The sequence below is a fragment of the Hymenobacter properus genome (genome assembly GCF_015694735.1).
GTDB lineage: Bacteria > Bacteroidota > Bacteroidia > Cytophagales > Hymenobacteraceae > Hymenobacter > Hymenobacter properus.
This window is the reverse complement of the sequence record NZ_JADQDP010000002.1, coordinates 1,151,905-1,267,247: the sequence shown is the minus strand read 5'-3', so window position 1 is coordinate 1,267,247 and position 115,343 is coordinate 1,151,905. Positions and strand designations below refer to the sequence as shown.

At 61.5% G+C, this 115,343-nt stretch carries 99 protein-coding genes, 1 tRNA gene and 1 riboswitch (2 of these 101 only partly in view); of the genes, 54 read left to right on the top strand and 46 right to left on the bottom strand.

The window, feature by feature from the left end; translation table 11 throughout:
• Positions 1 to 229, top strand: partial view of an aldo/keto reductase gene (locus I2I01_RS11525; RefSeq protein ID WP_196286585.1) — the end only. Its footprint begins 740 nt before the window's first position; the window shows 229 of its 969 coding nt (coding positions 741–969); its start codon lies beyond the left edge, outside the window; its stop codon occupies positions 227 to 229.
• A gap of 102 nt (positions 230 to 331) precedes the next feature.
• Here the strand turns inward: I2I01_RS11525 and I2I01_RS11520 are convergent, their stop codons facing one another.
• A complete protein-coding gene (locus I2I01_RS11520; RefSeq protein ID WP_211537915.1) occupies positions 332 to 1,360 on the bottom strand; it encodes a transglutaminase-like domain-containing protein in 1,029 nt (342 codons plus the stop codon).
• A 432-nt stretch (positions 1,361 to 1,792) separates the two neighbouring features.
• Here I2I01_RS11520 and I2I01_RS11515 point away from each other — a divergent pair, with 432 nt between their 5' ends.
• The gene (locus I2I01_RS11515) at positions 1,793 to 2,209 is read left to right on the top strand and encodes a DUF983 domain-containing protein (protein WP_211537914.1); all 417 of its coding nucleotides are present in this window, start codon (positions 1,793 to 1,795) and stop codon (positions 2,207 to 2,209) included.
• Positions 2,210 to 2,354: 145 nt separating this feature from the next.
• Here I2I01_RS11515 and I2I01_RS11510 read toward each other — a convergent pair whose 3' ends face one another.
• From I2I01_RS11510 to I2I01_RS11500, 3 genes are all read right to left on the bottom strand, one after another.
• Positions 2,355 to 4,346, bottom strand: a complete 1,992-nt coding sequence (locus I2I01_RS11510; protein ID WP_196286584.1) for a M1 family metallopeptidase — start codon at positions 4,344 to 4,346, stop codon at positions 2,355 to 2,357.
• 78 nt (positions 4,347 to 4,424) lie between these two features.
• The gene (locus I2I01_RS11505) at positions 4,425 to 4,784 is read right to left on the bottom strand and encodes a hypothetical protein (protein WP_196286583.1); all 360 of its coding nucleotides are present in this window, start codon (positions 4,782 to 4,784) and stop codon (positions 4,425 to 4,427) included.
• 17 nt (positions 4,785 to 4,801) lie between these two features.
• Entirely contained in the window at positions 4,802 to 5,443 is a 642-nt protein-coding gene (locus I2I01_RS11500; protein WP_196286582.1) for a hypothetical protein, read from the bottom strand.
• A gap of 55 nt (positions 5,444 to 5,498) precedes the next feature.
• Here I2I01_RS11500 and serA point away from each other — a divergent pair, with 55 nt between their 5' ends.
• Positions 5,499 to 7,400 carry a phosphoglycerate dehydrogenase gene (gene serA / locus I2I01_RS11495; protein WP_196286581.1) on the top strand — a complete coding sequence of 634 codons (1,902 nt, stop codon included), beginning with the start codon at positions 5,499 to 5,501 and terminating at the stop codon, positions 7,398 to 7,400.
• A gap of 19 nt (positions 7,401 to 7,419) precedes the next feature.
• On the opposite strand, the gene I2I01_RS11490 is transcribed toward serA, so the two are convergent.
• Positions 7,420 to 7,728, bottom strand: a complete 309-nt coding sequence (locus I2I01_RS11490) for a hypothetical protein (protein ID WP_196286580.1) — start codon at positions 7,726 to 7,728, stop codon at positions 7,420 to 7,422.
• 45 nt (positions 7,729 to 7,773) lie between these two features.
• On the opposite strand from I2I01_RS11490, the gene I2I01_RS11485 reads away from it, so the two are divergent.
• Positions 7,774 to 9,627 (top strand): hypothetical protein, encoded by a 1,854-nt coding sequence (locus I2I01_RS11485; protein WP_196286579.1) that lies wholly within the window; start codon positions 7,774 to 7,776, stop codon positions 9,625 to 9,627.
• 35 nt (positions 9,628 to 9,662) lie between these two features.
• On the opposite strand, the gene I2I01_RS11480 is transcribed toward I2I01_RS11485, so the two are convergent.
• Both I2I01_RS11480 and I2I01_RS11475 read right to left on the bottom strand, forming a co-directional pair.
• Positions 9,663 to 10,013, bottom strand: a complete 351-nt coding sequence (locus tag I2I01_RS11480; protein WP_196286578.1) for a hypothetical protein — start codon at positions 10,011 to 10,013, stop codon at positions 9,663 to 9,665.
• A gap of 242 nt (positions 10,014 to 10,255) precedes the next feature.
• Positions 10,256 to 12,124 (bottom strand): FG-GAP-like repeat-containing protein, encoded by a 1,869-nt coding sequence (locus tag I2I01_RS11475; RefSeq protein ID WP_196286577.1) that lies wholly within the window; start codon positions 12,122 to 12,124, stop codon positions 10,256 to 10,258.
• A gap of 366 nt (positions 12,125 to 12,490) precedes the next feature.
• On the opposite strand from I2I01_RS11475, the gene I2I01_RS11470 reads away from it, so the two are divergent.
• The gene (locus I2I01_RS11470; protein WP_196286576.1) at positions 12,491 to 13,729 is read left to right on the top strand and encodes a YHYH protein; all 1,239 of its coding nucleotides are present in this window, start codon (positions 12,491 to 12,493) and stop codon (positions 13,727 to 13,729) included.
• Between the two features lie 162 nt (positions 13,730 to 13,891).
• On the opposite strand, the gene I2I01_RS11465 is transcribed toward I2I01_RS11470, so the two are convergent.
• A complete protein-coding gene (locus I2I01_RS11465) occupies positions 13,892 to 14,476 on the bottom strand; it encodes a hypothetical protein (protein ID WP_196286575.1) in 585 nt (194 codons plus the stop codon).
• A 45-nt stretch (positions 14,477 to 14,521) separates the two neighbouring features.
• Positions 14,522 to 15,958, bottom strand: a complete 1,437-nt coding sequence (locus I2I01_RS11460) for a D-alanyl-D-alanine carboxypeptidase (protein ID WP_196286574.1) — start codon at positions 15,956 to 15,958, stop codon at positions 14,522 to 14,524.
• A gap of 336 nt (positions 15,959 to 16,294) precedes the next feature.
• On the opposite strand from I2I01_RS11460, the gene I2I01_RS11455 reads away from it, so the two are divergent.
• The gene (locus tag I2I01_RS11455; RefSeq protein ID WP_196286573.1) at positions 16,295 to 17,401 is read left to right on the top strand and encodes an NADH:flavin oxidoreductase; all 1,107 of its coding nucleotides are present in this window, start codon (positions 16,295 to 16,297) and stop codon (positions 17,399 to 17,401) included.
• A gap of 135 nt (positions 17,402 to 17,536) precedes the next feature.
• On the opposite strand, the gene I2I01_RS11450 is transcribed toward I2I01_RS11455, so the two are convergent.
• From I2I01_RS11450 to I2I01_RS11440, 3 genes are all read right to left on the bottom strand, one after another.
• Positions 17,537 to 18,727, bottom strand: a complete 1,191-nt coding sequence (locus I2I01_RS11450) for a trans-sulfuration enzyme family protein (protein ID WP_196286572.1) — start codon at positions 18,725 to 18,727, stop codon at positions 17,537 to 17,539.
• Positions 18,728 to 18,869: 142 nt separating this feature from the next.
• A riboswitch (SAM riboswitch) is annotated at positions 18,870 to 18,984 on the bottom strand.
• 210 nt (positions 18,985 to 19,194) lie between these two features.
• Positions 19,195 to 20,805 (bottom strand): Na+/H+ antiporter, encoded by a 1,611-nt coding sequence (locus I2I01_RS11445; RefSeq protein WP_196286571.1) that lies wholly within the window; start codon positions 20,803 to 20,805, stop codon positions 19,195 to 19,197.
• A gap of 101 nt (positions 20,806 to 20,906) precedes the next feature.
• Positions 20,907 to 21,080 carry a hypothetical protein gene (locus tag I2I01_RS11440; RefSeq protein ID WP_196286570.1) on the bottom strand — a complete coding sequence of 58 codons (174 nt, stop codon included), beginning with the start codon at positions 21,078 to 21,080 and terminating at the stop codon, positions 20,907 to 20,909.
• 395 nt (positions 21,081 to 21,475) lie between these two features.
• On the opposite strand from I2I01_RS11440, the gene I2I01_RS11435 reads away from it, so the two are divergent.
• The 4 genes from I2I01_RS11435 to I2I01_RS11420 all read left to right on the top strand — a co-directional run bounded on the left by I2I01_RS11435 (position 21,476) and on the right by I2I01_RS11420 (position 26,713).
• Complete coding sequence (locus I2I01_RS11435) at positions 21,476 to 22,153, top strand: FG-GAP-like repeat-containing protein (RefSeq protein WP_196286569.1); 678 nt, start codon at positions 21,476 to 21,478, stop codon at positions 22,151 to 22,153.
• Positions 22,154 to 22,348: 195 nt separating this feature from the next.
• The gene (locus I2I01_RS11430) at positions 22,349 to 23,995 is read left to right on the top strand and encodes a CTP synthase (RefSeq protein ID WP_196286568.1); all 1,647 of its coding nucleotides are present in this window, start codon (positions 22,349 to 22,351) and stop codon (positions 23,993 to 23,995) included.
• A 215-nt stretch (positions 23,996 to 24,210) separates the two neighbouring features.
• Complete coding sequence (gene yidC, locus I2I01_RS11425; protein WP_196286567.1) at positions 24,211 to 25,992, top strand: membrane protein insertase YidC; 1,782 nt, start codon at positions 24,211 to 24,213, stop codon at positions 25,990 to 25,992.
• A gap of 205 nt (positions 25,993 to 26,197) precedes the next feature.
• On the top strand, positions 26,198 to 26,713 hold the full coding sequence (locus I2I01_RS11420) for a DUF6438 domain-containing protein (protein WP_196286566.1): 516 nt from the start codon (positions 26,198 to 26,200) through the stop codon (positions 26,711 to 26,713).
• Positions 26,714 to 26,778: 65 nt separating this feature from the next.
• Here I2I01_RS11420 and I2I01_RS11415 read toward each other — a convergent pair whose 3' ends face one another.
• Together I2I01_RS11415 and I2I01_RS11410 are read right to left on the bottom strand one after the other, a co-directional pair.
• Positions 26,779 to 27,630, bottom strand: a complete 852-nt coding sequence (locus tag I2I01_RS11415; RefSeq protein ID WP_196286565.1) for an alpha/beta hydrolase — start codon at positions 27,628 to 27,630, stop codon at positions 26,779 to 26,781.
• Between the two features lie 31 nt (positions 27,631 to 27,661).
• Positions 27,662 to 29,356, bottom strand: coding sequence for an ABC transporter substrate-binding protein (locus tag I2I01_RS11410; RefSeq protein WP_196286564.1), 1,695 nt, complete (start codon positions 29,354 to 29,356; stop codon positions 27,662 to 27,664).
• A 179-nt stretch (positions 29,357 to 29,535) separates the two neighbouring features.
• Between I2I01_RS11410 and I2I01_RS11405 the strand changes: the two genes are divergently transcribed.
• The 5 genes from I2I01_RS11405 to lepB all read left to right on the top strand — a co-directional run bounded on the left by I2I01_RS11405 (position 29,536) and on the right by lepB (position 34,485).
• The gene (locus I2I01_RS11405) at positions 29,536 to 30,342 is read left to right on the top strand and encodes a ParA family protein (protein WP_196286563.1); all 807 of its coding nucleotides are present in this window, start codon (positions 29,536 to 29,538) and stop codon (positions 30,340 to 30,342) included.
• Positions 30,343 to 30,604: 262 nt separating this feature from the next.
• Positions 30,605 to 31,585: a ParB/RepB/Spo0J family partition protein gene (locus I2I01_RS11400; protein WP_196286562.1), complete on the top strand. Its 981-nt coding sequence runs from the start codon at positions 30,605 to 30,607 to the stop codon at positions 31,583 to 31,585.
• A 68-nt stretch (positions 31,586 to 31,653) separates the two neighbouring features.
• Positions 31,654 to 32,382, top strand: a complete 729-nt coding sequence (locus I2I01_RS11395) for a DUF5683 domain-containing protein (RefSeq protein WP_196286561.1) — start codon at positions 31,654 to 31,656, stop codon at positions 32,380 to 32,382.
• Between the two features lie 90 nt (positions 32,383 to 32,472).
• Entirely contained in the window at positions 32,473 to 33,192 is a 720-nt protein-coding gene (dapB, locus tag I2I01_RS11390; protein WP_196286560.1) for a 4-hydroxy-tetrahydrodipicolinate reductase, read from the top strand.
• A gap of 129 nt (positions 33,193 to 33,321) precedes the next feature.
• Positions 33,322 to 34,485: a signal peptidase I gene (gene lepB / locus I2I01_RS11385; RefSeq protein WP_196286559.1), complete on the top strand. Its 1,164-nt coding sequence runs from the start codon at positions 33,322 to 33,324 to the stop codon at positions 34,483 to 34,485.
• A 218-nt stretch (positions 34,486 to 34,703) separates the two neighbouring features.
• Here the strand turns inward: lepB and I2I01_RS11380 are convergent, their stop codons facing one another.
• The gene (locus I2I01_RS11380; protein ID WP_196286558.1) at positions 34,704 to 35,366 is read right to left on the bottom strand and encodes a uracil-DNA glycosylase; all 663 of its coding nucleotides are present in this window, start codon (positions 35,364 to 35,366) and stop codon (positions 34,704 to 34,706) included.
• A gap of 111 nt (positions 35,367 to 35,477) precedes the next feature.
• On the opposite strand from I2I01_RS11380, the gene apaG reads away from it, so the two are divergent.
• Positions 35,478 to 35,864, top strand: a complete 387-nt coding sequence (gene apaG, locus I2I01_RS11375; protein ID WP_196286557.1) for a Co2+/Mg2+ efflux protein ApaG — start codon at positions 35,478 to 35,480, stop codon at positions 35,862 to 35,864.
• 92 nt (positions 35,865 to 35,956) lie between these two features.
• Positions 35,957 to 36,736: an O-methyltransferase gene (locus I2I01_RS11370; RefSeq protein WP_196286556.1), complete on the top strand. Its 780-nt coding sequence runs from the start codon at positions 35,957 to 35,959 to the stop codon at positions 36,734 to 36,736.
• A 31-nt stretch (positions 36,737 to 36,767) separates the two neighbouring features.
• Here I2I01_RS11370 and I2I01_RS11365 read toward each other — a convergent pair whose 3' ends face one another.
• The 3 genes from I2I01_RS11365 to I2I01_RS11355 are packed head-to-tail and all read right to left on the bottom strand — an operon-like array spanning position 36,768 to position 38,797.
• Positions 36,768 to 37,295 (bottom strand): STM3941 family protein, encoded by a 528-nt coding sequence (locus I2I01_RS11365; protein ID WP_196286555.1) that lies wholly within the window; start codon positions 37,293 to 37,295, stop codon positions 36,768 to 36,770.
• Between the two features lie 32 nt (positions 37,296 to 37,327).
• Positions 37,328 to 38,182, bottom strand: a complete 855-nt coding sequence (gene kdsA / locus I2I01_RS11360; RefSeq protein WP_196286554.1) for a 3-deoxy-8-phosphooctulonate synthase — start codon at positions 38,180 to 38,182, stop codon at positions 37,328 to 37,330.
• Positions 38,183 to 38,188: 6 nt separating this feature from the next.
• Entirely contained in the window at positions 38,189 to 38,797 is a 609-nt protein-coding gene (locus I2I01_RS11355) for a methyltransferase domain-containing protein (RefSeq protein ID WP_196286553.1), read from the bottom strand.
• Between the two features lie 126 nt (positions 38,798 to 38,923).
• Between I2I01_RS11355 and I2I01_RS11350 the strand changes: the two genes are divergently transcribed.
• Positions 38,924 to 39,874, top strand: coding sequence for a hypothetical protein (locus tag I2I01_RS11350; RefSeq protein ID WP_196286552.1), 951 nt, complete (start codon positions 38,924 to 38,926; stop codon positions 39,872 to 39,874).
• Positions 39,875 to 40,016: 142 nt separating this feature from the next.
• On the opposite strand, the gene I2I01_RS23415 is transcribed toward I2I01_RS11350, so the two are convergent.
• The 5 genes from I2I01_RS23415 to rpsA form a co-directional block, all read right to left on the bottom strand.
• The gene (locus I2I01_RS23415; RefSeq protein WP_262895438.1) at positions 40,017 to 40,148 is read right to left on the bottom strand and encodes a hypothetical protein; all 132 of its coding nucleotides are present in this window, start codon (positions 40,146 to 40,148) and stop codon (positions 40,017 to 40,019) included.
• Between the two features lie 634 nt (positions 40,149 to 40,782).
• Positions 40,783 to 41,757 (bottom strand): hypothetical protein, encoded by a 975-nt coding sequence (locus I2I01_RS11345; protein ID WP_196286551.1) that lies wholly within the window; start codon positions 41,755 to 41,757, stop codon positions 40,783 to 40,785.
• A gap of 91 nt (positions 41,758 to 41,848) precedes the next feature.
• Positions 41,849 to 44,491, bottom strand: coding sequence for a cyanophycin synthetase (gene cphA / locus I2I01_RS11340; RefSeq protein ID WP_196286550.1), 2,643 nt, complete (start codon positions 44,489 to 44,491; stop codon positions 41,849 to 41,851).
• A gap of 161 nt (positions 44,492 to 44,652) precedes the next feature.
• Positions 44,653 to 44,723 (bottom strand) — tRNA-Cys (locus I2I01_RS11335).
• A gap of 141 nt (positions 44,724 to 44,864) precedes the next feature.
• Positions 44,865 to 46,790: a 30S ribosomal protein S1 gene (rpsA, locus tag I2I01_RS11330; protein ID WP_196286549.1), complete on the bottom strand. Its 1,926-nt coding sequence runs from the start codon at positions 46,788 to 46,790 to the stop codon at positions 44,865 to 44,867.
• Between the two features lie 188 nt (positions 46,791 to 46,978).
• On the opposite strand from rpsA, the gene I2I01_RS11325 reads away from it, so the two are divergent.
• Both I2I01_RS11325 and I2I01_RS11320 read left to right on the top strand, forming a co-directional pair.
• On the top strand, positions 46,979 to 47,536 hold the full coding sequence (locus tag I2I01_RS11325) for a hypothetical protein (protein WP_196286548.1): 558 nt from the start codon (positions 46,979 to 46,981) through the stop codon (positions 47,534 to 47,536).
• A gap of 156 nt (positions 47,537 to 47,692) precedes the next feature.
• Positions 47,693 to 48,529 carry an alpha/beta fold hydrolase gene (locus tag I2I01_RS11320; RefSeq protein WP_196286547.1) on the top strand — a complete coding sequence of 279 codons (837 nt, stop codon included), beginning with the start codon at positions 47,693 to 47,695 and terminating at the stop codon, positions 48,527 to 48,529.
• Positions 48,530 to 48,598: 69 nt separating this feature from the next.
• On the opposite strand, the gene I2I01_RS11315 is transcribed toward I2I01_RS11320, so the two are convergent.
• The 5 genes from I2I01_RS11315 to tsaD all read right to left on the bottom strand — a co-directional run bounded on the left by I2I01_RS11315 (position 48,599) and on the right by tsaD (position 53,086).
• The gene (locus I2I01_RS11315) at positions 48,599 to 49,666 is read right to left on the bottom strand and encodes a fatty acid desaturase family protein (RefSeq protein WP_196286546.1); all 1,068 of its coding nucleotides are present in this window, start codon (positions 49,664 to 49,666) and stop codon (positions 48,599 to 48,601) included.
• 61 nt (positions 49,667 to 49,727) lie between these two features.
• Positions 49,728 to 50,219: an HNH endonuclease gene (locus I2I01_RS11310; protein ID WP_196286545.1), complete on the bottom strand. Its 492-nt coding sequence runs from the start codon at positions 50,217 to 50,219 to the stop codon at positions 49,728 to 49,730.
• 290 nt (positions 50,220 to 50,509) lie between these two features.
• Positions 50,510 to 51,301: a C40 family peptidase gene (locus I2I01_RS11305; protein WP_196286544.1), complete on the bottom strand. Its 792-nt coding sequence runs from the start codon at positions 51,299 to 51,301 to the stop codon at positions 50,510 to 50,512.
• Between the two features lie 92 nt (positions 51,302 to 51,393).
• Entirely contained in the window at positions 51,394 to 51,855 is a 462-nt protein-coding gene (gene smpB / locus I2I01_RS11300) for an SsrA-binding protein SmpB (RefSeq protein WP_196286543.1), read from the bottom strand.
• A gap of 211 nt (positions 51,856 to 52,066) precedes the next feature.
• The gene (tsaD, locus tag I2I01_RS11295; protein WP_196286542.1) at positions 52,067 to 53,086 is read right to left on the bottom strand and encodes a tRNA (adenosine(37)-N6)-threonylcarbamoyltransferase complex transferase subunit TsaD; all 1,020 of its coding nucleotides are present in this window, start codon (positions 53,084 to 53,086) and stop codon (positions 52,067 to 52,069) included.
• 360 nt (positions 53,087 to 53,446) lie between these two features.
• Here tsaD and I2I01_RS23565 point away from each other — a divergent pair, with 360 nt between their 5' ends.
• Positions 53,447 to 58,063: a translocation/assembly module TamB domain-containing protein gene (locus tag I2I01_RS23565; RefSeq protein ID WP_196286541.1), complete on the top strand. Its 4,617-nt coding sequence runs from the start codon at positions 53,447 to 53,449 to the stop codon at positions 58,061 to 58,063.
• Between the two features lie 77 nt (positions 58,064 to 58,140).
• Here the strand turns inward: I2I01_RS23565 and I2I01_RS11285 are convergent, their stop codons facing one another.
• The gene (locus tag I2I01_RS11285; RefSeq protein WP_196286540.1) at positions 58,141 to 58,728 is read right to left on the bottom strand and encodes a hypothetical protein; all 588 of its coding nucleotides are present in this window, start codon (positions 58,726 to 58,728) and stop codon (positions 58,141 to 58,143) included.
• A 184-nt stretch (positions 58,729 to 58,912) separates the two neighbouring features.
• Here I2I01_RS11285 and I2I01_RS11280 point away from each other — a divergent pair, with 184 nt between their 5' ends.
• The 13 genes from I2I01_RS11280 (at position 58,913) to I2I01_RS11220 (ending at position 70,467) form a co-directional block, all read left to right on the top strand.
• Positions 58,913 to 59,797 (top strand): cell division protein FtsX, encoded by an 885-nt coding sequence (locus I2I01_RS11280; RefSeq protein WP_196286539.1) that lies wholly within the window; start codon positions 58,913 to 58,915, stop codon positions 59,795 to 59,797.
• A 96-nt stretch (positions 59,798 to 59,893) separates the two neighbouring features.
• Positions 59,894 to 60,238 (top strand): DUF3098 domain-containing protein, encoded by a 345-nt coding sequence (locus I2I01_RS11275; protein WP_211537912.1) that lies wholly within the window; start codon positions 59,894 to 59,896, stop codon positions 60,236 to 60,238.
• A gap of 79 nt (positions 60,239 to 60,317) precedes the next feature.
• Positions 60,318 to 61,148: an undecaprenyl-diphosphate phosphatase gene (locus I2I01_RS11270; RefSeq protein WP_196286538.1), complete on the top strand. Its 831-nt coding sequence runs from the start codon at positions 60,318 to 60,320 to the stop codon at positions 61,146 to 61,148.
• Positions 61,145 to 61,993, top strand: coding sequence for a tRNA pseudouridine(55) synthase TruB (gene truB / locus I2I01_RS11265; protein WP_196286537.1), 849 nt, complete (start codon positions 61,145 to 61,147; stop codon positions 61,991 to 61,993). The genes I2I01_RS11270 and truB overlap by 4 nt, the downstream gene beginning before the upstream one ends.
• A gap of 161 nt (positions 61,994 to 62,154) precedes the next feature.
• The gene (locus tag I2I01_RS11260) at positions 62,155 to 63,102 is read left to right on the top strand and encodes a bifunctional riboflavin kinase/FAD synthetase (RefSeq protein WP_196286536.1); all 948 of its coding nucleotides are present in this window, start codon (positions 62,155 to 62,157) and stop codon (positions 63,100 to 63,102) included.
• Between the two features lie 33 nt (positions 63,103 to 63,135).
• Complete coding sequence (locus I2I01_RS11255) at positions 63,136 to 64,386, top strand: carboxypeptidase-like regulatory domain-containing protein (RefSeq protein WP_196286535.1); 1,251 nt, start codon at positions 63,136 to 63,138, stop codon at positions 64,384 to 64,386.
• Positions 64,387 to 64,406: 20 nt separating this feature from the next.
• A complete protein-coding gene (locus I2I01_RS11250) occupies positions 64,407 to 65,621 on the top strand; it encodes a carboxypeptidase-like regulatory domain-containing protein (protein ID WP_196286534.1) in 1,215 nt (404 codons plus the stop codon).
• The gene (locus I2I01_RS11245; RefSeq protein WP_196286533.1) at positions 65,618 to 66,319 is read left to right on the top strand and encodes a CoA transferase subunit A; all 702 of its coding nucleotides are present in this window, start codon (positions 65,618 to 65,620) and stop codon (positions 66,317 to 66,319) included. Before I2I01_RS11250 ends, I2I01_RS11245 begins: the two co-directional genes overlap by 4 nt.
• A 20-nt stretch (positions 66,320 to 66,339) precedes the next feature.
• Positions 66,340 to 66,720, top strand: coding sequence for a hypothetical protein (locus I2I01_RS11240; protein ID WP_196286532.1), 381 nt, complete (start codon positions 66,340 to 66,342; stop codon positions 66,718 to 66,720).
• Positions 66,713 to 66,958 carry a hypothetical protein gene (locus tag I2I01_RS11235; protein ID WP_196286531.1) on the top strand — a complete coding sequence of 82 codons (246 nt, stop codon included), beginning with the start codon at positions 66,713 to 66,715 and terminating at the stop codon, positions 66,956 to 66,958. The genes I2I01_RS11240 and I2I01_RS11235 overlap by 8 nt, the downstream gene beginning before the upstream one ends.
• A gap of 20 nt (positions 66,959 to 66,978) precedes the next feature.
• Positions 66,979 to 68,379 (top strand): serine hydrolase domain-containing protein, encoded by a 1,401-nt coding sequence (locus tag I2I01_RS11230; RefSeq protein ID WP_196286530.1) that lies wholly within the window; start codon positions 66,979 to 66,981, stop codon positions 68,377 to 68,379.
• 203 nt (positions 68,380 to 68,582) lie between these two features.
• Positions 68,583 to 69,239, top strand: coding sequence for a CoA transferase subunit B (locus I2I01_RS11225; protein WP_196286529.1), 657 nt, complete (start codon positions 68,583 to 68,585; stop codon positions 69,237 to 69,239).
• A gap of 73 nt (positions 69,240 to 69,312) precedes the next feature.
• A complete protein-coding gene (locus I2I01_RS11220; protein WP_196286528.1) occupies positions 69,313 to 70,467 on the top strand; it encodes a hypothetical protein in 1,155 nt (384 codons plus the stop codon).
• A 78-nt stretch (positions 70,468 to 70,545) separates the two neighbouring features.
• Here the strand turns inward: I2I01_RS11220 and I2I01_RS11215 are convergent, their stop codons facing one another.
• Positions 70,546 to 70,986, bottom strand: a complete 441-nt coding sequence (locus tag I2I01_RS11215) for a hypothetical protein (RefSeq protein ID WP_196286527.1) — start codon at positions 70,984 to 70,986, stop codon at positions 70,546 to 70,548.
• Between the two features lie 272 nt (positions 70,987 to 71,258).
• Between I2I01_RS11215 and I2I01_RS11210 the strand changes: the two genes are divergently transcribed.
• The 5 genes from I2I01_RS11210 to I2I01_RS11190 all read left to right on the top strand — a co-directional run bounded on the left by I2I01_RS11210 (position 71,259) and on the right by I2I01_RS11190 (position 80,039).
• Positions 71,259 to 72,800 carry a carbon-nitrogen hydrolase family protein gene (locus tag I2I01_RS11210; RefSeq protein ID WP_230679065.1) on the top strand — a complete coding sequence of 514 codons (1,542 nt, stop codon included), beginning with the start codon at positions 71,259 to 71,261 and terminating at the stop codon, positions 72,798 to 72,800.
• A gap of 174 nt (positions 72,801 to 72,974) precedes the next feature.
• Positions 72,975 to 74,129, top strand: a complete 1,155-nt coding sequence (locus I2I01_RS11205; protein WP_196286525.1) for a DUF4394 domain-containing protein — start codon at positions 72,975 to 72,977, stop codon at positions 74,127 to 74,129.
• A gap of 129 nt (positions 74,130 to 74,258) precedes the next feature.
• Positions 74,259 to 74,972, top strand: a complete 714-nt coding sequence (locus tag I2I01_RS11200; RefSeq protein WP_196286524.1) for an SDR family oxidoreductase — start codon at positions 74,259 to 74,261, stop codon at positions 74,970 to 74,972.
• Between the two features lie 311 nt (positions 74,973 to 75,283).
• The gene (locus tag I2I01_RS11195) at positions 75,284 to 78,505 is read left to right on the top strand and encodes a SusC/RagA family TonB-linked outer membrane protein (RefSeq protein ID WP_196286523.1); all 3,222 of its coding nucleotides are present in this window, start codon (positions 75,284 to 75,286) and stop codon (positions 78,503 to 78,505) included.
• Between the two features lie 13 nt (positions 78,506 to 78,518).
• Positions 78,519 to 80,039, top strand: coding sequence for a RagB/SusD family nutrient uptake outer membrane protein (locus I2I01_RS11190; protein ID WP_196286522.1), 1,521 nt, complete (start codon positions 78,519 to 78,521; stop codon positions 80,037 to 80,039).
• Positions 80,040 to 80,210: 171 nt separating this feature from the next.
• Here I2I01_RS11190 and I2I01_RS11185 read toward each other — a convergent pair whose 3' ends face one another.
• Positions 80,211 to 80,930, bottom strand: coding sequence for an RDD family protein (locus tag I2I01_RS11185; protein ID WP_196286521.1), 720 nt, complete (start codon positions 80,928 to 80,930; stop codon positions 80,211 to 80,213).
• A gap of 130 nt (positions 80,931 to 81,060) precedes the next feature.
• On the opposite strand from I2I01_RS11185, the gene I2I01_RS11180 reads away from it, so the two are divergent.
• From I2I01_RS11180 to I2I01_RS11110, 15 genes are all read left to right on the top strand, one after another.
• Positions 81,061 to 82,020 carry a stage II sporulation protein M gene (locus tag I2I01_RS11180; RefSeq protein WP_196286520.1) on the top strand — a complete coding sequence of 320 codons (960 nt, stop codon included), beginning with the start codon at positions 81,061 to 81,063 and terminating at the stop codon, positions 82,018 to 82,020.
• Between the two features lie 17 nt (positions 82,021 to 82,037).
• The gene (locus tag I2I01_RS11175) at positions 82,038 to 82,994 is read left to right on the top strand and encodes a hypothetical protein (protein WP_196286519.1); all 957 of its coding nucleotides are present in this window, start codon (positions 82,038 to 82,040) and stop codon (positions 82,992 to 82,994) included.
• Positions 82,995 to 83,047: 53 nt separating this feature from the next.
• Entirely contained in the window at positions 83,048 to 84,049 is a 1,002-nt protein-coding gene (locus I2I01_RS11170; RefSeq protein WP_196286518.1) for a hypothetical protein, read from the top strand.
• 59 nt (positions 84,050 to 84,108) lie between these two features.
• Positions 84,109 to 84,954, top strand: a complete 846-nt coding sequence (locus tag I2I01_RS23560; RefSeq protein ID WP_196286517.1) for a DUF4129 domain-containing protein — start codon at positions 84,109 to 84,111, stop codon at positions 84,952 to 84,954.
• Positions 84,954 to 86,489, top strand: coding sequence for a DUF4350 domain-containing protein (locus I2I01_RS11160; protein ID WP_196286516.1), 1,536 nt, complete (start codon positions 84,954 to 84,956; stop codon positions 86,487 to 86,489). Before I2I01_RS23560 ends, I2I01_RS11160 begins: the two co-directional genes overlap by 1 nt.
• The gene (locus I2I01_RS11155; RefSeq protein WP_196286515.1) at positions 86,486 to 86,761 is read left to right on the top strand and encodes a hypothetical protein; all 276 of its coding nucleotides are present in this window, start codon (positions 86,486 to 86,488) and stop codon (positions 86,759 to 86,761) included. The genes I2I01_RS11160 and I2I01_RS11155 overlap by 4 nt, the downstream gene beginning before the upstream one ends.
• Positions 86,762 to 87,877 carry an AAA family ATPase gene (locus tag I2I01_RS11150; RefSeq protein WP_211537911.1) on the top strand — a complete coding sequence of 372 codons (1,116 nt, stop codon included), beginning with the start codon at positions 86,762 to 86,764 and terminating at the stop codon, positions 87,875 to 87,877. It abuts the gene before it with no gap.
• 142 nt (positions 87,878 to 88,019) lie between these two features.
• Positions 88,020 to 88,571, top strand: coding sequence for an NADAR family protein (locus tag I2I01_RS11145; RefSeq protein ID WP_196286514.1), 552 nt, complete (start codon positions 88,020 to 88,022; stop codon positions 88,569 to 88,571).
• Positions 88,568 to 89,917: a DUF58 domain-containing protein gene (locus I2I01_RS11140; RefSeq protein WP_196286513.1), complete on the top strand. Its 1,350-nt coding sequence runs from the start codon at positions 88,568 to 88,570 to the stop codon at positions 89,915 to 89,917. Before I2I01_RS11145 ends, I2I01_RS11140 begins: the two co-directional genes overlap by 4 nt.
• Positions 89,918 to 90,042: 125 nt before the next feature.
• Positions 90,043 to 90,891 carry a fibronectin type III domain-containing protein gene (locus I2I01_RS11135; RefSeq protein ID WP_196286512.1) on the top strand — a complete coding sequence of 283 codons (849 nt, stop codon included), beginning with the start codon at positions 90,043 to 90,045 and terminating at the stop codon, positions 90,889 to 90,891.
• A 69-nt stretch (positions 90,892 to 90,960) separates the two neighbouring features.
• Positions 90,961 to 93,018 carry a beta-N-acetylhexosaminidase gene (locus I2I01_RS11130; RefSeq protein WP_196286511.1) on the top strand — a complete coding sequence of 686 codons (2,058 nt, stop codon included), beginning with the start codon at positions 90,961 to 90,963 and terminating at the stop codon, positions 93,016 to 93,018.
• 182 nt (positions 93,019 to 93,200) lie between these two features.
• On the top strand, positions 93,201 to 93,773 hold the full coding sequence (locus I2I01_RS11125) for a hypothetical protein (protein ID WP_196286510.1): 573 nt from the start codon (positions 93,201 to 93,203) through the stop codon (positions 93,771 to 93,773).
• Between the two features lie 69 nt (positions 93,774 to 93,842).
• Positions 93,843 to 95,300: a hypothetical protein gene (locus I2I01_RS11120; protein ID WP_196286509.1), complete on the top strand. Its 1,458-nt coding sequence runs from the start codon at positions 93,843 to 93,845 to the stop codon at positions 95,298 to 95,300.
• A 26-nt stretch (positions 95,301 to 95,326) separates the two neighbouring features.
• Positions 95,327 to 95,947, top strand: a complete 621-nt coding sequence (locus tag I2I01_RS11115; RefSeq protein WP_196286508.1) for a 3'-5' exonuclease — start codon at positions 95,327 to 95,329, stop codon at positions 95,945 to 95,947.
• 250 nt (positions 95,948 to 96,197) lie between these two features.
• Complete coding sequence (locus I2I01_RS11110; protein WP_196286507.1) at positions 96,198 to 96,818, top strand: hypothetical protein; 621 nt, start codon at positions 96,198 to 96,200, stop codon at positions 96,816 to 96,818.
• Here I2I01_RS11110 and I2I01_RS11105 read toward each other — a convergent pair.
• From I2I01_RS11105 to I2I01_RS11035, 15 genes are all read right to left on the bottom strand, one after another.
• Complete coding sequence (locus I2I01_RS11105; protein ID WP_196286506.1) at positions 96,815 to 100,675, bottom strand: hypothetical protein; 3,861 nt, start codon at positions 100,673 to 100,675, stop codon at positions 96,815 to 96,817. The two genes, I2I01_RS11110 and I2I01_RS11105, sit on opposite strands and share 4 nt — an antisense overlap.
• Positions 100,676 to 100,762: 87 nt before the next feature.
• Positions 100,763 to 104,668: a sensor histidine kinase gene (locus I2I01_RS11100; protein WP_211537909.1), complete on the bottom strand. Its 3,906-nt coding sequence runs from the start codon at positions 104,666 to 104,668 to the stop codon at positions 100,763 to 100,765.
• 161 nt (positions 104,669 to 104,829) lie between these two features.
• A complete protein-coding gene (locus tag I2I01_RS11095) occupies positions 104,830 to 105,108 on the bottom strand; it encodes a DUF983 domain-containing protein (protein WP_196286505.1) in 279 nt (92 codons plus the stop codon).
• A gap of 121 nt (positions 105,109 to 105,229) precedes the next feature.
• Complete coding sequence (locus tag I2I01_RS11090) at positions 105,230 to 105,484, bottom strand: hypothetical protein (RefSeq protein ID WP_196286504.1); 255 nt, start codon at positions 105,482 to 105,484, stop codon at positions 105,230 to 105,232.
• 68 nt (positions 105,485 to 105,552) lie between these two features.
• Positions 105,553 to 106,122 carry a DUF420 domain-containing protein gene (locus tag I2I01_RS11085; RefSeq protein WP_196286503.1) on the bottom strand — a complete coding sequence of 190 codons (570 nt, stop codon included), beginning with the start codon at positions 106,120 to 106,122 and terminating at the stop codon, positions 105,553 to 105,555.
• Positions 106,106 to 106,780, bottom strand: coding sequence for a hypothetical protein (locus I2I01_RS11080; RefSeq protein WP_196286502.1), 675 nt, complete (start codon positions 106,778 to 106,780; stop codon positions 106,106 to 106,108). The genes I2I01_RS11085 and I2I01_RS11080 overlap by 17 nt, the downstream gene beginning before the upstream one ends.
• 3 nt (positions 106,781 to 106,783) lie before the next feature.
• Positions 106,784 to 107,128, bottom strand: coding sequence for a cytochrome C oxidase subunit IV family protein (locus tag I2I01_RS11075; protein ID WP_196286501.1), 345 nt, complete (start codon positions 107,126 to 107,128; stop codon positions 106,784 to 106,786).
• Positions 107,129 to 107,216: 88 nt separating this feature from the next.
• Positions 107,217 to 107,990 carry a cytochrome c oxidase subunit 3 gene (locus I2I01_RS11070; protein WP_196286500.1) on the bottom strand — a complete coding sequence of 258 codons (774 nt, stop codon included), beginning with the start codon at positions 107,988 to 107,990 and terminating at the stop codon, positions 107,217 to 107,219.
• A 22-nt stretch (positions 107,991 to 108,012) separates the two neighbouring features.
• On the bottom strand, positions 108,013 to 108,603 hold the full coding sequence (locus tag I2I01_RS11065; RefSeq protein ID WP_196286499.1) for a cytochrome c oxidase subunit 3: 591 nt from the start codon (positions 108,601 to 108,603) through the stop codon (positions 108,013 to 108,015).
• 108 nt (positions 108,604 to 108,711) lie between these two features.
• Positions 108,712 to 109,563 (bottom strand): heme o synthase, encoded by an 852-nt coding sequence (cyoE, locus tag I2I01_RS11060; protein ID WP_196286498.1) that lies wholly within the window; start codon positions 109,561 to 109,563, stop codon positions 108,712 to 108,714.
• Positions 109,564 to 109,632: 69 nt separating this feature from the next.
• Positions 109,633 to 110,784, bottom strand: coding sequence for a COX15/CtaA family protein (locus I2I01_RS11055; RefSeq protein ID WP_196286497.1), 1,152 nt, complete (start codon positions 110,782 to 110,784; stop codon positions 109,633 to 109,635).
• An 83-nt stretch (positions 110,785 to 110,867) separates the two neighbouring features.
• Positions 110,868 to 112,751 (bottom strand): cytochrome c oxidase subunit I, encoded by a 1,884-nt coding sequence (locus I2I01_RS11050; protein ID WP_196286496.1) that lies wholly within the window; start codon positions 112,749 to 112,751, stop codon positions 110,868 to 110,870.
• 31 nt (positions 112,752 to 112,782) lie between these two features.
• Positions 112,783 to 113,859, bottom strand: coding sequence for a cytochrome c oxidase subunit II (locus tag I2I01_RS11045; RefSeq protein WP_196286495.1), 1,077 nt, complete (start codon positions 113,857 to 113,859; stop codon positions 112,783 to 112,785).
• A gap of 98 nt (positions 113,860 to 113,957) precedes the next feature.
• Entirely contained in the window at positions 113,958 to 115,298 is a 1,341-nt protein-coding gene (locus I2I01_RS11040; protein WP_196286494.1) for a quinol:cytochrome C oxidoreductase, read from the bottom strand.
• 3 nt (positions 115,299 to 115,301) lie between these two features.
• Positions 115,302 to 115,343 carry the 3' portion of a c-type cytochrome gene (locus I2I01_RS11035; RefSeq protein ID WP_196286493.1) on the bottom strand. It continues 729 nt past the right edge of the window, so the window shows 42 of its 771 coding nt (coding positions 730–771); its start codon lies beyond the right edge, outside the window; the stop codon is at positions 115,302 to 115,304.

The window sequence follows — 115,343 nt, the reverse complement described above, 5'->3', positions numbered from 1 at the left end:
CCTGCGCCTCCTCACCGCCCTCGACGCCGTGGCCGACCACCAGCAGGCCACGCCCGCCCAGGTAGCCCTGGCCTGGCTAATGCAGGCGCCCACCGTGACGGCGCCTATTGCCAGTGCCACCAGCGTGGGCCAGGTCACGGAGTTGCTCGAAGCCACCGAGCTGCGCCTGACGGCCGACGACTTGCAAACGCTGGAGCAGGCCCAGGTGGCGAAGACGACGGAACAGTAACCCAACCACCTGTCATCCTGAGCGCAGCGAAGGACCTTCTCACGGCAGAAACTCTAGCGTGAGAAGGTCCTTCGCTGCGCTCAGGATGACAGCCGATTGGGTTTACTTCGCTGCAACATCCGCAAACTCGTAGGTGCGGGCCACTTCCAGCGGCTTGCCGTCGGCTTCGGCGTATGGGTACACGAAGTAGTTGAGCGGCGGGCCAGCTTGCTTGGGGGCCAGTTCCACGTCGCGGCCGCGGGTGAATTCAACGCGGTTTTCGTCGTGGGCGCCGAAGAAGTAGTTGCGCTTATCCGGATTTTTGGCTGCTTCGGAGGCATCAACGGGTACCCAGCCGGTTTCCTTGGTGTAGAACTCGGCCCAGCAGTGGTAGCCCTTGATTTCGCCCTTGCCCCGGTCGGCGGGCAGGGGCAGGCCGATGCTGAAGCGCGCCGGAATGCCCACCGCGCGGCAATAGCCGATGACGATGGCGTGAAAATCCGTACAGTTGCCGCGGCGGGCGTCGCAGGCGTAGTAGATGTCGCCGCGGCCCCAGCCCTGGCCGGTTTTGTCGTAGGTCACGGTGCTCACCACGTGCTCGTAAATGGCGCGGGCTTTCTCCAGGTCGGTTTTGGCGCCAGCTTTGGCCACCACCTCTTCAGCTTGCTGCTTGATTTTGGCATCGAGCGGCACGAGGCGGTCGGGGCCGAGCCAGCGAGACAGGTTGGGGTCGGGCTTTTCCTTCACGGCTTTCGCCGTGGGGGCGTTGGCGCGCAGGTTGAGGTGCTCGCGGCGCGTGATTTGAGCCGTGAGCTTGACAGTGAGCGGCGCGGTGGGCAACGTGGCGGGCCGCAGGTGCAGCATCTCGTTGCCGAAAGCGCCTTTCTCAATCTTGTAGGGCACTGGCGATTCTATTTTGAGGTCGCGCACGTCCTGCGAGGCATCCGAATGCGGGACGGGCAGCCAGAGGTCGAGGGCCTGGGTGCCGGCGGGCGCCACGGGCAGCGTGGCCGTACTGGTGAGCACAAACGTGCGGCTGCGCGGGGCAGCGGCCCGGGGCGAAGGCTCGGCCACGCCGAAACCCGACAGCGCCGCGCAGGCGCCCAGCAGCCCGGCCCATCCGGCCGAGCGGTTCAAGAAAGGAATGTTCACAAGAACAGGCAACTAGTCGCTGCTGGCGGGCGTCAACCAAGCTGGATTGTAGCCGCAATGGCTTCAACTCAACGGCCAACGCCACGTGCGATGCCCGTTGACGCGACGCCCCGGAAAGCGTCCGCCAGTCAGGGCCAACCAGACCCCAGCAGTATCTCAAAGGTACAACCGGCGGCCGCGTGGCTGCTTCCGCCAGTTCAGCCCGCGTTCACGACGAAAGCTACCGACCTGCCGGGGCTGTCAGCACGCCCGAGGCGATTCGGCAGTAGCGTTGATTTGTTCTGTAAGACCCCGAAAGCGGGCTGCGAAGGCGCGGCCCCCGGTAAGTTTGGGGTATTAATGCGGCGGGACCGCACCAGCCGCTTGCGCATGGGCGCGGGCCGCCTTCTCCCGTATAGCCTTTATTGCCATGTCTTCCTCCCCTGCCCGGTTATGAACGAACCCACCGATTTTAATAACTACGAGCTGGTCGACTCCACCGCCCTGGCGCTGGCCAAGCTGCGCTGCCCGCGCTGCCACCGCGGCCACTTGTTCAGCACCTCGGCCTGGAACGTCACCAAGTTTGCCCAGATGCCCGCGCAGTGCCCCGTGTGCGGCCAGAGCTTCGAGCCCGAGCCGGGTTTCTACTTCGGCTCCATGTATATCACCTTCGGTTTCAACGTGGCCACCTTCCTGGTGCTGGGCGTACTGATTTACTACCTGTTAGACAACCCCGACACCTGGGTGTACGTGGCCATCATCACGGGCGTCACAGTGGTGCTCACGCCGCTCATCCTGCGCTATTCACGGGCGCTGATGCTGTATTTGTTTGGCGGGGCGCGGTACAATAAGAAGTGGGGCCGGGGTTAGGCTTAAGAGTAAAACACAAAGGCGCCTGTCATCCTGAGCGCAGCGAAGGACCTTATCACGTCAGAACATCTCGTTCCAGCGTGATAAGGTCCTTCGCTGCGCTCAGGATGACAGGCGCCTTTGCGCTTGACTGCTAACTTTTAACTCAACGCAGCACCTGCGCACGCCACACGTTGTTGCCGGGGTTTGCATCGGGCAGCAGCTTGGTAGCGTTGAGGCGCACCTGCGTGAGCGGCGTGGTGGAGTTGTAGCGGAAGGTCCAGGTGCCGCCGCGCTGCCAAATTTCGACCGGCAGCTTCACACGAGTGGTTTTGCCGCCGGTTTCGGTCACGTCGGCCGTCACGGGCATGGCGGCCTGGCCGCGGTTTTCGATGGTGATGAGGGCACCCTGGGCGGGGTCCTGGTTCACATAGGTGACGGTGGTCACGGCCTGGTCCAGAATCCAGTTGTTGTACACCCACTCGCGCCAGAACCAACTCAAATCCTCGCCGCTGGCCTCGTTCATCGTTCGGAAAAAGTCCTTGGGCTGCGGGTGCTTGAATGCCCAGCGCTTGATGTAGGTGCGAAAGGCGTAGTCGAACCGCTCAGGCCCGAGAATCTCGGAGCGCAGCAGCAGTAGGCCGTAGCCCATCTTGCTGTAGGCGGCGTAGCCCAGGTGATTGGGCTGGGTCACATCGGGTACAGTGTAGGGCGGGTCGGTGGCAGGGTCGGCCATGTAGCGGATGTTGCCGGCCACCAGCCGGGCGGTGTCGTTCAGCTGCTTGGCATACTCGCCGTTGTTGAAGGCCCTGCTTGACAGCATGTTGATGAAGGTGTTGAAGCCCTCGTCCATCCACGGGTACTTGCGCTCGTTCGAGCCCACAATCATCGGGAACCAGTTGTGGCCAAACTCGTGGTCCGTCACGCTGTAAAGGCCGGCCTTGCGGGCCCGTGAGCCACAAAACACAATACCCGGGTACTCCATGCCGCCCACGATGCCGGCCACGTTCGTGGCCACCGGGTAAGTGTATTCGTACCACTGCTTCGAGTTGTACTCAATGCTCTTCTTCACGTACTCGGTGCTCCGGTTCCAGGCCGTGTCCTGCGCCACTTCGGCCGGGTAGAGCGACATGGCCAGCGACTTGCGCCCGCTGGGCAGGTTCATCTTGGCCGCGTCCCACACAAAGGCCGCCGAAGCAGCCCAGGCCACGTCGCGCGCCCGCTGGCACTTGAAGTGCCAGGTCAGGCGGCCGTTTTTGCCGGCGGGGCGCGAGTTGGCTTGCGTCACCTCATCCACCGAGCGCACCAGCACGGTCTGGTCCGAGCCGGCGGCTTTAGCCAGGCGGCTCTGCTGGGCGCTGGTGAGCACCTCGGCGGGGTTCACCAGTTCGCCCGAGCCACCCACCAGGTAGTTGGCTGGCACGTTCACGGTGTAGTCGAAGTTGCCGTATTCGAGGTAAAACTCGGCCACCATGTAGGGCAGCGTGTTCCAGCCCTCCACGTCGTCGTACACGGCCATGCGCGGGTACCACTGCGCAATTTCGAAGATTTCGCCATTTTTGGTTTTTAGACGGCCCAGGCGGTCGGAGCCGTATTCGGGCACGTTGAAGCCGTAGGCGATGTCGATTTTGAGCTTGTCGCCCTTGGGCTTCATCGGCTCGGGCAGGATGATTTGCATGCGCGTGTCCTGCACCCGGTAGTTGGCTTTGAGCTTCTTGCCGTGCAGCTCAATATTCACCGTCTGCAGCGAGTCGCCGCCCTGAAAGCCGCGCGCCGAGTTGCCGAAGCGCCCACCGGCCACCGAGGTAGCTGCCGCCCCGCGCGAGTTGGTGCGGTACAGGTTCTGGTCGAGTTGCAGCCACACAAAGGCCAGCGCGTCGGGTGAGTTGTTGGTGTAGGTAATGCTGGCCGTGGCCGTCACGCGGGCCGCTTTCTCGTCGAGGCGGGCGTCGATTTTGTAGTCGGCTGCGTTTTGCCAGTACTGGGCGCCGGGCTGGCCGCCGGCCGTGCGCGTGGGCGTGCTCAACTGCTCAATAAAAGAGGGGTCGAACAGCGCGCGGGCATCAAATGCCGGCCCCGTGGGCACCGGCTGCTGAGACTGCGCCAGCGCCGGGCCCGCCATGAGCAGCGCCGCCCCCAGCCAAAAAGGAAATTTCATGAAAAAAGGAATAGAATGATGGTAAAAAGCGCGAGAACCGCCTATTTTCTTGCCAAAGGTAACGGCGCGGCCCTGCCCCTACGCCAGCTTTTGGCGCACCAATTCCATGAGGCCGTTTAAGTCGGCGGCATTCATCTCTTCCGCTTCGATAAAAGGCTTTAGCGCACCCGTTTCGGCTACGGCAAAAGCGGCCGGCAACGGGTGCGCCGCCCACACCGGATAAGCCCGCGCAAACTCGTCGCGATGCAAAAAATCGACCGGCACGGGCAGCTTCTTGATGAACGCACGCCACTCGGGCCGCATGCTGGTGGCGCCGTAGGTGACGGCGCACAGCGCGCAGGCATACGTGGCCGGCGAAAGGATTTTGTGGAAGGTGTCCTTCAGGACCGCCAGCAGCCCCGCGTCGGCGTTGTACACGAAAAGCAGGCGCTGGGGCATCCCTCGTATTTGGGTTTTCAATGAATCGTGAGCTTCGCATACGTGAAGTAGGGCTTCTTGCTCACATCCTGTTTGGGGTAGCGTTTCTGTTTGATAAATACGGTGCTTTCCGAAGCCCAGAAGGTGCTGGCCTCATCCGGTGCCCAAGTGGTGGGCGCCAGTTCCCACACTTTCTGCAGCCCCACCGGCGCGCACCGAAACAACTGCAAACCGTTGGGCATCATTTCGTATTCCAAGCTGCCCGACACCGTCATCAGATATTGCATTTGTGGCGAACAGGTGGGCGGGCTCCATAGCTCCGTGATGTTGCCGCGAGCATCTATCAGTTCATATTCAGAAGTTTCCCAAAGTTGAATTTGCAGCACATGTAACCGCAGCTTCTCCAAGTAGCCTAGATACTGGTAGGTGGTAGTGGCGGTTTCATCATCGGCCTTCTGCACATCCTGGAAAACTTTCGGGCCCTTGGCTGTCGGAATCACTATCCGCCCCTTATGCTTCTTCAGCGGGAACGTCAGCGTCGGCTTGGTCACAATGGCCGCCTTCTTTGCTTGCTCATAAGCCGTTTTTGTTAGCGGGCTGAGTGTGACGCGCACTTTAAGCGGTGCGCCGGCCGGCAATTTCAGCAGCAAAGCCAACAGCAACAGCAGCACGGGTTTCATAAAAAGTAGCGGTTAGATGCCGCGCCAAGGTAGCACCTCGCCCATCTTTGCGGACATGTCCGCCCCCGCCGCTCCCCTGCCCTACCTCGTTTTCGATTTCGACAGCACCTTCACCCAGGTCGAAGGGCTGGATGAGCTGGCCGACATTGCCCTGGCCGGACGGCCCGACGCGGCCGAGCGCGTGGCCCAAATCCGGGCCCTCACCGACCAGGGCATGGCCGGCGAAATCGGCTTCCAGGAATCATTAAGCCGGCGGCTGGCGCTGCTGGGGGCCAACCGGGCGCACTTGGCGCCGCTGGTAGCCCGCCTCAAAACCAAGGTGAGCGAGAGCATCCGGCGCAACGGTAACTTCTTCCGGCAGTTTGCCGACCGCATTTACGTGGTGAGCAGCGGCTTCCGCGAGTTCATCGAGCCCGTGGTAGCCGACTTCGGCATTGCCCCCGAGCACGTGCTGGCCAACACCTTTACCTTCGACGAGGGCGGCAACATCACCGGCTGCGACCCGCAGAACGTGCTGAGCCGCGACGGCGGCAAGATTCGCCAGCTTGTGCTGCTCGATTTGGACGGGCCGGTGTACGTGCTCGGCGACGGTTATACCGACTACCAGATTCGCGAAGCTGGCCTGGCCCATCGTTTCTACGCTTACACTGAAAACGTTACGCGCCCCACAGTAGTAGCACAAGCCGACGAAGTTCTCCCAACTTTCGACGAGTTTTTGTACCAACTAAAACTTCCCATGACTTTATCATACCCTAAGAACCGCATCAAGGTGCTGCTACTGGAAAACCCCGACGCCCGGGCCAAAGAGCTTTTTCTGGCCGAAGGCTACCAGGTGGATACCGTGCCCGGCGGCCTCGATGAGGACGAATTGATGGCGCGCATTGAGGGCGTAAGCATCTTGGGTATCCGCTCAAAAACGCAGGTGACGCAGCGCGTACTCGACGCCGCCAACCGCCTGATTGCCATTGGAGCGTTCTGCATTGGCACCAACCAGATTGACCTGACCGGCGCCATGAAAAAGGGCGTGGCGGTGTTCAACGCGCCCTTTTCGAACACCCGCTCGGTGGTGGAGCTGGCACTAGGCGAAATCATCGTGCTCGCCCGGCGCATTCCGGAAAAGAATCCGAAGATGCACGCTGGCGAGTGGGACAAGTCGGCCAGCGGCTCGTTTGAGATTCGCGGCAAGACGCTGGGCATTGTGGGCTACGGCAACATCGGTGCGCAGCTGAGCGTGGTGGCCGAGGCCGTGGGCATGAAAGTGGTGTACTTCGACGTGGCCGAAAAGCTGCAGCTCGGCAACGCCGTGAAGTGCCGCACGTTGGAAGAATTGCTGGAACAATCGGACGTAGTGACGCTGCACATCGACGGGCGCGCTGAAAACACCAATTACATCGGCGAAAAGGAGTTTGCCCTGATGAAAAAAGGCGCCCTGTTCCTCAACAACGCCCGCGGCCACGTGGTGGACGTGCCCGCCCTGGCCGCCGCCCTGCGCTCGGGCCACCTGGGCGGCGCGGCTGTCGACGTATTTCCCTACGAGCCGAAAACGAACAGCGAGAGCTTCGAGAACGAGCTACGCGGCCTGCCCAACGTGCTGCTAACGCCTCACATCGGCGGCAGCACTGCCGAGGCCCAGCGCAACATTGCTGAGTTCGTGCCCGAGCGCATCATGCAGTACATCAACACCGGCAACACGCAGCAGTCGGTCAATTTCCCCAACATCCAGCTGCCGGCCCAACAGGCCCACCGCCTCATCCACATCCACGCCAACGTGCCCGGCGTGTTGGCCAACATCAACAACGTGTTGGCCCAGCACCACGTCAACATCCTGGGTCAGTACCTGAAAACCAACGAGCACATCGGCTACGTGATTACGGACATCGACCGGCAGTACGACCAGGAAGTAATTCAGGCCCTGCGCGCGGTGGCGCACACCATCAAATTCCGGGTGCTGTATTAAGATGTGGCGCCCCCGAATATTATCGCGGCTGGGGCGTCTGCTGTTTCATGAAGACCTGTTCTTGTTCTGGCCGGGCTTGTTTTTCGTGAGCCTGGGCTTGCTGCTGCGCTGGCGCGGCGTTGAGCATTTCCCAATGCCTGGCGGCCGGGGCAGCAGTGGCCCCGTCACCGCCGAGCCTGCCATGCTGTTCTGGATTGGCGCGCCGTTTATCGGTCTTGGCTTGTTGCGCATCGTGCTTGTGCGAGCCGAACGGGCCAAGGAACGGCAAAAGGCTTTGCGGCAAGCCGCCAATGGACATCGCGTTGTGAAGCGCAAAAGCAAATATCAACGGTAGCAAAATCAGGTTTTAGAACCCGGCTTTATCCGATTCACAATGAAAGCACTGCTCATCCTGGGCTTGGCGCTGCTGCTGGCAGCCGGCGTGTGGTGGACCGGCCGCCGAACCGCCGGGCCCAACGCCGCTTTTGCCGACAAGCTATACCAGCGCGGGCTGTTGAATGCCACAGGCCGCGCCGAGCTGCTGCGCCGGATGCGTAAGGACAGCCTCCGGGTGTGGGATACCGACTCGCTCTTCAGCGAGCAAGTCACCCAAATCAGCTCCAACGGGCCAGCCGGCATACTGGCGTTCTGCACCGAAGCCTTCGAGCGGGAATTTCAATACCGAACCTACAACGAGGAAATGCTGCAAGACCTCGTGGCCACCGACGACAGCGCCGACGTGCCCGCCGGCCGGCCCCGCGGCCAGCTGGCGCGCCGCTACGCGGCGGCCCTGAAGCGCTTTCATCACGACACCGCGGCCGCGCAGCGCTGGTATCTGCAGCAGCTGCCGGCGCGCCTGCGCCTGGAAGAAGCCGTGCCCGCCGAGGACTCCGTGGGGCAATTGGGCTGTACCATCTACCCGCCCCTGTCGGCCCAGCCGGCGATGAACCACTGGATTGGCGAGCGACGCAGTGTGTTCGGCAAAACGCGCACCCGCACGGCGCGCGACTTGTTCGAGCTGGGCCTCATTGAAAACCCCGTGTATGAGGAGCTGCGGCGCCAATTGCAGCTGGGTCAGCGCCGCAACACCTACACCCGCGACAAAGCCGTCCAGCTGCGTTGGTTGGGCCGCTTGCGGCAAGCCGGCCTGCTATCGGGCGCCCGGCACGCGCAGTTGGTGCGGGCCTATCGGCCGTATGAGCTGTATCAGCCCTTTGACTTGCTGACGTATTGCGAACGGGGCCGCATCTTCGACCTGCGCCGGCTGCCGCGCCAGCCGATGGCGCTGTACCCGGCGCTTTTCGCGCAACTGCCGGCCTTACTGCCGGGTTTTCGCTACACCGATTTGCGGGTGACGACGCGCACCGACGGCCAGGACCCGGCAGTGCTGACCCAGAACGTCACCATTCGTTTCCGGGCCAACGGCCGGCAATACGAGGACACGTTTTTGCAGGATTTCATCCGCAAAGACGGCACCAGCCCGCCATCTTTGGGCGCCGAAGTAGGCGAGCATTTCACGCGCAGCCTCAACCAATGGCTGGCCGACCAGAACTCTGCGTTGCGCCTCTACCGCGCTTACACGCCCGATGCCCAATCGGTGTACGGCAACGAGCGGCTGGGCCTGATTGCCATGACGCAGCCCCAGCGCGAGCTATGGGGGCCAGCATCCTACTTACTGTCCAAAGAATCGCACGACAACCGGTTCAGCTCCGCCCATATCGACCAGCTCATTGCCGGCTACCAGCACCTGGGCCTGCTCTCGCACCTCTCGGCCGCCGAGTTGGCGCGCGGGCGGGCCAAAGCCCTGCTCGGCCACAAAACCAGCTTCGCCGCCGTGCTGCTGAGTTTTCCCGATGTCATTCACCCCATCGACTGGGAATCGGCCTTGTCGCCCGCGCCCTACGCCGAGCGCACCCGGGCACTGGCTGCCATTTCGCGCGGCGGCTTCGCGCCCACCCAAATCAAGGACGGCTTCAACCCCGATTTGCCGGAGAAAGCCACGTTTCCCTACGGCTTCCGCCTGGGCGCCCAAACGTACGCTACCCGGCTAAAAATGAGTTCCGACTGGCTCGATACCGGTTTTGTGGACATCATCAAGCGCGCCTTGCGCGAGCAGCACGCGCCCGGCCAGTTTTACGACTGCCTCGACGGCGAGGGATATATCTTCCTTACGCCCGAGCAGTACCAAACGCTGCACAAAACGCAGCCCGAGCTGTTTGAAACCTCGCCCGACGTGGACGAGGAGTAACTCGCTTGCGCGCGTCGCAGGCTTCGGTCAGGCCCTTAGCGCCCGGCCTGCATGCCCGGCGGCAGCGTGAGCACGGCCTCAATGGGCATGCGGCGCACTTCCGTTTCGGGTATGTTGGCTCTCAACTCGGCCTGGAGCTCGGCCACCAGCTGGATGGCAATGTGGGCCGGGCAGTGGTGCTTGCGCACCACGTAGGCCGTGGCCAGGTTCAGCCATTGGTCGGCCACTTGCTGCAGGTGCAGCAGCTCGGCGTCGGGGGCGTTGCGCAGCTGGGGCTGCTGGGCCAGCCGGTCGCTTTCTTCCAGGTAGATGCGGACGATGTTCATCAGCAGCGCGAACACGGTGCGGTCGCGGCGCAGCTGGCGCAGGCGGGGGGCAGCGGGCATAAAAAGGGGTTGAAGGCGTAGTGTCGCAAAGGTAAAGCAACCGCGTTGGCAGGCGTTAAGCGCCCCGGCAGTTTCCAGAGCTGAACAGCCGCTGGCAGCGTTTTCCCCAATTAAACCCGTTTCCGGACTCGCTTTTCCCTGGTCCGGCCCGCCAAGCCAACCGCCGGCTGAACCGCTCCCAATGCCAATGGCCTCGGCTTCCAAAGTAGGAAACCGAGGCCATTGGATTTTTAGCTAAACAATTACTGGCGAGTCACTTTTTGGGTGATGATGCCAGTAGCCGTGGTGAGGCGCAGCACATACACACCAGCGGCCAGCTCGGGCAGGGAGGCGAGGGCCTGCGGGGCAGCGCCCAGGACGAACCGGGTAGCGTATACGGGGCGGCCGGCCAAGGTGCTCAGCGTCAGGGCCACGGCCTGGGGCTCGGCGGCGCTGGGCAGGGCCACGGTGAGGGTTTCGGCAAAGGGGTTGGGGTAAACATCAAGCGACTTAACGGCAGTGGCCGGGGCGGCCGAAACGCGGGTCAGCGTGACAACGGGTGAGTAGGTGGTGGTGCCATCCAGGTCTACCTGGCGCAGGCGGTAGTAGCGGCGGCTGGCGCTCAGGGCCGTGGCGGAGGCATCGAGGAACTCATAGCTGCGGACGGTGGTGCTGTTGCCGGCAGCGGCCAGTTCGCCAATGGCGGCGAAGGTGCTGCCGTCGGCCGAGGCTTCTACTACGAAGCTGGCGCTTTTTATTTCCTGGGCGGTGCTCCATTTCAGTTGGTTGCCAGTGCTGGCGGCCTGGCCAGCGAAGGACGTGAGCACCACCGGCAGCGGCGTGGTGAGGGTGGGCACGGCAGCCGACTGGGTTTGCTCGTAGCGGTACACCGTGCCAGTGCCATTCCCAATAAAGAGGTCGAGCAAGCCGTCGCCGTCGTAATCTGTCACGGCCGGGGCAGCGTAGCCGCCCATGCTGCTGGGGTTGGTGCCCGAGCTGCCCATGTTGATGACGGTGGCAGAAGTGCCGTCGGCGCTCAGGTTGCGCACGAAGCTGAAAGTATAGGCGTTGGCCGTGGTTTGGGTGTAAAACTGCACGTTGCCGGCGTAGTTGCCCACCAGCATGTCGAGCTTGCCGTCGCCGTCGTAGTCGGTGATGAGGGGCTTGCTCACGTCGCCAGCGTCGAGAACTGTGGTGCCATCGGCCAGCTTAATCGTAGTGGCCGCGCTGAAGCCGGCCGTGGTGTTGCTGGTGCTGGCCAGCTGCTCGTAGCGCACCAGCGCGCCGTTGTTGGAGCCCACCACAATGTCAATCAGACCGTCGCTGTCGAGGTCGCCCACGGTGGGGCGGGCGTAGGAACCGGCGTTGGGCGTGCCCGAGGTGGTGGCGCCGTAGGGGTTGGCAAACAGGGTGCTAACCGGGCTCATCTTGAAAGCATCGGTGCCGGTGCTGGCGGCCTGTTCGTAGACGTACACCTTGCCGGTTTCTTCGCCCACGATGATTTCTTGGAGGCCGTCGCCGTCGAGGTCGCTCACCGTTGGCTTGGCGTACAGGCCCACGTCCACGGTGCCGCCGGTGGCGAAGGTGATGAGCGTACCCGTGGTGCTGAAGGCTTGGTTCGCGCCGGTCTGTTCGTAGTCCATCATGGTGCCGTCGCCCTGGCCCACCAGCAGTTCCAGCAAGCCGTCCTTGTCGAGGTCGGTGGCCACTGGCGTAGAATAGGCCCCGGCGGCCGTGGCGCTGGTGGCGTTGCTGCTCAGCTGGCTGTAGTTGCTGCTCGACGACTGGCGCGTCACGCCCAGCTTAGCCGCGCTCAGGGCGGTGCCCGCAGCCGTCGTCAGGCGCACTTTGCCCGTGCCGGCCGCAGCCGGCACAATGAACGTGACCGTGGTGGAGGGCACTGCGCCGGCGGTAGCCCGCACGGCCAGGCCGTTGAGCAGCACCGAGGTGAAGCTTGTGAGGTTGGTGCCGATGATGGTGATGGTGGTACCGGGCGCGGCCATCGAGGGCGTCATGCTGCTGATGGTGGGCGCTTGCGCCAAGGCGGCAGCGGGCAGCAGCAGGCCCAGGGAAGCCAGCGTTGAGCGGCGGGCGGAAGTCAGGATATTGGAAGCGAAAGCAAACGTGGACATGACGCTGGAAAGAACTATTGTCGGGGAAGTGGCCGGCGGTAACTGTGCCGCTTTGGCGATACAAAATTGTTAGGCGTGCCGAGCATTTATTTCCGGCCATCGCTTAACCCCAACCATTCCTCGCTGAAGTCATGCATATTCCCAGCGAATGAAAAAGGGCCTCTGGCGGCCTTTTTTCGGTCTTTTCTCAGCCCCAACGGGCCAAACAGAGCGTCTGCCGCGCGCGGTGAACTCTTCACCGGGCAAAGGCGGCACCTGGTGGTTTTTAAACCACCGTGCAAGTGATTGGTCTACCTTTATGGCGACCGGCCTCGTGGTTTATATCAAGGCTTTGCTCTTCGTGCTGCTCACCTTATTCCCACGCCTATGCTCCGGAACCGCTACTTGCTTTTCTTTTCGCTCCTGCTCGCGGCTCCGCAACTGACGCGGGCCCAGGTCACGCCTATTGTCAGCGGTTGGATTGTGAACACCACCGGCGCCACCGGCTACAACGGCATTCCCAGCAACGTGCAGCGGGTGCAGTATTCCAACGCCAATGTATACGTCACCTGCACCGGCGTGCCGGCCTACACCATCGGCCCCTGGCCCGGCAACCCCAACACGGCCACCAACCAGAACTTCGTGTTCAAAATCACCCGCACGCCGGCGCCCAACACCGGCCCGGCCACGGTCACGCCCCTGGGCCACACCGGCATCTGGAGCAACGGCGTGAGCATCTTCAACGCCAAAGATGCCATGAGCTACAACAACGCGGGCGTGTGGAACCAGAACGCCATTGTGGTGGAAGGCCCCAGCTTCGACTCCTGCCTGGGCCACCCGGCCGGCAACGGCGAGTACCACCACCACCTCAACCCGCGCTGCCTCTACAACGACCACGACAGCACGCGCCACTCCCCCATCATCGGTTTTGCCTTCGACGGCTACCCCATCTACGGGGCCTACGGCTACGCCAATGCCAACGGCACTGGCGCCATCAAAAGCATGCGCACCTCGTACCGGCTGCGCAACATCAGCAGCCGCACCACCCTGCCCGACGGCAGCACCGCCCCCTCGGCCGGGCCGGCCATCAACACGGCCAAACCGCTGGGCTACTACGTGGAAGATTTTGAGTACGTGGCCGGCCGGGGCGACTTGGACGCGCACAACGGCCGCTTCTGCGTGACGCCCGAATACCCGCAGGGCACCTATGCCTACTTCGTCACCATCAACGGCCAGTACGCCGGAGCCTACCCCTACACGCCCGGTCCCACGTACTACGGCCTCATCCCGGCCGGCGCCACGGGCCCGCAGTCGGGCCACGCCGTAGTGAACGAACCCGTGACTACCTATGTGGTGACTTCCACTTTCGTGGCCGCCGGCCTGCAGGTGAGCGTATTTCCCAACCCCACCAGCGGCCTTCTAACCATTGCCCCCGAAGGCGGCGTGGCCAACGACCTGCAAGCCCGGCTGTTCAATACTTTGGGGCAGCCCGTGAGCACCACCGTGGAGCTGCACCCCTCTGTGCCGGCAGACATCGATTTGTCGAATTTAGCGGCCGGCGTTTACTACCTAAAAGTAGCCGGTACGGGCGTGGCAGCCACGCAGAAAGTGGTGCTGACGCGCTAGCCAGCGTCGGCACAATTACGGCCTTGTCCGACTCGGGGCTGTAGAAGCGCTTGCTCTATCTTCAATCTCCAAGTGTTGGAAAAAGTATGCCCCTAGGCTTCTTCCAAGCGCGTAATGAATTCGCCGCGGGTGCAGGCTTCCGGCTGCATTCGTGCCGAGCGGTTAGCGCAACGTGAAAACGGGGGTGCGGGCCGTGTAGAATTCGCCGTTGGTGAGGCGGAAGCGCACCACGAACTGTTGCTGACCTGGTTGCGCGGGTGCCTGGCGCAGGCGCAGCCCAAGCGGATAAAGGTCTGGCTGGGTGTCGCGGGGCGGCACCGCAGGCAAGAGCTGACTGTTAGCTTCTTGGAGCAGCAAGTCATTGGCCACCGCGCCCGCCGGATGGCTGGCATCGTAGGCATACACACACCGCACCACCAACGAATCGAGTATTTCGCGTGTGCCTTTGTATCCAGGCATTGGGGCGGGCGGGCAGGCCACGGCGGCCGGCAGCCAGGTGCCCGGCCCCTTGTTTTGGCTGTAGTAGCGCACTTGCGGTTCCAGCACCAGTCGTAAATCTGCCGCAACCACTGATTCACCGGCCGCTACCGGTTGTCCCCGCTGCTGCGCGGTAAGGGAGAGGCCCTCCACATCAAAAAGGGCCAGAGATGAATCAACGTTGCATGTATACTTCTCCGCACAGCCTTCAACGGCTGCAGCCAAGGGCGCCAACGCCAATACCAACAAAGTCCACCAGAGCTTTTTCATGCTAGTAGGGGTCAATTCCTGCTCAAAATACGCCGGGAAGCAGCCCTACAGCCGCTCGCGCACCTGCCGCAGCACCCGCTCTACCTCGTTGCGCATGGTGCCGCTTTCGGCCACGTGGTTGTTGTTCATGAAGGTGAAGGCCACCAGCCGGCCGCTTTTGGTGCGCAGGTAGCCGCACACGTTCAAGTTGTTGCTGAGGGTGCCGGTTTTGCCCCACACCCAGGGGCCAGCGGCGTCGTGGTAGCGCTTGCGCAGGGTGCCCTGCCCGCCGCCAGCCGCCAGCAGGCTCAGCAGGCGGCGCTCGGGCAGCTCCTGGTGCAGCCGCAGCAGCAGGCCGGTGAGGGTGCGCGGGGTGACGAGGTTGAGGCGCGAGAGGCCGGAGCCGTCCACCCAATACACCGGGTCGGGCAGCGCGGTGAGCAGGTTTTTGCGGGCGTAGCGAATGACGCGGCCGGTGCTGAGCGAGTCGCGCAAGCCGATTTTGGTGCTGCACATCAGCAGCACCTGCTCGGCCAGGAAGTTGTCGCTCACGCGCAGCATGCGGCGGTAGAGCGAATCGACGCGCAGCCCGTAAAGCGTGCGGATGGAGTCGCCCAGCGCGGGGCGGGGCCGCCAGGGGGCGTTGGCAGTGGCGCGGCGCAGGGTGTCGCCCAGCAGCCGCAGCATCAGGCCGCGGCTGGTCACGAAGGGCGTTTCATCAACCCATTTTTTCACGGTGGGCAGCACGTAGAAGCGGTTTTCGTGCAGCGCCCGGATGACGTGCGTGTCGGGGTCGAGGCCGGGGGTGAGCAGGCTGGCTGGGGCCGGCCCCACCAGCGGCGCGAAGTAGCGCGGCAGCACCCGCACCCGCGACTGCGGCGCCACGGCCGGCCGGGCGGCGCCTTTGGCCGCGCGCACCGGGGCCGGTGGCGTGGCGTAGAAGCGCACGGTGTGGCCGTAAATCGGGAACGGGCCGCGCTCGGGCTGGAAGTAGTAGCCGTAGTCGTCCCAGGTCCAGCCGGGGCCGTAGGGCGTCACGCAGGCGATGTCGCAGTAGGCCAGCATCTTTTCGGGCCGGTTCAGCAGGAAGCTGTAGGCGCGGCGGCTGGGCACGTCGCCGTGCAGCAGGGTGGGGTCGCCGGTGCCCTGGAAAAACAGGGTGTCGTGGCGCGAGAAGTAGCGCAGGCTGGGCAGCGAGTCGCCCAGCAGGTGCAGCCCGGCGTAGAGGCTGAACAGCTTCATGTTGCTGGCCGGGGTGAAGTACTTGCTGTCCTGGTAGCCGTAGAACGGGCGCGCACTGTCGGCGTAGGCCAGGCTCATGCCCACCTGGTGCAGACGCAGAATGGGCGAAGCAGTGAGCAGCGAATCAAGCCAGGGCAGCGGCTGGCCGGCCTGCACTAAGGCGGGCGCACCGGCCGGCTTGTCGGTGGCCGACTGCGCGCAGGCCGATAATTGGGCACTGCCCAGCGTGAGCAGCAGCAGGAAATAGAAGGGGCGTAGCATCGGCCGCAACTTACGCAGCAAACGGGGCCGGGGTGACTTTTGGTGAGTGGGTTTCAGTATAAGAACGTCATGCTGCACGCAGCCGAAGCATCTCTACCCCCCGTCTGTCATGCTGACGAAGGAAGCACCTTATCACCGCTGAACACTTCTTGCTCGGGCTGGATAGGGTCCTTCGTCTCTGCCTGAGCCGCAGCATGCTCAGGAGGACAGACGGAGGGTGAAGATGCTTCGACTGCGCGCAGCACGACGGTCAAAAATCAGCTTGATGTTCTGAAAACTAAACCTCACCCCCACCCGGTTGTTGTCCACTTTCCTTTTGAAAATAACTACCTCAGCATGTCCATCAACGCCCTGTTCGCGCCATTCGCGCTGAAATCCCTTCAACTCAAAAACCGCATTGTCATGGCCCCTATGACCCGCTCCTTCTCGCCGGGCGGCATACCGGGCGCCGACGTGGCCGCCTACTACCGCCGCCGGGCCGAGGGCCAGGTGGGCCTTATTCTTTCCGAAGGCACCGTGGTGGAGCGCCCGGCCTCGTCCAACGACCCCAACATTCCGCATTTCTACGGCGAGGCGGCGCTGGCCGGCTGGCAGCACGTCATCGACGAAGTGCACGCGGCCGGCGGCAAAATGGGCCCGCAGCTCTGGCACATGGGCGTGATGGCCGAGCACCGCTCCGGCTGGAAACCGTCGGAACAGTTTGAAGGCCCCTCCGGCCTCTTCAAGCCCGGCGAACTCACCGGCAAGGCCATGACCGAAAACGACATTACCGACACCATTGCCGCCTTCGCCCAAGCCGCCGCCGATACCAAGCGGCTGGGTTTCGACTGCCTGGAGCTGCACGGCGCCCACGGCTACCTCATCGACCAGTTTTTCTGGGCCGGCCTCAACGAGCGCACCGACGCCTACGGCGGCGACAGCCTCACCCAGCGCAGCCGCCTGGCCGTGGAGCTAGTGAAGGAAGTACGCCGGGCCGTGGGCGAAGATTTCGTCATCAGCCTGCGCCTCTCGCAGTGGAAGCAGCAGGACTACGCCGTGAAACTGGCCCACACGCCTCAGGAGATGGAAGCCTGGCTGCAGCACCTGGCCGAAGCCGGCGTCGACATCTTCCACTGCTCGCAGCGCCGCTTCTGGGAGCCGGAGTTTGAGCAGGAAGGCTCCGACTTGAACTTCGCTGGCTGGGTAAAAAAGCTTACCGGCAAAACCACCATCACCGTGGGCTCGGTGGGCTTATCGGGCGAATTCCTGGCTGGCTTCGCGGGCGAGGCCTCCCAGCCGCAGGGCATCGAGGAACTCCTGCGCCGACTCGACCGCAACGAGTTCGACCTCGTAGCTGTAGGCCGCCAACTCATCGTGGACCCGGATTGGGTGGAGAAAATCCAACAGGGCCGCGTTGAGGACATGAAAGGCTTCAGCCGCGAGGCCCTGCGCACGCTGGTGTAATAACACCAGGCAATAAAGAACGTCATGCCGAGCGCAGCCGAGGCATCTCGCGTGTGGTAGTAATCAAAATCGTTGAATCGATTGAATCGCACTGCGCACGCGAGATGCCTCGGCTGCGCTCGGCATGACGTTTTGCTACGCCAGCACCGCTTCGGCTTCCACCTCTGTTGGCTGCGCCACGCCTAGCCCATCCAGCGCCTGCGCCAAATCGGCAATCAGGTCCTCGGCTGCTTCCAGGCCAATGGACAGCCGCAGCAGGCTATCGGCAAAGCCGGCGGCACGGCGCGTTTCGGCCGGAATGGCCGTGTGCGTCATCGAGGCCGAGTGGCACACAAGGCTCTTGCCGCCGCCCAGGCTCACGGCCAGTTTGAAGTATTTCAGGCTAGTGGCCAGTTGCGTAGCCGCTTCCACAGTATCGTCTTTCAGCACCAAGGCAATGATGCCGCCGAAGCCATCAGGCTGCTGTTGCCGGGCCAGGGCGTGTCCCGGGTGCGACTCCAGCCCGGGGTAGTACACCGCTTGAATTTCGGGCCGGCTTTGCAGAAAACGGGCCACCTCTAGAGCCGCACGGCAATGCTGGGCAATGCGCAGGTGCAGGGTTTCGAGCCCGCGAATGACCAGGAACGAATCGAACGGCCCCAAGACGGCGCCCGAGGCATTCTGGATGAACTGGATTTGCTTGCCCAGTTCCTCGGTGGCCGCCACCACGGCGCCGGCAATGAGGTCGGAATGGCCACCCAGGTACTTGGTGGCACTGTGCACCACCAGGTCGGCCCCCAGCAAAATGGGCTGCTGCAGCACCGGCGAGGCAAACGTGTTGTCGACGCACAGCCAGGCGCCAGCGGCGTGGGCCAGCTCGGCCAGCCCGGCAATGTCGGACACTTTGAGCGTGGGGTTGGAGGGCGTTTCGAGCCACAGCAGCTTGGTACGCTCGGTGATGGCGGCCTGCACCTGGGCCAAATCGGCGGTGTCGCAGTACACGATGTCGATGCCGAAGCGGCGGTACACGTGCTCAAACAGGCGGAATGCTCCGCCGTAGATGTCGTCGATGGCCACAATCTGGTCGCCGGTCGAAAGCAGCTTGAGCACGGCATCGATGGCGGCCATGCCGCTGGCAAAGGCGTAGGCCGAGTGGCCGTGCTCGAGGCCAGCCAGCAGTTGCTCCAGGGCGCTGCGGGTGGGGTTGGCGGTGCGGGAGTAGTCGAAGCCCTTGTTCACGCCCGGCGACTCCTGCACGAACGTACAGGTCTGGTAAATGGGCACGGCGAGGGCACCGGTGAGCTCGTCGACGGGGAAGGACTGAATGAGGCGGGTGGAGGCTTGCATGGGTTGTTGGCGTTTTTGTGGTTGAGACGAAAACGCACCCGGTTACCTAAGCACTTTCAAGATTTCTCACCGGAAGGGCATAAAAAAAGCCCTTCCGACAAGTCAGAAGAGCACCACCGCTGCAGTCAGGGAGCATCTTGTAGACTTATCTTCTTCTGTACCGGCCGTAGCCGATTCAGAACAGGATTTAGCACCTGGCATTGCTGCTGGTTGCTAAGGCATCGCAGGGCCTGTCCCTCCGCCTTTCTTGATAAGTGCTCCGTATGAGGGAGCGCGCTGCAAATATAGAGGCAGTTTGGAACGGCGCAAGCGGCGGGGGCAAAAAAGAACGTCACGCTGAGCTTATCGAAGCATCTCTCCCGCGCAACGTAATCATTTACTCTCGCGGGAGAGATGCTTCGACTACGGCTGCGCCTCCGCTCTGCATGACGTGCCATCGGGCAAGTGGCTTTCCCCGCCGCTTCCCGCTACCGCTCAATGTGCTTCACCTTGGCCTCGTCTAGGTCGAGCTGGGCTTCCTGCTGACGCAGCACTTCGTCATCGAAACTGTCGTGGTGACGCAGGTGCGCCAGGGCTTCGCGTTCCACCTGCAGCACGTCGAGCAACACGAGGTGGTACTGGCGTAGGGCGTCGCGGCCCGCCTCGTTCACTTCAAGTGAGTTGAGGGTGCGGGCGGTGAGGTTGATTTCGGTTTGCATGCGCTGCTGCAGGCGGGCAATAAGCTCGTTGGCTTCAGTTTCGGCGGAGTACTTGCGCTGCAGGTGCCTCACTGCGGCTTCGCGCATGTGCAGGCGCACACCGGCCTCCTGCTCATCCAGGGGCATGCGGTCGTCGTTGTCGGCTATTTTGGTGAAGCGGATGATGGCCGGCAGCGTGAGCCCCTGCAGCACCAGCGTGACGAGAATGACCACAAAGGTGATGAACAGGACGAGGTTGCGCTGCGGGAATTGCAGGCCGTCGTTCGTCATCAGCGGCACCGACAGCGCCGAGGCCAGCGACACCACCCCGCGCATGCCCGCCCAGCCCAGCACCAGCGTGCCCTGCCAGCCCGGGCTGGGCTCGCTGGTGCGGATTTTCTCACTCAGAAAGCGGGGCACGAAGGCCGCCGGGTACATCCACAGCAGCCGGATGACGATGACCAGCCCGCTCATCAGCAGGCCGTAGGCAATGGCTTGTTGCAGCGAGTAATTGCCCAGTCCCTCCACCGCAATGGGCAGCTGCAAACCAATGAGAATGAACACCAGCCCGTTGAGCACGAAGCTCACGCTGGCCCACACGCTGTTGGCCTGCAGGCGGGTATTGGCGTCGAACACGCGGTGCGAAAGGTGTGAGAGCAGCAGCCCGCCACTCACCACCGCCAGCACGCCCGAGAAGTGGAACTCCTCGGCCAGCAGGTACATCACATAGGGCGCCATGAAGGTGAGGGCCGTGTTGATGCTGGGCGTGGTGGGCAGGTATTTATGAATCAGAAAAAAGAAGCTGGCCACCACCAGGCCCACCACCAGCCCCATGCCGCTCACCACCACAAAGCTGGTGGCCGCTTCCTGCCACACAAACACCCCCGACGACACCGCCAGCAACGCAAACCGAAACACAATCAGGCTGCTGGCGTCGTTTATCAGGCTTTCGCCCTCCAGAATGGCCGTGACGCGCCGCGGCACCTTGATGCCGCGCAGCACCGAGGTGGCCGCCACGGCATCGGGCGGCGAGATGATGCCGCCCAGCAGAAACCCCAGCCCCAGGGTGAACCCCGGAATTAGGGCCTGGGCCACCACCGCCACAATGCCCGAGGTGAACCCCACCAGCCCAAACGCAAGCAGCCCAATGGCCCGCCGCCAGCGCCAGAAGTCGTTCCAGGAGGTCATCCAGGCCGCTTCGTAGAGCAGCGGCGGCAGGAAAATCAGAAAAATCAGGTCGGGCGCAATGGCCACGCGCGGCAGGCCGGGCACGAAGCTCAGCGCCAACCCGCCCAGCACCAAGAAAATGGGGTAGGAAATACGAAGCTTCTGCCCCAGCATCACCAGCAAAAAGACGACGAAGAGCAGGCCGAGAACGAGCAGCAGGGTTTCGTGGAGCATGGAAAAGCGGTAACGGTTAACCGCCTCAAAGAAACACCAGCGGCGCGGGCCCGCGAAACAGTGAGCCCTGCGGCCCCACTGCTCGTGTCACTAAGCTTCTCCTACCGGTGCCACAGTTGCCGGCCCGCCGTGGGGCGCCGGGGCCGGTCGAACAACACCACGTAGAGCACGCCCAGCAGGGGCGTCAGCAACAGCGCGCACAGCATGCGCAGGTGCCAGTAATGGGCCGGGCTCAGGTCCCAGGCTTGGGCGAGGTGATTGATGAGATGTGCCATAACTAAATATACGAAATTCCGCAATCGATTGCTACTAGCGGGGGGCTGATTTTGCGTCTTTTTTATTGAGAATCACAATTTTATTTATTTTCGCCCGGCTAGCACTAAACCTGTACGCATCAATGCTTTGACTCACTGCGCTCCCCAAAAAATACATGCACGTTCACCGGGTTCCTGATTGGCAGCGCATTGTTTAGTTCCACCCTCGGGCTTGGCGGCGGGTTTGGGCTCGTGTGGCCCCGTTGCTTGGTGTGTTAGCGAGGGCTCTGGCAAGCGACGAGGCATAGCGCGGGGCTGCCCCTGCGCTTTCTGCATTGGCTAGCGCACTTTTTTTGTTCGCACAACCGCTTTAAAAAAGCTTCTAAATACCTGCACACACCTTTACTTCCGTCAGTATGACATCAACGACTACTCCTTTTGCCTGGCTGCGGCCGGCCCCTCTCTCCTTTCTGGTGCTGGCCCTGCTGCCGGCCGGTGCGGCCCGCGCCCAGACGCCGGCTTCCTTCGGGGCCGCTACGTCTTATGCTACCGGCGCAACTACCATCCCCCGCGGCGTGGCCGTGGGGGATGTGAACGGCGACGGCCGGCCCGACATTGTGACGGGCAACTACAACGGCACGGCCAGCGTGCTACTGGGGCAGGCCGGTGGCACGTTTGCCCCCGTCAGCATTTTCAGCACCGGCGTCGGCAGCAGCAACCAAGGCGTGGCCGACGTGAGTGGTGATAGGCGCCCCGACATCGTGACGACGAGCGGCAACAGCGTGAGCGTATTGCTCAATACTGGCACCTTCGCGCCCCTGGCCGCCGCTGCCAGCGCCGCCGCGGCCGAGGTGGCCCTGTTTCCCAACCCAGCACAAAGCAGCTTCACGGTTCAGCTGCCGGCTGCCTGGGGCGCGGGGTCCGTGCAGGCCACACTGCTAAACGCACTGGGCCAGGTGGTAGGCCAGCAGACCGCCGCACTGCCGGCCGGAGCTCCGCTGGCCTTCGCCACCGACGGCCTGGCCCCGGGCGTGTATCAGGTGCGGATGCAGACGGGCAGCCACGCAATAACCAAGTGTGTGGTAATTAAATAACGCGCAAGCGGGCTTCCAGTCCCAACTCAAGTCCCCGCTGCCGACTGGTGGCGGGGGCTTTTTTAGTGATGGCCGCCAGCGACCAGAGCCGTAGCCACTCAGCAGTTTAAGCCCCACCGTGGCCAGCCGACGGCCAACTACCCATGTTGTTTTGCTGGGTTCCCAACGCCGGGTGCCGTACCTTTGACTCCCGTCATGCCCGAACGCCAAACCCCCTCCCCCTCCGCGTCGGCTGCGAAATTTATTTTCGTTACCGGCGGCGTCACTTCTTCACTCGGCAAAGGAATCATTTCCGCCTCGCTGGCCAAGCTTCTGCAGGCCCGCGGGTTCCGAGTCACCATCCAGAAGTTCGACCCCTACATCAACATCGACCCCGGCACGCTCAACCCGTACGAACACGGCGAGTGCTACGTGACCGACGACGGGGCCGAAACCGACCTCGACCTCGGCCACTACGAGCGGTTCCTGAACACGCCCACCTCGCAGGCCAACAACGTCACCACCGGCCGCATCTACGACCACGTGATTCGGCGCGAGCGCGAGGGCGCCTTCCTCGGCAAAACCGTGCAGGTGGTGCCCCACATCACCGACGAAATCAAGCGGCGCATGCTGCTGCTGGGCCAGAACGGCCAGTTCGACGTGGTCATTACCGAAATCGGCGGCTGCATCGGCGACATCGAGAGCCTGCCCTTCGTGGAGGCCGTGCGCCAGCTCCGCTGGGAGCTGCCCGAGTACGACTCGCTTGTGATTCACCTTACGCTGCTGCCCTACCTGAAGGCCGCCGGCGAGCTAAAAACCAAGCCCACCCAGCACTCGGTGCGCGACCTGCGCGAGGCCGGCCTGCAGCCCGACATTCTGGTGTGCCGCTCCGAGCACCCCATTCCGATGGAGATGCGCCGCAAAATCGCGCTGTTTTGCAACGTTAAAATCAACTCCGTCATCGAAAGCCTCGACGCCGACAGCATCTACTCGGTGCCGCTGCTCATGCGCAAAGAGGGCCTTGATGAGCGGGTAATTAAGCGCCTGAAGCTGACCGGCGGCGCCCAGCAGCCCGACCTCGAAGCCTGGAAAGACTTCCTCGGCAAGCTGAAAAACCCGACCGAGGAAGTGACTATTGCCCTGGTGGGCAAGTACGTGGAGCTGCCCGACGCCTACAAGTCCATCAACGAAGCCTTCGTGCACGCCGGCGCCCAGAACGAGTGCAAGGTGACGGTGCGCAGCATTCAGTCCGACAATATCACCCACGAAAACATTGCCGCCCTGCTGCACGGCTGCGACGGTGTGCTGGTGGCCCCCGGCTTCGGCGAGCGGGGCTTTGAGGGCAAGATTGCGGCTGTGAAGTACGTGCGCGAGAACAACATCCCGTTCTTCGGCATCTGCCTGGGCATGCAAGTAGCCGTGGTGGAGTACGCCCGCCACGTGCTGGGTTTGCCCAACGCCAACTCCACCGAGATGGACGCCCTCACGCCCAACCCCGTCATTGCTATGATGGAGGAGCAGAAAAACATCACCCAAAAAGGTGGCACCATGCGCCTCGGCGCCTACGCCTGCGACCTGCGCCGCGGCTCGAAAGCAGCCAAGGCCTACGGCAAAAACCACATTAGCGAGCGGCACCGCCACCGCTACGAGTTCAACGGCGACTACCTGGCCCGCTTCGAGGATGCCGGCCTGCAAGCCACCGGCACCAACCCGGAAACCGGCCTAGTAGAAGTAATTGAGCTGCCCACGCACCCCTGGTTCGTGGCCGGCCAATTCCACCCCGAGCTGAAAAGCACCGTGGAGCAGCCCCACCCGCTGTTCGTGCGCTTCGTGCGGGCGGCCATCCAGCACCGCAAGGGGTAAGTAAATAAACATTTGGGACGCCTGTCATCCTGAGCGCAGCGAAGGACCTTATCACGTCAAAACAGCTGGAGGTAATTCTTTTTACCCAAGCGCGATAAGGTCCTTCGCTGCGCTCAGGATGACAGGCGTCTTCAATATTTCATTCCTCATTTCGCATTCTTCATTAAGCGCAGCGTCCCGCCGTACCTTTGCCCCTTCGCAACCTTTAACAACTGATGGATAGAAATTCAGCAACCGGCCTTTTTCTGATTTCGGCCTTGCTTCTCGTGTACCTGTTCTTCTTCAGCCCGAAGAAAACGGATGAAAAAGCCGGCGGCAAAGAGCCCGCACCTACGGCCGCGGCCAAAGCCCCCGCCGCCCCGGCCTCGGCCCTGACGCCGGAAGCTGCCCTCGACAGCACGGCTGGCCCTGCCCAGGACCTGCACCTCACCAACGCCAACCTCGACGTGACGCTCTCGACGCGGGGCGGCCGGATTGCAGCCGTGCGCCTGCTCAAATACAAAACCTTCTTCGGCAAGCCGCTGGACATATTCGATGCCAAGAGCGCGCGCATGGATACCAAGTTCCGCACCGTGGACGGCAAAACGGTTCGCTTCTCGGACTTGAACTTCCAGGCGGTGCCCTCGCAAAGCACGGATGGCGGCTCGGTACTCACCTTCACGGCACCGGTGGGTGCCGGCAGCATTGTGCAGACCTACACGCTGCCCGCCAACAGCTTCGAGCTAAAGTACGACCTGCGCCTGAATGGCCTGGACCGCACAGTGGCCCAAGAGCCGCTCACCTTCTCGTTCCTCGATGAGGTGCGCCAGACCGAGCAGGACCTCAAGCAAAACCGCAACCACACCACCATCAACCACTACCTGGCCGCTGGCGACCAGGGTGCCCTGGCCGAGGCCAGCGAGAAGCCCGAGGAAATCAAGGCAGCAGGCCCAGTGAAGTGGGCCGCGCACAAGCACGACTTCTTCGTGGCCGGCCTCATCGCCGACCAGCAGCCCTTCGCGGGTGGCACGTTCAACTCGAACGTGAACCTGGCCGACTCGGCTACCATCAAAACCCTGGGCACCACGCTCAGCATTCCGGTGGCGGAGGTGGAGCAGGGTCGCGGCCAATACCGCTTCTACTTTGGCCCTAACGCCTTCAACACCCTGAAAGAAGTGGCGCCCGAGTTCGACCGCAACGTGTACCTGGGCTGGGGCTTGTTCCGCTGGGTAAACCGCTTTGTGGTGCTGCCGGTATTCCACTTCCTGGAGCAGTTCATCAGCTCCTACGGCATCATCATCCTGCTGCTGGTGGTGCTCATCAAACTGGTAACCTGGCCCTTGACGTACAAAACCTACGAAAGTCAGGCCCGCATGAAGGTGCTGAAGCCGGAGCTTGACCAGCTCAAGGAAAAGTACGGCGACGACAACGTGAAGGTGCAGCAGGAAACCATGAAGCTGTACCAGGAATTCGGGGTGAGCCCGCTCAGCGGCTGCGTGCCCACACTGCTCACGCTGCCCATCCTGTTTGCCATGTTCCAGTTCTTCCCCAACGCCATTGAGCTGCGCCAGCAGAGCTTCCTCTGGGCCAAGGACCTGAGCAGCTACGACGTGTTTATCAAGCTGCCCTTCTACGTGAAATGGTACGGCGACCACGTGTCGCTGTTCACCCTGCTCATGACGGCCTCCACCCTGGTGATGACCTGGCAGAGCAACCAGATGAACACGGCCATGCAGGGCCCCATGAAGACCTACAGCTACCTGATGCCCATCATCTTCCTGTTCGTGCTGAACAGCTTTGCCTCGGGCCTCACCTGGTACTACTTCGTGTCGAACGTCATCACCTTCGCCCAGCAGGCCATCACCCGCGGGCTGGTCGACGACACTAAAATCCGCGCTCAGCTCGACGCCAACAAAATCAAGAACAAAGACAAGAAGCCCAGCGGCTTGCAAGGCCGCATTGCCGAAGCCATGAAGGCCGCGCAGGAGCGCGAAGCTCAGGCCAAACGCAAGTCGTAACACGCCTGTCATCCTGAGCGCTGTGAAGGACCTTCTGACGACAGAACGGTTTTGGGTCGCTCAGCCGACGCGGACGTGGTAAGGTCCTTCGCTGCGCTCAGGATGACAGAAAAAATTAAACCCGGCAGAACGCAACCGTAGGCACGGTTTTCGTTCTGTCGGGTTTTTGTTTGCCTACTTTCACGCATCAAACTTCCCCTTTGTCATGCGCTACATTCCGCTGCTCCTACTGCTCAGCTTCTTTAGTCTCTCCGTACCTGCCTGCGCCCAGAAAACGACGGTTCAGAAAACGAAAACCAAGAAAGCCAGCAAAAAGGCCACGCCCACCGAAGCCGGTCCGGTGCTAACCTTTGAGCGCACGCCCTGCTTCGGCACTTGCCCGGCTTATACGATGCAGGTGTACGCCGACGGCCGCGTGGCCTACGAAGGCCGCCACAACGTGCCACTGATTGGCAAAAAGGAACTCAAGCTGCCCGCTGCTGTGGTGGCCGATATGTTGCGCCAAGCCAAAGAAGCGCATTTTGAGACGTTCGCCACCCAGTATAGGAGCGGCGTGACTGACATGCCCAGCACCATCGTGGCCATCCGCCAGCCCGACGGCAGCTTCAAAAAGGTAACCGCCGAGTCGGCAGTGCCCGAAAACGTGCAGGCCTATTTCACCTACCTCACCACGCAGTTCGACCGGCTGGGGCAGGTGAATGGGTTGGAGAGTGATAAATAAAGGGCTATCCAGCTGTAGAAGCGCGAAGTGTAGCGTCTCTACAATTGGATAGCCCCCTGGCTAAATCAATGCTTCGCCCCGGCAGCCGGCGGCGCAAACACTGCGCGGAATGCCCGCAGCGCCGCTGGGTGGTAAATGGTGGCGTGCGTTTCCTGCGGCATGTTCTCGTAGTGCCAGGTGCCCAGGCGCGTGGCTTGCGGGCGGGCCAGCTCCACCAAGCGGCGGGTGCCGACGGTGTCGCCGTGGATGCTGGTAGCCAGGTACACCGAAACAGCGGGGCGCGTTTTCTGCAAATAAGTGCTGGCCTGTGCGGCCAGTTGGCCGTTGTTCCACCACAGGCTGGGGTCGAAGGCCAGGTAGGAATTGAACAAGGTGGGCTCCATCAGCAGCGTTTCTACCACGAACAGACCGGCCAGCGACTCGCCCACGATGGCCGTTTCGGCGGTGGTGCGGTAGCGCTGCTTCACCTGCGGCATCAATTCCTCCCGAATGAACTGCCGGTAGGCCGCCGAGCCGCCCACTTTGGGCGCAATTTTCTTGTCTTCGGCATTGGTAGTGGGGCCGGTCAGGTCGCGCCGGCGCTGGGTGTTTTCAATGCCTACCAGAATAAACGGCCGCATGGTGCCGTTGCCCACCAGCACCTGCACCAGCCCCGCCACGTGCAGAAAGTCCTCCTTCAGGCCCCCATCCGGCATGTACAGCACCGGCAGCCGCCGCGTGGCCGAGTCGGTGTAAGCGTCCGGCAAGTACACGTTGATGCGCCGGGTTTCACCCAATGCTTTGGATTGGAGGGTAAACGTCTGGCCGATAACCAGCGGCGCGGTGGCTGGCCCAGGCCCGCCCTTTTGGCCCTGCGAAACACCGGTCAGCGGCAGCGCCAGGCACAGCGCAAGAATTGAAGTGCGGAAGGTTAGCATAGGCGGTCAGGTTTTGAGGGTGGAAATACAGCTAATCCTTATGCACCCGCTCCAACAGCAAAGTATTCATGGGGTTGGGCGTGAGGCCGCGCACGTTGTTCTGCGTGAGGCGCACCACTTCGTCGTAGTACAGGCTAATAACCGGCGACTCTTCCACTACGATGCGGTCCATGGCTTGGTATAGCGCCGTGCGCTTGGTCACGTCCTGCGTGCGGCGGGCCTGGTCGTAGAGCTGGTCGTAGGCTGCGTTTTTGAAGTGGGTTTTGTCGGGGCCGGCGGGGCTGAAGTTGGGGCTGTAGAACAGGGCCAGGTAATTTTCGGCGTCGGGGTAGTCGCCCAGCCAGCTTTTGGCGAAGAAGGCCACCCGGCCGTTGTCCACCAGGTCCTGCTGCGCAGCCGACTGGTTGATGTCAATCTGTACCTGCACGCCCACGTCGGCCCACTGTTTCTGCAGGTACTCTCCTATCTCCTTGCGTTCCAGCACCGTGCTCAGACGCAGCTTCAGCGGACGCTGCGGGCCGTAGCCGGCGGCGCGCAGCAGCTGCCGGGCCTTCTGCGGCTGGTAGGTATAACCGGGCACTTCCTTCTCGGAGAACGAAGGCAAGGCCTTTGGCACGAAGCCCGAGGTGCCGGCCGTGCCCACCCGGTTCAGTAGATAGGTGAGCATTTCGGGCTTGTTCAGGGCATAGTTCAGGGCCTGGCGCACGCGCTTGTCGCGCAGGGCGCGGCCCTGCACGGCCTGTTCGCCGGTCAGGTTAGCCGAGTCGAGCTGAATGCCCAAGTACTCGGTGTTTAGGTACGGTACCTTTTGCACCGTGAACTTACCCTTGAAATCTTCCCGAATGGTGCCATCCGGATGCATAATCAGGTCGCGCGAGCCGGCCCGGATGCCAGAGAGAAAATCCAGCTTCCCCTGCATGAAAGTCAGAAACTCGGTTTTGCGGTCGGGCAAAAAGCTGATGGCCACGGCGTCGAGGTAGGGCAGCTTACGACCTTTTTCATCGCTCCGCCAGTAGTCCGGGTTGCGCTCGTAGAGTAGCACATTGCCCTCGTCCCAGAGCTTGAAACGGAACGGACCCGTGCCCACCGGGTGCTCGCGGAAGTCCTTGCCGTACTTCTCCACCGCCTCGTGCGGCACCACGTAGGCATACGGCATCGTCAGAATGCCCAGGAATGGCACGAACGGCTCTTTGAGGTGAATGCGCAACGTGGAGTCGTTGGCGGCCACGAAGGCCGTGTCGCTGGGGCTGCCGTCAGGCTTCTCCAGAATTTTGCCCCGGAAAATCCAGCCGCCGGTGCTGGCCGTGGCCGCATCCAGGATGCGCTTGAAGCTGTACACAAAATCTGCCGCCTTCACCTCGCGGCCTTTGCCACCGGCAAACACGTCGCTGTCGTGGAAGCGCACGCCGCGCCGCAGCACGAACGTGTAGAGCCGGCCATCGGGCGAGATGCTGTAGCGCCGGGCCAGCGCCGGGGCCGGCAGCAGGGTCGAATCAAGTTCTACCAGGCCGCTGTAAAGTTGATTCACGGCCCACCAGTTGGCTTGGTTGCGGGCAAACGCGGGGTCGAGCGAGGACAGGGCTTCGGGCTGATTGTAGCGGAATACGCGGCGCTCGTCGGCGGCCGGGCGGGCGGCATCGTGGCAGCCGGCCAGCGTCAGCAGCCCCGCCGAAAGTCCAAACCATTTAGCCGAAAAGCCAGCCCAACGAGCCAAAAAAGGGGCCATGCGAACAGGGAAAGAATGTATCTTTGTGCAATGCTACGGCAAAAGTTATTAGTTATTCGTTGTTGTTTGTTTAGTAGTCGTTGTTAGTGCTTGAGGCTTAGTAAGCCCCAAAAACCCGCAACGAAGCCCGAACAGCCAGCGCCGAGCAACTGACAACGAACAACGAACAACTAAGTGACATGGGAAAAATCATCGCGGTAGCCAATCAGAAAGGCGGGGTGGGCAAAACCACTACTTCCATTAACCTCGCGGCCTCGCTGGCCGCCCTGGACTACCGGACCCTGCTCGTCGACGCCGACCCCCAGGCCAACGCCACCTCGGGCGTGGGCTACGACCCCAAGGACATCCAGAATAGCATCTACGAGTGCATGGTGGACGGCATCAACGCCCACGACATCATCGTGCCCACCAACATTCTGCCTCACCTCGACCTCATGCCCTCCCACATCGACCTGGTGGGCGCCGAGGTGGAGATGATAAACCTGCCCAACCGCGAGGAAAAAATGAAGGAGGCCCTGCGCCCCCTCGCCGCCGAGTACGATTTCATCATCATCGACTGCTCGCCTTCGCTCGGCCTCATCACCGTCAACGCCCTCACGGCCGCGCACTCGGTCATCATCCCGGTGCAGTGCGAATACTTCGCCCTCGAAGGCCTGGGCAAGCTCCTGAATACCATCAAAATCATTCAGAGCCGCCTCAACACCGAGCTCGAAATCGAAGGCATCCTACTCACGATGTACGACGTGCGCCTACGCCTCTCGAACCAGGTAGTGGAGGAAGTGCGCATGCACTTCCAGCAGCTAGCCTTCGACACCATCATACCGCGCAACGTGAAGCTGAGCGAGTCGCCCAGCTTCGGCATCCCCGTCATCCTGCACGACGCCGAGAGCAAAGGCTCCCTCAGCTACCTCAACCTGGCCCGCGAAATCGTGGAGAAGAACAGCGTGGAAGCCACCGAGGAGACGGCCGAGGACGAGCGGATTTAGCAAGTTTATCCTGAGGGAGCTTAAGTATTGACAGAATAAAAAGAACGTCATGCTGAGCTTGCCGAAGCGTCTCTACTGCGAGAGTAATTCATTTACTACTGCGGTAGAGATGCTTCGGCAAGCTCAGCATGACGTTCTGAGTTAATGGCTCGGCGCTTCATGGTTTTTCTCCGCCCAAACTTTCCGGCTTGCCCTTCGCCCAACTATCCGTAAATTTGACGTTCGGTTGCCAACTGCCTTTTATGGGCCCGGCCGACGCACTATGCCACTAGAGAAGAACGAAGAGAAATTGCAAGCTGCCCTGGCTGCCGCCGCGGCCGTGAAACGCAAGGGTGGCCTGGGCCGCGGCCTCAACGCCCTCATCGAGGGCAGCTACGAGAAGAAAGGCGAGCGGCCCGGCTCCGGCGACCGCCTCGTGTCGCACCCCGTCAACTCGGTGGGCTTCATCGCCGTCGAGCACATCGAGACCAACCCCTACCAGCCCCGCACCCACTTCGACCAGCAAGCCCTGCAGGAACTGGCCGACAGCATTAAGATTCAGGGCATCATCCAGCCCGTGACGCTGCGCCAGCTCGGCACCAATTCCTACCAGCTCATTTCGGGCGAGCGCCGCTTGCAGGCGTCCAAGCTGGCCGGTTTGGAGACGATTCCGGCCTACATCCGCAAGGCCGACGACCAGCAGATGCTGGAAATGGCTTTGATTGAGAACATTCAGCGCGAAAACCTGAATGCCATCGAAATCGCCCTCAGCTACCAGCGCCTGCTGAGCGAGTGCAACCTGCGCCAGGAAGACCTGGGCGACCGGGTGGGCAAAAACCGCTCGACCGTGACCAACTACCTGCGCCTGCTCAAGCTGCCGCCCGATGTGCAGATTGGCCTGCGCGACGCCGAAATCAGCATGGGCCACGCCCGCGCGCTCATCGGGCTCGACGACCCCAAGGCTCAGGTAGAATTGTACCGCAAAATCGTGGCCGAGGAGCTGTCGGTGCGCCGCGTGGAAGAACTGGTGCGCAGTGGTTTCGGCCGCAACACCGACGCGACGAAATCCGATGGCGGGAAAGCAGCCCCGGCCCAGCCCGTGGTACCCGCCGCCGAGCTGCGCCGCACCGAGCGCCACCTGGCCGAGCGGTTTGGCTCGCGCGTGCAGGTGCGCCCCACGGCCAAGGGCAACGGCGAAATCAAAATCGCCTTCGACTCGATTGAGGACATGCAGCGCATCCTGCACATCCTGCATCCATCGTAAGACGTTACGGGAGATGGGCGGGTGCGCAACACGCTAAAACCCCGGCCTTTCTCGTTAGCGGGTTTCCCATGAAACTATCGTATTCCTACATTGCGGCGGTACTATTGGGCGTGGCCATGCTGCTGAGCGGCCCGGCCGGGCGGGCCCAGGTGTTTTCGCCTACCACGCCCACCCGCACCCCGGCCGAAATCCTGGCTGATACCGCCGAGCGCCGCGAGCCCGTGGTGACGCCCGCGGCCAAGCGCCAGAAAGCCGCCGCCGACTCGGCCAAGCGCACCGAGCGCATGTTCCGGGCGTTTGGCTACGAGGGCATTCGCCTCACGCGGCCGGGCAAAGCGGCTTTGCTAGCGGCCATTTTGCCCGGCGCAGGCCAGATTTATAACCGCCGCTGGTGGAAGCTGCCGCTCGTGTATGGGGCACTGGGCACGGTGGTGGGCGCCGAGGTGTTTTACCAGATGCGCTACCGGGAGTTTGTGGATGCCTACGCCATTGTGACGCAGTACCCCGACTTGCTGCGCAGCGACAAGCTGGGCCCGCAGGCTCGTCTCTACGGCAGCGCTGCCGGTATCCAAAGCGGCTTGGTGTACTACCGCGGCAACCGCGACTTGTTCTACCTCTACTGCGGCCTCGCCTACGGGCTGCAGATTGTGGACGCGCTGGTGGATGCCCACCTCAAAGACTTTGACGTGAGCGATGACCTTAGCCTGCACTGGCAGCCGACGCTGTTGCCGGTACCGGGCCAGGCACTGGCGCTGCCCACGGCGCCGGGCGTCTCGCTGGCGCTGCGGGTGAAGTAATTTTTTAGTTGTCGGTTGCTTGTTGTCAGTTGTCAGGTTTTGAGCCGGCAGTTCAGACTAACAACTGACAACGAGCAACTGACAACTAACATGAAAATCCTCCTCATCGGCTACGGCAAAATGGGCCAGACCATTGGCGCTCTGGCTGCCCAGCGCGGCCACGAAATCGCCGGTATTGTGGACCTGCACACCAGCCCGGCCACCATCGCCGACTTCACCCCGGCCACCGTCGACGTGGCCATCGAGTTCACTCACCCCGACTCGGCCTTTGATAATGTGGCGGCCTGCCTGCGCCAGGGCCTGCCGGTGGTGTGCGGCTCCACGGGCTGGCTGCACCATTTTGAGGAAGCCACTGCGCTGACAAAGGAGCTGAACGGCAGTTTGTTCTACGCCTCCAACTACAGCGTGGGCGTGAATCTGTTTTTTCATTTCAACGAGTACATCGCGGCTAAGATGAACCAGTTTGGCGGCTACGACGTGGCCGTGCGCGAAATTCACCACACCCAAAAAATCGACCAGCCCAGCGGCACGGCCCTCACCACCGCCGAAGGCATCATGCGCCACTTCCCGGCCAAAACCACCTGGCGCAACGCCGCAGCCGAGTCGCCGGCCGAGTTGGCCATTATCAGCGAGCGCACCGGCGACGCAGTGGGCACGCATATCGTCACCTACACCTCCGACGTGGATACGCTGGAGCTCACGCACGCGGCGCACAGCCGCGAGGGCTTCGCGCTGGGTGCGCTGCTAGCGGCCGAGTGGCTGCCCGGCCGCCGGGGCGTGTTTGGCATGAAAGAGCTGTTGGGATTGTAGCGTCATGCAGAGCATTCTGGTTGATGCGCAGAATGCTCTGCATGACGTTCTGTATATTTCTTAACCGGTAACTCCCCCGCTGCTGCGTTTCTTTGCCTGATTTTAATTTGCCAAGCCCAAGCTTGCCCCATGTCTTTGCTCAAAACCGACCCCACCGCTCCCCCCAAGCAGCCCAAAACGAAAACCCGCGAGTGGGCCGATTCGCTGATTTTTGCCATTGTGGCGGCCACGCTCATCCGCTGGGCCACGTTTGAGGCGTACACCATTCCGTCGCCCAGCATGGAAAACTCGCTGCTGGTGGGCGACTACCTGTTTGTGAGCAAGCTGCACTACGGCCCCATCACGCCCCAAACGCCGCTGCAGGTGCCCCTTACGCACCAAACCATCTGGGGCACTGGGTTGCAGAGCTATTCCGAGCTGATTCAGCTGCCCACGTATCGCCTGCCGGGCTTCTCCGAAATCAAGCGCAACGACGTGGTAGTATTCCACGTGCCGCACGAAACGCAGTACCCGGCTGACCTGCGCACCAACTACATCAAGCGTTGCGTGGCCGTGGCCGGCGACACCCTGGAAATCCGCAACGGCCAGGTGTTTCTCAATGGCAAGCCCGGCGAGAACGTGCCCGGCCTGCAAACCGACTATCTGATGCAGATTGACAACCCCAACGACGAGGTGGCGAACGCCTTGCGCGCCCAGGGGGTGGTCGACTACACCATGCCCGGTGGCTTGCCCCAGCCCGTGGGCAACGGCGACAAGCCCGGCTCGTTCATCTACAAAATCAGCTGCACGAAGGCCGCGGCCGACTATTTCCGCAAGCAGCCTTACGTAAAGGCCATCGAGGTGTACCAGCCGCCGGTGCCGCCCCTGTTCCCCGACAAGGCCGATTTCACGAATTCTGATGCCACCAGCATCACCCCGCGCAAGTGGAATCTGGACAATTACGGCCCGCTGCCCATACCCAAGAAGGGCCAGACTATTGCCCTCACGCCTGCCAACGCCGCCATTTACTATAAAATTGTGGCCCGCTATGAGCACAACGCAGGCATTACTTGGAACAACCAGGACGGCATGATTTACCAGAACGGCAAGCCCCTCACCAGCTACACCGTCAAGCAGAACTACTACATGATGATGGGCGACAACCGCCACAACTCGGAAGACTCGCGCTTCTGGGGCTTCGTGCCGGCCGACCACGTGGTGGGCAAAGCTGTGCTCATCTGGCTGTCCATCGACCCGAACGCCGACTTCTGGCACAAAGTCCGGTGGAGCCGTTTGTTCAACATCATCCACTAGAAAATCAACTGTCATTGCGAGGCGTAGCCGAAGCAATCCGTCCTGTAAGAGCCAGACACGTTCTTTTACCAGAAAGCCCCGGTACCACAATGGCGCCGGGGCTTTTCATTGAGTTGATGTAGCTTAAGCTGGGTTTTATCACAACTAAGGGCTGGTCGCGTTGGGAGGACGGATTGCCGCGCTCCACTGCGTTCCGCTCGCAATGACAGCCGATTATACTACCACTGAATCGGTTCCAGCCCCTTGCTTTTCAGCCAAGCGTTAGTCTTGCTGAAGGGCTTGCTGCCGAAGAAGCCCTTATCGGCCGCGTAGGGCGAGGGGTGTACAGATTTCAGAATGAGGTGCTTGCGCTCGTCAATCAGCTCCGACTTTTTGCCAGCGTAAGCGCCCCAGAGGATGAACACCACGTGTTCCTTCTCCTCCGAAATCTTGCGGATGACGGCGTCGGTGAATTCTTCCCAGCCTTTTTTCTGGTGAGAGGCGGGCTCGGCGGCCCGCACGGTGAGGGTGGCGTTGAGCAGCAGCACGCCCTGGCTGGCCCAGCGGTCGAGGTTGCCGTTGGGGGCAGGCGGCGTGCCGGGGATGTCGTCCTGCAGCTCCTTGAAGATATTTTGGAGCGAGGGCGGCGTGCGCTGCCCCTCCTGCACCGAGAACGAGAGGCCGTGCGCCTGGTTTTTGCCGTGGTAGGGGTCTTGGCCCAGGATGACGACCTTGACGTTGTCGAACGGCGTGGCGTCGAAGGCATGGAAAATCTGGGGGCCGGCCGGGTACACGGTGGCCGTGGCGTACTCACCCTTCACGAAGGCAATGAGCCGTTGAAAATAGGGCTTTTCGAATTCATCGGCTAGCACCGGCCGCCAGCTTTCGGCTATCTTTACCATCGAAGTTGGGAAGAAAATAAACGGGTAATAGTGGCGTTCAAAGGCCGCATTTGCGTAAAACCAATTTCGGCGGGCTGCTGTTAGGTCCGCAGCCCCTTAGTTCCGACACCTATGCCCACCACCACTACGCAAGGCGTCACCGTTTCGGTTACGACCAACTACTTGCCCGACTACTCCAGCCCCGGCCAGGAGCATTTCGTGTTTGCCTACAAGATTGAGATTCGCAACAACAGCGAGTTCACGGTGAAGCTGTTGCGCCGCCACTGGCACATTCACGACGCCAACGGCGTGGTGCGCGAAGTGGAAGGTGAGGGCGTGGTAGGCCGCCAGCCGGTGCTGGAGCCCGGCGAAGCCCACCAGTACGTGAGCGGTTGTAATTTGAAGTCGGGCGTGGGCAAGATGCGCGGCACCTACCTCATGGAGCGGCTGGCCAATGGCCAGGAGTTCACGGTGGAGATTCCGGAGTTCACCCTCATGGTGCCGTACCGGATGAACTAGCGTGTAGTTGTCAGTTGCTCGTTGTCCGTTGTTAGTTTGCACCGTGGTTGTCGTTTTCCCTGACAACGGACAACTAACAACCGGCAACTAGCTTGTTCCAACTTCTCGCTTACCTCCGCTTCTGGCTGCGCTCGGGCAACGCCCACGGGCTGCATTCGCCGTTTGTGTTCGGCCTCTATACTTCCGTGGTGCGCCACACGGGTCATTACCGGGCTTATACTGCCGTGGAAGAGCGGCGCCGCCAGTTGCTCAGCAGCCCGGCCAGTATCAGCGTCACCGATTTTGGGGCGGGCTCACACACCGGCGCGGGCCAGCAGCGCCGCGTGGCCGACATTGCCCGCACCGCCGCCAAGCCCAGGAAGCTGGCACAGCTGCTGTTTCGGCTGGCCAACTACTTCCGGCCGGCCACCATTCTGGAGTTGGGCACCTCGCTGGGGCTCACCACGGCCTACCTGGCTTCGGCCGACTCGCGTAGCCGCGTCGTCACCTTCGAGGGCTGCCCCAACGTGGCCGCCGTGGCCCGCGAAACCTTCGATAAGCTAAAGCTGCGCAATGTGGAGGTGGTGGAAGGCAACATTGATGAAACCCTTGCCCCTACCCTCTCGCGCCTAGCCGCTCCCATTGACTTTGCCTTCTTCGACGGCAACCACCGCTACGAGCCCACGCTGCGCTACTTCGAGCAATGCCTCCAGCACCGCACCGATAATTCGGTGTTCATCTTCGACGACATCCATTGGTCCGAAGACATGGAGCGGGCCTGGGAGGCCATCAAAGCCCACCCCGACGTGACGCTGACGGTGGACCTGTTCTACATCGGACTGGTATTCTTCCGGAAGAACCAGCCCAAGCAGCATTTCTGGCTGCGCACGTAGCAGTACCCTGGACTCCGCCAGTCCGAGCGCGCTACAAATTGGCAATGGCTTTCTGCAGCAGCCCCTGGCGTTCGGGCGGGGCGGCACCCCGCATCGCCAGGATGAATTCGGCGAAGCGGAAGGCATCAATTTCGACGGACCCAAGGGAGATATTCAGTTCCTGAAAGCCGATTTCTTTGCCCAGCTTCGCCATGCCCTGCTGGAACTTGCCTTTTCGGCGCGATGGCTCGAAGGCGGCGTCCACCACCAGGCAAATGAACCGCTGCCGGTGCAGTTCGATGAGGTAGACGTCTCGGATGATTTCCCAGTTGATGAATTCGTGGTGGGAAGTGCGGTCGAACACCCCGAACTCGTTCACAATTATCTGGGGGCGGCGGTCCAGCAGCTGAAAAAAGCCCAGCGGCAAGCCCAGGCCGAAAAACCCGATGCATACCCAGGGGCCCCACGGCGGCGAGCTGCCCCGCACCAGCAGAAAGCAGCCCATCGCCACAAAGGCGCCGCAGCCCAGCAGGAGCCGTAGCGCCTTCCGACGAGATTTGTAGAGCCGAAACTCCGTCATCGGTCCTGACTTAACTGGTTCGGGTTTTAGGCTTACAAGCCCTGTGGGTCGACGCCGGGAACGGGGCGCAGGGCGTCGCGCACCCGCGTGAGCTTCACCAGCAGCGCTTCCAACTGGTCGAGGGGCAGCATGTTGGCGCCGTCGGAGAGGGCGGTAGCGGGCGTAGGGTGGGTTTCGATGAACAGGCCGTCGGCGCCCACGGCGATGGCGGCCTTGGCAATGGTTTCGATGAGGGCGGGCTGGCCGCCCGTTACGCCGCTGCTTTGGTTAGGGCGCTGCAGCGAGTGCGTCACGTCCATCACCACGGGCACATCGAACTCGCGCATGGCGGGCAGGTTGCGGAAGTCCACCACCAGGTCGGAGTAGCCGAAGGAATTGCCGCGCTCGGTGAGGATGACGTGCGGGTTGCCCGACTGGCGGATTTTATCGACGGCCCATTTCATGGCCTCGCCGCTCAGGAACTGGCCTTTTTTCACGTTCACTACCTTGCCGGTTTGGGCGGCGGCAATGAGCAAATCAGTCTGCCGGCACAGGAAGGCCGGGATTTGCAGCACGTCGACGAACTCGGCCGCCAGCGCGGCTTCGCTCGACTCGTGGATATCGGTGACGGTGGGCACACCGATTTCGCGCCCTACCTTTTGCAGGATGCGCAGGGCCGTTTCGTCGCCGATGCCGGTGAAGGAATCGAGCCGCGAGCGGTTGGCCTTGCGGTAGGAGCCCTTGAAGATGTAGGGAATCTGAAGCTTGTCGGTGATGTGCTTGATGCGCTCGGCAATGCGTAGGGCCATGTCCTCACCTTCGATGACGCAGGGCCCGGCCATGAGGAAAAACTGGCCGGAATTGGTGTGGCGGAAATGCGGGAGCGTGTTGGCGAGGGCTTGGAGCATGGGATGTTATTTCTTTTTCAAACAGATAAACAGCTCGCGCCCCTGCCGGGGTTTGAGCGAGTTGGTGGCCGTTTCGAAGTGACGAAACTCGAAATACGGCGTGAAATAGGCGCGGTACTCCTCCTGGCTGCCGCCAAACGGCGGTTCCTGCACGGAACCAAAGTCAGTATCGAACAGCAGGCCCATAAGGGTGCCGCCTGGCCGCAGCAGGTGGGCGCACTGGCGCGCGTAGGCCGGGCGCAGGGCCGGGTTGAGGGCGCAAAAGAACGTCTGCTCCACAATTAAGTCGTAGGGCGGGTCGTTGGGCAGACCAAAGAAATCGGCCAGCAGCAGATGTTCTTTGGGAAAGTCGGGCACGCGCTGGGCCAGCGCCGCCAGGGCTTCGGGCGCAATGTCGGCCACGAAAACGTGCCGGAAACCACGCTGGTGCAAGTACTCGGCCTCGTAGGCGCGGCCGGCGCCGGGAATGAGGATGCGCGGCTGCCGGGCCACGTCGAGCTGGTCGAAATAAGCTTGCAGCGGCGGGGTGATGGCGTGGGCGTCCCAGCCGTCGCGGCCGGTGGCGTAACGTGCTTGCCAGTAGGCTGCGTCGAAGTCCGTAAAAACCGTTTGCATGCCGTTGAAGTATAGTAGAAACTTGCCCGGGGCCGGAAGTCCCCTATTTTTACGCCCAAAGGTACGGGCCGCGCTGCGGCAGGCACCGCGCTTTTCCTCCGCTTTTCTCGCTTAACCAATTCCCGCATGGACCCCAACGAAACGCCCGAACCCCGCTCCAATAATAGCCGCGTCCTGCTCTGGGTAGCCCTCGTGCTGGTGCTGCTTGGCATCAACGGGGTTCTGTTCTACCTCAACCAGCAAAAAGGCCAGCAAAACGAAGCCCTGACCACCGAAGTGCAGGCCAAAGACAGCAAGCTGCAGGAACAAATCAAGCAATACGAAGCCTTAAAGGCTGATTTTGAGCGCCAAAGCCAGGAGCTGCAAGCCCTGGGCCTGAGCAACGACTCGCTCACGGCCAAGATTGCCGCCGTGAACGCCGACCTGCTGAAGCTGCGCTCCTTCAAAGCCGGCAGCTTCTCGCTGGCCCAGCAGAAGCTTTTCCAGCAGCGCGCCCAGAACTTGGAAGGCCAACTGCGCAAGAAGGACGACGACATTGCCCAGCTGAAGAAGGACAACGAAACCCTCTACACCGAAACCACCACCCTGAAGGAAAAGCAAAACCGCTTGACCGATACCATCAGCACGGTGGTGCGCAGCAACAAGGAGCTGGCCGAGAAAGTAGGCGTGGCTTCACGCCTGCAGTCCGAGAACATCAAAGTGGCCATCATCACTTCCAAGAACAAGGAAAAAGAGGACGACAAAGAAGAATTCAAGGCCAAGCGCGTGGAAAAGGTGAAGGTGACCTTCAACCTGGCCCGCAACGACGTGTCGCCCAAAGAGACCAAGGCCATTTACATGCGCATTCTGGAGCCCGATGGCGCCGCCCTCTACAACCTGAGCACGGGCGGCGGCACTTTCACCGTGGACGGCCAAGAGGCATTCTACACCCAGAAACAGGACGTGGTGTTCGACAACAGCAAGCAGAAGCTGGAGTTCATCTATGCCAAAGGCGCCGACTACAAGAAGGGCCAGCACACGGTGGAGCTGTACGAAAGCGGCCAGCTGATGGGCAAAACCACCTTCACGCTGAAATAGGTCTGAACCGCAGATTTTCGCAGATTTAACGGATAAGAACGGATTCGACCGGCGCCTAACGCCTGAAACCGAACTTTTCGATAGCAACAAAAAAGCCGCTTCAGCAACTGAAGCGGCTTTTTTGTGTCTTGTGGTTTCTCTCCTACTCCACCGCCAAGCGCTGGTCCGGGCCGGCGCCGCGCAGCAGGTAGAGGCCGGCGGGCAGGTCGCGCAGGTCGAGGGTGGTTTCGGGGCCAGCCGGGGCGGGGTAGCGGCGCACAGGGCGGCCCAACACATCGGTGAGGGTGAGCGGCGCGGGCGCGGTGTTGGCGGGCAGGCCAAGGTGGCCGTGTGGCGGGCGGGGTTGGGAAAGAGCTGCGCGGGCACCGGGACACGGCCGGGGACGGTGGCTGTGAGGGTGGGGTCGGTGATGGAGGCCAAGAAGCCGGGCATCGTGTTGGGGATTGATACAGTAAGGGCACCAAAATCAGCCGTGGGACCCTGAATATATCCTGCAACATACAAGCTAGTGCCACTCAAGGTCAACGCTAATGCGGGGTCGAAGCCCGGGCTACCTGCCCGTTGCGCCCAGGCGATGTTACCGGTAGCTCCCATATCCGTGAGTTTTGCTACAAATACATCGGAAGAGCCGGCACTGGTCAGGTTAGCCGCACCAAAGTTTGCCGTACGTGCAAAGGAACCTGCTATGTATATGCTACCGCCGCTCACCACTAAAGCCCACGCTTCATCGCCACCCGTGCCGCCAACCCGTTGCGCCCACATAAAATCCCCAGTAGCGCCCGTGTCCGTGAGTTTGGCTACAAACACATCATTGGCACCTGCACTGGTCAGCGTGGTGGAGTTAAAGCTGGCCGTAGTGTTATTGGACGGTCCCCCAAAGGGCCCAGTTATGTATACATTGGCGCCATTCACCGCCAGTGCGGCAACGCTTTCCCCCCCAGCCCACCGGCGCGTTTGGCCCATACAAAACTGCTTGTGCTGCCTGCATCTAAAAGTTTGGCTACAAACACATCGCCAAAGAGTGCAACGCTGCTAGGTGTATTATTCAATGTGATGGCGCCAAAGCTTGCCGTAAGGCTATCAAAACCTCCACCCACATACACGCTACCGCCGCTTACAGCCAGTGCATTAGCGCGGTCTGAACGCACGCCGCCCACCTGCTGGGCCCATACAAAGCTGCTTGTGCTGCCCGCGTCAGTAAGTTTGGCCACAAATCCGTCTTCACTATACGAGCCCGAAGTGTCGAAATTGGTGAGGGTAATGGCACCGAAGGATGCCGTAGTCCCAGCAAAGCCCCCTGCCACGTAAACACTGGTGCCACTAGCGGCCAGCGTTTTGACAGTAACGTCATTCGTGCTGCCGATTGGTTGGCCCCAAATAAAGTTGCCTGTGTTGCCGGCTTCCTCGAGTTTGGCGACAAACCCGCTGCTGGTAGAACCCGGGCTGGCAATGGTAGTGGAGCCGAAATTCACCGTGGGGCTATGGATATTGCCGGCTATGTACACGCTGGTTCCGCTCACGGCAAGGGCGAAAGCTAAGTCGCCGCCTGTGCCGCCCGCCCGCTGGGCCCACACGAACTGGTTGCTAATTGGGCTGAACTTGGCCACGAATATATCATAGCTGCCGAGGCTGGTGAGGGTGGTAGTTCCCAGCACTACCGTATTTGTAAAGTACCCAGCTAGGTATACATTTCCCGCTGCATCGACAGCCGTAGCTTGTACGGCCGAACTACCGCCTGGCGCCGCCGCTATTGCCACCGCTACCGTCTGCGCCGACTGCCACGCTGGTGCCTGGGCTGCTGCCGACAGGCGTAGCGTCAAAAGAATCAAAACCGCCAGTACACGAACCAGCACGACGGATGGTAAAACGGAAAAGTTGACCATATAGGAAAGGAAAGTTTCAAACAGAAGACAATATAAAAAGAGGGAGCCGGACTACTCCCACTCCCTCTTCCATGCTAATTCTCAGCGGCCTTTAGCTTACCGCGCTTGTCTTCTCGAACTCATCCAGCTTGGCCAGCGTGGCGCTGATGTTCTCGGTGAAGATGACGCCTACCCCGCCCTGCGGCGTGTGCCGCAGCAGGTAGTCGATGGCGTCGGGCTCGTGTTCGATGTAGGTGATTTTCAGGTCCGGCTTATCGAGGCGCAGGCCGCGCTCCATAATGTCGCGCAGGAACTCGGCCGACTTGCCGCGCAAGTCCCGGTCCTGGCGCAAAATCACCTCGTCGAAGATGCGGCCGGCGATGCGGGCAAAACCCAGCGTGTCCTCGTCGCGGCGGTCGCCCAGGCCCGACACGATGCCGATTTTGTGGGTGGCTGGCGTGGCGTCCATGAACTCGGCAAACTTGGTGATACCGGCCGTGTTGTGGGCGTAGTCCACCACGACTTCGAAGTCCGGGAATTTGTAGATGTTCATCCGGCCCGGCGTTTTAGTGGCCGACGGGATGAAGGTGCGCAGCGCCGTCTTGATTTCGTCTTTATCGAACCCGGCCAGGTAGCCCGCCAGCGCCGCCGCCAGGCTGTTCTCGATGTTAAAACCGGCGCGCCCGCCCAGCGTCACCGGGAATTCGGCGGCGCGGTCGATGCGCAGCTTGTAGCTGTTGCGGTAGATGGTAACGTAGCCTTCCTCGTACACGGCGGCCACGCCGCCCGCCTCCACGTGCTCCTGAATGCGCGGGTTATCGTCGCGCATGCTGAACAGGGCTACCCGGCAGTCCACGGTGCGGGCCATGGCGTACACCAGGTCGTCGTCGGCGTTGAGCACGGCCCAGCCGTTTTTGCGCACCGTGCGGGGCAGCACGCCCTTCACGGCCGCCATTTCCTCCACGGTGTAGATGTCGCGCAAGCCCAGGTGGTCGGCAGCCACGTTGGTCACCACCGCAATGTCGCAGGTATGAAAGCCCAGGCCTGAGCGCAGCATACCGCCGCGGGCGGTTTCAAGCACGGCGTAGTTCACGGTGGGGTCTTTCAGCACAAACTCGGCGCTTTGGCCGCCGGTGCAGTCGCCCTTTTGCAGTTGCACGCCTTGGATGTAGATGCCATCGGTGGTGGTGAAGCCCACCTTGTAGCCCTTGCTGGCCACCATGTGCGCAATGAGGCGCGTGGTGGTCGTCTTGCCGTTGGTGCCCGTGATGGCAATAATGGGAATGCGGGCCGTGCTGCCGGGCGGAAACAGCATATCCACCACGGGCGCAGCCACGTTGCGCGGCAAGCCATCGGCCGGCGAAATGTGCATACGGAAGCCCGGCGCGGCGTTCACTTCAATTACGGCGCCGCGGCTCTCGTTGAGCGGCACGGCAATGTCGGTGGCCATCAGGTCGATGCCGCAAATGTCGAGCCCCACGATACCGGCCACGCGCTCGGCCAGCAGCACGTTGTAGGGGTGCATCTGGTCGGTCACGTCGGAGGCCGTGCCGCCGGTGCTGATGTTGGCCGTGCTCTTGAGGTAGAGCGTTTCCCCGGCCGGCAGCACCGATTCCAGCGTCAGGTCCTTGCTGGCTAGGATGTCGAGCGTGTGCTTATCGGCCTTGATGCTCGTGAGCACCTTTTCGTGGCCGATGCCGCGGCGAGGGTCCTCGTTCACCTTGTCGATGAGTTGCTGAATGGTGCTTGCGCCGTCGCCAGTCACGGCAGCGGGCGTGCGCTTGGCCGCCGCAATCAGCTTGCCGTTCACCACCAGCAGGCGGAAGTCGAAGCCCTCGATGAACTGCTCCACAATCACAGCGCGGGAGTACTCCTGCGCGGCCTTGAGACCGGCGGCGGCATCTTCCCAGTTCATGATGCGGATGGTAGCGCCCTTGCCGTGGTTGCCGTCAAGCGGTTTGGTCACAATGGGAAAGCCCAGCTCATCAATGGCGTCGCGCAGGCCGTTTTCCGAGTACACCGTGGTGCCACGCGGCACGGGCACGCCCGCATCGTTGAGCATGGCTTTGGTGCGGTTCTTATTGCCAGCCACCTCCACTCCGGCGTGCGAGGTAAAGCTGGTGGTGGTGGCCCAGATGCGTTTCTGGTTCACGCCGTAGCCCAGCTGGATGATATTGCTGTTTTTAAGCGCGATGTAAGGAATGTTGCGCGAAGCGGCCTCGGCCACAATGCTATAGGTGCTCGGCCCGATGAACTCATCTTCCCGGATTTCGTGCAGCTCGTCGATGATGGGCTTGAGGTTCACCGGCTCCTGTTTGCACAGGGCTTCCACAATTTCCACGGCGGCTTCGGCGGCGCGGCGGCCGGCCCGCTCCTCCTGGTAGGCAAATACCACAAACTCTACGCCTTCGTCGCGCGCCGGATAGCTCTTGCCCCAGTACACGGGCATGCCCGCCATGCGTTGCAGCTCCAGGGCCACGTGCTGAATGACGTGCCCCAGCGGCTCGCCGTCGTTCAGTTGGTCCTCGTCCAGCGGCGCGTGCTTGGGCGAGTTGCGCCCGCTGCCGCTGATGCCGCCCGGCTGCGGCTGCCCAATCTTGGGAAACAGCTCCATAAACCTCGCCGGAAAATCCGGGATGCCGTTGGACCATGTGCCCGCAAATTCCTCCAAATCCACTTTCGTGACAATGAGCTTGGTGTGTTTCACGGACCAGTAGCTGGGCCCGCGCATGGTGCGAATGTCAATAATCTTCATAAACCGGGAAAAAAGGCGCTTTCGCAGCAATTACGGCAATTTTCGATGAGCAGCCGAAATGTAAGCCGAAACCTACAGGAAAACTTTCCCCAGCTTTTTGGACACAAAAAAGCCCCAACTGCGGTGTAGCAATCGGGGCTTTCAGAAACAGAGAATAAGAGAGGTGACGAGCGGATTCGAACCGCTGTAGGAGGTTTTGCAGACCTCTACCTAGCCACTCGGTCACGTCACCGTTGTGGTCTTTTGGGAGCGCAAAGGTAGAAAGCGGGTTTGGCGTGGGCAAGGGTTGGAGCAAAAAAAGCCCCGACACTTTACGCATCGGGGCTTTTAGGTGCTTACCTAAAGCGGATTAGGCTTCAGGCGTCAGCGGTAATTACTGAGCAGCAGCGCCGTCTTCCAGGGCTTGCTCGTTGTCATCGCCAGCGGCGGGCACTTCGGCGTCCTGCTTGGCCTTGGCGTTGGCGGCGAGCTTCTGCTCACCGGCTTTGCGCTCGGCACCAGCCATTTGGTCGCGCAGGGCGCTCAGGGCGTCGAGGTCGCCGAGGGTCGACTTCTCTTCCTTCTTGATGTCGCTGAGCTTGCCTTCGCCTTGGGCTTCACCGCCTTTGGCGTTGCCGGCCTTCTTCTTGAACTTGGCGTTGCGGCTGTCGTCCTCAGCGGCGGCTTCCTTGTTGAACACGGCCGTGTGCGAGAGCACAATGCGGCGGTCGTCCTTCGAGAACTCCGTTACGCGGAAGTCGAGCGACTCACCGTTCTCAGCGTTCGAGCCATCCTCTTTCACCAAAGATTTGGGGTAAGCGAAGCCCTCGATGCCGTAAGGCAGTTCGAGTACCGCGCCACGCTCCGACTTCTCGGTGATGGTAGCCTTGTGCACCGAGCCGGGGGTGAACACCGTCTGGAAGGTATCCCAGGGGTTTTCTTCCAGCTGCTTGTGGCCCAGGGCCAGGCGACGGGCGCCCAGGTCCAGCTCCAGTACCACTACGTCGAGCTTGTCGCCCACCTTCACCATTTCGGAGGGGTGTTTGATTTTCTTGGTCCAGCTCAGGTCCGACACGTGCACGAGGCCGTCCACACCTTCTTCCAGTTCTACGAACAGGCCGAAGTTGGTCAGGTTACGCACGGTGCCGCTGTGCTTGGTGCCCACGGCGTAGGTGGTGGCGAAGTCGCCACGGGTCCACGGGTCTTCGGTCAGCTGCTTGATGCCGAGGCTCATCTTGCGGTCTTCGCGGTCGAGCGTCAGAATCTGCGCTTCCACCGTGTCGCCCTGCTTGATGAAGTCCTGCGGGTTGCGCAGGTGCTGGCTCCAGCTCATTTCCGATACGTGGATGAGGCCTTCCACACCGGGTACCACTTCCATGAAAGCGCCGTAATCGGCCACGTTCACGATGCGACCCGATACTTTGGAACCCGGCTGCAGGTCGGCCGGCAGCGAATCCCACGGGTGGGGCGTCAGCTGCTTCAGACCCAGCGAAATACGCTTCTTGGCTTCGTCGAAGTCCAGAACCACGATGTTCAGCTTCTGGTCCAGGGTCAGCACTTCGCTCGGGTGAGCGATGCGGCCCCACGAGATGTCCGTGATGTGCAGCAGACCGTCGACACCGCCGAGGTCGATGAACACGCCGAAGTTGGTCATGTTCTTGATGTTGCCTTCCAGAATCTGACCTTTCTCGAGGTTGTTCAGGATGGCCTCACGCTGCTTCTCGAGGTCTTTCTCGATGAGTACTTTGTGCGAAACCACGACGTTGTCGAAAGCGGAATTGATTTTCACCACTTTCACTTCCATGCGACGGCCAACATAAATGTCGAAGTCGCGGATGGGCTTCACGTCGATTTGCGAGCCGGGCAGGAAGGCTTCCACGCCGTCGAGCTCCATGATGAGGCCGCCTTTGGTGCGACGCTTCACCACACCTTCGAGGATGGTATCCAGCTCGAGGGCATCGTAAATAGCCTTCCAGGCCTGCTTGATTTTAGCCTTTTTGCGGCTCAGGATGAGCTGGCCGTTCTGGTCTTCCTGGTCTTCGATGAACACCTCCACCTCGTCCCCGATTTTCAGGTCGGGCAGGTCGCGGAATTCGGTCAGGGCCACGAGGCCGTCGGATTTGAAGCCGATGTTCAGGATAACGTCGCGGTCGGTGATGCCTACCACGGTGCCTTTCACTACTTCTTCTTCCTGTACGGTGGTCAGGGTGTCGCCGTACATTTTCTCCATCTCAGCACGCTGGTCCGAAGAATAGTTGCCGCCGAAGCCGGTTGCTCCAACGTTGTCCCAATCAAAATCGTCAACTAATTCAGTTGCCATAAATACGCTTTGGGCTTCACTGTAAAAGCGCAGCGGCCGAAGCCCGGGCTGCTACGCCGTTGCTTTTGAACCTTTTGCCGTTAGGGCGCAAGGCCCGCCACCTTGGCGGGGCCGCAAAGGTACGGGTTTAAGGGCAGGAATGCTAGCACTTTAGCAGTATACTTGTGCTTGCCTTCTTCGCTGCGTTCATGATAAAATTTCTATACTGTCTGTTTTGCCTTGGGCTGTTGTCCGGTTGCGCTGCATTTGGCACCAAAACCCGGTTTGCCGATGCCGGCACGTTGCCGGCTATCACCCGCGTGGCATTGGTCACGACCAAGGTTGACATGCCGCCAGGGTTTGCTGGTCAGGAAGCTGATAGTTTGTTCGTGAAAGCGTTGGCAAAGGAACTGCAAGCCACTACGGGTTGGCAGGTGCAATACCTTGGCGATGTCAACACTTTTATGGCGAATATGGACAACGCCAACAATGCGGCCCTAAATGGCGACAAATTCCAAGCAGTAGTTCATGCAGAACTGATGTTGAAATTCTATGGAATGATAGGCAATACCCCGCGCTTCAATTCTTGGACGCGCATGCAAATCATCAATCTGCCGAATAAAACGCTGTTGGGAGAGAGCCACTTCAATACCCTAATGGGGAATTCATACATGGCCCATCCCATCCTTCCAGTCGCCGTTGCCGACGGGGTGACCGGAATGGTTCGGCCTTGGCAAAAGCGCCTCTCGCAACAACGCACCAAGTAGCTTCTTCAAGCTGGAGCACGTAGGCAATCCGAGGAACGGTTGCAACCTATGCGCCTTCGTCAAAAGCCACAATCTTAACACTACCCCGCCAAACCCCGCACAATGCCACGCCCGTAAGGAGAACGGTAACTATTCACCCCAAAACTCCTTTCACGCATGGCTTATATCAAAGCAGGCAACGACACGGCCGGGCATCCGGTTAATATCTTCTACGAAGACTGGGGGCAGGGCGCCCCGGTGGTGCTTATCCACGGCTGGCCGCTCGACCACACCATGTGGGAGCACCAGGCCATTGGGCTGGCCAAAGCTGGCCTGCGCGTCATTGCCTACGACCGGCGCGGGTTCGGCCGCTCCTCACGCCCCTGGACGGGCTACGACTACGACACGCTGGCCGCCGACCTCAACGCCCTGCTTGAAGAGCTGGACCTGAACCAGGTAACGCTGGTGGGCTTCTCGATGGGTGGCGGCGAAATTGCCCGCTACCTCGGCACCTACGGCGACGCCCGTATTGCCCGCGTGGCCTTCGTGAGTGCCGTGCCGCCCTTCCTGCTCAAAACCGACAACAACCCCGAGGGTGTGCCGCAGTCGGTGTTCGACCAAATGCAGGACGGCATCAAGAAAGACCGGTTCGACTTCCTGCAAACCTTCGCCAAGGGCTTCTACGGCGTGGGCATGATTAGCCACCCGGTGAGCCAGGCCGTGCTCGACTGGAATTTCACGGTGACCTCGCTGGCCGCGCCCAACGCCACCCGCGACTGCGTGACGGCCTTCAGCGCCACCGATTTCCGGGCCGACCTGCAGGGCATCAAGGTCCCCACGCTGGTGATTCACGGCGACAAGGACGCTACGGTGCCTTTCGAGGCCAGCGGCGAGCGCACGGCCAAGATGGTGCCGGGCGCGGAGCTGAAGGTGTACAAGGGCGCACCGCACGGCTTGTTCTTCACCGACAAAGACCAACTAACGACGGATTTGCTGTCGTTTGTGGGGCGGTAGAGCGTTTAGAACATGACACAAAAAAGCCCCGGCGCTATGGCGCCGGGGCTTTTTTATTGTTAGAACCAACTAAGCCGCGCGGCCCATCTGGCGGAGAAAGCCAACGTGGGAAGCCACTGCGTAGCGGGTGCGGGCGTAGTTGTTGTAGGTAATGTCGAACTCGGCGCACACCTGCTGCACGATTTTGCTGATGGCGGGGTAGTGCACGTGCGAGATTTTCGGGAACAAGTGGTGCTCAATCTGGAAATTGAGGCCGCCCACCAGCCAGCTGATGACTTTGTTGTTGGTGGCGAAGTTGGCCGTGGTGCGCACTTGGTGAATGGCCCATTCATCTTCCAGCTTGTGGGTGGTGGGGCAGGGCACGGGGAAGGCCGCGTGCTCTACGGTGTGGGCCAGCTGGAATACCATACTCAGCACGAAGCCAGCCACGGCGGTGCTCACCAGAAAGCCCGTGAGCCAGGGCAGGAAGCCGACCACGTAGATGGGCAGGGCCACGTAGAGCAGCAGGTTCACCGCTTTGAAGCTCCAGAAGCTTACGTGCTCGCCGGTGTTCATTTCTTTGAGGCCGATGGCACCGATTTGGCGGGTGAAGTACTTCTGGTAGTCCATCACAAAAATCCAGGAGATGTACAGCATGCAGTACAAGAACCAGAAATACAGGTGCTGGTAGCGGTGCAGCGCGTGCTTGGGCTGCTCGGTGGCCATGCGCATCCAGGGCTGGATGTTGATGTCGTCGTCGTGCCCCTCGATGTTGGTGTAGGTGTGGTGGATGAGGTTGTGCTTGGAGTTCCACATGAACGGGCTGCCGCCGAGCACACCCAGCGTGTAGGCGGCCAGCTTGTTTACCCAGGCAAAGCGCGAGAAGCTGCCGTGGGCGCCGTCGTGCATCACGTTGAAGCCGATGGCGGCAATGACGCAGCCCAGCACGGCGCATTCCAGCAGGGCCCAGCCCCAGGCCGGCGTGAAGAACACCAGGTGGGTGTAGAGTCCTGCCATCAAACCCACGAGCAACGCGCCCTTGAAGATGAGTTTGGCGTCCCCAGTCATTCGCTGCCCCGATTCCTCGAAATAGTGATTTATACGGGTTTTGAGCTCGGTGTGAAACGAGCGGGTGGCGGCGAAGCGGGGAAGGGCCATAGGCAAGATGAGGGGGAGATAAAGCACGAATGTACTTCCCTTCAACCCCACCGGCCCGAACTTAATTCAGATAGGCGTGCCAGTTCTGGTCAATAGTGCCGGCCGAGAGCTTGAGAAAGCCTGCCAGGGTGGGCTTTTTGGGCATTTGCCGAATGGTCATACCGGCCTCGTTGGGGGTGTGGTGGCCTTTGGCGTGGTTGCAGCGGGCGCAGGCCGTGAGCAGGTTGGTCCACGAAGATTCGCCACCGCGTGAGCGGGGCATTACGTGGTCGAGCGTCAGGTTTTTGGTCGAGCCGCAGTACTGGCACTCGAAATGGTCGCGCTTGAAGATGTTGTGGCGGCTCAGGGCAATGCCTTTGTAGGGCACGCGCACGTAGCGCTGCAAGCGGATGATGCTCGGCTTGGGGTAGGCTTGCGAAATGGTGCGGAGCGAGCCGTCGGATTTGGCCACCATCTCGGCTTTGTCGAGAAACAGGAGCACAAACGCCTTCTGCACGCTGCACAGGGTGATGGCGGTATAGTCGCCATTCAGCACTAATACTTTTTGGTCCATACACGCTTGGGGCTCGGGTAACCCGCCGAAAGCTAGCGGTTTCCGATTAGATAAACAAGCGCGGCGGGGTTAAGTTCAGCGCAGCGTGGGTCGGCTTTGTCATTGCGAGCGCAGCGCGGCAATCCGTCCTCTCAACCGCGACTAACCCTGAGTTGTGATAAAGCTTTTTGGATACACAAAGCCCCAGCACAACGTAGTGCCGGGGCTTTCTGGTAAAAGGGCGTGTCTGGTTTTGACAGGACGGATTGCCACGGGCTGCGCCCTCGCAATGACAGGCGCGGGCTTCTCCCCTACTCTGGCAGCAGGCGCTTGATGAGCCGCAGCTTGTGGCTGTACCGCTGCCGGTCGCGGTTGAAGATGCCGTTGTGGTCGAGCGGGTCGAGGCGGACTTCGCCGTGGGCGTGCAGAATCTGGCCTTCGTCGAGCACCATGCCCACGTGCACGATACGGCCCTCGGCGTTGTCGAAGAAGGCGAGGTCGCCGGGACGGGCCTGGGTTACAAAATCGACGGTGCGGCCGTGGTCAATCTGCTGACGGGCATCGCGCGGGAGTTGAATGCCAACCAGGCCGTAGAGCTGCTGGCACAGGCCGGAGCAGTCGAGGCCAAATACGCTTTTGCCGCCCCACACGTAGGGGGCTTTCAGGTACACCAGGGCCATTTTGCGCAAGAGGGCGGCTTGGCGGGCTGGGTCGGGCGCGGCGGTGGGGTTGGTGGCAGTGCCGTTATAGAAGTAGGTACGCTCGCCGATGCGCACGTTCATGCCGTCGAAAAACGGCAGGCGGCAGCCCAGCGTGAGCGGAATTTTGGTAGTAGCGTCGCTCACGGCCTGCACCACGTCGAGGGCGCGGGGGTGGTCCTGCGCCTTCCAGGCCGCCAGGTATTCCGGCGTCACGGGCGTGTGCTGCTTGATGTCCATCCAGCCCACGTAGTCATCGGCGGCGAGCTGAATTTGCAGCCAGTTGCCTTCGGTGACCAAAATTTGATAGCACTCGCCAAACAGCAGCTGGGTGACGAGTTCGGCCCGGTCGTTGGGCTCGGCGCGAACGGGGACGGCGCTCAGGGCGCAGATGCCGGGATTCAATTTGGTGGGTTGATGGATTGGTGGTGTGGTGGATGCAAAGTACGGCAACGCCTGTCATTGCTTCGCTGCGCTCGCAATGACAGGCGTTGCTCTTACATGCGTTCCATGTCGCGCTTTTGGGCTTTTTCTTTGAGGTCGTTGCGCTTGTCGTAGAGCTTTTTGCCCTGGGCGAGGGCGATTTCAATTTTGGCAAAGCCGCGGTCCGTCACGAACAGGCGCAGGGGGATGATGGTAAGGCCCTGGTCGGTGCTCTTGCCAGCCAGCTGCTTCAGTTCGCGCTTGTTGAGCAGCAGCTTGCGGGCGCGCATGGCGTCGTGGTTGTTGTAAGTACCTAAAGAATAGGGCGCGATGCGAATACTATGAATCCACAGGTCGCCGCGGTGGTCGAAGGTGCAATAGCCGTCGCTCAGGTTCACGTTGCCTTCGCGGATGCTTTTTATCTCGGTGCCCTGCAGCATCACGCCCGCGTCGTACTTGGCCAAGAAGGTGTATTCGTGGCTGGCGCGGCGGTTTTTGATGTTGATGATGGCAGGTTTATCGTCTTTCTTGGCCATTGGGCTGGTTGTCGGTACGCGTTGTTGGTTGCTGAACCAACACAGAAGGAGGCGGTAAAGGTAGCCTTATTCAAAGGCCAGATGCTTTAAACAGAACGTCATGCTGAGCGCAGCCAAAGCATCTCCACCGCATAACTAAATCTCAACGATTGAATTACTTCGGCACGCGAGATGCTTCGACTGCGCTCAGCATGACCATCTTTTTAGAGGGTTACGTCAGCTTCAGGCGGGGGTTGGGGCTGGTGAGCTGGTCGGCAAACTCGCCGGCTTCGTATTGGAAATGCGCCGTCATGGCCACCATGGCGGCGTTGTCGGTGCAAAACTGAAACTCCGGGATGAACACCTGCCAGCCCCGCTCGGCGGCTTCGGCCTCCAGGGCGGTGCGCAGGCCGGAGTTGGCGGCCACGCCGCCGGCCAGGGCCACTTGCGTGAGGCCGGTATCGGCGGCGGCGCGGCGCAGCTGGCGCAGCAGCGTGGCCACAATGGTGTGCTGAATGCTGGCGCAGAGGTCGGCCAGGTTTTCCTGCACGAAGTCGGGGTTGGCGGCGGTTTCCTTTTTCAGGAAGTAGAGCACCGCCGTTTTCAGGCCGCTGAAGGAGAAGTCGTAGCCCGGCATGGCACCCACCGGGAAGGCAAACCGTTCGGGGTTGCCCTGGCGGGCCAGCTTGTCGAGGTGCGGGCCGCCGGGGTACGGCAAGCCGAGCAATTTGGCGGTTTTGTCGAAGGCTTCGCCAGCGGCGTCGTCAATGGTCTGGCCGATAACATCCATTTCCATAGCCGACTTCACCACCACCAGCTGCGTGTGGCCGCCGCTCACGGTTAGGCACAGAAAAGGAAATTCGGGCTTGGGGTCGCGGATGAAGTGGGCCAGAATGTGGGCCCGCATGTGGTTTACGGCCAGCAGCGGCTTGTCGAGCGCCAAGGCCAGCGTCTTGGCAAACATGCCGCCCACTAATAAGGAGCCCAGCAGGCCAGGACCCTGCGTCACAGCCACGGCGTCGAGGTCGGTCTTGGTGAGGCCGGCTTCCTTGAGGGCGGCGGTGATGACGGGCAGCAGGTGTTGCTGGTGGGCGCGCGAGGCCAGCTCGGGCACCACGCCGCCGTACTGCTCGTGGACTTTCTGGGTGGCCACCACGTTGCTCAGCAGCTGGCCGCCGGCCAGCACGGCCGCGCCGGTGTCGTCGCAGGAAGATTCGATGGCGAGGATGATGGGATGGGCAGGCGTGGCCATGTTTAGAGCAGTTTTAAAGTCAAAGGGAAAGTAGCGCGAACTTTACAGTCCGCATCTCCGCCCCGTACGGGTATTGTTCGGGTTTCCGCCGGAGGCGCGCACTACGAAGGCCGCGCTGCTTATCGATGGATTAGCCGTTCAGGTCGATTTTTCAGCCGGTATTGAGACGGCGGGGGACCAGAATTGCAAAGTTCGCGTTACGAAATTGATTTCAATGGCAAAAAGCTGAACCGCGCCCCGGTCGGAGCCGTTCCGTTGGCCTGATAATTGGCTGGACGTCCCGGTGGTTCGGCCAAACCACTAAAAAACCGCAACTTTGCGGATTAACCCGCGTTTTTCGCATTCAACTGTCCTGCTCCGGTGCGTCGTTTCTTCGCCATTCTGCTAAAAATACTGCTGGGCCTCGGGCTCCTGGTGGTATTGGCCGTGGTAGGCGCGCTGATTGCGCTACGGGTGCCCAGCGTACAAACCCGCATCGGCCACGAAGTGGCCGACGTGCTCACGCAGAAGCTGGGGCAACAGGTCACCATTGGCGGGGTCGACATTCGGCCTTTTTCGCGGGTGCTGCTCGACTCGGTGAGCGTGAAGGACCGGCGCGGGGGCGAGTTGTTCAGCATTGGGCGGGCCGACGCTAATATTTCGCTGTTTTCGGTGTTCGACCCGCGCCACCTGCACATCAGCACTCTCACGCTGAACGAGCCGCGCTTCGAACTGAAGAACCTGCCTGGCCAGCCCGATTCGACGACCCTGGACCAGTTCATCTCGTCGGTGAAGCGGCTGATTGGGCCTTCAAAGGATACGGCGGCCTCGCAGCCGTTCGATTTCAAGGTGGGCAGCATTGCGCTGCGCAACGGCCACTTTGCCATCGAGAAAGGCGACGTGCCCCGCGCCAAAACCTACGGACGAAGCATAGACTACGACCACTTGCTGGTGGACAGCATCTACGCCGACCTGTCCAACATCCGCCTGGGCGACACACTGCGTGTGCGCATCAGCCAGCTGCACGCGGTGGAAACGCCCTCGCAATCGCAGCTGCGCGAAATCACGGCCGACATGACCTACGGGCCGCATTTCTGGGAGTTCAAGAACTTGAACTTGCGGGTGGGGCGCAGCCAAATCAAAGACTACGTGCGCTTTGAGTTCCGCGTGTTTACCAACTTTACCGACTACAACGACTCGATGAAGACCATTGCGCGGCTGCGCAATTCAAAGGTCTATTCTGAGGACATTGCCAAGTTTGCGCCGCAGTTGAGCGAGTTGCACGAGTCGGTGGCCCTCTCGGGCGATGCCGAGGGCTACGTGCGCGATTTCAAAGTGAACAACCTCGACCTGCGCTACGGCTCGGGCACCCACATTGTGGCCCGGCGCGCCCACGCCGACGGCTTGCCCAACTACAAGGAGAGCTTCGTGGATTTGCGCCTGCTGCCCTCGGTGGTGAAAACCAGCGACCTCAAGCACTGGCTGCCCGATGCGGCCAACAAGTTTGTGCAGAAGCTGGGCACTGTGAAGCTGCAAGGCCAGGTGCTGGGTTTCTACGACGACTTTGTGGCCAATGCGTCCTTCGATACCGCGCTGGGCTTTGTGGCCACGGACGTGAACCTGAAGACCAAAACCGACCTGACGCACGCCGCTTATTCCGGCACGGTGCGTAGCAATGCCTTCCAGTTGGGCAAGTTTCTGGGCGACGAGTCGGTTATTCGGGACGTGACGCTGAACGGGCGCGTGGATGGCGTGGGCTTCTTGCCGGAGTCGGCCCGGGGCCGGGCCAAGCTCACGGTGCCGGCCATCTGGCTAAGCGGGCACCGCTACCAAAACGTGGCTTTCGACGGCGACTTCCGCCCCCAGCACTTCAACGGGCACGTGAGCGTGAATGACCCGGCCGTGCGCCTCGTGGCCGACGGCCTCATCGACCTGGAGCGCAAGCACGAAAACGTGGCCGTCAAAACCAAAATCGAACGTGCCGACCTGCGCGCGCTGGGTTTGCTGAGCCAGCCACTCATCGTGAGCACCACGGCCGACGTGAAGTTCAAGGGCGTGCAGCTCGACTCGCTCATCGGCTACGCCTACCTGCGCAACTCGCTGTTTACCATGGGCAAGCGCCGCTTGCGGCTGGATACGCTGGATGTGGTGAGCACCCGCAACCGCCTGAACCAGCGCCGCGTGACGCTGCGCTCTGAAGCCGTGGACGCCAGCGTGGCCGGCACCTTCAACACCTCCGACGTGGTGCGCGACGTGCAGACGCTGCTTACTGAGTACCGCCTCAATTTTGAAAGCAACGCCACGGCTACGGCGGACTACTACCGCCGCAAGCGCCAGCGCGCGCTGCCGGTTTATCAAATTGACTTAAAGGCGAATCTGAAGAAGCCAAACCCGGTGCTGAGTTTGTTCGTGCCCGAGTTGACGGTGGCCAACGGCAGCCGCATCGACGGCTCGTTCCGCAACGGCGAAACGTCGATTTTCCAGCTGGGCGGGCACCTAGACAGTCTGCGCTACGGGCCGGTGATGACGATAAACAACGACTTCGACTTCCTGACCTCGAAGCTGCCCTACAAGCCCGACATCCTGGCCCAGGCCAGCGTGACCAGCGACCGGCAGGTGCTGCCCGGCTTGGGCAAAACCGAGAAATTCATCGTGGAAGGCGTGTGGGACCAGCAGCGCATCAACTTCTCGACCTCACTGGCCCAAACGGGCGCCACCAACAAGGCCACCATCAACGGCTCGATGGGCTTTTTGCCGCGGGCGGTGGAGGTGGTGTTCCGGCAATCGGGCGTGCATTTGCTGGATAAGGACTGGACCATTGCGGCCGACAACTCGGTCCGAATTTCGGACTACGGCCGCGAGTTTGACATTAAGAACCTGACGTTTAGCAACGGCGAGCAGTTTGTGGGCGCGCAGGGCTTCATCTCGCCCGATGCTAGCAAGCCGCCGCTGCAGTTGCAGGTGAAGGACTTCCAGCTAGCCACCTTGAACACGCTGACCGGCCAGCGCTTGGGCGGGCGCGTGAATGCGCAGGGCACCATGAGCGGCGTATATGGCCCGCTCACCATCAACAGCACGCTGGGCGTGGACTCGCTCACGTACGACGGCACGCTCATTGGGCAGGTGGCCGGGCGCGGCGACTGGGACAACACCGCCAGCAAGCTGCGCGTGAACCTGGACGTGGCCCGCGCCGGGCAGTCGGTGCTCACGGTGCTGGGCGACATTGCGCCGCGCGACAACACCAACCAGTTCAACCTCACCGGCACCCTGAACGACGCGCCCATTGTGCTGGCGCAGCCGTTTCTGGGCTCCATCATGAAAAACCTGAGCGGCACGGGCCGGGGCGAGCTGCGGCTCACGGGCCTGTTTGGGTCGCCCAACCTGCTGGGGGCCGTGGACGTGAGCAATGGGCGCTTCACCTTCGGCTACCTGGGCACGACGTACACCTTTGCCGACCGCATCAGCTTCACCAACACCAGTATTGCTTTCCGCAACGTGAAGGTGCGCGACGCGCTGGGCAACACCGGCACCGTGGACGGCGTGGTGAGCCACCATGGCTTTCAGGACATGAGCCTCGACATTGCGGCCAGCTTCCGCAAGCTGCAGGTGCTCAACACCACCCGCAAAGACAACGACCTGTATTTCGGCACGGCCTACGCCACGGGCACCGCTCGCGTAACCGGCCCCACCGACGACCTGACCGTGACCGTGCGCGCCACCAGCGAGGCCGGCACCCGCCTGTCGCTGCCCTTCGACAACGCCGCCAGCGCCCAGAAGGCGGGCTACATCAAGTTCGTGAACAACAACCCCTTGGGCGACACGGTGATGATACGCAAGGCGAAGCTGGTGGCCGCGACGCAGCAGAAAATCGACCTGTCGGGCATCACGCTTAACATGAACCTGACCGTAACGCCGGACGCCTACCTGGAAATTCTGCTCGACGAAAGCACCGGTGACGTGATTCGGGGCTCGGCAGCCGGGCAGTTGCGCCTGGCCATCGACACGCGGGGCGAGTTCAACATGTACGGGCAGGTGGAGATTGTGCGCGGCGCCTACAACTTCACCCTGCAAGGCTTGGTCAACAAGGAGTTTGTGGTGCGGCCCGGCGGCGTGGTGTCGTGGAACGGCGACCCATTAGCGGGCGAGATGAACATTACAGCCACCTACACCCAGCGCACCTCGCTGGCTCCGGTGCTGGAAAGCGGCTCGGTGGGCAGCGTGGCCGTGGTGCCCGTGACGGCCGTGATGAACCTGACCGGCCCCTTGCTGCTGCCTGCCATCCGGCTCAACCTGGAGTTCAACGATGCGCCGAGCACGCTGCAAGGCGAGCTGGCCGCTTTCACGGCCTCGTTGCGCAACGACGAGCAGGAACTTAACAGGCAGGTGTTCAGCCTATTGGTGTTCAAGCAGCTTTCGCCAAGGGGGTCGTCGCTGGGCAGCTCTATTTCCATTAAAGGGCAGGACAACACGGTGCAGAACAGCCTGGGTCAGATTCTGAGCACGCAGTTGGGCCTACTCACCAACCAGATTGACCAGAACCTGGAAATCGACTTCAACATCAACGGCCTCACTGCCGAGCAGCTGCAGGCCCTGCAGGTGCGCCTGAGCTATTCCTTCCTGAATGGCCGCCTGCGCGTGACCCGCGAAGGCGGCTTTACCAACAACTCTAACCTGGTGAACAGCACCCCGGGTACTCCCAGCCCCATCGGCGGCAACACCGCCGGCCAGGCCTCGCTGCTTGGCGACCTGAGCCTGGAATACTACCTGCGGCCGGATGGCAAGTTCCGCACCAAGCTGCGCTATGAAACCACCCCGCGCGACCTCGAAACCATCAACCAGCCGCGCGCGGGCCTCTCGCTGCTACACACCGAGCAGTTCAACACCTTTGGGGAGCTGTTCAGCCGCAAAAACCCGAAGAAGAACGAGCGCCGCACCCAGCGCGCCCGCGAGGGCAAGGAGGTGCTGAACGTGGACGAGGACCCGCGGACGAATTTGTAAGGCAAGGCCCTGGCCCGACGCGGTAGCGTCAGGCCAGGACGACCGGAAATCCACTCAACTGGGATGTACTTACGGTTTTAAGGCTTGGGCACTGCTGGGCTTCCCACGCGTACGGGTGCACTTACGTAGCCCATGAAGCCGTTGTAACCGGCCCGGCAAGCTTTGTGACTGACTTGAGTGGCGTTGTGGTCGTAGTTATACCAAGAGCAACCGGTGTAGCCAGCATGGCCGGGCCCATTGGATGAGGCCGAAGTCATGGTTTTGTTCAAGGCTTCCAGTACCTGCAGCTTCGTTTTCTCCTGGTCATCTTCCGACATCTGCGCAAACTGTGGGAAACGGCTACGAATCAAGGCCGCCCGTCGCGCCTGGGTTTCGTGGAAAGTAGCTACCTGAGCCGGCGTGCGGTAAGGGTCAGGGATGTCGGCACCGCTGTTAAAAGCATCTTGTAGCTCGGCGCGCCGGGCCTCCTTACCCGCATCTGACAGCCCGTTGTAGTACGTTTCGTCGGCGTTCAAAAACTGCTCGTTGGCATTGTAGAAGGCCTGCACCACTTCGTCGGCTGCCATGGCAGCCACCAGATTTTCGCCCACCTTTTGCGGGCTCGACTGCGCGGTTAACTCCTGGGTCGGGTCCTGGCGCTGGCACGAGCCAGCAATCAAGCCCATTGCCATTAGGGCAGACAACGTTGTAAATTTTAAGCGGCCGTTCATAAAAGGGTGATTTCATGCCGACACCGTTGTCGGGGTTTAAACATAGAAATATTTTCACCATTCAGCAACTACAATTTTATCGCGCAAGCGCAGGCCGGTGTGCGCTTGGCCGCGGGCCTCGTTCTACCTTTGTTTTTCTATGGCTCGTCCTCTCAAGAAAAAGCTAGGCTCCTACCCCACCCTGCTCGTGGTGTTCAGCATCACGCTGGCGCTGGTGGTGATTGGCTTGTTTGGCCTGCTGCTGGTGCACGCCCACAAGCTCTCGGAAGTGGTGCGCGAAAATCTGGAAGTGCAGGTGTACCTCGACCGCGACCTGCCCGAAACCGAGCTGCTGCGCCTGCAACAGGACCTGGGCCAGCTGCCCCAGGTGGCCGAGCGCGACGGCAAGCCCCAAATCCGCTTTGTGAGCAAGGAAGAAGGCGCCCGACAATTGCTGCAAAGCACCGGCGAGGACTTCCGCCAGTTCCTGGGCGACAACCCCCTGCGCGACGCCTACGCCCTCAAAATCAAGCCTGAATACACTGACACCCTGCACCTGCACCAGCTGGAGCGCAGCGTGAGCACCCAGCGCGGCGTGTACGAGATGCAGTACCCGCAGGACCTGTTTGCCAGCATCAACAACAATCTGACGCGCATCAGCCTGGTGCTGCTGGGCTTTGCGGCGGTGCTGGTGCTGGTGGTAGTCATTCTGATTAACAATACCATCAAGCTGGCGCTGTTTTCGCAGCGTTTTCTTATCCGGTCCATGCAACTGGTGGGCGCCACTCGCCTCTTTATCCAGCGGCCGTTTCTGCGGCGGGCCACCTGGCAGGGGCTGGCCGCCGGGGTGCTGGCGGCGCTCATTCTCATTGCCTTGCTACAGTACGCTTACCTGGAAGTAACGGAGCTGCGCCTGCTGCGCGACGACGTGAACCTTGGCCTGCTGCTGCTGGGCGTGGTGCTGCTGGGCGTGGTCATCGGCTTCCTCAGCTCGGCCCGCGCAGTGCACAAATACCTCAAAATGTCGCTCGACGACCTGTATTAATTCTTTAGTTGTCAGTTGCTGGTTGCCCGTTGTCAGTCTCAAACAAGACACGTTTCCACACCCTAACAACTGACAACAAACAACTAACAACTACTCATGCAACCCATCAAACCCACTCCGCGCTTCGCTTTCGGCCCGCGTAATTTCCGCCTGATGTGGATAGGCCTGGCCGTGCTGGCGGCTGGCTTCATCACTATGATGTTTGGCGACCAAGACAATTATGGCGAAGATTTCGTGGGCATTACGCTGGGCCCGCTGCTGCTGTTTGCAGGCTTTTGCATTGAGTTTGCAGCCATTCTGGTGCGCGACCCTTCGCTGACCGTGGCGCCCGTGGCCCCCGCTCCCACCTCGGTGCCCGGCCTCTCTGCCGATGCCGTAGCCGCTGCCAACGCTCCCGCTGCTCCGGCAGCCCCTACCGCACCGGCCTATAAGCGCCTGTAATTTAATGATTAATGGTTCATGCTTAGTAATGAGTATACGCTGCACTATGCATGAACCATTAACCACTAACCGTTAAAAAATGACCTACTGGCACGCGCTGCTCCTCGCCATTGTGGAGGGGCTGACTGAGTTTTTGCCCGTTTCGAGCACGGGGCACATGATTATCGCCTCGGCCTTGTTGGGCATTCCGGCCACACCGTTTTTCAAGCTCTACCTGGTGGTTATTCAGCTGGGGGCCATTTTGTCGGTGCTGGTGGTGTACTGGCGGCGCTTTTTCCAGAGCATCGATTTTTACCTGAAGCTGCTGGTGGCCTTTCTACCCATCGTGCTGGTGGGCTTGCTATTCAAGAAACATATTGATGCGCTGCTCGAATCGGTGACGACGGTGGCGGTAATGCTCGTCATCGGTGGTGTGGTGCTGCTGTTCGTCGACCGTTGGTTTCCGCAGGAAAACCCAAACGAAGGCGGCCACCCCGTCACGAACCCCAGCTTTAAGGAAGCACTGATGATTGGGCTGTTTCAGTGCCTGGCGGTGGTGCCGGGCACCAGTCGCTCGGCGGCTACCATCATCGGCGGCCTCACCCAGAAGCTCACGCGCCGTGCGGCGGCCGAGTTTGCTTTTTTCCTGGCCATGCCCACCATGGCGGCGGCGGCGGTGAAAGACATTTATGACTACTACAAAGAAGCCAAAGCCAATGGCATAGATGTAGCGCACTTGTTTTCGGGCACCGAGCTGAAAATGCTGGCGTTGGGCAACGTGGTGGCTTTTGTGGTGGCGCTGTTGGCCATCCGGCTGTTTGTGGGCTTTGTGGCGCGCTACGGCTTCCGGGCCTTTGGCATCTACCGCATCATTGCGGGCGGCGTGCTACTGATTATGCTGGCCCTGAAACTTCCTTTGAACGTGCTATGAGTAAAAAAAGCCTGGCCGATTTCGATTTTGAAACGGGCGAAGTCCTGCTGGTGGACAAGCCCCTGACGTGGACCTCCTTCGACGTGGTGCGCAAGGTGAAGAATGCCCTGCGCATCAAGAAAATCGGCCACGCCGGCACCCTCGACCCCCTGGCTACCGGCCTGCTCATCCTGTGCACCGGCAAGAAAACCAAGGAAATCGACCTCATTCAGGCCCAGGAAAAGGAATACACCGGCACTTTCCGCCTGGGCGAAACCACCCCCAGCTTCGACCTGGAAACGGCGGTGGACATGGCCCGCCCCTACTCCCACCTGACGGAGCAGCAGATTCAGGCCGCCGTGGCGCCCTTTCTCGGCCTTATTCAGCAAACGCCGCCGCTGTTTTCGGCCGTGAAAATTGACGGCAAACGCGCCTACGAAATTGCCCGCCAAGGGCTGGAGGCTGAAATCAAGTCGAAAACCGTCGAAATCAAAGCCTTTGAACTGACGCGCATCGCGTTGCCCGAAGTCGATTTCCGCATTGTCTGCTCGAAGGGCACTTACGTGCGCAGCCTGGCCCGCGACTTCGGGCTGGGCTTGGGCTGCGGCGCCCACCTCACACGGCTGGTGCGCACCCGCATTGGCGAGTACCGGGTAGAGGACGCTTTCACCCTGGAATCAATTCAGGCCTTGCGCCCACCTCGCCCCGGCGACGAGCAGCGCCCGGCGCGGGCCGAACGCCCCGGCACGGCGCCCAACCGGGCGGGCCTGCAATACTTTGCCGCGCTACAGGCCGATGCCTTGGCCGTGCAGGCGCGGCAGGCGGCGGAAGAAGCGGGTGCTAAAGCAGAAAACGACCCCGAGTAGAGATGCAATAGTTGGCGTTTCGTTTCCTGAACGATGCCGCTTGAACGATTCCTGAACGCCGCGGCCGACGAGACGCCAACTGTTGCGTTTCTGCCTCGTTCAGGTTAACGCCCGCTACCTTCGCGGCGCAGTTTCATTTTTTCGCTTTTCCGGCGCTTTCAATGCACGTCATCCGCGACCCGGCTCTGTTTCCGTTTCTTGGCAATGCCGTCGTCACCAGCGGCACGTTCGATGGGGTGCATGTGGGGCACCAGCGCATTCTGGCGCGGCTGCGCGAGGTGGCGCAGGCCAGCGGCGGCCCGTCGGTGGTAATTACCTACTGGCCCCACCCGCGGCTGGTGCTGGGACCGCCGCCCTCCCACCCCGAGCTGCTGGAACTGCAGCTGCTTAACACCTTGGAGGAGCGCATCGCCAAACTGGCTGAAGCAGGAGTTGATTATCTGCTCATTGTACCTTTCACTAGGGAGTTTGCGCAGTGGACGTCGGAGGAATACATCCAGAACCTGCTGCTGAAAACCGTGGGCGCCAAGCAGCTCGTCATTGGCTACGACCACCGCTTTGGCAAGAACCGCGAGGGTGGCTTCGACTACCTCAGCCAAAACGCCGACCGCTATGGCCTGACCGTGGAAGAAATTCCGCGCGAAGACGTGGACGCCGTGGGGGTGAGCAGCACGCGCATCCGGCATGCGCTGCGGCAGGGCGATGTGGCCACCGCCAACCGCTACCTCGGCTACCATTATCCTGTGACCGGGGTGGTGGTACACGGCCAGAAGTTGGGCCGCACCATCGGCTACCCCACGGCCAATCTGGCCATTGATGAGCCGCTGAAGCTGGTGCCGGCGCGCGGCATATACGCGGTGTGGGCCACCACGGCGGCGGGCACGCGGCACCGGGCGATGCTGGCCATTGGCGTGCGGCCCACCATTGGCACAGATTTGGAACAAACCATTGAGGTGAACCTGCTCGACTTTGAGGGGGATTTATACGACCAGTTGCTGACGCTGGAGTTTGTAGCCTGGCTGCGAGCTGAAGAAAAATACGACGGCCTGGACGCGCTAACGGCCCAATTGGCGTTGGATGCTCAGGCCACGCGCGCGGCGCTGGCGTAGCGCGCTGGCTATTCTGACCTTTATTGATACCCTATGAATTACTTCCGCTTATTGCTAATAGGCTGCTTTTCAATCTTTATTGGCCATGCGGCGCATGCCCAGGGCAAGCTCACGGGCGTGGTGCGCGACTCGGCCACCAATGAACCGTTGGCCTTCGCCAGTGTATTTCTGGCCAATACCACGCTGGGGGTGACGACCACCGAGCAAGGCACTTTTGTGTTTCCCAAGGTGCCGGCCGGCACCTACGACGTGGTGGGCTCCTACGTGGGCTATCGCCTGGCCAAGCAGAGCATCACCATGGGCCGCGAAACCCAGGAAGTAACGCTGAAGCTGGGCGCAACCGGCAACCAGCTAGGCGAGGTGGTGGTGAAGCCGGCCGCCAACAAGCCCGAAGAATACCAGAAATTCTCGAAGCTGTTTCTGGGTGGCAGCACGTTTTCGGCGCAGTGCCGCATCAGCAACCCCGACGACGTGCTGGTGCTCTACGACGACTCGACCAAGGACCTGACGGCCCACGCCAAGGAATTTGTGCAGATTGACAACGAAGCCCTGGGCTACCGCCTGAAATACTACGGCCTGCAGTTTTCCTTCAACGACGACGACCACTCGGTGTTTTACTACGGCCAGCCGGTGTTTGAGGAGCTGAAGCCCAAGGACGACCGCCAGCGCAAGCTCTGGGCCGCCAACCGCCTCACGGCCTACAAAGGCTCCTTCATGCACTTCCTGCGCAGCGTGTACACCGACCGCCTCAAGCAGGAGGGCTTTTATACCCAGCAGATTCGGGTGTTTGACAACCCCCGCTACCTGCGGGCCGAAGAGCAGCGGAAGGCCCTGCTGGCCAGCAAGCCCAGCGGCCCCTACACCGCCGCCGAACAGGACTCGCTGGACCTGTGGGACGACCTGGCCCCCGTGCTGGCCACGCTCAATCAGGAACCACTACCTATCGACAGCATCCGGCGGGTGTCGCCGGGCGGCAAGCGCACGTTTTTGCGCTTCAACGGGGAGTTGCAGGTGGCCTACTTTGGCGAAACCCCCGACCCGCTCTACAAGCGGCCCATGTCGCCGCTGGGCTACCCCAAGGTGCCTTTCCCAGTGGGCCCGCGCGAGGTGTCGCGCCTGAAGCTGCAGGGGCGCGAAGCCCAGTTTCAGGCCAACGGCACCCTGCTGAACCCCTTGGACGTGTTCAACGGCGAATACTGGGGCTTTGAAAAGATTGGGGAGTTTTTGCCGGTCGACTACGTGCCTGGCAGCCTGCCGCCGCCCGCAACGTCGGCTCGGCAATGAGGCGGCGTGTCCTGCTCTTTTTGCTGCTTGGGTTGCTACTGGAGCCGGGCTTTGCGCGGGCCCAAAGCAGCCTGAGCGGCGTGGTGCAGGACTCGGTGACGCATGCGCCGCTGGCCTTTGCCAGTGTGTTTCTGGCCAACACCACGCTGGGCGTGACGACGACCGAACAGGGCACGTTCACCTTTCCCAAAGTGCCGGCCGGTACCTACGACGTGGTGGGCTCCTACGTGGGCTACCACCTGGCCAAGCAAAGTGTAACGGTAGGCACCGCGCCTCAGCAGCTGACCTTGCGGCTGGGCCCGGCGGCTAGCCGGCTGGGCGAAGTGGTGGTGCGCCCCAACCCGCACCGGGCCGACGACTACCGCAAATTTGTGGAGCTGTTTCTGGGCCGTAGCACGTTTTCGCAGCAGTGCCGCATCCGCAACCCCGACGATGTGCTGGTGGATTTTGATGTAGAGAAGAACGAGCTGACGGCTTCGGCCTACAAGTTTGTGCAGATAGACAACCAAGCGCTGGGCTACCGCATCAAGTACTACGGGCTGCAGTTCAGCACCAATTTCAATGAGCACGTGGTCAGCTTCTACGGCCAGCCGGTGTTTGAGGAAATGACGGGCAGCGCCCGCCAGCAGCGCCGCTGGGAAGCCAACCGCGCCAAGGCCTACTACGGCTCCGTGACGCATTTTTTGCAAAGCGTGCACGACGGCGACCTCGACGGCGCGGGCTTCCTGGCCCAGCGGCTGCGCATTATTCCCAACAAGCATTTTCCGCGGGCCGACAGCCTGCGCCGCCAGCTATTGCGTGAGCGCCTGAACTGGGCGCTTTCGCGCGCCGAGCAGGACTCGCTGGCGCGCTGGGCCAAGGTGCCGCGGGCGTTTTCGATGCTTTACACCAAGCCCCGGCCGCTCGACAGCCTGCGCCGGGTATCGGCTGACGGCCAGCACGTTTTCCTGCGCTTCGTGGACAACCTGCAGGTGAGCTACCTGCGCGAGGGGCCCGACCCGCTCTATCAGGTTCGGACCCTGCTGCCGACCAACGCGCCGCTGCCGCCCAGCGACCGGCAAGTGTCGCAGTTGGTGCTCATGGTGCCCGAAATTGAGATTCAGCCCAACGGCCAGCTGGCCAATCCGCTGGCCGTATTCACCGACGAATACTGGGGGTTTGAAAAAATGGGTGAATTTTTACCCGTGAATTACCAGCCGCCCGCGGCGGCCCCGCCTTCCCAACCCACCCGATGATAAACAAAACCGTTTCCAACGCCCACGAAGCCCTGCAAGGCCTCGCCGACGGCATGACCCTGATGCTCGGCGGCTTCGGCCTTTGCGGCATCCCCGAAAACTCGATTCAGGAAATTCTGCGCCTCGGCGTAAAAAACCTGACTTGCATCTCCAATAATGCCGGCGTCGACGACTTCGGCATCGGGCTGCTGCTGCAAACCAAGCAGGTGCGCAAGATGATTTCGAGCTACGTGGGCGAGAATGCCGAGTTTGAGCGCCAGCTGCTGAGCGGTGAGCTGGAAGTGGAACTCATTCCGCAGGGCACGCTGGCCGAGCGCTGTCGGGCCGGCGGCGCGGGCATTCCGGCCTTCTACACGCCCGCCGGCTACGGCACGGAGGTGGGCGAAGGCAAGGAAAGCCGCGAGTTCAATGGCAAGATGTACCTGCTCGAAACTGCCCTGCATGCCGATTTCGCCTTCGTGAAAGCTTGGAAGGGAGACACGGCCGGCAACCTCATTTACAAGGGCACAGCCCGCAACTTCAACCCCATGATGGCCACGGCCGGCAAAATCACAGTGGCTGAAGTAGAAGAGCTGGTGCCCGCTGGCGAGCTCGACCCCAACCAGATTCACACGCCGGGCATTTTCGTGCAGCGCATTTTCCAGGGCGAGCGGTACGAGAAGCGCATTGAGCAGCGCACCGTGCGGGCCGCCGTGTAGGTCGAGCCAAAGTCTGGGCCATGCGAGTTGCGCTGCGTATTCGGTTACTGCTGGGGTTGCTGGTGCTGCTGTTGGCGATGGTGCCGGTGGCTTTCGGGGTTTACATCAACGAAACCAGTCCGGCGCCCACCACGGCCCGGCTGGCTAACCGTTGCTCGCGCTACTGCGAAGCCCACGCCTGCCCCCACGCCACCCGCGCCAACAGCACGGCCTATTTACGGCTGCGGCCGTTGTATAACGCCACCGTGCGGGGGCTAATGGGCGGCGGCCGGCAATGGTATGCGGAAGCCAATATTCTGTTCTACATCGTGCTGGTTCCGCTGCTCCTGGTGGGGCTTACCTACGGGGCGCTGCGCAATGCGGTGCTGATTCGGCAGTTGAAAGCCCGGCCCCATGCATAGCTTGCTGACGTGGGGCGCCCGCCTGGTTCGTTTCGCCTTCTGGTATTGCACCGATTTTATGGTGAACCTGGCCAACCGCACGCACACCTCCTACCCCGAGGCCAACACCTGGGTGCTGTTGCTGCTGATTCCCGGGCTGCTGACGCTGCTGGTGGGCGTGCGCGTGGTGCAGTGGTTCCAGCTGCGCAGGCTGCGGGCCAGCCGCCGGGCGCTTAGCGTTTCGCCCAAGTCTTCATAACTGACAAGCTATTTGCTGCCATGACCCTACGCAAAAACTCTCTCGCGTTGCTGTTGCTGCTGAGCAGCTACAGCGCCGTGGCCCAGGTGGCTGCCCCTGCCCGCAAGGCACCGGTTCGAAAGGCCGTCGCGGCCAAGCCAGCGCCAAGCGTGCCCCCGGCCACTGTAGACCCTGCCGAAGCCAAGCGCATCGATGAGCTACTGCAGGAATACACGGCTAACCTGCCCGGCACAGGGCCCCTATCGAAAGTGCTGAATGACGGCAGCGGCAACGTCATACACCGGCCCGACAAGCGCGTGCCCGGCGCCATTGCCTTAGTAATTCGCGACGGCAAGGTACTCTATCGCAAGGCGGTGGGCTATAACGACTTTGTTCAGCAGACCCCGCTGCGCACCGACGCCATCTTTCGTATTGCCTCGCAGACCAAGGCCATCACCAGCGTGGGGCTGATGCTGCTCTACGACGAAGGCAAATTCCAGCTCGACGACCCGATTTCGAAGTACCTGCCGGCGTTCAAAAACCCCAAGGTGCTGGCCACCTTCAACGAGAAAGACACGACTTATACCACCGTGCCGGCCAAGGGCGAAATCACCATCCGGCAGCTGTTCACGCACACCTCGGGCATCGGCTACCCAATTATTGGCAGTAAGGAAGCCCGGGCCATTTACGCCAAAGCGCACATTCCGAGCGGCATTGGTACGCCGGCAGGCTCTTTGGCGAATGCCATGGATGCGCTGGGGCCGCTGCCGCTCATGCACCAGCCCGGCGAGCGGTTCACCTACGGGCTGAGCGTGGACGTGCTGGGCCGGCTGATTGAGGTACTCTCGGGCCAGCCGCTGGATAAATACCTGCGCACGCGCCTGTTTGAGCCGCTGGGGATGAAGGACACCTGGTTCTATCTGCCTGCCGACAAGAAAGACCGCCTAGTTGAGCTATACACCGAAGACGCCAACAAGCAGACCGTATTCATGCAGCCGCACGATGGCATGTTTCCGAACTACCCAAAGTCGTCGGGCGGCACCTACTTTTCGGGCGGCGCGGGCTTGTCGTCCACCATCGACGACTACGCCCGCTTCCTGCAAATGGTGCTCAACAACGGTTCCTACAACGGCCGCCAGCTCTTGAAGCCCGCCACCGCAGCCCTGATAACGCAGAACCAGATGGGCGAGCTTAGCCAGGGCGGCAACAAGTTTGGCCTGGGTTTTAGCATTGTGGTGCCCCAGAATGCCAAGGTACCGGGCCTGTCGGCTGGCTCATTCGAGTGGGGCGGCATCTTCGGCACCACGTACTGGGTCGACCCCAAAGAGAAGCTGGTGGCCCTGATTTATACCCAGAAATACCCCAACACCACCGGCCGCGGCTTGGCCGACAAGTTCAAAACGGCCGTTTACGAAGCATTTGTACCGGAGCAGAAGCCGTAAGAACGTCAAGCGGTGATTAATGGTCATGCTGTCGCAGGAAGCATCTTCTCCCCCGCTGAACGAGTCAGACTGCCATGATAAGGTCCTTCGCAAGCTCAGGATGACAGACGGTGCGAGAGAGATGCTTCGGCTGCGCTCAGCATGACGTTCTTTGTTGTCATTCTCATCTAAAATTTCCCCTCCCACCCCGAAACCCCAAACCCATGCTCGACAAACACGGCATCGCCCGGCGCATTGCCCAGGAAGTGAAAGACGGCTCTTACGTCAACCTCGGCATCGGCATTCCCACGCTGGTGGCCAACTACATTCCGGCCGGCATCAATGTGGAGCTGCAGTCAGAAAACGGCCTGCTCGGCATGGGCCCCTTCCCCACCGAGGACCAGGTCGACCCCGACCTCATCAACGCCGGTAAGCAGACCGTGACCACGCTGCCGGGCTCCAGCATCTTCTCCTCGGCCGATTCCTTCGGCATGATTCGGGGCGAGCATGTGGACCTCACCATCCTGGGGGCCATGGAGGTGAGTGAGCGCGGCGACATTGCCAACTGGAAGATTCCCGGCAAGATGGTGAAGGGCATGGGCGGCGCCATGGACCTGGTGGCCTCGGCCAAGAACATCATCGTGGCCATGCAGCACGTGGCCAAAGACGGCAGCAGCAAGCTTTTGCCCGACTGCACGCTGCCCATCACGGGCTTGCGCTGCGTGAAGAAAATCGTGACCGAGCTGGCCGTGATGGACGTGACGCCCGACGGCTTTGTGCTGCGCGAGCGGGCCCCCGGCGTGACGGTGGAACAAATTGTGGCCGCCACCGCCGGCAAGCTGGTGGTGCCCGAGGGCGAAGTGCCGGAGATGGCACTGTAGGCCTCCCACGTGGCGCATAGAATCGGAAGGCTGTTCGGCGCGTATCTTCGTAGCCGTCCAAATGCCTGATTTTATGCGCCAATTTTTACCCTTTCTCCTCTTGCTGGCCGGTCCGGCCCTGGCCCAAACTTCGCCCATCATCGACCGGACGGACATGCCGGCGCTCACCACAGGCGTCGACAGCCTGCGGCTGAGCGTGGCCAGCCCCGTGCTGCCCGCCACGGCGCCGCCCCTCACCCGCCGCGGCGCCAACCAAACCTGGAACTACGCCGGCCTGGTGCCCACCTCGCAGCGCGTCGAAACGTATTTGCCGCTGGCCACCGTCACGGGCACTTCGCTGTTTTACGCCCTCACCTTCGGGGCCCTGGGCGGCGTGAACCGTGCTACTGTGGCGGCCCAACAGCCCCTGCCGCTGGCCGCGGCAGGCGTGCTGCCCATCACCGACACTTACCAGTTCTACAACGTATCGGCCTCGACGGCAGCCCAGCAGGACTTCCGCTCGGTGGGCTTTGGGGGCACGCTGGCGGGCACGGCCGTGCCGGTCACGTATGCCAGCCAGGCCCAGCAGGACGTCATTTACCGCTTTCCGCTGAGCTTTGCCAGCGCCGCCGATTCCAGCAACTCCTACTTCACCACGCCCGCCACGGCCGCTGCTGTGGGCTACCTCAGCCAGAAGCGCAAGCGCGTGAACAAGCCCGACGCCTGGGGCACGCTCACCACGCCCTTTGGCACGTTCCAGACGGTGCGGGTGGTGACGCGCCTGCAAGACCACGACAGCATCTCGGTGGGCGGCATCAGTCAGGGCTTCGACGTGCCAGTGACGCGCGAGTACAAGTGGCTGGCCAAAACCCACCACGTGCCGGTGCTCACCATCACCACCACCCTGGTGGCGGGCCAGGAAACCGTTACCAATGTGGAATACCGCGACATTTACCGCCGCATTGTGCGCCTGAGCACCCGCGACGCGGCCACCGACGCAGCGCTAAGTGCCTACCCCAACCCCTCGGCTGTGGGCAGCCCGCTCCTGCTCAGCCTGCCGGCCGGCAGTGGCCCACTCACCGTATCGGCCACCGACCTGGTGGGGCGGCAGCTGTTCCGGCGCAGCTTCGGCAGCCCGGGCCGCGAGTTGGTGCTGGGTGCCGAGGCGTTTGGCAGCTTCCGGGGCGTGGCGCTGCTCACCCTGACCACGGCCCGCGGCACGGCCACGCGGCGGGTGGTGCGGGAGTAAATCGGCAGCAAACCGCACCGTAAAAAAAGCCTGGCTTAGTAAAAGCCGGGCTTTTTGTTTATTCTGCCGAGCGGCGAATTATTTACTGGCCAGCTTACCCGTGTAAACAGACACATTTTTGCTGTCCAGCATTTCGATGGTGGCTTCGGTCATGCTGTTTTTGGCGCCGTAGGCATCGGTGTATTCGCAGCCGACGGGAAAGTACTCGCCGTGCCAGCCGGTTTTGGCCAGCGGGCCGGTGAGCCAGGTTATCTGCCGTTTGACAGCATCGTAGCGGTAGGTGCCGGACTGGTTGTCTTGCGTGTACGCCGTGGCTGATTTGATGGTCAGGTCCGGATACGCCATGAACATGCCGCGCATGGAGGTGTGCCCGCAGGCGTAGCGGCCGGCCGCAACCGGTTGCTGGCAGGGGCCGGCGGTTGTTTTGGCCGGGGCGGTGGTGGGCTTAGCGGGACGGCCCTGACCATTTGCGGCAAGCCCGGCAATGCCCATCAGCAAAAGGGTAAGCTGTGTTTTCATGTTAGCAAGGAAGAAAAAAGGTGAACTTTGCCGGAAAATTAGCGTGTTAGGGCATATTGCCCTCATTCCTATTCTGCATTCCTTTTAATTCCGACTTCATCATGGCCCAATCTGCCAACGGCAAAGCCAACCCCGGCGGTTCACACGCCAAAAAAGTACCCACGCCCACCGCGGCCCCGGTGGCCGAGCGCCTGACGCCCACCGCTGTGCCGGCCCACAAGCTGGTGCTGCGCACGTTGCGCCGCTCCGACTTCAAGGCCATCAAGGAAATCATGGACAAGGTGTACTCCAACATGGAGGGCGCCTGGGCGGCCGACGAGTTTGCGGCCCTGCTCCGCAAGTTTCCGGAGGGCCAGATTGGCATTGAGGACAACGGCCGCCTGGTGGCCGCCGCACTGGCCATCATCGTGGATTACAGCCGCTTCGGCGACAAGCACACCTACGCCAAAATCACGGGCAACGGCAAGTTCGATACCCACAACGACGAGGGCGACACGCTCTACGGCGTCGACGTGTTCGTGGACCCCGAGTACCGCAGCCTGCGCCTGGGCCGCCGCCTCTACGACGCCCGCAAGGAGCTGTGCGAAAACCTGAACCTGCGCGCTATGGTGGCCGGCGGCCGCATTCCGGGCTACGCCGCCTACGCCAACGAGATGACGCCCGCCAAGTACGTGGAGATGGTGCGCAACAAGGAAGTGGTGGACCCCATCCTCACCTTCCAGCTCTCCAACGAGTTTCACGTGCGCAAAATCATCCGCGGCTACCTGCCTTATGACTCTGAGAGCAAGGCCTATGCAACGCTGCTGGAATGGATTAACGTGTACTACGAGGAGCAGGAAAAGCTCATCGGCAACCAGAAAAGCAACGTACGCATTGGCATTGTGCAGTGGCAGATGCGCGCCACCCGCAGCCTCGAAGACCTGCTGCAGCAGATGGAGTTCTTCGTGGATACGGTGAGTGGCTACAAGGCCGACTGCGTGATGTTTCCGGAGTTCTTCAACGCGCCGCTCATGGCCCTCACCAACGAGGACTCGCCGGCGGTGGCCATCCGGGCCATGGCGGCTTTCACCGAGCCCATCAAAACCAAGATGATGGAGCTGGCCGTGAGCTATAACATCAACATCGTGGCCGGCTCGATGCCGGTGTATGAGGATGGTAAGCTGCACAACGTGGCCTACCTCTGCCGCCGCGACGGCACCGTGGACGAGCAGTACAAGCTGCACGTAACGCCCGACGAGGCCAGCTACTGGGGCATGCGCGGTGGCGACAAGCTCAAGTGCTTCGACACGGACTTCGGCAAAATCGGCATCCTGGTGTGCTACGACGTGGAGTTCCCCGAGCTGGCCCGCATGCTGAGCGACGAGGGCGTGAAAATCCTCTTCGTGCCCTTCTGGACCGACACCAAAAACGCCTACCAGCGCGTGCGCATCTGCGCCCAGGCCCGGGCCATTGAGAACGAGTGCTACGTGGCCATCACCGGCTCGGTGGGCAACCTGCCGCGCGTCGAAAACATGGACATTCAGTACTCGCAGTCGGCCGTGTTCAGCCCCTCCGACTTCGCCTTCCCGCACGACGCCATCGTGGCCGAGGCCACGCCCAACACCGAGATGACGCTCATTGCCGACCTCGACCTCGATTTGCTCAAAGACCTGAACACCAGCGGCGCCGTGCGCAACCTGCGCGACCGTCGCAAGGACCTGTACTCGCTGAGCTGGGTGGTGAAAAAGACCGAGCGCGACGAGGAATTACTGGAGCAGGGCACCGAGCGGCTGCCCAAAACCGCCAGCCGCCGCAAGGCCGTGGCGGCGGGGTAAGTTCTGCCCCAGCCGGGGCTTCATTGCCCGGCACTGGCTCCTGAGTAAGCCCTGCGCATCGTTTTGGTGGGCAGGGCTTTTCGTTTACCTTAGCCGCGTGGCAGTGGCCGTGCTCGCAACTACCGCGGGGGCTGTTGTCGGCTGGTTCATTGAGTTCACTTTTACTGTTTGGGTATGCGCTTATCGTTTACTGCTCTATTGCTGGCCACGGCCGGGCTGTTTGGGTTCGGGCACCAGGCGCAGGCTCAAACAGTGTATGCCTTAATGCCCAGCACGGATGTGGCCGGTGCTGTCAGTCTCACGTCGTTCGATGCGGCCGCCCCCGCTGCGCTCACCCGCATGGCCTACATCACGGGCACGGGAGGGCTGCTGCCGGTTGCGATTGAGACCCGGCCCGCCACGGGGCAGCTTTACCTACTGGCATACAGCAACTTTCAGGCGCGTCTTTTCGTGCTGAATCCGGTTAATAGCGTGGCTTCCCCGGTGGGCCCGGTGCTTTCGTTGGGGCTGGGAAGCTCTCCGAATAATATCGGCTTTGGGTTCGACCCGGTGGCCGACCAGGTGCGGGTGGTGGGCAACACGGCCAACTACCGGCTCGACCCGGGTACGGGTACGCTGGCGGCCACCGATGCGCCCCTGGCTTACGCCAACACCGACGCCTACGCCGGCCAAACGCCCTACGTAGGCGCTATCGCCTACTCAAACACCTACAACGGCAGCTCTGCCACCTTGCTGTACGGCCTCGACAAAAGCGCTGGCCGCCTGGTGACCCTGAACCCGCCCAACGCCGGCACGCTGCGTACCGTGGGCCCTGTGGGCATTGTCCTGACGGGCGGGCTGGCGAGCTTTGATGTGGATTACAACCCCGCATCGGGGAGCAACACGCTGTATTTGGTGCGCTCGTCCTTGATAGGCAACACCTCCGAGGCGTTCCTTTACACGCTCAGCCCCGCCACGGGCGCGGCTACGCTGGTGGGGCCCGTGGGTGGCGCGCTGGCTTACAGCCTTGTTTCCGATATTGCCGTGGCTCGCTCCGTGGTATCGGCCACCCGCGCCCGTGGCGGGGCCACCACCGACGTGCGCGTATACCCCAACCCGGGTGCCGGCCCCCGCCACCTGGCCTTCACCCTGAACCAGGCCGGGCGCGTGGCCTTCGACCTGTTCGACCCGTTGGGCCGGTTGCTGAGCAGCCAAACGTATGGCTGGCTGCCCGCGGGCCCGCACACGCTGCCGTGGGCAGCCCGGCTCTCCGGCCACGGCCTCCACACCCTGCGCCTGCGCGTGGATGGCCAGCCCCAGGGAGCCGTTTTGGTAGAAGCGGCTGATTAATGGCCGTGAGCGGACCCATTGGTAGCCAAATGGCAGGCGACGGGCGTTGTTTTGGATAAGTCCGTGTAGTTCGCGGCCTTTTTGTGCGTAAACTTCGGCCCCACTTCTTTAAGCCAATCCCGAACCACCATGCGCGTTTTCATCACCGGAGCCAACCGAGGCCTGGGCCTCGAACTAACCCGCCAATACCTGGAGCGCGGCGACCAGGTGTTTGCCGCCAGCCGGCAGCCTACCCAAGCCACTGAGCTGCAACAGCTAAAACAGCAATACGCCGACCGCCTTGTGCTGCTGCCCCTCGACGTGGCCAGCGCTGACTCCATCGCCGCCGCCGTGCAGGCCGTGCAAGCCAACACCGATGCGCTCGATGTGCTCATCAACAACGCCGGCGTGTACCCGCACGCGGGCTCGGGCGATGCCCACCAGCGCCTGGGCCAGCTCACCCACGACGATGCCATCGAAACCCTGCAGGTGAACGCCGTGGGGCCGCTGCTGGTGGCGCAGGCGCTGCTGCCGCTGCTGCGCGCCGGCCAGCGGGGCCGCATTCTGAGCATCTCGTCGGGCCAGGGCTCCCTCACCTGGAAAGCCACCGGCGACCCTTACCACTACAGCGCCAGCAAGGCAGCCCTCAACATGTACATGCGCAGCCTGGCCGCCGAGGTGGGCCATATGGGCCTGATTTCGGTGCTCGTAGACCCGGGCTGGATGCGCACCGACATGGGCGGCGACCACGCCACCCAGGAGCCCGCCGACTCGGCCCGCGGCATCATTCGCCTGGCCGAGCAGCTTCACGCCGACGAAAACGGCAGCTTCCTCACCTGGCAGGGCCAGCACGTGCCCTGGTAAGCCACTCATTAAAGCTGCTTGAAGTAAAAAAGCCCGCCGAGTTAGCTCGGCGGGCTTTTTTTATTCTTATATTCTGACAGACAGAATATTGTTAAATTCTACGGTTCAGCAATCATAGTGTCAATTGGTTGAGTCACCTGCATTATTTGTCAATTAACAAATTTTTTACCAAATTCCATATTCTTGAAGTATTTTCCTCTAAACTGGAATTGATATTAAAAAAATTAATGCCAACGCGCTTGTACTTTGGGAAATATCAATTCTATATATTCGCCACCACTCTCACCATTTTTTCAGTTTCCATTTAACATATGAGAAGAACCTTACTCCACCTTATAACCCCGCTGACGGTGCTTACCACGCACGTGGCATGGGCCCAGGACCGCACGGTGACCGGCACCGTAGCGGGCGCCGACGGGGCATCCATTCCGGGCGTGACGGTGCTCGTAAAAGGCACCAAACTCGGCACTTCGACCGACGCTGATGGCAAGTTCTCCATTGCGGCGCCCTCCACGGCCAGCACGCTGGTGTTTTCCTATGTGGGCTATGCCACGCAGGAAATTGCCATTGGCGACCGCACGAACGTTTCCGTTAAGTTGGCTACCGATACCAAAGGCCTCGACGAAGTGGTGGTGGTGGGCTACGGCACCCAGGCGCGCCGCGACCTGACGGGCAGCGTGGCCTCCATCTCGGGCAAAGAAATAGCCACCGCGCCGGTGCAAAGCTTCGACCAGGCCTTGCAGGGCCGGGCCCCGGGCGTGAACATCACCACCCCCAACGGCGTGCTGAACAACCCGCCGGTTATTCGCATCCGCGGAGTCAACTCCATCAACCTAAGCTCGGCGCCGCTGATTGTGATTGACGGCATTCCGGCCTTCAGCGGCAACAACTCGGCGCTGAACAGCGTGCCCAACAACCCGCTCAGCAACCTGAACCCGGCCGACATCGAAAGCATGGAAGTGCTGAAAGATGCTTCGGCCTCGGCCATCTACGGCTCGCGGGCTGCCGGCGGCGTCATTCTGGTGACCACCAAAAAGGGCCGCAAAGGCCAGAGCCACGTGAACTACGACACGTGGGTGGGCTGGTCGAAGCCGGTGCGGCTGTACAACGTGCTGGGGGCGCAGGACTACGTCACCATCAAGAACGAGGCCGTGCGCAACCTCAACGCCAACCGCCGGGCCATCAACCAGCCGGCCACCAACGTAGAAGGCTTCAAGTTGGCTGACGCCAACGGCAACGCGGCCGACACGCGCTGGTACGACTACATCTACCGCACGGGCTTCTCGCAGTCGCACAACCTGAACTTCTCGGGCGGCACCGAGAAAACCAGCTTCTTCTCCTCGGTGGGCTACACCAAGCAGAAGGGCATGATTGTGAACAACGACTTCCAGCGCATCTCGGCCCGCCTGAACGTGGACCACAAGGTGTTCAGCCGCTTCACGGTGGGCATGCGCGTGGGCTACTCGGGCACGCAAAACTCCTCGCCCAACACGGGCTCGGTGGGCGACAACTCGTTTGGCTCGGCGGGCCTGGGCCGGGTGCCCATCCTGCTGCCGCCCAACATTGCCCCCTACAACCCCGATGGCACGCCCAACGTGAGCGGCACTAGCATCGGGGCCGGCCCCAACCTGAACCCCTCCAACGGCGCGCCCTTCGTCGTCGGTTTCATCAACCCGGTGGTGGACATCGCCAACAACCGCTTTACCTCCGACGGCAACCAGATAGAGGGCAGCGTGTACGCCGACCTGGAACTGCTGAAGGGCCTGAACCTGCGCACCACTTACGGCGTCAACAATATCTCTTTCGAAGACAAGGCCTTCTACACGCCGCGGGCCGGCTCGCTGACCCCGGCTGGCGAAGCCGACAACTACTACCGCACCAACAAGCGCTGGAACTGGCAGAACACCCTGCAGTACGACCGCACCGTTGGCGAGAACCACAACTTTTCGCTGCTGCTGGGCAACGAGCAGCAAAATACTGACATTCAGCGCTGGGGCGCCAGCCGCACTAGCATTGCCGACGACTTTTTCACCACCTTCCAGGGCGGCTATACCAACATCGCCTCGTCGGGCCAGTTTCAGGGCACCAACTACCTCGTGTCGTTCTTCGGCCGCCTGAACTACAACTACGCCCGCAAGTACCTGGCCACGGTGAACGTGCGCCGCGACGGCTACTCGGCCTTTGCCAAGAAATACGGCAACTTCTACGGCGCCTCGCTGGGCTACGTGGTGTCGGAGGAAGGCTTCTGGAAGAACTCCTCGTTCGCGCAGACTTTCTCGTTTCTGAAGCTGACCGGTAGCTACGGCAGCGTGGGCAACAACCAGGGCATCGGCGACTTTGGCTTCCTGCAAACCTATTCGTCGGGCCTGTACGGCAGCAACGCCACGCTGTATTTCAGCGCCGCCGGCAACCCCAACCTGACCTGGGAAACCAGCAAGAAAAGCGACGTTGGCCTGGCCTTCGGCTTCTTCCAGGACCGCCTGCGGGGCGACTTCTCCTACTACAGCAACCTGGTGGACGGCCTGATTCTGGACGTGCCCCAGGCACCCTCCAAGGGCATTCCGAACGTGGCCAACAGCGGCACCGCCGCACCCGGCACGCTGGGCAACGTGCTGGCCTCGAACGTGGGCTCGATGCGCAACCGGGGTATTGAGTTGAACCTGACTTACAACGCCTTCCAGGGCAAAGACTTTACCTGGACGGTGAGCGGCAACCTGACCACCCTCCAAAACCGGGTGCTGACCCTGGCCACCGAAGGCCAGCGCATCGGCACGGCCACGGGCGGCCTCGAAACCTCGAACTTCACGGAAGTGGGCCACTCGGTGGGCGAAATCCTGGCCGTACGCTCGCTGGGCGTAAACCCCGCCAACGGCCGCCGCATGATTCAGAAGGCCGACGGCACCGTGGTAGAATACAACCACCAGGGCACCACCGGCCCGGGCTCGACGGGCTGGACCATCAAGGGCACCGACACCAACACCACGGCCCCCACGCAGCTGGTGGACGGCGTGTACTTCGGCCCCACCCTGCCCACGTTCTATGGCGGCCTCGACAACACCTTCCGTTACAAGGCCTTCGACCTGGGTGTGTTCATCCAGTACTCGGGCGGCAACTACATCTACAACGGCACGAAATCGGGCCTGCACGACCAGCGCTTCTGGAACAACGAAGTCGACATCATGGACCGCTGGACCGAAAGCAACACCAACGCCAAGTGGCCGCGGGTGGTGTACGGCGACAACGTGTCGAACGGCTCGGCCCTGGTGATGTCGTCGAACGTGGAAAAGGGTGATTTTGCCCGTGTGCGCCAGCTCTCGCTCGGCTACAACTTCGGCCAGACGCTGCTCACCCGCGTGAACGTGGCCAGCGCCCGCCTCTACGTGCAGGTGCAAAACGCCTTCCTGCTCACCAAGTACTCGGGCATCGACCCCGAGATTTCGACCAACGGTGCCAACAACACCGGCGCGGGCGTCGACCGCAACTCCGTGGGCCAGGCCCGGACCTACACCGTGGGCTTCAACATTGGCTTTTAACTGACTTCTTCCGATGCAGATATTTCGCAACAACAAGGCGGCCGCGGCCTTATTCGCGGCATTTTTAGGCCTGGGTGCCGTGTCGTCGTGCCAGAAGGACAAGCTGGACCCGGCTCCCCAGACGGTGTTTTTCGACAAGGTGGTGTTTGATACGCCCGCCCGCGTCGAGCTGCAGGCCAACGCGCTGTACAGCTACGTGAAAACCGGCATTTTCCTGGGCGGCCGGGTGCAGATTTTTGGCGACATCCGCGCCAACGACTTCCTCAACCGCGCCTCCAACCTGGTGACCGGCACGGCCGTGTGGAACCACACGCTCACCGAAACCTCGCAGAACGACGTCATCAATACCTGGGGCGCGGGCTACGCGGCCATTAACCAGGCCAACGTGTTTCTGGCCGGCATGGACGCCAACGCCGGCAAGTTTGCGGCGGCGCCGTTCCCGGCCGACTTTGCCACCAAGGCCAACAACTACCGCGGCGCAGCCCGCTTCCTGCGCGCGCTGTGCTACTACCACCTGCTGCAGTTCTACGCCCGGCCCTACACCGACGGCGCGGGCAGCCGCCCCGGCCTGCCCCTGCGCCTGAAAGCCGAAACCGACGGCACCGGCAACGACCTGCCGCGCAGCACCGTGGGCGAGGTATACACCCAAATTCTGGCCGACCTGGATTTTGCCGAAGCCAACCTGCCCCTGACCTACGGCGCCACAGCCAGCACCCTGAACGTGACGCGCGCCCACCGCAACACGGCCATTGCCCTGAAAACCCGGGTGTACCTGAGCATGGGCCGCTACACCGACGTAATTCGCGAAGCCGACAAGCTGGTGCCCGCTGCCGCACCCTTCGTGGCTCCCAGCGGCGTGCCCAACGCCCTGAACCCGTCGATAACCGCCGTGTTTGGCGGCTCGCAGGAAACCACGGAAAGCATCTTCTCGTCGCCCTTCACCGTGGCCGACGGCCCGGGCACCCAAAACCAGCTGGCTTACTACTTCCTACCCCCCGGCGCGGCCAACGGCGGCAACGGCGAATACGGCCTGAACACCGGCGCGGGCGGCATCCTGGCCAACCCCGCCTTCGCCGCTACCGATGCCCGCCGCACCAACTTTGTGCAGGTGGTGGGCACCGAGTCGTTTCTGAAAAAGTACGCCTCGGGCACCAACACCAGCTCGCCCTACACCGACAAGGCCCCCATCATTCGCTACGCCGAGGTGATGCTGAACCTGGCCGAAGCGCGCGTGCGCTCCACCAACAGCGTGGATGCCCGGGCCCTGCTGCTGCTCAACGCCGTGCGCACCCGCTCGAATCCGACCGGCGCCTACACCACCTTCGCCTCGGTTTCCGACTTCACCGACGCCCTGCTGCTGGAGCGCCGCATCGAGTTCCTGGGCGAAGGCCTGCGCAACATCGACATCATGCGCCTGAACGCCCCCATCCCCGGCAAGGGCACCATCTCGGCCGTCAACCCGTCGGATGTACTCTACGTGTGGCCCATTCCATTCACGGAGCTGTCCACCAACAAATCGATGACGCGCAACTAGGTTGAGCACGTCATGCAGAGCGCAGCGAAGCATCTTTACCGCTTCGTTGGGCCGATTTAATTAGCATTGCGGTAAAGATGCTTCGCTGCGCTCTGCATGACGCACTAGAATGAAAAGCGGCTTGCCCTACTTGGGCAAGCCGCTTTTTTATGCCTTTAGGTGTGCCATCTGCTACGCAGTGGCAGCCAGGTGCGCGTGGTCGCGCAGCACGGTTTGGAGGAAGGGGCCGTCGGGCAAATCGGTACGGATGCCGGTGATTTCCTTTACCTTATTGGCAATCTCATTCAGCACCTCGTAGTTGCCGCGGGCGCTGGCTTGCTGCGCCAGCTGGCGGATGAGGGCCACGTCGTGGTCGGCCAGCAGGGCGGCTTGCGGAAACACGGGCTGGTAGCCCGCAATTGGGCTGAGGCCGGGGGCCAGCGGCGAGGTGGCCTGCGGACGCACCTTCACCACGGTGGTGCCGGCGGCCAGGTCGCCGAGGCGCTGCCCACGGCCGTTGGCGGCGATGGTGATGATGGCCACCAGCCCGCCCATGATGCCGGTGTCGATGATGCGCAACAGCCAGCGCAGCAGGTAGTCGCCCACGCTGGGTGCGGTGCCGTCGAGGCGCATCACGCGGATGTCGCGGGCCCGCTTGCCGAGGCTTTGGCCGTTGAAAAACACTTCGCAGATGAGGTGGTAGAACACGAAGGGCACGCCCCCCAGCACCCCCAGAAACACTGTTGACGTGCTGCCTTTCATTTCCATGGCGGCCATCATCATGCCGCAGGCCAGCAGCCAGGCGCCCAGAATAAGGTTGTCGAGTATGGCCGCCACGATGCGGTCGCCGAGACTGGCGACTTCGTATTCGAGCGAAACGTTTTGGGCGGTGTGGACGCGGACGGTAGCCATGCGGAGGGTTGGGAATTTCCGACGAAGAAACGCCAAAACCGGCGCCGCGCAAAACTTCGGAGCAGCCCGGCCCTACGCGGCTGGTTGGGTGGCAGCGGCTTCCTATCTTTAAGGCCTTCAACCCTGCCCCATGCGAGAAGCCGTTTTTCTGCGCCAGAACCAGGAGCGTTGGCAGCAGTACGAAAAGCGGCCCCAGGTGGGCCCCGACGAGCTGGCCGCCCGCTTTGTGGCCCTCACCGACGACCTGGCCTACGCCCAGACTTTCTACCCTACCTCGCCCACCACGGCCTACCTCAACGGCCTGGCCGCCAAGGTGCACCAGCGCCTCTACGCCAACAAGCGCCAGGACCATGGCCGCTTCGCCCGGTTTTGGGCCGTGGAGCTGCCACTGGTGGTGGCCCGGCACCACCGCACGCTGGCCTTCACGGCCGTGCTTTTCCTGGTATTCACGGCCCTCGGGGCGCTGTCGGCGGCCTACGACGACTCGTTTGTGCGCGTCATTCTGGGCGATGGGTACGTGAACCAAACCATCGAAAACATCCGCCGGGGCGACCCCATGGCCGTGTATAAGAAGGAAGGCGAAACGCTGATGTTTCTGGGCATCACGGCCAACAACATCTACGTGGCCCTGCGCACCTTTGTGCTGGGCGCCACGCTGGGCGTGGGCACGCTGGTGTCTATGTTTCGGAATGCGCTGATGCTGGGCGCGTTTCAGTACTTTTTTCACCACTACCACGTGCTGAAGGCCTCGGTGCTCACCATCTGGATTCACGGCACACTGGAGATTTCGGCCATCATCGTGGCCGGGGCGGCGGGTTTTGTCATGGCGCGGGGCATGTTGTTTCCGGGCACATTCAGCCGGGCAGAGGCCTTCCGAATGGCCGCGCGCGACGGGCTTAAAATGGCCATCGGGCTGGTGCCCATCTTCGTGACGGCCGGCTTTCTCGAAGGCTTCGTGACGCGCCATACCGAAATGCCGCTGGCCGCCAGCCTGGGCATCATCGGCACGTCGGCGGCCTTCATTGGCTGGTACTTCGTGGTGTATCCGCGCCAGCTGATGCGGCGGCAGGCTACTGTTTCTCTCTCTTAGCTTTGGTTTAGTTATTTATGCGCTTGTCTTTTACCCAGGCGGCTGATTTTTACCGCGAGCGGGACTTCGGCCAGAAAATCTCGGCCACCCTGGAGTTTCTCGGCGCCCACTGGCGGCCGCTGGGCCGGGTGCTGGCCTACGTGATGCTGCCCGCGCTGCTGGTGCGCAGCGTGTTGCAGGCCCTGATTCAGCACTACCTGCCTATGGTCTTTTCGCGGCCGGCTGTCGGCACCCACATAGACAGCACCTACGCGCTGCAGCTGCAGGCCAGCATGTGGAAAACCATTTTCACTTCGTCGGCTTACTGGACTAGCTCGCTGGTGGGCTCTATTTCGTTTTCGCTGATGGTCGTCAGCGTGTACGGCTACCTGGTGCTGCTGGCCCGGCGCCGCACGCCCGGCCCGCCGCCCACCGTAGCCGAGGTATGGGCCCTGGCGCGGTACGAGTTAGTAGGTACTTTTGTGTGCCTCTGGGGCGTGGGGGTGCTGGTGGGAATGGGCTTTTTCTTCCTGGCCATCCCCGGCATTTACCTCAGCGTAGTGCTGAGCTTGTTCTTCATTGTAAAGCTGAGCGAAGGCAGCGACTTCGGGGCCACGTTTAGCCGTTGCTGGCAGCTGATACGGGGCAAGTGGTGGTCCACGTTCGGGCTTATTGCCATTGCGCTGCTGCTCTACTACGTGGTGCTGGCCGGCATTGGCGGCGTAGCGGTGATGGTTTCGGGTGGGTTTTCGGACTTGATGCAGGCGGCACGCACCAAGTCGCCGCTGCTGCAGGTGGTTGTTGGCTGCATCAACAGCCTTTCTTCGCTGCTGTTCTACCCGCCGCTGCTGCTGGTGCTGGCCTTTCAGTATTTTAACCTCGTGGAGCGCCAGGACGGTACCGGGCTGCGCCTCCTGGTCGATTCGCTGGGCCAAACGGCCGCGCCGCAGGTAAGCAACGCTGCCTACCAGCCCTACGACGAAGGCGAGTACTAACGCCCCGACTCGCCACCGTCGAACACCCACCTTCCAATTTCTACTGCACTGTGATGCAAGCAAAAAGCAGATTTACCCACGAGGCCGATTTCCGGCGCGAGCGGGATTTTGGGGCCAAAATCAGCGCCACGTTCGAGTTTGTGGCGGCGCAATTCAAGCCGCTGCTGAAGTGCCTGTTCTACTTCGTGCTGCCCGGGGCGCTGCTGGCCGGCATCGGCATGGGCTTGTTCATGGGCCGGTTCCTGAGCATGGTGCCGAATGCATCGTCCCGCTACGGCGGGCCGGGCCGGCTTGCCCAGTCGTACAACCCGGCCAACCCGTTTGCCAACTTCACGTCCGTGCTGGGCGTTGGCCTGATGATGGTAGGATTTCTAGCGGCCTTCCTGCTGCTGTCGAGCACGGTATACGGGTTTGTGCGCGTCCGCATGGCTACCCCGCCCCACGAGCAGGTGCAGCCCAGCCGCGTGTGGGCCGTGGTGTGGGCGCGGCTGGGTAGCGTGATTGGGTCTTTCCTGCTGCTGGGCATCATCCTCACGATTGGGATGGGCGTGGCGGGCGGCGCCCTGGCCCTGATTGGCCCGGGCTTCGTGGTGCTGCTGCTGCCGCTGCTGCTGTGGGTGATGGTGTGCCTGTCGCTCTACTTCCCGGCCCTGTGGATGGAAGATGGCAGCGTGACGGGCGCGTTCCGCCGCTCGTTCTACCTGATTAAGGGCAAGTGGTGGTCGACGTTCGGCTTGTATATGATTATCACCTTCATCACCGGGGTCATCAACTACCTGTTCATTCTGCCTTTTTACGCGCTGATGATAAGCAAAATGCTGCTGCACTGGCAATTCGACACCGAAATCCTAGGCGTGGCAACTATGACCTTCTACGCGCTGGGCTGGGTGTTCACGGCGGTGCTGCCGCTGGTGGCCATGCTGTTTCAGTACTTCAACCTAGTGGAGCGCCGCGAGGGCCTGGGCCTGCGCCAAATGATAAACCAACTGGGCCAAAGCCCAGCGCCGCAAGTGAGCAACGCCGCCTATCGCCCCGATGAGGAGGGCGAATACTAGCGCCCGGCGGCTAGCTTTGAGCGAATTATTATTGAGAAAGCCGTTGTCCCCACGTTGGCGTGCGTAAACTTTTGGTTGAGAAGCTTAAGCTGAAAAAGGCTGGCCCGGGCGGCTGTTTGGCCTGGTGCCTGCTGGTAGTCGGCTACCTGGCATTGGCGGGTGCCGCGCAGGCAGCGCCCGCGCCCAAGCCCGTGCCCCCGGCGGCAGCGGCCGAATTTCGCCCCCGGCCGCTGCCGCCCGACCGCATCACGCCCCTGCCCACGCGCCGTCTCGACGCCGAGCGCCTGCGCGAGCTGGCCAGCCAGCGCGACTTCCGTTACGTGGAGCCCAGCGCCCGCACCGATGCCTGGGAGGCCTTTTGGGCGCGCATCTGGCGCTGGCTGGGCAACTTGTTCGATACGCCCACCGGCCGCGTGACGTGGAAATACGGGGTTTACGCCGTGGCCCTGGCCGTGCTGGTGTACGCCGTGCTGAAGCTGATGCAGGTGGACGTGACGGGCGCCTTCGGGCGCGCGGGCCGGCGTGGGCAGCTCGAATACGACACGGCCGGAGAGAACATTCACGAAGTAGATTTCCGCACCCGCATTGCCGAGGCGGAAGCGGCCGGCAACTTCCGCCTGGCCACCCGCCTGGGCTACCTCGAAGTGCTCAAGCACCTCACCGACGGTGGATTCATTCAGTGGCAGCCCGACAAGACCAACCACGCCTACCTGACGGAGCTGGCCGCCGGGCCGCTACGCGACGCTTTCCGGGCCGCCACCCGCGAGTTTGAGTACGTGTGGTACGGCGACCTGCGCCTCAACGCCGCCCTCTACCAGCAGGCCCGGGCCAGCCAGCGCGCTGTGAGCAGCCTGCTCGCGGGCCGACCTGCGCCGGTTTCGGCCGCTATTCCCCAGTCCGCCTGATGCCGCAACTCACCACCTTTCGCCTGTATTTGCTGGGGGTAGCGCTGCTGTTTGCAGGCTACGTGACGCTGGAATACAACCGGCCCAAGCCCCTGGACTGGAGCCCGACTTACAGCAACAAAGACAAGATTCCCTACGGCACCTACGTGCTGTACGACCAGTTGCCACGCCTGCTGGGCACCGACTCGGTGGAAACCGTGCGCCTGCCCGTGTATAGCCAGCTCACCGGCCTCACCTACGACGATGCCGCCCCGGACCCGCGCATGCGCCGCGTGGAAGATGGTGTGCGCCAGGCCATGCGCGAAGCCCACGAAGCGCATACTGCCAACGAAACCGAAGCAGCTACCGCCACCTCCGACTCAGCCACCGTAGCCGCAACGCCCGCCGCCGACACGGCCGCTGCCGATTCGAACTCATCAGTTGCCGATAACGAGACAGAGGAAGCTGACACCACTGCAGCCGCGGCCGACTCGACCACGACAACCGTGGCCGAGGAGCAGTGGGATGAAGACGAGGAAGAAGAGGCCGCGGGAGCACTGCCGCTCCGGGCCGGGCCGGCCAACTATTTGTTTGTTAACGAGGGTTTTGATTTAGGCCGGCTCGACGCCCGCGCGCTGCTGCAGTACGTGGCCCGTGGCAACAATGCTTTCGTGGCCGCCAAGTACTTCCGCAGCCAACGCGGGCTGCTACGCGACAGCCTGGGCTTCCGGATAAAAGAGCTGGCGCCCGTCACGACCAAGGGCTATAAAGGCATTTTTGCCACCGATTCGGTGGAGTTGCGCTTCACCAACCCGGCCTTGGCCAGCGCCCATATCCGCCTGCCCGGCACCAGCGTGGAGCAGTACCTCGAAGTTGATTCGGGCCGCGTGGGGCGCACCCTGGCCACCGACGCGCGGGGCCACGCCGTATTTGTCCGCATTGATTACGGGCGCGGGCATTTCTATTTGTGCACCGCGCCGGTGGCCTTCACCAACTTCTACCTGCTGAAGCCGCGCAAGGCAGCCTTTGCCGAAGCGGCGCTGCGGTATTTGCCGGTGCGCCGGGCCTGGTGGGACGAATACATGAAGCAGGGGCCGGTGGGCGAGCAGTCGCTGCTGCGGGTGGTATTCGCCCACGACGCCCTGCGCTGGGCTTACTACCTGTGCTTGTTTGGCGGCCTGCTGTTTGTGTTGATTGAAGCACGCCGCCGCCAGCGCATCATCCCCACCATCAAGCCCTTGCCTAATACCACGCTGCTGTTCACACGCACCGTGGCCAGCCTCTACCGCCAGGGCAGCAACCACGCGCTGATTGCCGAGAAGAAGGTGGCGCTGTTTCTGGATTACCTCCGCCACCGCTTCCAGGAAACCAACCCCGACTTTGCCGACGCTGACTTCCGGGAGCGACTCAGCCAGAAATCGGGCTTGGCCCGCACGCGGGTGGATGAGCTGTTGCGGCTGGTGAATTTCGCCCGCACCGCGCCGCAAATGACCGACCAGCAGCTGATGCAGCTGAGCAAGGCGCTCAGCGATTTTAAGCGGGAGGCCGGCCGATGAACTCCAACCTGCTCACCGTGGCCCGGCTGGCCGTGCTTATTAAGTACGGGTGGGATTTGCGGCATTTCTACAAACGCAGCTCCGCCGAAGAACAGGCCCTGATTGAGGGCCTGGACTGGAACGCAATGGCCGAGCTGCTGGAAGACCTCAAGCGCTACCACCGCCAGCTCGTTTCGCCGGAATACGCAACTAAAATCCACGCGGAACTCCTCGCGGTCTGTGCCGACGAGGAAACCGCCCAGACCTTCATTGGCTACGCCAGCACCCTCTAAATGGAAAACGAAAACCCCGACCTGACCTCCCCTACCCCGGCCCCCGACGCCACGGGCAGCACCCCGCCGTCCGCCGCTAATACGACTGCCGAAGCACCTGCCGCGGCCGAAACACAATCGGCCGCCGAAGCAGCTACTGGCCCAGCAAACAGCTTTGGGCCGCGCACCGACTTTGCCCGCCTCACGGCCCAAACCGAGGCCATCAAGGCGGAAATCGGCAAAATCATTGTGGGCCAGCAGGACCTGCTGGAACTACTGCTCACCGCCATTCTGGCCGATGGGCACGTGCTACTGGAAGGCGTACCGGGCGTGGCCAAAACGCTCATGGCCAAGCTGCTGGCCCGCACGTTGGAAGTGCCATTCAGCCGCATTCAGTTCACGCCCGACCTGATGCCGAGCGACGTGCTGGGTACCTCCGTATTCCGGCAGAATAAGGCCGATTTTGAATTTCGGCCGGGCCCCATCTTCGCCAGCGTAGTACTGATTGACGAAATCAACCGTGCCCCTGCCAAAACCCAATCGGCCCTGTTTGAGGTGATGGAAGAGCGGACCGTGACGCAGGACGGCACCACCTACGGCATGCCGGAGCCCTTCCTGGTGCTGGCCACCCAAAACCCCGTGGAGCAGGAAGGCACCTACCGCCTGCCCGAAGCCCAACTCGACCGTTTCCTGTTCAAGCTGCACGTGGGCTACCCTTCGCTGGCTGAGGAGGTGCAGATTTTGCAGGGCCACCACGCCGGCTTCGGCGGCACCAACCTGGAGGCCGTGCAGCCCATCCTCAGCGCCGACGACTTGGCCTCGCTGCGCCGGCAAGTGCGCCAGCAGCGCGTGGAAGCCAATATTCTGGAATACATTGCCAAGCTGGTGGGCCAGACGCGGGCGCACAAGTCGCTGTACCTGGGTGCTTCGCCCCGCGCCTCGCTGGCTTTGCTGAACGGCGCCAAAGCCCTGGCTGCCCTGCGCGGCCGCGACTTCGTGACGCCCGAGGATGTGCAGTTTCTGGCCCCCAGCGTGCTGCGCCACCGCATCATGCTCACGCCCGAGCGCGAGATGGAAGGAGGCACGCCGGATGATGTGGTGAAACAGATTATGCAGCAGATTGAGGTGCCGCGTTAAATTTTATGGCAACTAGCAAAACGTCATGCTGAGCGCAGCCGAAGCATCTCTACCGCGCGAGTAAAATAAATTACTGTTGCGGTAGAGATGCTTCGGCTGCGCTCAGCATGACGTTCAGAATTAATGCCGCTTGGCTAATCCTATGCTCTACTCCACCGCTTGGCTCCTCGACCAACTCGCACAGAATGCCCGGGTCAAGTACCTGTTTTTCTGGGGGCACCAGCCCAGCAAGGATGGCATAATTACTAAGTCCTGCCTGAGCCAGTGGTGGGTAGCCGATTTTACGGTTGATAACATCACCTACCGCTCCACCGAACATTGGATGATGGCCGAAAAGGCTCGGCTATTCAATGACGAAGCTGCGCTGGCCCGCATTCTGGCCGCCAAAAGCCCGGCCGAGGCCAAGAAGCTGGGACGCGAAATCATGGCTTTCGTGCCCGAGGTGTGGGAAGCGCACAAGTACGAGATTGTGAAAACCGGCAACCTGCACAAGTTCAGCCAGAATCGGGAGCTGCTGAAGTTCCTGCTCTCAACCAACGACCGGGTGCTGGTAGAAGCCAGCCCCGTCGATACCATCTGGGGCATTGGCCTGGCGGCCGATTCGCCGGATGCCGAAAACCCGGCCCGCTGGCAGGGGCCTAACTTGCTGGGCTTTGCCTTGATGGAAGTCCGCGACCAACTACGTAACGCATGAGCTTTTTCCTGACCCGGCGCTTTTTCCTGCTTGTTGGCCTTTTGGCCGTGGGCTTCGTGGTGGCCTTTTTTCTGCCCTGGCTACTGGGACCGATGCAGATTGCGCTGGGCGTGTTCGGGGTGCTAGTGCTGCTTGATGCCCTGCTACTCTACGCACCTTCAAAGAGCAAAACGGTGCCCGTGTTTGGGCGGCGCGTAATGGGCGACAAGCTGGCCAACGGCTCGGACAACGACGTGCAGATTTACCTCGAAAACCGCTACCGCTTTCCCATTCGCACGGAAACGATAGACGAAATTCCGCACCAGTTTCAGCGGCGCGACGTGCTGTTTCGGGTGGCGGTGGCGCCGGGCGAAACGCAGATTATCAACTACCAACTGCGGCCCACCAAGCGCGGCGAGTACGAGTTTGGGGCGCTAAACATTTACGCGGCCACGCCGCTGGGGCTGGTGCGGCGGCGCTTCCGCTACGAGCAGGGCCGCACGGTGCCGGTGTACCCCTCGTTTCTACAGATGCGGCAGTACGAGTTGCTGGCCATCCACAACCGCCTCACGGAGGTGGGCGTGAAGCGCATCCGGCGGGTGGGCCACAGCATGGAGTTCGAGCAAATCCGGCCCTACGTGCCCGGCGACGACCCGCGCAGCATCAACTGGAAAGCCACCGCCCGGCGCACCGGCACCGGGGCGGCCGACGCACTAGTGGTGAACCACTTCCAGGACGAGCGCGCCCAGCAGGTGTACTGCCTTATCGACAAAGGCCGGGTGATGCGCATGCCCTTCGACGGGCTGAGTTTACTCGACTACGCTATCAACGCCACGCTGGTGGTCAGCAACATCGCCCTGCTCAAGCACGACAAGGCCGGGCTGCTCACCTTCTCCAATCGGCCCGGTGCCACCCTGGCCGCCGACCGCCGCCCCGGCCACCTGCTCAAGCTGCTCGAAATCCTGTACCGCCAGAAAACCAAGTACCTCGAAACCGATTTCGAACTGCTCTACGCCACGGTGCGCGCCCGCGTGAAGCAGCGCAGCTTGCTCATCCTGTTCACCAATTTCGAGACGCTGCACGGCATGCAGCGGCAGCTGCCCTACCTGCGCCGCATGGCCAAAGACCACCTGCTGCTGGTGATTTTCTTCGAGAACACCGAGCTGCGCGAGTACCTGGACGCACCGGCCGAAACGACGGAGGATGTGTACAACCAGACCATAGCTGAGAAATTTGCCCAGGAAAAGCGGCAGATTGTGCTGGAGCTGCAGCGCTACGGCATCTACTCCTTGCTCACGGCGCCGAAGGATTTGACGGTAAATACCATCAACAAATACTTGGAGTTTAAGGCAAGAGGGTTGATTTAGGGTGTAGGAGCGGGCCCGCCTCCACGTTGTGCAGCAGCCTTTTAATGACGGCAACTGTCTGGCCATTGTCGGGCGCACGGGGCGCCAGGCTGTCGTCGCTGGAACTTGTGCCCGCCATGCAAAAAATGTTACTCCTTGTCGCGTTGGTCGTCGTTTCCTTTGGCGCCGCCGCTCAGTGCAACGCGCCCGCCAACCTCATCATTACCAACGTCACGAGCACCAGCGCCACGCTCTCGTTTCCGGTGCCCAGCCCAACGCCGGTTAACTACGTCATCGTGTACCAAACGGCAAGCGGCGCTGGCCAAACCATCAACCCCGCCCCCACTGCCCCGCCCGTGGCCTTGGCTAACTTGCTGCCAGGCACGGTGTATACGGTGACAGTGACCAGCTACTGCGCCAGCGGATTTTCTGCTACTGTTAATGCCAGCTTTACCACTGGTTCGGCCTCGACCTGCCCATCCGTTACCAATCTGGTAGCCACCCGCACCGCTTCCACACTCAGCATCGCGGCCACAGCCACGCCGGGGGCTAGTGGCTATTTCATCGACTGCGCCACCACTTTGGGCACGCCAGTGGGCTCTGTGGCCACCGCCACTCCTCAATACACCTTCACCGGGGTGAGCCTTAGCACTGCTTACCGGGTGTGCGTTTCCTCCATTTGCCCCGGGGGTGGGACGCCAGTGGCCTGCATTACAAGTCCGGCGGCGGTGCTGGCCGCCCGCCCGGCCCTGGAAGCCGCCATTGGCCTGGCACCTAACCCTGCCTCGCAACGCGCCACGCTCACCTTGCCCGCCGACTGGAGCCGGCCGGGCGGCGAGGTACTCATCATGGACGTGCAGCGCGTAGTTCGCCGCCTGTCGCTGCCAGGCACCGCGCGGGTCGAGCTGGATTTGGCCGGTTTGGCGCCCGGGCTTTATGCTGTGCAAGTGCGGACCTCGCAGGGCACAGTGGCCAAGCGCTTGCTGGTGCAATAGCCCCGCTTATTTCCGAAGCGACGCACGGCGGCTGGCCGGGGGTGTGGCGACTGGCCGTAATTTGGCCGAATGATACGAATCCGAACTGCTTGGGCGGCGTGGCTGAGTTTTGGCCTGTTGCTGGGGTTGCTGGCCCCGGAAGCATGGGCCCAACCCACTCCCAACCTGCTCCCGCTGCCCGCCGAAATGCGCTGGGGCCAAGGCCGCCTAAGCCTCAGCAAGCCGCTGAAGCTGCAACTGGATACCTCGCCTGACCCGACCGTGCGCCCGGCCGCGCGTCGGCTGCTCACGCGCCTGCAGGGGCCGGCAGAGCCCGCCACTGGCCCGGTGCTACAAATCCGCTACGGCCGCGTGGGCAAGCCGGAGAAGTTTGACGAAGAGCGGTACTCGCTGCGCGTGACGCCGATGGGCGTGAGCATTGACGCGCCCACCAGCCTGGGGGTGCTGCGGGCCCTGGCCACACTGGAGCAATTGCCCATAGTCGATAAGAAACAGCGCTACCTGCCCGAAGTCGACATTCAGGACCAGCCGCGCTTTGCCTGGCGCGGGCTGCTGATTGACGCGGCCCGGCACTTCATGCCGGTGGCCGTTATCAAGCGCAACATCGACGGCATGGCCGCCGTGAAACTGAACGTGCTGCACTGGCACCTCACCGATGACCAGGGCTTTCGCATCGAGAGCAAAGTGTTTCCGCGCCTGCAAACGGTGGGCAGCACCGATGGGCTATTTTACAGCCAGGCCGAGGTGCGCGAGGTGCTGGCTTACGCGGCGGCGCGCGGCATCCGGGTGGTGCCGGAGTTCGACATGCCCAGCCACACCACCAGCTGGATAGTGGCCTACCCGCGCCTGAAATCCAACGACTCAACCTACGCGCCCTACACGCTGTGGCGCACCACCAACGTAGCCATCGACCCCACCCGCGAAACCACCTACACCTTCTTGGATTCGCTGCTGACGGAGATGACGGCCCTGTTTCCGGACCCGTATTTCCACGCCGGGGGCGACGAAAACGACGGCCGCAACTGGCGACGCACGCCACGCATTGTGGCCTACATGAAGGCCAACAAGATGGTGAAGGCCGACGGCAAAACCGTCGACAAGCATCAGCTGCAAACCTATTTCAACCGCCGCGTGCTGGCCCTGCTGCAAAAGCGCGGCAAGCGCATGATAGGCTGGGACGAAATCCTCGGGCCTGACCTGCCTAAGGAAACCGTCATTCAAAGCTGGCGGGGCAAGAAGGGGCTGAACGACGCCGCCAGGCTTGGCCACCCCGTGCTGCTGTCGAGCGGCTACTACCTCGATTTGAACAACACTGCCGCCAGTTCCTACACCACCGACCCGCTGCCACCCGACTCGCCCCTGACGCCCGCCGAGCGCCAGCTGGTGCTGGGCGGCGAGGCCGCCATGTGGGCCGAATTTGCCGATTCGGTGGCGCTCGACTCGCGCATCTGGCCGCGGGCCGCGGCGGTGGCCGAGCGGCTGTGGTCGCCGCAGGCCGCCACCCAGAGCGTGGCCGACTTCTACCGCCGCCTGCCCGCCGTTTCGGCCGAGCTGGAGACGCTGGGCTTGCGCCACCGCATTGTGCCGGAACTGTTGCTCAAGCAAATGGCGGGTAGCGCCAATGTGGCGCCCCTGCGCACGCTGGCCGAGGTACTGGAGCCAGTGAAAGAATATAAGCGCCATTTCCAGGGCTTCAGCTACACCACCTCTACCCCACTGAATCGACTGGTGGACGCCGCCCCGGCCGAATCGGAAGTGGCCCGGCGCTTCGGCGTGCTCGTCGATAGCGTGCTAGCGGGCGGCGCCACTGCAGCGGGCCGCACCGCTGCCTCGCAGCGACAGGTGGCTGAGTTGCGGAACCAGCTGCGCTTCTGGCAGGCCAACGACGTGCTGCTGCAACCGCAGTTTCTGCTGAACCCCGCGCTGCGCGAGTATGCCCCGCTGTCGACCAGCCTTGCCGCCGTTTCTCAGTTGCTACTGGAGCGCCTCACGCAGCTGCAAGCCGGGCAGGCGCCATCGGCGACGTGGCTGGCGGCGGCCAAAACGACCTTGGATGCGGCCCAGGTACCGGCCGGGCAGGCGGAGCTGGCCATCGTGAAAGCCGCGCGGCGACTGGCGGGCCTTTAGCACCCCGCCAATTTCTGATACACTTTAGCCCTTTTTGCCACCCTATGTCAACATTCCGCATTCGGCCGGGCAGTTTCCGGGAGCTGCGCCCGAAGCTATTGGTTCGGCACGGTCTCTTCTGCCTGGCGCTGCTGGCCTTTTACCATTACACGTATTTCAACCCGGCTGAACCTAATTGGCCGGTGACCATCACGTTCAATCTGTTGATGATTGGCGTTTCGGTTTTTAGCTGGTTTTACAAGACTCCAAAGCAGGCCCGCTTATTCGAAAGCATGTTGCTCACCGTGAACGAGCAGGGCGTCACCCGCACGCAGCTAAACACCCCCACCAAGCACCTGAACTCAAACGAGATAGTTCGCATCGAACATTTCCCAACGGGCGAATTTGTCATCAAAGGGGCCAATAAGCTGGATACGGTATGGATGCCTGCGCAAGTGGAAGCTCCCCAGCAACTGGCGCAGGAGCTGCAGCAGTTGGGGCCCGTGCTGACCCCGCCGGCGCCGGCCTGGTACAAAAGCTACGCCTCCCTTCTGGGCTTGCTGATGCTACCACTCCTCTATTTTTTCATCACCAGCTCTAATAAAATAGTAGCGGTGGTGCTGGGTACCGTCTCAATCGGAAGCGTGGGGTATTCTTACTGGCTTATGCAGCGAAGCAAGGATATTGACCAACGCCTTAAGCGGTACAGCCATCTCAGCGTGCTGGTGTTGGTTTGGCTGGTGGCACTTCTCGTATCCAAGCTGCTGCCAGGGTAAGATGTCATTGCCTTTCCACTCCTTGCCAACGGGCGCCCCGTGCGCTGTGACTCATTAAAAATCTACGCGTTGCGCACATACTTTCTCCGGCTGGGACTGCTACTGGCGCTGGCGCCGTTTCTGCTGCTCACGGCGTTCAACCAGCCGTTTTTCGATGATTTTCGGGATGCCTACTGGACACGGCAGCACGGCATGCTGGGCGTGCAAAGCTGGCTGTACCTGACCTGGACCGGCCGCTACACGTCCACGGTGTTCATGACCTGGCTCAACCCGGTAACCTACGGCTGGCTGAGCGGCGTGAAGCCGATTACGGCCGCGCTGTTTGTGGCGCAGTGGCTCAGCATTGCCCATCTTGTGCGGGCGCTTTTTCACACGGCCTTGCGGGTGGCGTGCTCCTGGGCGGCGGCTTTTTGGGGGGCGGCGCTGCTGCTGGCGCTGTTTTGCAATGCCGCGCCCGCGCCGTTTTCTTTTCTCTATTGGTTTTGCGGGGCGGTGGCTTATCAGCTGCCACTTATTGGCCTGCTGAATTTCACGGCCCTGGCCTTGCGCGTGGGCTGGGGCCAGCCAGCGTATCCTTGGCGCACGGCTGCTTGGGCCTGCGCATGGCTGGTTTTGGCTTTGGTGGGCAACGAGCTGACGCTGGTGCAGGCGCTGCCGGTGCTGGCCGTGCTGGGCTACCTGCTGCCCGCGTCGGCGCGGCCCAAGCTCTGGCTGTGGCTGGCAGTGGGTGGTGCGGCTGCCCTGGCTGCGGTGGTAGCACCTGGCAACTGGGCCCGGGTAGTAGCCATGGCCCCGCCCTCCGACCCGCTGCACGCCTACCGCTGGCTGGTGCTGGGCCCCCGGGCCGCGTATTCGCTTGCTTTATTTCTCATCAAGCCTCAGATTTTGTTAAGCTTGCTGGCCGCGGCTGGCACGGGCGCATGGCTGGGCCACCAGCACCTCCCTACCGGCGGAAGGTTGATTTCGGTGAGCCGGCGCCTATGGTGGGGCTTGCTAGCCGCTTTTGGGGCGCTGCAGTTTGCTGGTTTCGTGCTGTTCCGCTACATCATTGTGGGGCCGCCACTCATGCGCGCGCAGAATGAGATTTTGCTCGTGATGCTGATTGCGACTGCTTTCCTGGCGTGGCTGGTGGCGCAGCAAGCGGCTATTCCCGTGATGGGCCGGTTTCGGTGGCTGCCCGCTGGCTGGGTGCCCGCCCTGCTGCTCACCGGGCTGTTCCTGACCGGCCATGTGCCCGAAGCCTGGCGCGAGCTGCTCACCGCCGCCCCGTCTTTCGATGCGCAGATGCAGGCCCGCTACGCGGTGCTGCGCGCTGCGCACCGCCGTGGGCAGCCAAGCGTAACGTTGCCGCCGCTGCGCCTGCCTTACGGCCGCGTGCTCATTCCGCTGAGCCAATTCAGCCACGATATTGAATTTGACATCGACCTCACCCCTGGTTGTGAGGGCAATATCAACGGGGTGATGGAGCGGTATTTTGAGGTGCCGGATGTGTGCTGCGACCCGCATGCCGCACCAATTGCTCGTTAAGTACGGCGCCCGCCTATCTTTCCGCTATGAAAACCGCCATTACCCAAGCCCTGGCCAATCTTAACTTCACGGCCATCGACTTTGAAACCGCCAACGAGCACCGGGCCAGCGCCTGCGCCGTGGGCGTGGTACGGGTGCGCGGCGGCCAGATTGTCGACGCCTACCAAACCCTGCTCCGCCCCCGCGTGCTGCGCGTCGACTGGCGCAACTTCCAGGTGCACGGCATTGCCGAGGAACGGCTGCACGACGCACCCACGATGGCTGACGTGTGGGCGGACCTGCTGCCCTACTTGCACGAGCAGCCCGTGGTGGCCCACAATTCGGCTTTTGACGTGAGCGTGCTCGAATACACGCTGCGCGATTTCGACCTGCCTATTCCGGCCTTTCACAGCCTGTGCTCGGTGAAACTGGCCAAGGTGTGCTGGCCCCACCTGGAGCGCCACAAGCTCGACCACGTGGCCGGCCATTTCGGCATCGCGCTCAACCACCACGACGCCCTATCGGACGCGCGGGCCTGCGCCGAAATCACGGTTCGGGCGTTCCGGTCGGGCACGGCGCTGCCCCTGTGCTACAAGCAGCGCGAACTTACAGCTGGGCTGGCGGCGCGGGCGGCGAAGACGACGGCCCGGGTTGGCGTGCGTATTTAACTTTTTTGCCATGCGAACCCGCCTCCGTTTTGCTTACGGAACGAGCCTGCTCCTGGCCGCTTCCTGTTGGGTAGGCTGCCAATCTTCTAAAACAGAAGAGCACGCTACGTCCAATGCTTCCGAAAAATCGGTTAACGGTTTGGCCCAGCAAGCGCTGCCGCTTTTGCGCGGGGCCTGGGTAAAAGCCGATTATTTGAAGGAGGTACAGCTGTCGAAGTCGCCGCTAAAGGCATTTAAATTGGCGGGCCCCGTGTCCGAAATCCTCATCAATCCGGCCCGATTGAGCGGCGACAGCCTGGAGGCCAGTCTAGGCCTGGGCAACCACGAGGGCAGCAGCATGACAGTCTATTTTCGGCCCGGGCTGCACGCCAATGCGCTGCCTACCAATTACCATGACTACGATGCACCGGGCAGTTTTGCGGAGCTAAGCTACCCGATAGCAGCCCGTGACACAGCCTTGGTGCTGACTACTTACAACAAGAGCCGCAGGGTTCTGGCCCAATCGAGCTATCAACGCATCCCCGGTGCCAGCCTGACAGAGTTGGTGTCATTGAACCGAGCCGTACGGCATTTGCTTTTCTCGGGCCGCTACGTTGGCACCGACTCACTGGGCCGCGCTGCGCGTTTGGAGTTCAACGACAACGGGCAGGTGAAGGGCCTAAAAGGCTTCCGCAGCTACGACGTCAACACCGACTTTATTGGCGGAGTCGACCTCGACCATCTGGTGCTGGATGCGGACACGAAACACCGCCGCGAAATGGCCTACCGCCACAGCCACGACACGCTGCGCCTTTATGCGGCCCGTTGGGCGGAAGGTGACGTACCAACATTAGTTCGGGGCCGGCTGCTATTCACGCTGGTCCGACGTTAAAACAGCACCGCCACCTGCATGCGCCCGGTGTGCACCGCATTCAATCCCTGCGCTTTGCGGCCGTCATAAGCCAGGGTGATGTTCAGGCCGTTGCTCAGGCGCTGTTCGATGTTGAGGTTCCAGGTGAAGTTGCTGCCGGGGCGCAGGGCGTTGAGGATTTCGATGGCCACCACAGAGTTGAGGTCCTCGGGCCGGGCCACGTCGAATTTCACGCGGGTGTAGCGGGTGGCAGCCGTGATGGTGCGCTTGTTTACCTGGCTCACGCGGATTTCGAGGCCCAACTCGTCGAAGATGCCGGGGTTGGTTTGGGCCGGCGTGGGAGTCGGATACGTGGGCAGGTCGGCGGTGAGGGTGTTTTGCTTGTGGGTGCGCAGGTAGGTGCCCGTGAAACGCAGGCTGGACGAGGGCTGGTAGCTGACTTCGGGCTGCAGGGTGTAAATCAGCAGGCGGTAGTTGCGGGTAAGCAGGTAGTTGCTGGTCGATTCGCGAATGTCGCGCGTGCCGGTGAGGCGCCCCGTGAACGAGGTGGCCAGCGTGCGGCGCAGCAGCAGGCTTTGGGTGCTGAGGTTGCGCAGGTCGCGGCCCTGGGCCAGCAGGGTTTTCTGCTGGGTTTGCTGCACCGTGAACTCGGCCCCGAACACCGGGTTCGACCGATTGAAGTACAGCGTGTTCCGAAACAGTTGGTTGAAGGCCAGCAACTGGTCGTCCTCCTTGTCGTAGCTGAAGGGGCTGAGGCGCGAAAGCAGCCGCGGGTCGGTGGTGCGACGGTCCACGGTGATGCTGGTGAGGGTGGCGAAACGTGAGGCCGCCGCCCGCCAGCCGCCGGCTTCGCGCCAGCCGCGCGGGGCGGCCGTGGTGAGGCGGTAGCTCAGGCGGTTGGTGAAGGCCGTGATGTAGTCGGTGGTGGGCAAGTACACCTTGATGAAGGTGCGGTACTGGGCGTCGGGCGTCTGGGCCTCGAAGAACTCCTCTTTTTCCTGAATCCCATTGCCGTTGAGGTCGCCGGCGTAGTAGTGGGTGCCCTGCCCGGCCGGCACCGCCAGAAAGGAATAGTCGCGCTTCAGCTCGCGGCCGGTGGCCACGCTGTAGTTGAGCTCCGAGCGCACCTGGTTTTGAAACAAGCTGGCGTTGTAGAACACCTGGCCCAGCACGGTGCGGTTGTGAGCCAGGCCCAGCGAATCGAGGTCGCGGTAGGTGCCCAGCAGGCGCACATCCTGGTTTTTGCTCAGGCGTGAGGCCAGGGTGCCCTGCCAGGTTTGGGCGGTGCCGCGCAGCTGCAAGGCGTTTTGCTCTTTGTTGGGGGTTTGGTCGCGCCGGTAGCTGTAGTCGAGCCGGAACTGGGTGCGGGCCGAGTCGCGGCTTTGCAGAAACACGTTGTGCTCGTCGAAATAATTGGCCGAGCGAATGGTATCCGTGCTGGCGGAGCTGACGCGGTTTTTATCGAACCGATAGGTGTAGCCCGGCACCACGCGCCCGCCCACGAAGCGCCCCGTGGCCTCGCCCCGTGCCCAGTTGGAGTGGAAGCGGCCGGCGTCGGAATTCAGCACAAACAGCGAGCCGCGCAGCTCCAGGTTGCCCACTTTCTGAGCCGCGTCCAGCCAGTGCTGCAGCCCGCTCACCTCGCCCGGCCGGAAGCGCCGGCTCAGGCGGTAGCTCACATTGTTGTTAATGTCCTTCGCCGCGCCCACGCTGAAATTGAAGATATTGTCTTCGCGCGCCACCGAGGCCACACCGGTGCTCTGCTGGGTGCTCACGTTGCTCCAGTTGCGCTCAAACTCGATGTCGCGGTAGCGGTCAATGGGCGAGAAATACTTGCCGGTGTACTCGTAGTCAAGCGTGGACCGCAGGCGGTAGCCGCGCAGCGCCCCGCGGGCCAGGGCGGCGGGCAGGCGGCGGTCCTGCATCACGTAGCCCACGCGCACGGCCCCGTCCTGGTCGCTGGCCGGAGAAAAGCGGTTGCGGTCGAGCCGCGAGTGAGCCGCGTCCACAAACACCGTGGTGGTGCTGTCTACTTGCAAACTCAGGCCCGCCGTGGCCATTTGCTTGCGCAGGGGCGTGGCCACGCGGCGCACCGGTAGGTAGCGCCCCTGGCCCGGCCCCACATACTGGTACACGCGGCCGTTGCTGGTCACATCGGCCTGGTTGGTCGAGAGAATGTAGGTGCCGCCCCCTTGCCCCACGTCGGTAAACTGCACCGCGTACACCCCGCGCAGCGTGTCGGCCCCCACCGCCCGGCTGAAGCGGCCGGTGCGCGGGTCGCGGTTGTAGAGCACCCGCGTGCGGGTGTATGGCACCGAGTCGCCGCCGGCCACCTGGGCCACGCTCACGTTGCCGGCTTGCGTCAGCTGCCGCACCAGCATAGTGTCCTGCAGATTAATGTTGAGCGCGTTGTTGGGGTTATCGGCTTCCTGGTAGAAGTTGCCGTGCACGCTCAGCCGACCCAGCTGCTGGTAGTGGCTGGCTGTCACGAGCGAGCGGGCGTAGTTCAGGTCCGAATACTCGAAATCAATCTTGATGCGCGAGTTGCGCGTGATGAGGTGGCGCGGCGTGAACGTGACCTCGGCCAGGTTGTAGTCGATGGTATAGTCGGCATCGAAGCCCCGGGTTTGCAGGCGCCCATCCAGATACACCTTCTCCGAGTTGGCCAGCACGATGATGTAGGGCTCCCCGTTCGGCCCGTTGAGGCGGTAGGGCCCCTGCACGTTGTCGATGGGCGGCACGTCGATGCTGGCAAACTTGCCCTTGGCCACCCCGCCGGCCGCTGACGTGGAAGAGCGCCAGACGAGCCCCCGGCGCACGCCACTGCTGTTCACGGTGGCGCCGGTCACGGGCGCGGCATCGCCCCGGGGCAGCGGTGGCACCGCGCCACTGCTGCCCTGCCGGTTGGGGTCGGTGAGCTGGGGCTGGCTGATAGCGGGTGGGTTGAGGGTAGCGGGCGCGGTGGTGTTGCCCGGCCCGGCGGGCAGGCTGCCGTTGGCCAGCTGGCCCATTTGCCCGTTCAGAAACGTGGCGTTCGATACACCCTGCGCGGCGCCGGTGCCGGCCAAGCCGATGATGGGCGGGCCAAAATTAGCCTCAGCGGCCGCACCCTGAATGTTTTTGTAGTAGCGCAGGAAATAATCGGGCTTGTTGCGCAGCACCACGTCGCCGGCTGTTAGGCTCCAGTTGGGGTTGGTGAGGGTGATGTAAATCTTGTCGAACTGCTGCAGCTGCTGGGTGTTGCCCTCGGGCTGAAAAGGCACGTTCTGGTCGGAAATGGCGGCCGTGAGGTTGATGTTCTCGGCCAGCTTGCCTTCGAGCTGCAGGTTGAGGGCCGAGTTCACAAACACGTTCTGGGTGTTGCCGAAGCTGATGCCCCGGGCAAGGTTGCCGGTTTTGTTGATGCCCGGCGTGCTTAGAATCTGCTCTTTCACCGAGAAATCCTCCATGCCCAGCATGGGCTTGCGGAAGCTCAGGCTGTCCATCAGCCCGATGGGCCGGCGGTAGCGGGCAGCCGTGAGGCGCAGCGGCAGCACCCGGTAGCACACCTCCAGCGAGTCGGCCACGGGCGCACCGCTGCTGTCGCGCGGAGCCGGGCGCACCCAACGATACCGGTCGGTGCGGCCGTCATAGTCCACCCCCCGCCGCTGCGCCAGCACCGAGGAAGGCACCACCGTCAGCGTATCGGCCAACTGAAAAAAGGTGGTGTCGCGGCCCGGCGTCAGGCGCACCCAGCGGCACCGGCGGGTACTGGGCGGCGGGGTGTCGGTTTTGGCGGGGCGGGTTTGCGCCTGCGCCGTCTGAGTCTGAATCAGAAAAAATAGCGCCGCAACGAGCAGGCCCACGAGGGGGAAGCACAGGCGGAAGCGGCGAATCATGTGGTAAAGGTCGGGAGTAGCGAGAGCACAACGCTTCCGGGCAAATATTTGGTGCCTGCCGATGAAAAGCTATTGGCCACCGGAGTATCACCCCGCCAGCGGCAGCTCAATGAAAAAGTCCGTCCCCTCCCCCACTTCGGTTTCAAACCAGATTTTGCCGCCCGCGCTTTCGATGCCGCGTTTGGCCACGGCCAGCCCGATGCCGGAGCCGCTGGCCTTGGTGGTGAAGTTGGGCACGAACACCTTTTCGCGTACCTCATCGGGAATGCCCGCGCCGTTGTCGCGAATGGCCACGCGCACGCTGCTCCCGTTCACGGGGGCCAACGACACGGCGATGTGCGGCTCGCGGCCCTCTGGCACGGCCTGGCGAGCGTTTATCAGCAGGTTGTTGAAGGTGCGGACCAATAGGTTTTCGTCGGCAAACACCACGTAGCGGCCGGTTTCGGCATCGGGCGGCAGATGCAGGTCGAGAGCGCCGTCGCTGGCGTCGGGCTGGTGCAGGGCGGCACAGCGGCGCAGCACGGCCGCCACGTCGAGGCGCTCGGGCCGCATGGCGGGCAGGTTGGTGAAGTTGCTGAAGCTGGTGGCAATGTCGCTGAGCACGTCAATTTGGGTAATCAGCGTCTGGCTGATGCGGCCAATGAGTTCCTCGGCGTTGGCCCGGCGCTCGTTGATGGCCTTCTGCAGAAATTGCAGGCTCAGCTTCATGGGCGTGAGCGGGTTCTTGATTTCGTGGGCCACCTGCCGGGCCATTTCGCGCCAGGCGGCCTCCTTTTCCTGGGCGGCCAGTTCGCGCTTGCTGGCTTCTAGCGTGGTGAGCATGGTGTTGTACTCGCGCACCAGCAGGCCAATTTCGTCATCGGAGCTGCGGTAGTCCAGCAGCTCGTTTTCGCCGGTGAGGGTGGTTTGCGTCAGCTTCTGGGTGATGAGCTTGAGGGGCGCCGTGAGCTGCCGCGCCGCCACAAACGCAAGCCCCAGAAACAGCAAAAACATGGGCGTGAAAATGTTGAGAATAGTCGTAAACAGCTCCGTGAGCTTGGTATTCAACTCCTTCTCCGAGTCGAAAAACGGAATGCCCACGTAGCCCAGAATCGGCCCGGTTGGCAAGGCCAACTCATCGACCGATGAGCCATCGTCGTCGTCAAACTCGGGGGTCTCGGAGGTTTCGGCTGCTTTGCTGTGGCGGCCGTGCGGCAAAACGTGGCCGGCCAAATCGGTCACCACCTCTTCGCCCTCGCTGGCTCGGACCGGCAAATACAAGGCATTAAAGGAAAGCGAGCCGGCCTTTTCGGTGAGTAGCGCGCGGGGCCGGTTGCGTTCCTCCAGCGCCACCATGGCCTGCGGGTTGAGCAGCGGCCCCAGCAGGCCAGCGTCGAAAATCACCGGTTGGCTGCTGGCCAGCAGCTCGCCGTGGGCGTCGTACAGGTTCAGGTCGGTTTCGGTGAGGGCGGCCACGTTGCGGGCCAGCGCGGCCAGCGTGGGCCGGGCGGTACTGTCGTTCAGCAGGTGGCGCTGGCGGCGCAGGCTTTCCAGGGCTAGCTGCCCGCGCCGTTCGTAAGTACGCGCCAAATCACGCTTGTAAGAATCGATGAGCTGGCTGGCTGTGGCCACGCTCACCACCAGTAGCGGCACCACAATGCCCACATTCAGCAGCAGCTGAATGCGGGTGCTGAAGTTCAGCCGCAGCTGCGGCGCCCCCCGCCCGCGCAGCAGCAGCCCCAGGCCCGCCAGCAGCAACCCCAGCAAAGACGAGAGCAGAAACTGAAACGAGAAATTAGCCAGCCAGTCGCCCACCGAATAGGTGGCCGTCGTCACTACCACGGTGCGGCCGTTCGAGCCGCTCACCGCCAGGTGGTGGTAGCCGCGCCGGCTCAGGCCGTCCACGTAGATGCGTGAGGTGGTATCGGCCAGCAGGCCGGCCGGCAGGCGGTTGGCGTAGTCAAAATCGCCTTCGCTGTACACCAGCCGGCCTCGGTTGTAACCGGCGTAGCTCAACTCGGTGGCCAGGCCGGGCTGGAAGAACTTCTGGTCGACCAACAGCTCGGGCAGCACACTATAGGTAGTTAGCTTTTTCAGCGTCAGCTCCACCCGCACCGCGCCCAGCGGCAGGCCCACTCCGTTCACGCGCGTGCCCGGCACCGTGATGTAGGCCACGTAGCGCCGCGAGCTAAACGGGTTTTCCGGATTGACCAGATAAACCCCCTGCTGGTCGGTGGGGGTGGCATTGCGTTCCAGCTCGGCGCGCGAAACCCGCAGCGGGGGCGTGCCCGGCGGTGCGGCAATGGGGTCGCCGGCTTCGTCGTAGAGGGTGACGGTGCTTTCGTACTTGTCGAAATAGTCGCTTAGGTACTGGCGCGTCACGCGTTGCCGCACCACTTCGGGCCGCCCAAACGCCGCCGACAAGGAACGCCGCACAAAGGGGTCGGCGGCAATGTCGCGCATCCGCTCCCCGAGCAGGTATTCGCCCTGAGGGTCAATGTCGGTAAGGAGGTTGCCGGCCAGCCGCTGTTTGTCTACCAGCAGTTGTTTTTCAAAATGCGCATACAGCGCCAGCGCCCCGGTGGCCGACGTCAGCGCCAGCAGCAGCACAATGAGTATCGACGACTGATAATTGCCCTCGCCCGGTGTCGCCTGCAAGCCCGCCGACCGCACCAGCGACGCAAACAGCAGCAACACCCCCATCAGCAGCATCCACGGCCAGCCCAGCACCAGCCCCGTTGCCAGCACTGGCAACGCCACCAGCCCCGGCCCTAGCAGGAGGGCCCGCCGGGGCACGCCCTTGAGCAAAGCCCCGGCCAGCTGCGTCAGTCCGAAAAAACCTACCAGCCACGCGGCCGTGTGCAGCAGCATCGCCAACGCCAGCAGCAGCCAGAAACCCGTCACCTGCAGGTTGCGCGACACATCCAGGCTCAGCTGGGCGCTGCCAAATACACTGGTGTAGTACACGAACAGCGCCGCCAGCCAGCCGCAAAATGCCAGCCCCACGCCCACAGCCGCCAGGAGTTGGCCCGCTGGCTCGCGCGGGGGCCGCACGCGGCTCAGCACGTCCCAGTGCCGCCACAGGGCCGCCCCAGCGGCCGCCGCCACCAACGCCAGCAAGGCATCGAGCAACAAGTCGCCCAGCGAAGGCGCCCACCAGGCCGCTGCGTACAGCCGCGGGTCGAACAGCGGTAGTTCAATAAAGGAGTACGGCAGCCCCAGGTACAGCAGCACCCCTCGCAGCACGGCCAGCGGCAGCACCAGCGCCGCGGCGGCCGCCCCTGCCCGCCCAGCCCGCCACCAGCCCCAAGCCAGCAGCAGCCAGCCCGCGGCATACAGGGCGCTGCCCACCGCCAGCAGCGCCAGGGGCACATACTGCCCGGTAAGCGGGTTGGGCTGCAGGCGCTCGATGGAAAACAGGTAGTGCCCGTCGGCTGCTTCAAAACGGGCGCGGCCGGCACCGGCGCTGTCGGCCACCACCTGCAGCTCCAGGCCGCGAAACAGGGCTTGCTCGCTCCCGGCGCTCAGGTAGCGGTTTTTGATGTTGTAGTGCCGCTCCAGCGGCACATAGGTGAGAATGGTGAAACGCCCGGCCATGCGGCGCAGCAGCAGAAAGTGCCCCACCGACGTTTCCACCAGTTGCTCAGCCACGGGGCTGGTGGCTTCGGCTTCGGGCCGCAGGGTGGCGTCGGACCAGTAACGGAGCGTGCCGTTTTCGAGCACGCAGGTGGGGTAGGTTGTCTGGGCCAGCAGTTGCCGGAAGCTGTAGCGGCCCCGCGGCAATTGGGCGGCCACCGTATCGGCCTCGCGGCGGGCCTGGGTTTCGGCGGCCCGCACCAGCTGCTGCAGCCGAGCCACGTCGTTGCGCTGCACCACTCCCGGCGCCTGGGCGTAGCGGCTGGCTAGGTAGCCCCCCACAAAACACAAAGCTGCCCCCAACAGCAGCAGCCACGGCAAACGCCGCCACGAGGAAGTAGAAGCCACGATTTCGCCGGAAGATGTAGAAGTACGCAACAGGAAATGTGGCTAATGATGGACCAAGGCTGGTTTTCGGTTCAAAGTAAACAGCTAAACCGGCCGTTAAACTTTGCCCCCAGTCAACTCCCGCAAAATTTGCGCCTAATAAAAAATGCCACCCGAAGGCGGCATCTCATCAAATGGCAAAACCCCTGCTTTTAATGCGGCGCATAGCGTGGGTCGAAGCGCGCGCCGCCAAACCCATACAGCATCAACGCCCGCGAATAGCGAAACAGCCACGGCGCCACAGCCAGCACCGCGCCCGCCACAGCCCCAACATATATCCACAGGGGCGGGTCGTGCGCTAGGTAAAACAGCAAAAAGCCAATGGCTAGCAACAGCGCCGTCGAAAAGCCCGAGCTGATGTACATGGCGCCGTAGTAAAAACCCGGCTCCGGCTCATACGCCTGGCTGCATACCGGGCACGCCTCCGGCATATCCATAAAGCGGGTACTCAGGGCCGAATGCGGAAACAATGGCCCCGTGTGGCAACGCGGGCACCGCAACTGCAGCAACGCCAGCGGTGTCGATTGGATGGTGCCCCTACCTGCCACGTCCTTAAGCCTGCTTGGCTTTGGGATGGGTGCGGCGGTACCAGAAGTAGCCCACCGCGCCCATCAGAATGTAAGGCACCGTCATCATATACAGGATGCCTTTGTTGAGGCCGGCTACATCATAGTCGTCGCGTTCCTGCTTGGCCGCTTCTACCTGCGACTTACACATCACGCATTGTGCGCGGGCTGCCAACGGCGCCACGCTCAGCAACACGCCCAATACCAAGGCAAAAACAGCGGAGAAAAAGGTCTTTTTCATAAGAATAGCAACATCGAATAAGGATTTAAGTTCTTCCTGAAAACCGGTATACTACGAAACCATACGGCTTACGTGTAGTAAGGCGAAATCATGAAGTACACAATAACACCCGTCACCGACACGTACAGCCACACCGGGAACGTCCAGCGCGCGATGGATTTGTGCTTGGTGTACTGCCCGGTCAGGGCGAAGTAGAGCGTGAACAGCACCAGCGCCACCGTCACCACCGCTAGGCTGATGTGCGTCAGCAACAGGAAGAAGTACACCCCGCGGATGACGCCCTCACCCCCGAAATGCGTGCTGGCCACTTGCGAGTGGTACGCCACGTAGGACAGCAGAAACAGCGCCCCCAGCCCGAACGCCGTGCCCATCATGGCCCGGTGCTTCAACACATCTTTTTGGCGAATAAAGTAATAGCCGGCTAGGAGGCATACCGCCGTCAGCGAATTGAGCACGGCATTGAGCGCAGGCAAAAACTTGACCTGCGCGCCGGGTATACGGAAGGTTTCGGGGAAATAATACAGTATAGCCACCAGCAGCGGTACCACCGCACCCAGCGTGCCCAGAATGATTTTGTAGCGTGTATAGTCGCCGGGTTCCAGCACCGGGGGGTGCAATTGCTCAGTGTGGGTGCTCATAATCGTAAAGCTGCACGGTCACTTCCGTGAGTAACCGGTCTATTTCGCGGCCATCGGTGCCGTCGTAGATACCGCGTACGCGGCGTTGGTTGTCAACCAACAACAGCCGTCCTGCCGGGATGTTGGCCGTATAAATGGCGCCCGGCAAGCGCTTGGGGTCAGACGTGAGGCGGAATTCCTGCTGCGTGAGGCGCTGCAGCGTATCTGCCGGGCCGGTGAGGAAGAACCACTTGCCGGCAATGGTGCCATACTGCTCCGCCAGCTTTGAGAGGCTGGCAGCATTAGCCACGTCGCCATTCAGCACGAACGTAGCCAGTTTGACCCGGGGCTCGTGCCGGAATTTTTCTTGCACTCGCAACAATTGGCGGGCCACCCGGCTACTGGCTGCATCATCAGCAAAAAACTGTGCGATGTACAGGCCCTGCCCCAATTCCTGACTGCTTACCGTCCGGCCGGAAGATGCTGGCAGATGGAAAGGAACGACCTGGTGGAAAACAGTATCGCGCCGCCACCTACCGCCAACCTGCGTGGAATCCACGCGGTCGGGCAGGTAAGTGGGCAGCGCGTAACGGTTTTTGCCGAAGCTGAACAGGAACAAAAAGGCCAGTACCGGCAGCAATAGCAGCAGCCCCAACAACAGGGTTTGGCGGGGCCGCATCGGCTATTTAAACATGTTTTGCAGGACTTCGCCGATGAACGAGCCTTCCGTAATCAAAGCCACCAGCAGCCACACCAGCAACGCCAGCGGAATAAGGATGGTCCAAATCAGGCCCTTGGTTTCATGCTTCAAGTGCATGAACTCAGCCACGATGAAGAAGGCCTTGAAGATGGTGAGGACAATGAAAATGCTGTTGCGCAGCGTGCTCGGGTGCATCAGGAACACGAACACGAATTCGATGGCCGTGATGCCAACCAGCACGAAGAAGGTTTTCCAAATCCAGCCGGTGTTCGGCTTAGCAATTTCGCCGGGAGCGAGCGTGTGCTCAGTAGTTGCGTGGGAAGCCATTATTGAAATTTTGAATGTTGAGGGTTTAGGGTTGAACGGAGGGTGAATTTGAAATTCAGCCCTGCCATTCAGCAGTCAACACTCGAGATTAAACGAGGTAGAAGAAGGTGAACACGAACACCCACACCAGGTCCACAAAGTGCCAGTAGAGGCCGATTTTCTCAATCATCTCGTAGTGGCCGCGCTTTTCGAACGTGCCGTTGGTGGTGGCAATGAAGCACCACACCAGCAGGCAGACGCCCGAGAATACGTGCGTGCCGTGGAAGCCGGTGATGAAGAAGAACAAGTCAGCGAAGAGCACTGGACCGTACTGGTTCATGTGCAGGTTGGCGCCGTACAGCTTCGTGCCATCAGCCATGATGGTGGGCTCGGCGTGGCCGTGGATGAAGTGCGTCCATTCCCAAGCCTGGCTGAGCAGGAAGGTGCTGCCAAACAGGATGGTCCACAGCAGCCATTTCTGCACGTCTTTCTTGTCCATGCGGTGGCCAGCTTCTACGGCCAGTACCATCGTTACGGAGCTCAGAATCAGAATCATGGTCATCAAGGCCACGAAACCCAGGGGTACGTTAGCCTCGCCCATGCCAGGGAAGGCGTTGAAAACGTGGTCCGGAATAGGCCACCACCGCGTGCTGAAGAAGAAATCTTTGGCTTCGCCGGTGAATACCTCGTGCTTGTGGCGAATCATGCCATAAGTGGTGAGGAAGGCAGCGAAGGTGAAAGCGTCAGACAGCAGGAAGAACCACATCATCAGCTTGCCGTAGCTCGCCTTGAAGGGTTCGTTGCCGCCATCCCAGTTGCCGGTGCGTGGAGCGTCGTGGGTAGCAGCAGCAGCGGATGACTGCAAAGTGGTCGAATGGGCCATAGCGGACAGCGTAAACGTCGTTTTAGTGGTTCAAAAGTAAGAACAAATACAGGTACAGCCAAAGGCCGCCCAGGAAGTGCCAGTACAGGGTAGCGTTGCCAATGGAGAGCATGGAGCGCGAATGCACCTGATAGTTAAGGGCCCGGCGCAGCACTACCGCCAGAAAAATAAGCCCCGTCACTAAGTGAAAAGCGTGCACGCCCATGAGCACGTATACGAACGAACCGGAGGGATTGGCGTCGGCCCCGCCAAAATAGGTATTGCCAGCCACCAAATCGCCAAAGCTGCGGAACTGCCCAATCAGGAAGGCCACGCCCAATGCCAGCGTGATGAGGAGACCGGTTTTTACCCGGCTGATTTCATCCTTACGGGCTGAGAAATAAGCCCATTGCATGCTCGCGCTGCTCAACGCAATCAGGATGGAGTTAATGAGCAACGAAGCCGGCAGGTCGAACTCGCGCCAGTTGCCTTCGTCGCGCCGCACGATGTAGCCGCTGGTGAAAGCCGCAAACATCATGATGATGCTAAAGATGAGCAGAATGAGCAGCACACGCTTGGGGTGCCAGCCCAAGCCGACTTCTTTTTCAGATAAAATTTCGGGACGTGGATTCATAAAATAGGTAATTATGAAGATGAGTTATCAGCAGCCGATTTGCAGGAATTGAGGATAAAGAATATCCATCAGCTCCCCTGGCAGCTGCTAATTGATAACCATTTTTAGTCAGATTTTGTCCAGTACCAGCGCAATTTGAACGATGGGCAGGTATAAAAAAGAAGCGAACATGATGCGCAGTGCCGCCTTGCGCGAACGGGTACGCATCAGTTGTATCGTGAGCAGCAAGAAGAGCACACCGCACACCACCGCCACCAGCGCAGAAATCCGACCCGAAATATTGAATTCAAGTGGCAACAGGCTGAGCGGAATCAGCAGCATGGTGTAGGTCATGATTTGAAAGGCGGTGCGGATGTCGCGGTTGCCCGGCGAAGGCAGCATCTTGAAACCCGCCCGCTTATAATCCTCATCAGCCACCCAGGCAATGGCCCAGAAGTGCGGAAACTGCCACATGAACTGAATACCGAACAGCACCCAAGCCTCCACGCCGATATAGCCCGTTGCTGCTACCCACCCAATGAGCGGCGGCAGCCCACCGGGAATTGCCCCCACGGCCACGCAAACCGGCGAAATCGTTTTGAGCGGCGTGTAGATGAAGCCATAGAGAATCAGCGACAGCAGCGACAGCGCGGCTGTGAGCGGGTTGAACGCGTAAGCCAGCAACCCCAGCCCAGCCACACCCAGCAACACGCAGAACACCCATGCTTCGGCTGGCGAGATGATGCCCAGGGGCAGCGGGCGCTTGGCCGTGCGGGTCATCATCTTATCCAGTTCCCGCTCGTGAACTTGGTTGATGATGTTGGCCGAGCCCGTGACAAGCAGGCCGCCCAGCATCACCAGCAGGGCCTGGCTCCAACTGAACTCGTGCGCACCAAGCAGGTACCCAATTGCGCTGGAAAACGCTACCGTGAGCGAAAGCCGGAACTTGAGCAGCTGAAAATAGGCGCGGGCCTTAACCATCAATACGTCTAATAATGACTCCGCCGGCCCAGTCCGCAAACACGGAAGCAAGCCAAACGGGCCGCAAAGTTACGCAACAACCCGTCGGGCGGCATCGGACGGCGCAAGAGTTTCCGGAACTTTCCGCGCCCGCCCCACCGCCAACAGCAGCAAGAATTGAATGCCGAACAGCACCGTGGCCAGCGTCAGGTGTACCGGCTGTACGGCTGCAGGAAAAGAAAACGAGGCGAGAATGATGCCAGCCAGGATTTCTAAGCCAATAACAGCAAGCGTGGCCGTCACCAACCGGCGTAGCCGCACATTACCCCACCGCCACAGCTCATAGCTGACATAAACGTTGAGCAACAACACTGCAGCCGATACTGTGCGGTGAATGCTAAACACACTGCCTACTTTGGAAACCCATGTTTCCCGGGCTGCATATCCGGCAGCGGCCGATACAATATCAATTTGCTCCCGCACCTGCGTACCCAGCACTATTTGCCAAAAGGTGAGCAACAGTGCCGCCCAAAGCCATAGCTGTATACTCAGATTCGGCATCGTAGCAGTAGATGCTGCCGCTAAATGAGTGCCTGTCTGTATTGGGGCGACAGTTTTAGTCGCCCCTTCCCTACCCCACCGCGCCCGGCCAACCGCATAAAGCAGCAGGGCTACGATAAGCAAAGCCAACGCCATATGCACGGTCACCATCACCGGCAATAGATTTGTCGATACCACCAATGAGCCTAGGTATCCTTGCACGCCGGTAAGCAAGAACGACGCGAAAGCCAGCCAAAAAACCGTCCGGTCGCGTTGCCAATAGGGCCAGGCGAAAACCACCGTCAAGAAAACAAAGATGCCAATGAGCGCACCCAGCAGGCGGTTCACATATTCAATCCAGGTTTTTACGGGATTAAAATCGGTTTCGATGTATTGCGTCGGATGCGCGAAAATGCTGCCAGCCACTTGGGCGAACCCAAGCCGTTGGAGCGTGCGGGCCAGCTTCTGATTTTTTGCGACCCTCTGTGCGGTATAAATCTCTTTGTAATTGGTGGGCAATTCGCTGGCTTTCGTAGGAGGCACCCAACTGCCGAAACATTTGGGCCAATCTGGGCAGCCCATGCCACTGCCCGTGCTGCGCACGATGCCTCCTACCAAAATCAGTAGATAAACCGCTACTACGGTCAGTAATCCAACAAAGCGAAACCGGCGTTCCACAGGACTTATTATCAGATTATCCATTGCTATAAACTATTGCCGTTTGCAGAAAAAAAGCGGGCCGCCGGTCAGGCGGCCCGCTTCGGGACTTTATCAACTCAGCTGAGTTAGTCGGCCAATTCCTGCTCATAGGGCAGGTTCGACGACTGCGTTTGCGAGTACGGGATGTGCTGCGGAATGAAGTCCACATCCGAACCGGGCTTGCTGTAGTCGTAGGGCCAGCGGTACACGGCGGGAATCTCGCCAGGCCAGTTGCCGTGGCCGGGCTCGATGGGCGTCGTCCACTCCAGCGTGGTCGAGCGCCAGGGGTTCTGGCTGGCCCGACGGCCACGGAAGATGCTGTAGAAGAAGTTGAAGACGAAGATAAACTGAGCAAGGAAAGCAAGGATGGCCGCAATCGAGATGAACTTGTTCATGTCAGCAAATTGCGAAAAGGAATCAAAGCCCGTCCAAGCGTAGTAACGGCGGGGGAAACCGGCAATGCCCACGTAGTGCATCGGCATAAACACCAGATAAACACCGATGAACGTCAGCCAGAAGTGGATGTAACCCAGCTTCTCATCCATCATGCGACCGAACATTTTCGGGAACCAGTGGTAAACCCCAGCAAACAAGCCGAAGAATGCCGAGCTACCCATTACCAAGTGGAAGTGAGCTACCACGAAGTAGGTGTTGTGCATCTGAATGTCGAGCGTAGCGTTGCCGAGGATAATACCCGTCAGACCGCCCGAAATGAACAGCGACACAAAGCCGATAGAGAAGAGCATTGCGGCCGTGAAGCGGATGTTACCGCGCCACAGCGTAGCCAGCCAGTTGAATACCTTCACACCCGAGGGCACGGCGATAATCAGCGTCAGGAACATGAAAACCGAACCGAGGAAGGGGTTCATGCCGGTCACAAACATGTGGTGAGCCCACACAACGAACGACAGCAGCGAGATGCCAATCAGCGAGCCAATCATAGCGCGGTAGCCGAAGATGGGCTTGCGGGCGTTGGTCGACAGAATTTCCGACACCATGCCCATGGCAGGCATAATCACAATGTACACTTCCGGGTGGCCCAGGAACCAGAACAAGTGCTGGAACAATACCGGCGAACCGCCTTGGTTGCTCAGCGCCTGCCCGGCAATGTAGATATCCGACAAGAAGAACGAGGTACCAAACGAGCGGTCAAAAATCAGCAGCAGCGCGGCCGAGAATAGCACCGGGAACGACAGGATGCCGAGGATAGCTGTCAGGAAAAATGCCCAGATGGTGAGAGGCATTTTGCTCATGCTCATGCCGCGGGTACGCAGGTTGATAACCGTAGTCACGTAGTTCACGCCACCCAGCAGCTGCGACACGATAAACAATGCCATCGACATCAACCACATGGTCATACCCGTGCCCGAACCGGGAATGGCCTGCGGCAGGGCACTCAGCGGCGGGTAGATAGTCCAGCCAGCAGCGGCAGGGCCAGTTTCGATGAACAGCGACGAGAACATCACCACGCTCGACAGGAAGAAGAACCAGTACGAGAGCATATTCATGAAGCCGGAAGCCATGTCACGTGCGCCAAGCTGCAGCGGAATCAGGAAGTTCGAGAATGTACCTGAAAGACCCGCGGTTAGCACGAAGAACACCATGATGGTGCCGTGCATGGTTACCAACGCCAAGTAGAACTCCGGGTTGAGCTTGCCAGCCTGAATCCAGTGGCCGAGGAAGGGCGTCAGCCACTGCAACGAACTCTCGGGCCAACCCAACTGCAAGCGGAACAAGCTGGACAGCGTGCCGCCCAGAATAGCCCAGAACATACCCGTAATCAGGAACTGCTTGGCAATCTGCTTATGGTCTTGGCTGAACACATACTTCCACAGCCAATGCTGGTCGTGGTGCTCGTGGTCATGGTCGTCGTGAAGCAGATGGTCGCCGTGCTCGGTGCTCGGCACCGGGGCGGTACCAAGGCCGCCTTTCGCTTCAACGCTAGGCGATAGATTGGGCTTAGGTGTCATGTCTGACATAGCAGGATACCTTAAAATGTTATTAGTAAGAGGCGGCAGCTAAGGGAGCAGGAGCAGTTTCCTTAGCTTCGGGCTCAGCGGCTACCGGCTGGGCCAGCGTTTTGGCTTTTTGCTGGAAAGCAGCCAGCACGTCCGGGTTTTTAGCCGAGAACGACTGCTGCGACGCATACCAGTTTTGATAATCGTCGGGCTCGTCCACAATCACCGTGGCTTTCATAGCGAAGTGGCTACCGCCGCAAAGCTGGTTGCAAGCCAGTTCGTAGTTGAACTTGGGGTTACCGAGCTTGGCGCGCATTTCGTCGGTCGAAAGCGTTGGGGTAAACCAGAAGCGGGTCGGCATGCCAGGTACGGCATACATCTGCACGCGGAAGTTCGGCATGTACACAGCGTGCAACACGTCGCGCGAGCGAATCTTAATCAGCACCGGTACGCCTTTGGGTACGTGAATTTCGTTGGTCGTGAAGTCGTCGAGGGCCGACTTGTCGCTCAGGTCGAAGCCCCACTCGTTCACGGCGTCAATCATGCGGTAGTTAATCACGCCCAGCTTCATGTCGCGGCCGGGGTAACGTACCAGCCAGTTGAACTGCTTGCCCATTACTTCCACCACTACTGAGTCTTTAGGAGCCGGACCGGTTATGCGGGTCCAGGCTTTCCAGCCAGCGAAAATCAGCGAAGCCATTACAATGGCCGGGATAATCGTCCAGATAACCTCGATTTTGTTGTTATGAGCAAAGAAGTAAGCGCGACGGCCTTCCTTGTGCTGGTACTTATAGGAGTAACCGAACAGCAGAACCTGGGTGATGACGAAAGCTACGCCAATCACCGCCATCGTCGTCCAGAACATACGTTCCATCTGATGGCCGTGCACGGAGGCAATGGCCGGATTCATCTTGTTGAAATTCTCAACAAACGAATACGCAAACCAGGCACCACCCACAACAAGGAATACAATCATCAGAATAGCGTTAACGCTATTGCTCATGCCGATATCACGGGTGAAAGTACCCGAGAAAATGGAAGTCAGAATCTGCAGGCGAAACAGCAGGCCGAATACGACCAACAGCAACACCAACACCAGCAAAATGGTCAGAGCAGTCATTGAGTTTGTAGTAGTAAGTACTGAGCAGTAAGTATTAAGAGTTGTGCAAAAGCGCCGGCTGAGGCCGGCTACTTAATACTGTACACTTAAATCTAACCTTAAGTAGTGTGGTGAATGCTTTCGTCCAGGAAGGGGTGATTCACCGGCACGAGCGAAGCCGAAGCTAAACGGCGCGTGAAGAGAATCAGGAAGGCACCCAGGAAGATGGCGGCAATGCCAATCTCAATCAAGAACCCATTTTCGCCGCGCAAAGTTGCCGGCATAAACATCAAATAAAAGTCCGACCAGTGGCCAATCAGAATGGCAATGCAGACGATTTTCATGATAATCATCTGGCGCTTGGCGTCGCGCGTCATCAAGCCGAGGAAGGGGAATACGAAGTTGATAAGGATGTTGAAGTAGAACATCCCAGTGTAACGGCCTTCGTAGCCACCCAGGCGCTGGTTGAAGTACACAGCTTCTTCAGGCAGGTTGGCGTACCAAATCAGCATGAACTGGGCGAACCACACGTAGGTCCAGAAGATACTGAAACCAAACATTAGCTTGCCGAGGTCGTGCAGGTGGTTGGTCGACAAAGCACGTAGGTAGCCGGCTTGCTTCAGGAAGATAGCCGTAAGGGCGATGGCCGAAATGCCCGATACCCACCACGAAGCGAAAACGTACCAGCCAAACATGGTGCTGAACCAGTGCGTGTCAACCGACATCACCCAGTCCCAAGCCGACATCGAAGACGTCACAGCATACAGCACGAGGAACAGAGCCGAAGCATTCACGCTCTTGTGGAACCACACCGTGCCGCCCAGTTGGTCTTCGGCCAGCGACAGCTGACGCAGCTTGTAGCTGAAGAAGGCCCAGATGGCGAGGTACACCACCATGCGGATGAGGTAGAACGGCAAGTTGAGGAAACCGCTCTTGCCGGCGATGATTTCGTCGTAGCCAGGGTTCGGCTTGCCGTTAATCATCTTGTCCATGATACCCTCGTGGGTCCAATGGAAGATATCGTGGCGACCTACGATGAAAACCACCAGCATAATCACCGCGCCAGGAATAATCCAAGCACTGAGGGCTTCCGAGATACGCTTAATCATCACCGACCAGCCGGCATACGCCACATAGTTGATGGCCATGAAAACCGTACCGATGGTCGAAACACCGAGGAAGAACACGTTGCTGTGCCACAAGCTAACAATGATGCGCTTCAGCAGTACCGAGCTACCTTCTTCGTGCCCGGCAGCAGCGTGACCTGCCGCCGCGTGGCCACCGGCAGCGTGTGCCGCGGCGGCGTGCTCTTCGGCTCCCCAGCCCATCACCTGAGCCAGAATGCCGAGAATGAGAACCAACACGCCGGCCGCGATGATGGCAAAAAATGTTTTACGGGCGCCATCCGTAACAACGAGCTGTTCAGCCGTGGCGCTTTCGTGGTGCGTCAGAGTTGCCATAGGTTATTTGTTGCCGGGGGTTTGAGTAACGCCCGAACCGTTGGG

Coding starts and splice junctions, on each gene's coding strand:
- I2I01_RS11510 (WP_196286584.1), bottom strand. CDS start 4,346: ATGAAATTTCCTTTTTGGCTGGGGGCGGCGCTGCTCATGGCGGGCCCG.
- apaG (WP_196286557.1), top strand. CDS start 35,478: ATGCCCACCACCACTACGCAAGGCGTCACCGTTTCGGTTACGACCAAC.
- I2I01_RS11505 (WP_196286583.1), bottom strand. CDS start 4,784: ATGCCCCAGCGCCTGCTTTTCGTGTACAACGCCGACGCGGGGCTGCTG.
- I2I01_RS11310 (WP_196286545.1), bottom strand. CDS start 50,219: ATGGACCAAAAAGTATTAGTGCTGAATGGCGACTATACCGCCATCACC.
- I2I01_RS11480 (WP_196286578.1), bottom strand. CDS start 10,013: ATGCCCGCTGCCCCCCGCCTGCGCCAGCTGCGCCGCGACCGCACCGTG.
- I2I01_RS11440 (WP_196286570.1), bottom strand. CDS start 21,080: ATGGCACATCTCATCAATCACCTCGCCCAAGCCTGGGACCTGAGCCCG.
- I2I01_RS11345 (WP_196286551.1), bottom strand. CDS start 41,757: ATGGTCAACTTTTCCGTTTTACCATCCGTCGTGCTGGTTCGTGTACTG.
- I2I01_RS11190 (WP_196286522.1), top strand. CDS start 78,519: ATGCAGATATTTCGCAACAACAAGGCGGCCGCGGCCTTATTCGCGGCA.
- I2I01_RS11285 (WP_196286540.1), bottom strand. CDS start 58,728: ATGGGCTTGATTGCTGGCTCGTGCCAGCGCCAGGACCCGACCCAGGAG.
- dapB (WP_196286560.1), top strand. CDS start 32,473: ATGAAAATCCTCCTCATCGGCTACGGCAAAATGGGCCAGACCATTGGC.
- I2I01_RS11395 (WP_196286561.1), top strand. CDS start 31,654: ATGAAACTATCGTATTCCTACATTGCGGCGGTACTATTGGGCGTGGCC.
- I2I01_RS11090 (WP_196286504.1), bottom strand. CDS start 105,484: ATGAAAAAGACCTTTTTCTCCGCTGTTTTTGCCTTGGTATTGGGCGTG.
- yidC (WP_196286567.1), top strand. CDS start 24,211: ATGGATAGAAATTCAGCAACCGGCCTTTTTCTGATTTCGGCCTTGCTT.
- smpB (WP_196286543.1), bottom strand. CDS start 51,855: ATGGCCAAGAAAGACGATAAACCTGCCATCATCAACATCAAAAACCGC.
- I2I01_RS11260 (WP_196286536.1), top strand. CDS start 62,155: ATGCACGTCATCCGCGACCCGGCTCTGTTTCCGTTTCTTGGCAATGCC.
- I2I01_RS11200 (WP_196286524.1), top strand. CDS start 74,259: ATGCGCGTTTTCATCACCGGAGCCAACCGAGGCCTGGGCCTCGAACTA.
- I2I01_RS11180 (WP_196286520.1), top strand. CDS start 81,061: ATGCGAGAAGCCGTTTTTCTGCGCCAGAACCAGGAGCGTTGGCAGCAG.
- I2I01_RS11270 (WP_196286538.1), top strand. CDS start 60,318: ATGACCTACTGGCACGCGCTGCTCCTCGCCATTGTGGAGGGGCTGACT.
- I2I01_RS11220 (WP_196286528.1), top strand. CDS start 69,313: ATGCGCCAATTTTTACCCTTTCTCCTCTTGCTGGCCGGTCCGGCCCTG.
- I2I01_RS11275 (WP_211537912.1), top strand. CDS start 59,894: ATGCAACCCATCAAACCCACTCCGCGCTTCGCTTTCGGCCCGCGTAAT.
- I2I01_RS11255 (WP_196286535.1), top strand. CDS start 63,136: ATGAATTACTTCCGCTTATTGCTAATAGGCTGCTTTTCAATCTTTATT.
- cphA (WP_196286550.1), bottom strand. CDS start 44,491: ATGAAGATTATTGACATTCGCACCATGCGCGGGCCCAGCTACTGGTCC.
- I2I01_RS11160 (WP_196286516.1), top strand. CDS start 84,954: ATGCCGCAACTCACCACCTTTCGCCTGTATTTGCTGGGGGTAGCGCTG.
- I2I01_RS11410 (WP_196286564.1), bottom strand. CDS start 29,356: ATGGCCCCTTTTTTGGCTCGTTGGGCTGGCTTTTCGGCTAAATGGTTT.
- I2I01_RS11475 (WP_196286577.1), bottom strand. CDS start 12,124: ATGTCCACGTTTGCTTTCGCTTCCAATATCCTGACTTCCGCCCGCCGC.
- I2I01_RS11420 (WP_196286566.1), top strand. CDS start 26,198: ATGCGCTACATTCCGCTGCTCCTACTGCTCAGCTTCTTTAGTCTCTCC.
- I2I01_RS11500 (WP_196286582.1), bottom strand. CDS start 5,443: ATGAAACCCGTGCTGCTGTTGCTGTTGGCTTTGCTGCTGAAATTGCCG.
- I2I01_RS11115 (WP_196286508.1), top strand. CDS start 95,327: ATGAAAACCGCCATTACCCAAGCCCTGGCCAATCTTAACTTCACGGCC.
- I2I01_RS11150 (WP_211537911.1), top strand. CDS start 86,762: ATGGAAAACGAAAACCCCGACCTGACCTCCCCTACCCCGGCCCCCGAC.
- I2I01_RS11170 (WP_196286518.1), top strand. CDS start 83,048: ATGCAAGCAAAAAGCAGATTTACCCACGAGGCCGATTTCCGGCGCGAG.
- lepB (WP_196286559.1), top strand. CDS start 33,322: ATGTCTTTGCTCAAAACCGACCCCACCGCTCCCCCCAAGCAGCCCAAA.
- I2I01_RS11325 (WP_196286548.1), top strand. CDS start 46,979: ATGATAAAATTTCTATACTGTCTGTTTTGCCTTGGGCTGTTGTCCGGT.
- tsaD (WP_196286542.1), bottom strand. CDS start 53,086: ATGGCCACGCCTGCCCATCCCATCATCCTCGCCATCGAATCTTCCTGC.
- I2I01_RS11205 (WP_196286525.1), top strand. CDS start 72,975: ATGCGCTTATCGTTTACTGCTCTATTGCTGGCCACGGCCGGGCTGTTT.
- I2I01_RS11155 (WP_196286515.1), top strand. CDS start 86,486: ATGAACTCCAACCTGCTCACCGTGGCCCGGCTGGCCGTGCTTATTAAG.
- I2I01_RS11430 (WP_196286568.1), top strand. CDS start 22,349: ATGCCCGAACGCCAAACCCCCTCCCCCTCCGCGTCGGCTGCGAAATTT.
- I2I01_RS11355 (WP_196286553.1), bottom strand. CDS start 38,797: ATGCAAACGGTTTTTACGGACTTCGACGCAGCCTACTGGCAAGCACGT.
- I2I01_RS11240 (WP_196286532.1), top strand. CDS start 66,340: ATGCGAGTTGCGCTGCGTATTCGGTTACTGCTGGGGTTGCTGGTGCTG.
- I2I01_RS11315 (WP_196286546.1), bottom strand. CDS start 49,666: ATGGCCCTTCCCCGCTTCGCCGCCACCCGCTCGTTTCACACCGAGCTC.
- I2I01_RS11215 (WP_196286527.1), bottom strand. CDS start 70,986: ATGAAAACACAGCTTACCCTTTTGCTGATGGGCATTGCCGGGCTTGCC.
- I2I01_RS11245 (WP_196286533.1), top strand. CDS start 65,618: ATGATAAACAAAACCGTTTCCAACGCCCACGAAGCCCTGCAAGGCCTC.
- I2I01_RS11045 (WP_196286495.1), bottom strand. CDS start 113,859: ATGACTGCTCTGACCATTTTGCTGGTGTTGGTGTTGCTGTTGGTCGTA.
- truB (WP_196286537.1), top strand. CDS start 61,145: ATGAGTAAAAAAAGCCTGGCCGATTTCGATTTTGAAACGGGCGAAGTC.
- I2I01_RS11470 (WP_196286576.1), top strand. CDS start 12,491: ATGCTCCGGAACCGCTACTTGCTTTTCTTTTCGCTCCTGCTCGCGGCT.
- I2I01_RS11075 (WP_196286501.1), bottom strand. CDS start 107,128: ATGGCTTCCCACGCAACTACTGAGCACACGCTCGCTCCCGGCGAAATT.
- I2I01_RS11085 (WP_196286503.1), bottom strand. CDS start 106,122: ATGAGCACCCACACTGAGCAATTGCACCCCCCGGTGCTGGAACCCGGC.
- I2I01_RS11415 (WP_196286565.1), bottom strand. CDS start 27,630: ATGCTAACCTTCCGCACTTCAATTCTTGCGCTGTGCCTGGCGCTGCCG.
- I2I01_RS11080 (WP_196286502.1), bottom strand. CDS start 106,780: ATGCGGCCCCGCCAAACCCTGTTGTTGGGGCTGCTGCTATTGCTGCCG.
- I2I01_RS11140 (WP_196286513.1), top strand. CDS start 88,568: ATGAGCTTTTTCCTGACCCGGCGCTTTTTCCTGCTTGTTGGCCTTTTG.
- I2I01_RS11380 (WP_196286558.1), bottom strand. CDS start 35,366: ATGGTAAAGATAGCCGAAAGCTGGCGGCCGGTGCTAGCCGATGAATTC.
- I2I01_RS11485 (WP_196286579.1), top strand. CDS start 7,774: ATGAAAGCACTGCTCATCCTGGGCTTGGCGCTGCTGCTGGCAGCCGGC.
- I2I01_RS11400 (WP_196286562.1), top strand. CDS start 30,605: ATGCCACTAGAGAAGAACGAAGAGAAATTGCAAGCTGCCCTGGCTGCC.
- I2I01_RS11235 (WP_196286531.1), top strand. CDS start 66,713: ATGCATAGCTTGCTGACGTGGGGCGCCCGCCTGGTTCGTTTCGCCTTC.
- I2I01_RS11225 (WP_196286529.1), top strand. CDS start 68,583: ATGCTCGACAAACACGGCATCGCCCGGCGCATTGCCCAGGAAGTGAAA.
- rpsA (WP_196286549.1), bottom strand. CDS start 46,790: ATGGCAACTGAATTAGTTGACGATTTTGATTGGGACAACGTTGGAGCA.
- I2I01_RS11460 (WP_196286574.1), bottom strand. CDS start 15,958: ATGCTACGCCCCTTCTATTTCCTGCTGCTGCTCACGCTGGGCAGTGCC.
- I2I01_RS11145 (WP_196286514.1), top strand. CDS start 88,020: ATGCTCTACTCCACCGCTTGGCTCCTCGACCAACTCGCACAGAATGCC.
- serA (WP_196286581.1), top strand. CDS start 5,499: ATGTCCGCCCCCGCCGCTCCCCTGCCCTACCTCGTTTTCGATTTCGAC.
- I2I01_RS11320 (WP_196286547.1), top strand. CDS start 47,693: ATGGCTTATATCAAAGCAGGCAACGACACGGCCGGGCATCCGGTTAAT.
- I2I01_RS11465 (WP_196286575.1), bottom strand. CDS start 14,476: ATGAAAAAGCTCTGGTGGACTTTGTTGGTATTGGCGTTGGCGCCCTTG.
- kdsA (WP_196286554.1), bottom strand. CDS start 38,182: ATGCTCCAAGCCCTCGCCAACACGCTCCCGCATTTCCGCCACACCAAT.
- I2I01_RS11065 (WP_196286499.1), bottom strand. CDS start 108,603: ATGAATCCACGTCCCGAAATTTTATCTGAAAAAGAAGTCGGCTTGGGC.
- I2I01_RS11280 (WP_196286539.1), top strand. CDS start 58,913: ATGGCTCGTCCTCTCAAGAAAAAGCTAGGCTCCTACCCCACCCTGCTC.
- I2I01_RS11095 (WP_196286505.1), bottom strand. CDS start 105,108: ATGCCGGAGGCGTGCCCGGTATGCAGCCAGGCGTATGAGCCGGAGCCG.
- I2I01_RS11055 (WP_196286497.1), bottom strand. CDS start 110,784: ATGGATAATCTGATAATAAGTCCTGTGGAACGCCGGTTTCGCTTTGTT.
- I2I01_RS11210 (WP_230679065.1), top strand. CDS start 71,259: ATGGACAAGGTGTACTCCAACATGGAGGGCGCCTGGGCGGCCGACGAG.
- I2I01_RS11450 (WP_196286572.1), bottom strand. CDS start 18,727: ATGCAAGCCTCCACCCGCCTCATTCAGTCCTTCCCCGTCGACGAGCTC.
- cyoE (WP_196286498.1), bottom strand. CDS start 109,563: ATGGTTAAGGCCCGCGCCTATTTTCAGCTGCTCAAGTTCCGGCTTTCG.
- I2I01_RS11445 (WP_196286571.1), bottom strand. CDS start 20,805: ATGCTCCACGAAACCCTGCTGCTCGTTCTCGGCCTGCTCTTCGTCGTC.
- I2I01_RS11050 (WP_196286496.1), bottom strand. CDS start 112,751: ATGACACCTAAGCCCAATCTATCGCCTAGCGTTGAAGCGAAAGGCGGC.
- I2I01_RS11435 (WP_196286569.1), top strand. CDS start 21,476: ATGACATCAACGACTACTCCTTTTGCCTGGCTGCGGCCGGCCCCTCTC.
- I2I01_RS11175 (WP_196286519.1), top strand. CDS start 82,038: ATGCGCTTGTCTTTTACCCAGGCGGCTGATTTTTACCGCGAGCGGGAC.
- I2I01_RS11365 (WP_196286555.1), bottom strand. CDS start 37,295: ATGACGGAGTTTCGGCTCTACAAATCTCGTCGGAAGGCGCTACGGCTC.
- I2I01_RS11405 (WP_196286563.1), top strand. CDS start 29,536: ATGGGAAAAATCATCGCGGTAGCCAATCAGAAAGGCGGGGTGGGCAAA.
- I2I01_RS11350 (WP_196286552.1), top strand. CDS start 38,924: ATGGACCCCAACGAAACGCCCGAACCCCGCTCCAATAATAGCCGCGTC.
- I2I01_RS11040 (WP_196286494.1), bottom strand. CDS start 115,298: ATGGCAACTCTGACGCACCACGAAAGCGCCACGGCTGAACAGCTCGTT.
- I2I01_RS11195 (WP_196286523.1), top strand. CDS start 75,284: ATGAGAAGAACCTTACTCCACCTTATAACCCCGCTGACGGTGCTTACC.
- I2I01_RS11230 (WP_196286530.1), top strand. CDS start 66,979: ATGACCCTACGCAAAAACTCTCTCGCGTTGCTGTTGCTGCTGAGCAGC.
- I2I01_RS11070 (WP_196286500.1), bottom strand. CDS start 107,990: ATGGCCCATTCGACCACTTTGCAGTCATCCGCTGCTGCTGCTACCCAC.
- I2I01_RS11130 (WP_196286511.1), top strand. CDS start 90,961: ATGATACGAATCCGAACTGCTTGGGCGGCGTGGCTGAGTTTTGGCCTG.
- I2I01_RS11515 (WP_211537914.1), top strand. CDS start 1,793: ATGAACGAACCCACCGATTTTAATAACTACGAGCTGGTCGACTCCACC.
- I2I01_RS11455 (WP_196286573.1), top strand. CDS start 16,295: ATGTCCATCAACGCCCTGTTCGCGCCATTCGCGCTGAAATCCCTTCAA.
- I2I01_RS11105 (WP_196286506.1), bottom strand. CDS start 100,675: ATGATTCGCCGCTTCCGCCTGTGCTTCCCCCTCGTGGGCCTGCTCGTT.
- I2I01_RS11185 (WP_196286521.1), bottom strand. CDS start 80,930: ATGGCTACCGTCCGCGTCCACACCGCCCAAAACGTTTCGCTCGAATAC.
- I2I01_RS11135 (WP_196286512.1), top strand. CDS start 90,043: ATGTTACTCCTTGTCGCGTTGGTCGTCGTTTCCTTTGGCGCCGCCGCT.